Here is a 115,343-nt window from a genome sequence, read left to right as displayed (position 1 = left end):
GGAGCTGCCCGCCGGGCAGCAGGCCGTCGGCCGCGCGCCCACCAAGGCGGTGAAGGTCGCGGGGGAACACCTGGTCGAGGGGCACACGGTCCTCGACGCGCGGGTGCGGGAGGTCGCGGCCCAGCTGGGGCTCGAACTGCCCAACCAGCCCAACGTCCAGCAGCAGGGCTGGCTGCGCGAGCTGACGGCGGCGCGCGGCTCGGAGTACGAGCGGAAGTTCGCGAACCTGCTGCGCGTCGCGCACGGCAAGGTCTTCGCCCTGGTCGCCGACGTCCGCGCGAACACCCGCAACGCCCTGGTCCGCTCGCTGGCCGACCTCACCAACGCGACCGTCCTCGACCACATCCAGGTCCTGGAGGCCACGGGCCAGGTGGACTTCGACGCGATCGCCGAGGGCCGGGCGGCGACGGCGACCGCCAGCCCCTCGGGGCCGCCGCCGCCCGCGGCGGGCCGCACGCCGCGCCCCGCGACCCCGGTCACCCCCTCCCCCACGTTCCCGCTGCCGCCCGCGGCGTCCCGCGCCAACCCGACCGGCTGAGCCGCCCGCCCCGATGTCCGGACATCCGCGCATCCGTTCCCCGTAGATCCGTCCGGAATCCGGAAACCCCGTAGCGCCGGGGGCGACCGGTCCCGTAGAACCCCTCCATGTTCTGGGTCCTCTTCCTGCTGATCGCCTGCGTCGCGTCCGCCCTCGCCTGCGCCCGCCTCTGCCTCGCCGCCGTCGACGCCGCCCGCACCGGCACCGCGCGCGGCACGGTCGAGCGCGAACTGAACCTGTACGAGACGGCGTTCCTGGCCGGCGGGCCGCACCGCGTCGCCGAGCTGACGCTGGTCTCGATGCACCGCCGAAGACGGCTGCTGCTCGCCCACACCGGCTGGGCGACCGTCGTCGACCCGGAGGGCGGCGACGACCACGAGCGCGCCGTGATCGGGGCGATAGGCCCCACCGGGCAGGCGCCGACCGCGGCGACCCGCACCGCGACCGCGGCGGCCGACGCCGTGCGCTCGCTCGCCGACCGCCTGGTGGCCGCCGGGCTCGCCGTGCCGTCCGCCTCCCGGACGGGCGTGGCGGCCGGGGTGCGGGCGGTGCGCGCCGCCGCCGTGCTGACGGCCGCGCTCGGGACGGTGTCGCTGCTGATGCCGCACGAGCGCCCCGTGCTGCCCGCGGTGATCGTGGCCTGGTTCTCGCTGCCGCTGCTGCTGTCGCTGGGCTGTCTGGTCATCGCGCGGATCGAGATCTATCCGTACACGCGGTGGGCCTCGCCCGACGGCCAGCGGCTGCTCGCCTCGCTGCGGGCCGAGCGGGGCTCGCTGGCCGCCGTCGCGATGCGCGGGGCGAGCGGGGTCGACGACCCGGAGCTGCGGGCCGCGCTCACGCACCGGGGCCGCTGACCGCAGGGGCACACGCGTTTCCGTACGGACGCATAGGGGTCATTGCCGACGACACCCGGCATCGGTGCTTTACAACCCCAACTGCCGCGCCGATCATGCCCCTTCGGTCAGTCGCGTCAGTCGCCACGTCTGTGAAGGGAACGCGCGTGAGAGCAGTAGCGCTGTACGGAGCCGTCGCCGGATCGCTGGTCCTGTCCACTCTCGCCGTCTCGTCCGCCAGCGGTGTGGACGGCCACGACGCGTCGGCCCGCGCCAGGGGCGCCGCTGCCGCCGAGCTCCGGGACGTCGTGGCGGCGCAGGCCGGGGACACGGCGACCGCGGAGGCCAGGGGCACCGCGCTCGCCGCGCGCCGGGCGGCCGCCGCGGGGATCCGCTTCGGCGCCTGCCCCGACGAGGAGCAGCTGCCCTCCCCCATCACCTGCGGCACGGTCCGGGTCCCGCTCGACTACGCGCACCCCGGCGGCAAGCAGATCGACCTGACGGTGAGCCGGGTGCGGGCGGGCGGCGCGCCCGAGGAGCGGCAGGGCGCGTTCGTCTACAACCCGGGCGGCCCCGGCGCCTCCTCGATGGCGTTCCCGTTCGTCGCGGAGCTCGCCGAGTGGAAGGGGATCGCGCAGGCGTACGACGTCGTGGGGTACGCGCCGCGCGGCGTCGGCCGCTCGGCCCCGCTGTCCTGCCAGGACCCGGCCGACTTCGCCAAGGCGCCCACGCAGTCCCCGGTGCACCCCTCCGAGTCGTACAAGATGGAGCGCATCGCGCAGGCGAAGGCGTACGCGCGGGGCTGCGCCAGGAACGGCGGGGAGCGGCTGCGGCACTACACCTCGCTGAACAACGCCCGGGACCTGGAGGTGCTGCGGGCGGCGCTCGGGGAGCGGAAGCTGACGTTCATGGGCGCGTCCTACGGGACGTACTTCGGGGCGCTGTACGCGTCGATGTTCCCCTCGCACGTGCGGCGCATGGTCTTCGACTCGGCGGTCAACCCCGATCCGCGGCAGATCTGGTACCGCAGCAACCTCGACCAGTCGCTGGCGTTCGAGAGCCGCTGGGAGGACTTCAGGACCTGGGTCGCCAAGCACGACGACGTCTACCACCTGGGCACGACGGCCGACGAGGTCGGGGACAGCTACGAGCGGGTGCGGGCGCGCCTCGCGCACGAGCCGGCGGGCGGCAAGGTGGGTCCCGCGCAGCTCCAGGCGGCGTTCCTGCGGGCGGGGTACTACGACGACTACTGGGCGATGCGGGCGACGGCGCTGAGCGAGTACCTGAAGGGGAACCCGCGGCCGCTGATCTCGCAGGCGGCGCCGCACCCCGAGGCGGCGTGGGACGACGAGAACGGCAACGCGGTCTACACGGCGGTGCAGTGCAACGACGCGCCGTGGCCGACGGACTGGAAGGTCTGGGACCGCGACAACACGCAGATCGCGCAGGTCGCGCCGTTCGAGACGTGGGACAACGCCTGGATGAACCTGCCGTGCGCCTACTGGTCGGAGCCCCGGCAGGAGCCGGTCGACGTCAGGGTCGCGAAGGGGGCGCTGCCGCCGACGCTGATCCTGGCGGCGGAGCGGGACGCGGCGACCCCGTACCAGGGGGCGCTGGAGTTGCAGAAGAGGCTGCCGGGCTCGGTGCTGGTCACGGAGCGGGACGCCGGTACGCACGGCATCGGCGGCGGCAGCAACGCCTGTGTCAACAAGCATCTGGAGGACTACCTGCTGACGGGGCGGACGCCGGTGCGGCGCGCGTCGTGCGCGCCGCACCCGGAGCCGAACCCGGTGTCGCTGGACCGGCGGGCCGCATTGCCTGAGCGCGTGCCCGTCGTCTGATCTTCCGGGTTGTGGGTGGCCGGATTCGCGTAGCGGCTGTTACGCGAGCCCGGCCACCAGGTCTGCCAGCGACTTGCGGCGCCCGGTGTAGAAGGGCACCTCCTCGCGGACGTGCATGCGGGCCTCGGAGGCGCGCAGGTGGCGCATGAGGTCGACGATCCGGTACAGCTCGTCGGCCTCGAACGCCAGCAGCCACTCGTAGTCGCCCAGCGAGAACGAGGCGACGGTGTTGGCGCGGACGTCGGGGTAGCCGCGGGCCATCTTGCCGTGGTCGGCGAGCATGCGGCGACGGTCCTCGTCCGGCAGCAGGTACCAGTCGTAGGAGCGTACGAAGGGGTAGACCGAGACGTAGTCGCGGGGGGTCTCGTCGGCGAGGAACGCCGGGATGTGCGACTTGTTGAACTCGGCGGGCCGGTGCAGCGCCATGTTCGACCACACCGGCTCCAGGGCGCGGCCCAGCTTGGTGCGGCGGAACAGGTTGTACGCGGTCTGCAGCTCGTCACTGGTCTCGGCGTGCCACCAGATCATGACGTCCGCGTCGGCGCGCAGCCCGGACAGGTCGTAGGTGCCGCGGACGGTGATGTCCTTGGCGGCGAGCTGGTCGAAAAGCTCCTGGACCTCGTCGGCGAAGCCGGAACGGTTCTCGGGGAGAACGTCCTTCAGCTTGAAGACGGACCACAGGGTGTAGCGAATGACCTCGTTGAGGTCCTTCGCCTTCTTCCCCGCGTTGGGGATCTTTTCCGGTGCAGTCATACGGCTATTGTCCCGTGTCGTTCTGGGTGCCCTGCACCAGGGTCGACGTGGCGATGATCTCGTCGGCCGCGCGGGTCGCGCTCGCGACGCAGGCGGGGATGCCGACGCCGTCGTACGCGGCCCCGCAGACCCGCAGTCCCGGCAGCTTGGCGATGGCTTCCCTGACGCGGGCGACGCGGGCCCCGTGGCCCACCGGGTACTGCGGCAGGCCGCCGATCCAGCGGGTCACCTCGGTCGCCACGGGCTTCGCGGCGAGGCCGGTGGCGGCGCCGAGGTCCGCGAGGGAGACGGCGACCAGGTCGGCGTCCTCGCGGTGCAGGTGCTCGTCCTCGCCGTAGCGCCCCAGCGAGGTGCGCAGCACGAAGAGGTCGGGGGCCGACCTGTCGACCCAGCCCCACTTGCGGGTGGAGAACGTGGACGCCTTGATGGTGCGGCCGTCGACGGGCGGCACGAGGAAGCCCGAGCCGCCGTCCAGCAGGGGCGTGCCGGCCAGGTCGGCGCGCCGGAAGGCCATGGTGACCAGGGTCATCGACGCGTACTCCACCGAGGACAGCTCGGCGGCCGCCGCCGGGGACTCGGCGGCGAGCAGCGCGGAGGCCGACCGGGCGGGGGTGGCGAGGACGACCGCGTCGGCGGCGACGGTGCGGCTGTCGGTGCGGACCTCCCAGCCGGTGGCGGTGCGGGCCAGGCCCAGGACGGGCGTCCCGGTGAGGATCTCGCCGCCGTCGGCGCGTACGGCGCGGGCCACGGCCCCCGGGAGGGTGCCGATGCCGCCCTCGATGCCCGCGAAGACGGGGCCGCCCGCGGCGGGGGTGCGGCTCTGGATGGCGGCGACGGCCCCGGAGAGGGTGCCGTGGGCGCGTACGGCCTCGTAGAGCGCGGGGACCGCGGAGCGCATCGAGGTGCGGTAGACGTCGCCCGCGTAGACGCCGCCGAGCAGGGGCTCGACGAGGCGGTCGACGACCTCGCGGCCCATGCGGGAGGCGACGTACTCGCCGAGGGCGACGTCGTCGCCGACGTCGGTGGGCGCGAGGCCCGGCTCGTCGGCGATGCGGCGCAGGGCATCGGGCGAGAGCACGTCGCCGAGGGCGGCCGGGTCGCCGGGGACGCCCATCACGTGGCCCTTGGGCATGGGCGTGAGGCGGCCCCTGTTCCACAGGGCGGCGGACGCGGTGGCGGGCGGCTGGAGCGCGTCGCCGATGCCGACGGCGCGGGCCAGGCCGACCGCCTCGGGGCGGCGGGCCAGCATCGACTCGGCGCCGAGGTCGACGGGGGCGCCCGCGATCTCGCCCGCGTGCAGCTTGCCGCCGAGCCGGTCGGTGGCCTCCAGGAGCGTCACGCGCGCGCCGGCCGTCACCAGCCGGTGCGCGGCGGCGAGTCCGGCGATTCCGCCGCCGATGACGACGACGTGCTCCGTACGTGTGTGCGCGTTCATGTCTCCACTCTCTCAAATCCCGCGCCGAGTCCCGACCGTGACCGCTTCGGGTCCTCTTCGGAACCGGGGAACGGCAACCCGCCCCCGTACCCCGTTCGTCAAACCGGCACCATCGAACGACCCACCATCGGGGGCCGACTCATGCACAAAGGCAAGGCAGTTGCGACCGTCCTGCTCGCGTCCACGCTTGCCCTCGCGGGGTGCGGCGCGTCGTCCGACTCCGGCGCCAACGCCAAGTCCGCCGGGGCGGGCAGGGAGGCCGGTCCCGGCTACGCGGAGCCGGGCGCGGAGGCCGACGCCAAGGCCCCGTCCGGGAAGGGCGGCGCGAAGGACGCCAAGCGGGTGCCGCTGCCCAAGGGCACGCACATCGTCCGTACGGCCACCGTCTCCCTTCAGGTGAAGAGCACCACGAAGGCGCTGGCGGCGGCCCGTGCGGCGGTCGAGCGCGCGGGCGGCCACGTCGGCAGCGAGAACACCGACCGCGCCGAGGAGGGGGGCGCGGAGGGCGCGGTGCGCTCGACGCTGGTGCTGCGGGTGCCGCAGGAGCGGTACGACGCGGTGCTCGCCGAGCTGGCGGGCGCGGGCAGGCTGGTCTCCCGCTCGTCCAACGCCACGGACGTGACCAGCCAGGTCGTGGACGTGGAGAGCCGGATCGCCACCCAGCGGGCCAGCGTGGCGCGGGTGCGGGCGCTGATGGCCAGGGCGGTGCGGATCGCGGACGTGGTCCAGCTGGAGGGCGAGCTGTCCTCGCGCGAGGCCGCGCTGGAGTCGCTGCTGGCCCAGCAGGCGTCGTTGAAGGACCGGACGACGTTCTCGACGATCACGCTGGAGCTGTCGGAGAGCGAGCGGGAGGGGAAGGGCGGGGACGACGACGGACCCGGGTTCCTGGACGCGCTCGCGGGCGGCTGGGGCGCGTTCGTGACGGCGCTGCGGTGGATCGTGGTGGTCCTGGCGGCGGCCGCGCCGTTCCTGGCGGCGCTCGCGGCGCTGTACGCGGTGTGGCGGTGGCTGGTCAGGCCGCGGCTGCCGCGCCGTACGCCCGAGCCGTTCGTCTCCGCGCCTCCCGCGTTCCCCCCGTTCCCGGGCTCCCACGAGGGCGGTGACGGCGGCGACGAGAGCGGTGGGGGCGAGGGCGAAGGGCGCCCGGACCGGGGCTGATTCGCCTAGCGTGGCGGCATGGCTGGAACAAAGGAACGACTGGTCGTCATCGGCGGCGACGCGGCGGGCATGTCCGCCGCGTCGCAGGCCCGCAGGCTGAAGGGCCCCGACGAGCTGGAGATCGTCGCCTTCGAGCGCTCGCGCTTCACCTCGTACTCCGCCTGCGGCATCCCGTACTGGGTCGGCGGCGACGTCGCGGGGCGCGACGAGCTGATCGCCCGTACGCCCGACGAGCACCGCGCCCGCGCCATCGACCTCAGGACGCGCACCGAGGTCCTGGAGCTGGACACGGCACGCCAGCGGGTGCGCGCCCGCGACCTGGAGTCGGGGGACGAGGGCTGGACCGGCTACGACAAGCTGGTGATCGCGACCGGCGCGCGTCCCGTGCGCCCGCCGCTGCCCGGGATCGACGCGCCGGGCGTGCACGGGGTGCAGAACCTGGCCGACGGCGAGGCGCTGATCGCGTCCCTCGACGCGGCGCGGGGGCGCAGGGCGGTGGTGGTCGGCGCGGGGTACATCGGCGTCGAGATGGCCGAGGCGCTGGTGAACCGGGGCTTCGGGGTGACGGTGCTCAACCGGGGCGAACAGCCGATGTCCACGCTCGACCCCGACATGGGCGCGCTGGTGCACGGGGCGATGAACGGGATGGGCGTCACCACGGTCGGCGGGGCCGAGGTCACCAAGGTCCTGACCGGTGAGGACGGCCGGGTGAGCGCGGTGGCCACCGAGGACGGGACCTATCCGGCCGACGTGGTGGTGCTGGGCATCGGCGTCACCCCGGAGACGGAGCTGGCCCGCGGGGCGGGGCTGCCGCTCGGCGCGTCCGGCGGCCTGCTCACGGACCTGGCGATGCGGGTGCGGGGCCACGAGAACGTCTGGGCGGGCGGCGACTGCGTGGAGGTGCTCGACCTGGTGTCGGGCACGCTGCGGCACGTCCCGCTGGGCACGCACGCCAACAAGCACGGCCAGGTCATCGGCTCGGGCGTGGGCGGCGGCTACGCGACGTTCCCCGGCGTGGTGGGCACGGCCGTCAGCAAGGTCTGCGACCTGGAGATCGCGCGCACGGGCCTGCGCGAGAAGGACGCGCGGGCGGTGGGCCTGCGGTACGTGACGGCGACGATCGAGTCGACGAGCCGCGCGGGCTACTACCCGGGCGCGGCCCCGATGACGGTGAAGATGCTCGCCGAGCGCCGCACGGGCCGGCTGCTCGGGGTGCAGATCGTGGGCCGGGAGGGCGCGGGCAAGCGCGTGGACGTGGCGGCGGTGGCGCTCACGGCGCGGATGACGGTGGAGCAGATGACGGCGCTCGACCTGGGGTACGCCCCGCCGTTCTCCCCGGTGTGGGACCCGGTCCTGGTCGCGGCCCGCAAGGCGACGGCGGCGGTCGCGAAGGCGGGGTACTGACGGCCTGGTGCCGGGTACGGGACGGCCCCGCTCCCCGGGCGGGGAGCGGGGCCGTGCGTTCGTCGCGAAATCAGCGCGCGGTCTGCGTGTGGACGTACTCGACCAGGCGCGTCAGGGCGTCCGGGTCGGTGGTCGGCAGCACGCCGTGGCCGAGGTTGAAGACGTGGCCCTCCAGGCCCGCGGCCGCGTCCAGCACCTCGCGGGTCTTCGTCTCGACGGCCTCGCGCGACGAGAAGAGGACGGCCGGGTCGAGGTTGCCCTGGAGCGCCTTGCCGGGGCCGACGCGGCGGGCGGCCTCGTCCAGCGGCACGCGCCAGTCGACGCCGACGACGTCCGCGCCCGCCTCGCCCATGAGGCCCAGCAGCTCGCCGGTGCCGACGCCGAAGTGGATGCGCGGCACGCCGTACTCCGCCACCGCGTCGAACACCTTCGTGGACGCGGGCATCACCGAGCGGCGGTAGTCGGCGGGGGCCAGGGCGCCCACCCACGAGTCGAAGAGCTGCACGGCGGACGCCCCCGCCTCGATCTGCACCTTCAGGAAGGCGGCGGTGATCTCGGCGAGGCGGTCGAGCAGGTCGGCCCAGAGCTGCGGGTCGCCGTACATCAGCGCCTTGGTGTGCTCGTGGTTGCGGCTCGGACCGCCCTCGACGAGGTAGCTCGCGAGGGTGAAGGGCGCACCGGCGAACCCGATGAGCGGGGTCGACCCCAGCTCGGCGGTCAGCATGCCGATGGCCTCGGTGACGTAGGAGACGTCGTCGGGCGTCAGGTCGCGCAGCTGCGCGAGGTCGGCGCGGGTGCGGATCGGGTTCTCGACGACGGGCCCGATGCCGGGCTTGATGTCCAGGTCGACGCCGATGGCCTTGAGGGGCACCACGATGTCGCTGAAGTAGATGGCCGCGTCGACGTGGTGGCGCCGCACCGGCTGGAGCGTGATCTCGGTGACCAGCTCGGGGAGCATGCAGGACTCCAGCATGGCCGTGCCCTCGCGCACCTTGCGGTACTCGGGGAGCGAGCGCCCCGCCTGCCGCATGAACCACACCGGGGTGTGCGGCACCTCCTCACGCCTGCACGCCTTCATGAACGGCGAGTCGTACGTCTGGCTCTGCTGGCGGCCCCCGGGGCCCTCGTTGGCACTCACACCGGAATCTTCGCACGTACTCCGAAAGTGGCGGCCCCGGCCAGGGTGTCTCTCCCTGCGCCGGGCCCTCGTTCCGCCTACTCTTCCCCGCATGGCTCCGGCTCAGGGACAGTTCTCCGATCATCCGAACGGCGCGTCGGCGCCCCCCGCTTTCCTCAAGGCGGTCGACGCGCTGGGCGCCGCCCGGCTGCGGCCGGAGGTGGAGGTGGATCCGACCCGCCCGCCACAGCGCCTGGCGCCGCACGCGTACGCGCTGGAGGCCGCGGTCGTGGACGGCGACGAGGACCTGGCCGACGGCCGCCTCGTCCTGCTGCACGACCCGGCGGGCCACGACGCGTGGCAGGGCACCTTCCGGCTGGTGACCCTGGTGCGGGCGGAACTGGAGCCGGAGATGGCGAACGACCCGCTCCTGCCCGAGGTGTCCTGGTCGTGGCTGACGGGCGCGCTGGACGCGCGGGGCCTCAGTTACGGCGAGGCGAGCGGCACGGTGACCCGGGCGAGCTCGCACTACTTCGGCGGGCTCTCGGCGCGCAGGCCCGCGACCCAGATCGAGATCAGGGCGTCCTGGACGCCGCGCGAAGGGCGCGGCGGGGTGCCGGACGCGGCGGCGCACCTGACGGCCTGGTGCGACCTGCTGTGCCAGATCGCGGGGCTGCCGCCGTCGAGTCCGGTGGACGCGCCCGTGGTGACGCTCCCGCAGCGCAGGGGCCCGCACCAGCTCCCCTAGTACCTCTAGTACCTCCTCACCCCGCTCACGCTTCCTTCTTCCCTCCACTCACCCCCGTCGGCGGTCGCAGCTCATGCGGCCGCCGACGCGCGCTTCACGACCGTCGCTATGCGCTTCGCGGCCACTTGTGCGCATTTTCTGACCCCTTCTCCGATCACTTGTCCTATTCGCCCTAATTTCCACTCACCAAATCGTGATCTTTCTCTAAAGGCGGGAGGGTTTGGTGCCGAAGAGGTCAATGACCGCAATCGCACGGTGCGATCCGGATTCCTTCCCCGAGCCGGACCGCCCCGGTGTTCAGAACCTTCCTCAGGAGGCCTGGTGTCCGTTCTTCTTGAGCAGCCCGCAAGCCTGGTCGCCTACCGCCCGAACAAGCCGACGGCCATGGTCGTCGTGGCCGACCCACGCGTCCGTTCCACCGTCACGCGCCACCTGTGGGCGCTCGGAGTCCGGGACGTCATCGAGGCGTCGTCCATCGCGGAGGCACGCCCCCGCGTCGGCAACCCGCGCGACATCTGCGTTGCCGACGTCCACCTGCCCGACGGTTCCGGGCTGACCCTGCTGTCCGAGACCCGAGCCGCGGGCTGGCCCAACGGCCTCGCCCTGTCCGCGGCGGACGACATCGGCGCCGTGCGCAACGCCCTCGCGGGCGGCGTGAAGGGCTACGTCGTCACTGGTACGCGTACGAATATCGGCCACCCCACGCGCCCCGGCGCGGCGCCCATCGGCTCCGCCGCCGCCCGCATGCACCGCCGCCCTCCGGGTTCCCCGAGCCACCCGGGCGGCTACCGCGAGCTGTCGGGGCGCGAGGTCGAGGTGCTGCGACTGGTCGCGGAGGGCCAGTCGAACAAGGCCATCGGCGTCTCGATGGGACTCTCGGCCCTCACGGTCAAGAGCCACCTCGCCCGCATCGCCCGCAAGCTCGGCACGGGCGACCGCGCCGGGATGGTCGCGGTGGCGCTCCGCACGGGCATCATCCACTGACCGATTTACATTCATGCGGCGTCCGTCGACGGAACGTTCCGTCGACGGACGCCGTGCATACACAGATACCCTTGACAGGTGACCGACGCCCAAGAGACCGCAGCCGAACCAGCACTGCGAACCACCGGGGGCGCTCCCCCGGACGACCACGGCACCTCGGCCAATGGGCTGCCGATCCCCTTGCTGGAACCGCGCGAGGGCATCCCTCCCGTGGTCGACACGCCCGAAGCGCTCGCCCCCGTCGTCGCCGCCTTCGCGCGCGGCACGGGCCCGGTGGCCGTCGACGCGGAGCGCGCGTCCGGCTACCGGTACGGCCAGAAGGCGTACCTCGTGCAGCTGCGCCGCGAGGGCGCGGGCTCGGCGCTCGTCGACCCCGTCGGCTGCCCCGACCTCTCCTCGCTCGGCGACGCGCTCTCCGGTACGGAATGGATCCTGCACGCCGCGACGCAGGACCTGCCCTGTCTGCGCGAAATAGGCATGCGGCCGAGCTCCCTCTTCGACACCGAGCTGGCGGGCCGCCTCGCGGGCTTCCCGCGCGTCGGGCTCGGCGCGATGGTGGAGAGCGTCCTCGGCTACGCCCTGGAGAAGGGCCACTCGGCCGTCGACTGGTCGACCCGTCCCCTCCCCGAGCCCTGGCTCCGCTACGCGGCCCTGGACGTCGAACTCCTGGTCGACCTCCGCAACGCCCTGGAGAAGGAGCTGGACCGCCAGGGCAAGCTGGAGTGGGCCCGCCAGGAGTTCGACGCGATCGCCACCGCCCCGCCCGCGCCGCCCCGCAAGGACCCCTGGCGCAGGACGTCCGGAATGCACAAGGTCAGGCGGCGCCGTCAGATGGCGGTCGTACGGGAGCTGTGGAACGCCCGCGACAAGGCGGCTCAGCGGCGTGACGTTTCGCCGGGGAAGGTGCTGGGCGACGCGGCGATCGTGGAGGCGGCGCTGGCCGTCCCGGCGAACGTCCACGCCCTGACGGCACTGCCCGGCTTCGGCCACCGCATGGGGCGGCGCCAGCTGGAGCAGTGGCAGGCGGCTGTGGACCGGGCGAAGGCCCTCCCCGACGCGGAGCTCCCCCAGCCCGGCCAGCAGGTCGCGGGCCCGCCCCCGCCGCGCGCCTGGGCCGACAAGGACCCGGAGGCGGCCGCCCGCCTCTCCGCGGCCCGCGCGGCGGTCTCCGCGCTCGCCGACGAGCTGCACCTGCCGCAGGAGAACCTGATCACGCCGGACACGGTGCGGCGGGTGTGCTGGGAGCCTCCCGCGGACCGCTCCACCGAGGCGGTGGCCGCGCGCCTGGAGGGGTACGGGGCGCGCCCCTGGCAGGTCGAGCTGGTGGCGCCGCTGCTGGCGGGGGCGCTGGCGCCGGGGGCGTAGCGCGGGCCTGCGGGCCGCCGCGCGGGGCGTCGGCGCCGGACGCCCCGGCGAGCCCGCGGCTCCCCGAATGTGACGTTCGCCGCGCGGGGTGGGCATGTTGGTTACCCGCGAGTAGTGTGGGGGCAGAGCGCGCGCTTAGGCGTGTGCCCGCAGCAGTGCCACCCCGCACCCTGGAGGAGAGCCATCGTGCCTCGTACCGTCAGGGACGTCGTCTTCGTCGACGGCGTCCGCACCCCGTTCGGCAAGGCGGGCCCGAAGGGCATCTACCACGAGACCCGCGCCGACGACCTCGTCGTGAAGGCCGTCCGGGAGCTGCTGCGCCGCAACCCGGCGCTCGACCCCGCGCGGATCGACGAGGTCGCCATCGCGGCCACCACGCAGATCGGTGACCAGGGGCTGACGCTGGGCCGCACCGCGGGCATCCTCGCCGGGCTGCCGCAGTCCGTGCCGGGCTACTCCATCGACCGGATGTGCGCCGGCGCGATGACCGCCGTCACCAGCGTCGCCGGTTCCATCGCCTTCGGCGCGTACGACGCCGCCCTCGCCGGCGGTGTCGAGCACATGGGCCGCCACCCGATGGGCGAGGGCGTCGACCCGAACCCGCGCTTCGTCAGCGAGAAGCTGGTCGACGAGTCCGCGCTGTTCATGGGCATGACCGCGGAGAACCTGCACGACCGCTACCCGCACATCACCAAGCTGCGCGCCGACGAGTACGCCGTGCGCTCGCAGGAGAAGGCCGCCAAGGCGTACGCCGACGGCAAGATCCAGCAGGACCTGGTGCCGATCTCGGTGCGCCGCACCAACCCCGACGTCGGCGAGACCGGCTGGGGCCTGGTCACGGCCGACGAGCCGATGCGCCCGGGTACCACCCTGGAGAACCTGGCGGGCCTGAAGACGCCGTTCCGGGTGCACGGGAACGTCACCGCGGGCAACGCGGCCGGCCTCAACGACGGTGCCACGGCCTCGCTGCTGGCCTCCGAGGACTTCGCCCGCGAGCAGGGCCTGTCCGTCAAGATGCGGCTGGTCTCCTACGCGTACGTCGGCGTCGAGCCCGAGGTCATGGGCTACGGGCCGATCCCGGCCACCGAGAAGGCGCTCAAGAAGGCCGGTCTCACCATCGGTGACATCGGGCTCTTCGAGGTCAACGAGGCCTTCGCCGTCCAGGTCCTCTCGCTGCTGGACCACTACGGCATCGCCGACGACGACGCGCGCGTCAACCAGTACGGCGGCGCCATCGCCTTCGGCCACCCGCTGGCATCCTCCGGCGTGCGTCTCATGACGCAGCTGGCGCGGCAGTTCGAGGAGCAGCCGCACGTCCGCTACGGCCTGACGACCATGTGCGTCGGCTTCGGCATGGGCGCATCGGTCATCTGGGAGAACCCCCACTGGGAGGGCAAGTGAGCACCACCGCCGAGCTGTTGAAGGGTGCGGCCGAGCTGTTCCCGGACGAGGTCGTGACCCAGGCGCACGTGCGCCACCTCGACCTGCCGTACGGCGCCGGGCGCTTCGCGCTCATCACGCTGGACAACGGCCTGGACCACACCAAGCCGACCACCTTCGGGCCGCAGTCGCTGGCGAACCTGAACGCCGCGATCGACCAGGTCGAGAAGGAGGCCGCGGACGGCTCCGTCGTCGGCGTCGGCCTCACCGGCAAGCCGTTCATCTTCGCCGTCGGCGCCGACCTCAAGGGCGTCGAGCTGCTGAAGCGGCACGAGGACGCGCTGGCCATCGGCAAGGGCGGCCACGACGTCTTCAAGCGTCTCGCGGGCCTGGCCGTGCCGACCTTCGCGTACTACAACGGCGCCGCGATGGGCGGCGGCGTCGAGGTCGGGCTGCACTGCACGTACCGCACCGTCTCGAAGGCCATCCCGGCGTTCTCGCTCCCCGAGGTCTTCCTCGGGCTCGTCCCGGGCTGGGGCGGCTGCGCGCTGCTGCCGAACCTGATCGGCGCCGACCGAGCGGTTTCGGTCATTGTCGAGAACTCCCTGAACCAGAACCGTCAGCTCAAGGGCAAGCAGGTCTTCGAGCTCGGGATCGCCGACGCGATCTTCGAGGGCGCGGACTTCCTGGAGCGCTCGCTCGTGTGGACCGCCGAGGTCCTGAAGGGCGAGACCGAGGTCGTGCGCCCCGAGATCGACCGCGGCGAGGCGTGGGACGCCGCCGTGGCGCGCGGCCGGGCGATCGCCGACTCCAAGGTGCACGGCGCGGCCCCGGCCGCCTACCGCGCCCTGGAGATCATCGCCGCCGCCAAGGACGGCGACCTCCAGCAGGGCTTCGACGCCGAGGACACCGCGCTCGCGGACCTCATCATGGGCGGCGAGCTGCGCTCCGGCATCTACGCCTTCAACCTGGTGCAGAAGCGCGCCAAGCGCCCGGCCGGCGCGCCGGACAAGTCGCTGGCGCGCCCGGTCACCAAGGTCGGCGTCGTCGGCGCGGGCCTGATGGCCTCGCAGCTGGCGCTGCTCTTCCTGCGCCGCCTGGAGGTGCCGGTGGTCCTCACCGACATCGACCAGGAGCGCATCGACAAGGGCGTCGGCTACGTCCACGCCGAGATCGAGAAGCTGCTCGGCAAGGGCCGCATCAACCAGGACAAGGCCAACCGCCTCAAGGGCCTGGTGACCGGCGTCCTGGACAAGGCCGAGGGCTTCGGCGACGCGGACTTCGTCATCGAGGCCGTGTTCGAGGAGATGGGCGTCAAGCAGCGGGTGTTCGCCGAGGTCGAGGCGGTCGCCCCGGCGCACGCGATCCTCGCCACGAACACCTCCTCGCTGTCGGTCACCGAGATGGCGTCGGGGCTCAAGCACCCCGAGCGGGTCGTGGGCTTCCACTTCTTCAACCCGGTCGCGATCCTGCCGCTGCTGGAGATCGTGCGCGGCGAGCAGACGGACGAGGCCTCGCTCGCGACGGCCTTCGGCGTCGCGAAGAAGCTGAAGAAGACCGCGGTGCTCTGCAAGGACGCCCCGGCGTTCGTGGTGAACCGCATCCTCACCCGCTTCATGGGCGAGATCCAGAACGTCATCGACGAGGGCACGCCGGTCGAGACCGCCGAGAAGGCCGTCGAGCCGCTGGGCCTGCCGATGTCGCCGCTGGTCCTGCTGGAGCTGGTCGGCCCGGCGATCGGCCTGCACGTGTCCGAGACGCTGAACCGCGCCTTCCCGGAGCGCTTCACCGTGTCCCCGAACCTCAAGGCCGTCGTCGAGGCGGGCAAGCGGGGCTTCTACACGTACGACACGGGTGCGCCGGTCCTCGACCCGGAGGTCGCCGCGCTGCTGAAGCAGGGCGACTCGGTGCTGACGGAGGAGCAGGTGCGGGCGCGCGTGCTCGACGCCGTCGCGCAGGAGATCGGGCTCATGCTCCAGGAGGGTGTCGTCGCCGAGGCGCAGGACATCGACCTCTGCCTGATCACGGGCGCGGGCTGGCCCTTCCACCTGGGCGGCATCACGCCGTACCTGGACCGTGAGGGCGTCTCTGAGCGGGTGAACGGCAAGCCGTTCCTGGCTCCGGGCGTGGCGAGCGTGCCCGCGTAGCGCTCGTCGCTCTACGGGCCGGGGCCCGGTGCGCACCGCCTGTCCGGCGCGCACCGGGCCCCTTCGTGTGCGGCGGGTGGGGCACCGGCCCGCACGCGCCCACGAACCCCGGGCGGGCTCGCCACCCGCCCCTCACGCCTCCGGGAGCGCGTCGCACAGTGCGTCGAGGGCCGCCGCGTAGCCGTGCTCGGGGGGCGTCGCGTACCCGACCACCAGTCCGTCCGGGGCGGGGCCCCGCACCGCGTCCGGGTGGCGGTAGTCCGCCAGGCCCTCCACCGCGACGCCGCGCCAGGCCGCCGCCTTCACGGCCGAGCGCTCGGTGCCGGGCGGCAGCCGCAGCACGGCGTGCAGGCCCGCCGCGATGCCCGTCGCGGTGACGTGCGGCGCGCGGGCGGCGAGCTCGGCCACGAGCCGGTCGCGGCGGGCCCGGTAGCGCTGGCGCATCCGGCGCACGTGCCGGTCGTACTGCCCGCCCGCGACGAACTCCGCGAGCGCCAGCTGGTCCAGGACGCTCGCCCACGCCTCCCGCTCGCCCTTCGCCGCGAGGACGGGCTCCACCAGGTGCTCGGGCAGCACCATCCAGCCCAGCCGGACGGCCGGTGACAGGCTCTTGCTGACCGAGCCGAGGTAGACCACCCGTTCGGGGTCCAACCCCTGTACGGCGCCCACCGGTTCGCGGTCGTAGCGGAACTCCCCGTCGTAGTCGTCCTCCAGGATCACCCCGCCCTTCGTACGGGCCCAGTCGACGGCCGCCGCCCTGCGGCCGGGGCGCAGCGGGCCGCCGGTGGGGAACTGGTGGGCGGGGGTGAGCAGTACGCCCCGTACGCCCTTGAGCCCCGCCAACTCCCCGGTGTCGGCGCCCTGTTCGTCGACGGTGAGCGGCACCGTACGGACGGACTCGGCGGCCAGCAGGGAGCGGTGGAAGGGCAGGCCGTACGACTCGACGGCGAGCGGCCCGCGCAGGACGCCGCCGCCGAAGAGGAGCCGCAGGGCGTGGGCGAAGCCCGAGCAGACCACGATCCGCTCGGGGGCCGTGCGCACGCCCCTGACGCGGGCCAGGTATTCGGCGAGCGCCTCGCGCAGCTCCCGGCGGCCCTGCGGATCGCCGGGCCCGAAGGCCTCGTTGGGCGCGGCGTTCAGCGCGCGGCGGGAGGCGGCGAGCCAGGCGGAGCGCGGGAAGGAGGCGGCGTCGGGCTGGCCCTGGAGGAGGTTGTGCGCGGGGCGCGCGGGGCGCGTCGGGGCCTTCTTGGGCACGCGCGCGGGGCGTACGGGCGCGGCGCGCTCGGCGACGCGGGTGCCCGAGCCCTGGCGCGCGGTCAGCCAGCCCTCGGCGACCAGTTCCGCGTAGGCGTCGGCGACGGTGTTGCGGGCGACGCCGAGGTCGGCGGCGAGGGAGCGGTACGGCGGCAGCCGGGTGCCGGGGGCGAGGCGCCCGTCCCGTACGGCGTCGCGCAGCGCCCTGATGAGGGCGGCGCGGCGGCTGCCGGGGCCCGCGAGCTCCAGGTGCAGGTCGCTGCCGATGCGCTCCGCCGAATTGACCCATGATTCCACCATGGGAATGCACCCTAGCCGAGGTCTTTGACCGCCTTAACGTAGTGGTCATGACGACGAACACGAACACCGAAGAAGCCCGCCGCATCGACTTCGCGAAGACCGCTCCGAAGGCGTTCAAGGCGGTCATCGCCCTGGACGCGGCGGCCCGCGACGGCCTCGACCCCGCGCTGGTCGAGCTGGTCCAGATCCGCGCCTCGCAGCTCAACGGCTGCGCGTACTGCCTGCACATGCACACCACGGACGCGGCGAAGGCGGGCGAGAGCCAGGAGCGGCTGCACCTGGTCGCGGTGTGGCGGGAGGCGAAGGGCTTCTTCACGGAGAAGGAGCGGGCCGCGCTGGCGCTCACGGAGGCGGTGACGCTGGTCGCCGGGGGCGGGGTGTCCCAGGAGGTGTACGCGGGGGCGGCGGCGCACTTCGACGAGGAGGAGCTGGGGAAGCTGCTCGCGCTGACGTTCGCGATCAACACGTGGAACAGGATCGCGCTGTCGACGGCGAAGGCACCGGGCGAGGAGTAGGGCTCCGCCGGGGGGCGGGGGTTCCTGCGGGCCCGGGTGGGCGCGGGTTCCGCTGCGCGGGGCCACACCCCACCCCGCCCGGCGCGAGGGCTACGCGCCGACCGTCCCGTCCAGCGCCTCGCGCAGCAGGTCCGCGTGACCGTTGTGCCGCGCGTACTCGTGGATCATGTGGTTCATCACCAGCCGCAGCGACACCTCCGCGTCCCACCGCGGCTGGTACGCCGTCACGTCCAGCGAGGCCGCCGCCCCCTCGATGCGCCGCGCGTGCGCGACCTCCGCCTCCCACGCGGCGAACGCCTCGTCGCGGGTGCAGTCCCCCGCCTCGTACGCCGCCTGGAAGTCCATCTCGTCGGACCACACCAGCGGCACGTCCTGTCCGTCGACGACCCGGCGGAACCACGTCCGCTCGACCTCCGCCATGTGCCGCACGAGGCCGAGCAGGGTGAGCGTGGAGGGCGGCGACGCCGGGCGGCGCAGCTGCTCGTCGGTCAGGCCCTCGCACTTCATCGCGAGGGTCGCCCGGTGGAAGTCCAGGAAGCCGCGCAGCGTCTCGCGCTCGTCACCGAGCAGGGGCGGGGCCGGACGGTTGTCGACGATCATGGGGCGGAGCGTACCGGCCGCGGCCGGACGTGACACCCTCGTTTCCGTGCGAACTCTGCTGATCGTCGACGGCGCGAACGTGGTCGGATCCGTACCGGACGGCTGGTGGCGCGACCGGCACGGGGCGGCCGAGCGGCTCAGGGACCGCCTCGTGGCCGTGGCCGACGAGGGGATCGAGGCCCACGCGGGGCCCCTCGACGTGGTGCTGGTGGTCGAGGGGCGGGCGCGCGGCGTGGAGTCCGTGCCCGGGGTCCGGGTGGCGGCGGCCCCCGGCAGCGGCGACGACCTGATCGTGGAGCTGGCGGCGGGGGCCGAAGGACCGTGCGTGGTGGTCACCGCGGACCGGGAGCTGCGCCGCCGGGTGGCCGAGCACGGCGCCCGGTGCGTGGGCCCCAGGACCGTGCGCGCCCCGTAGCCCCGGCCCCGCAGCCCCCGGCGGCGGTCAGTCCGCCGTGACGCGGCTGTGCCTGCGCCCGTACGCGAAGTAGATGACGACGCCCAGCAGCATCCACGCGCCGAACCGCAGCCACGTCTCGACCGACAGGTTGAGCATCAGCCAGACCGAGCAGGCCACCGAGGCGATCGGCAGCACGGGCACCCACGGCGCGCGGAACGAGCGGGGCAGGTCGGGGCGGGTGCGGCGCAGGATGTTCACGCCGAGCGCGACGACGACGAAGGCGAAGAGGGTGCCGATGTTGACGAGCTTGGCGAGCTCGTCCAGCGGGACGAAGCCCGCGATGACCGCGGAGACGAGGCCGAGGACGACCGTCGAGCGGTAGGGGGTGCGGAACTTGGGGTGGACCTGGCAGAAGAGCGGCGGCAGCAGTCCGTCGCGGCTCATCGCGAAGAAGACCCGGCTCTGGCCGAGCAGCAGGATCATCACGACGGTGACGAGGCCGATGATCGCGCCGAAGCTGATGAGCCCCGCCCAGAAGGGCTGGTCGACGGCCTTGAACGCCTCGGCGAGCGGGGCGTCGGAGTCCAGCTCGGAGTACTTCTGCATGCCGGTGACGACGATCGCGACGCCGACGTAGAGCACGGTGCAGATGCCGAGCGAGCCGAGGATGCCGATGGGCACGTCGCGCTGCGGGTTCCGGGTCTCCTCGGCGGCGGTGGCGACGACGTCGAAGCCGATGTACGCGAAGAAGACGACGGCCGCGGCGGCGAAGATGCCCATCACTCCGAAGGTCGCGGGCGTGAAGCCGAAGACCGCTTCCAGGAGGGTGGAGTCCAGGCCGGAACCGCCCGCGGTCTCCTTGGACCCGGGCACGAACGGCGAGTAGTTGGCGCCCTTCACGAAGAACGCGCCGACCGCGATCACGACGAGCACCACGAGCACCTTGATCGCGACGACGACCGAGGTGACCATGGCGGAGAGCTTCATGCCGACGACGATGACGCCGGTGACGGCGGCGATGAGCAGGAACGCGGCGATGTTGAAGCCGAAGCCGCCGTCGGCCGGCGGGCCGAGCAGCACCTCGGGCAGCGGGATCCCCCAGCTCTCCAGGAGCGACTGGACGTACCCGGCCCAGCTGGTGGAGACGGCCGCGCAGCCGAGCGCCAGTTCGAGGACGAGGTCCCAGCCGATGATCCAGGCGGGCAGCTCGCCGAGGGTCGCGAAGGAGAAGGTGTACGCGGAGCCCGCGACCGGGACGGTCGAGGCGAACTCGGCGTAGCAGAGCGCGGCGAGCGCGCAGACGACCGCGGCGACGACGAACGAGAGGGTGACGGCGGGACCCGCGTAGTCCTTGGCCGCGGTGCCCGTGATGACGAAGATCCCGGAGCCGATGACGACGCCCACGCCGAAGACCGTGAGGTCGAGGGCGGAGAGGGACTTCTTGAGGGCGTGCTCGGGTTCTTCGGTGTCCCGGATGGACTGCTCGATGGATTTCGTACGGAAGAGTGTGCCGCCCACCGGGGACCTCCAGCTCGATCGGTTCACGCCATGATCGAGACGGGTGCCCTGGGACGGCACGGCCGAACGCGTGATTTCACGCGAATGCCCCGCCGGGACCACCCTTCCAGGGCGGGCCGAGCGGGGCATTGACGTGGGTCGGCGCCCCTCAGTCCCGGGGGGCCGGTGCTCCTCAGTCCCAGCGGGCCGGTGCTCCTCAGTCCCGGGCCGCCTCCGCCGACGCCGCGTTCTCGAAGCGGCCGTCGAGCTTCGCGACGAGCCCCGTCACCTGGCGGGCGATGTCCGGCGCCGTGAGCCCGATCTCCGCGAGGACCTCGCCGCGCGACGCGTGGTCGAGGAACCGCGGCGGAATGCCGAAGTCCCGCAGCGGCACGTCCACCCCCGCGTCCCGCAGAGCCTGCGCGATCGCCGAACCGACGCCGCCCACGCGGCTGTTGTCCTCGACGGTCACCACGACCCGGTGCCGCTCCGCCAGCGGAGCCATCGCCTCGTCGACGGGCTTGACCCAGCGCGGGTCGACGACGGTCGTGGAGATGCCCTGCGCGTCGAGCAGGTCCGCGATCTCCAGGCACATCGGGGCGAGCGCGCCGACCGAGACGAGCAGCACGTCGGGACGCTCGCCGCCCTCGACGCCCGCCTCGCGCAGCACGTCCATGCCGCCGGCCCTGCCGACCGCCTTGACGGCCGGGCCGACCGCGCCCTTGGAGAAGCGCACGACGGTCGGGGCGTCGTCCACGGCGACGGCCTCGCGCAGCTGCGCCCGCACCTGGTCGGCGTCGCGCGGCGCGGCGATCCGCAGGGTCGGGACGACCTGGAGGATCGACATGTCCCACATGCCGTTGTGCGAGGCGCCGTCCGTGCCGGTGACCCCGGCGCGGTCCAGGACGAAGGTGACGCCGCACTTGTGCAGGGCGACGTCCATCAGGACCTGGTCGAAGGCGCGGTTGAGGAACGTGGCGTACACCGCGAAGACGGGGTGCAGCCCGCCCGTGGCGAGTCCGGCGGCCGACACCGCGCCGTGCTGCTCGGCGATGCCGACGTCGTAGACCCGCTCGGGGAACGCCTTGGCGAACTTGTCGAGGCCCACCGGCTGGAGCATCGCGGCGGTGATCGCCACGATGTCGGCGCGCTCGCGGCCGAGCTCGACCATCTCCTCGCCGAAGACGGAGGTCCAGTCGAGGCCGGAGGAGGCGATGGGCAGGCCGGTGTCGGGGTGGATCTTGCCGACGGCGTGGAAGCGGTCGGCCTCGTCCTGGAGGGCGGGCTGGTAGCCGCGGCCCTTCTCGGTGAGGCAGTGCACGATGACCGGGCCGCCGAAGCGCTTGGCGCGGGTCAGCGCGGACTCCAGGGCCTCGATGTCGTGGCCGTCGATGGGGCCGACGTACTTCAGGCCGAGGTCCTCGAACATGCCCTGCGGGGCGATGAAGTCCTTGAGGCCCTTCTTCGCGCCGTGCAGCGTCTCGTAGAGCGGCTTCCCGACGACGGGGGTGCGCTCCAGGATGTCCTTGCCGCGCGCGAGGAACCGCTCGTACCCGTCGGTGGTGCGCAGGGTCGCGAGGTGGTTGGCGAGGCCGCCGATGGTGGGCGCGTAGGAGCGCTCGTTGTCGTTGACGACGATGACGAGCGGGCGGTCCTTCGCGGCGGCGATGTTGTTCAGCGCCTCCCAGGCCATGCCGCCGGTGAGGGCCCCGTCGCCGATGACGGCGACGACGTGGTCGTCCTTCTTCAGGACCTCGTTGGCCTTGGCGAGGCCGTCGGCCCAGCCGAGGACCGTGGAGGCGTGGCTGTTCTCGATGACGTCGTGCTCGGACTCGGCCTGCGAGGGGTAGCCGGAGAGGCCGCCCTTCATCTTGAGCTTCGAGAAGTCCTGACGGCCGGTGAGCAGCTTGTGCACGTAGCTCTGGTGGCCGGTGTCCCAGAGGACCTTGTCCTTCGGGGAGTCGAAGACCCGGTGCAGTGCGATGGTCAGCTCGACGACGCCGAGATTGGGGCCCAGGTGACCGCCGGTCTTGGAGACGGCGTCCACCAGGAAGCCCCGGATCTCCGCCGCCAGCTGGTCCAGCTGCTCGGGGGTGAGCCGGTCCAGGTCGCGCGGTCCCCTGATGCGGGTCAGCAGAGCCACCCGTGCCTCCTTGCGTTGAGCTGATCGAGCGGGCCGATCTGTCGAGTCTAATGTTCCGCACGCGGCGCCGGTCATCGGGCGGTGCGTCATACATCACGCGATTAGGCGTACTAACGCACGAGTGTGCGCGGGCGCGCACGCGTGCGCCCCGGCCGTACGCCCCCGCGCGCGCGTGTGCCCGGCGCCGGGTGGCGCCGGGCACACGGAAGGAGGCCGGGGTGCCGTCAGGCGCGGCCCGCGGTCTTCTGGGTCTTGCGGGTGACGGAGTCGATCACGACGGTGGCCAGCAGCACCCCACCGGTGATCATGTACTGGACGGGGGTCGCGATGCCCTCCAGCGCCAGCCCGTACTGGATGGACACGATGACCATCACGCCGAGCAGCGCGTTCCAGGTGCGGCCGCGGCCGCCGAAGAGGCTGGTGCCGCCGATGACGGCCGCCGCGATGGCGTTCATCAGCAGGTCGCCGGTGCCCGCGCCCTGGTTGGCCGCGGCGATCTTGGAGGCGATGAAGATGCCGCCGACCGCCGCGAAGGTGCCGGAGATCGCGTAGACGGAGATCCGGATCATGGTGACGTCGATGCCCGCGCGGCGGGACGCCTCGACGCTGCCGCCGAGTGCGAAGACCTTGCGCCCGTAGGAGGTGCGGCGCAGCACGAAGTCGGTGAGGACGAGCACCGCGAGGAAGATCACCAGGGCCAGCGGGAGGCCCTTGTACTGGTTGAACACGTACGCGGCGACGAACGCGATGACCGCGAGCACTCCCGTGCGGAGCAGGATCTCGCTCAGCGGGCGCGCGGGGACCTTGGCGGCCTCGCGGCGGCGGCTGTCGAGGTAGGAGGAGGCGAAGAAGACCGCCACGGCGACGGCGGCGAGCCCGTAGGCGGCGGCGACGTCCGAGAAGTAGTACGTGGTGAGCTTGGCGACCACGCCCTCGGAGTCCAGGTTGATGGTGCCCGTGTCGCCGAGCAGCTGGAGCATGAGGCCGTTCCAGAAGAGCAGCCCGGCGAGGGTGACGGCGAAGGCGGGGGCGCCGATCTGGGCGAAGAAGAAGCCGTGGATCGCGCCGATGACCGCGCCCGCGGCGATCGCCACCAGGATGGCGACCCACTCCGACATGCCGTGGGTGACGCTCACGACGGCGACGATGGCCCCCGAGAGGCCGCTCACGGAGCCGACCGAGAGGTCGATCTCGCCGAGCAGCAGCACGAAGACGATGCCGACGGCGATCATGCCGGTGCCGACCATGGTGACGGCGATGTTGTTGAGGTTCTGGGCGGAGAGGAAGTTCGAGTTCAGGGACTGGAAGATCGCCCAGATCACGGCGAGGCCGAGGACCACGGGTATGGACCCCAGGTCGCCCGCGCGCATCTTGCGCCTGAACTCGGTGACGTATCCGGCGAAGCCCTGCTCGCGCACGAGGAGGCGGGGGTCGACGGCGGTGACCGCGTCGGCCGCGGCCTCCGGGTTGCCCGGCGCCGTCGCGGCCGGGGCGTCGGCCTTGGAGAGGGAGGTCTTCTCGGTGCTCACTTCTGGACCTCCGCGGTGCGCGCCGCCCGGCGGGTCACGGCGTTGTCCGTGGCGCCCGTGATGGCGGAGATGATCTCTTCCTGCGAGGTGGTCTTCACGTCGAAGACACCGTTGTTGCGGCCGAGGCGCAGCACGGCGACGCGGTCCGCGACGGCCTTGACGTCGGCCATGTTGTGGCTGATGAGGATGACGGCGTGGCCGCGCTCGCGCAGCCGCTCGACGAGGTCGAGCACCTGGGCGGTCTGTTCGACGCCGAGGGCGGCGGTCGGCTCGTCGAGGATGACGAGCCGCGGCTCGCCGAGCATCGAGCGGGCGATGGCCACGGTCTGGCGCTGGCCGCCGGAGAGCGAGGCGATCGGGATGCGGACGCTGGGGATGCGGATGGAGAGCGTGGTCAGCAGCTCGCGGGAGCGGCGCTCCATCTCGACCTCGTCGAGGACGCCGTACCTGCGCAGCTCCCGGCCGAGGAAGAGGTTGCCGACGACGTCGATGTTGTCGCAGAGCGCGAGGTCCTGGTAGACGGTCGCGATGCCGAGGTTCTGGGCGTCGTGCGGCTTGTTGATCTGGACCCGGCGGCCCTGCCACTCGATGGCGCCGTCGTCGATGGGGTGCACGCCGGCGATCGTCTTGACCAGCGTGGACTTTCCGGCGCCGTTGTCGCCGACCAGGGCGACGACCTCACCGGCGTGGATCTCCAGCTCTACGTCGGTGAGCGCCTGGACGGCGCCGAACCGCTTGGAGACTCCGCGCAACGCCAGCACGGGCGTAGCGGACACATGAACCATCTCCTTCGCCGCCTGACCGGCGGGAGGTTGTGCAGAAGTCGGGTGGGGACAGAAGCGTGCTGCCCGGCGCCCCGCCCCGGCAGCGGGGTCCCAACAGGGGTGGGGCGGGGCGTCGGACAGGCTTCGGGGGGAGGCTCAAGTCCCGTACGGAAAGGGGGACTCCACTCCCGGGAGGGGGCTACTTCTTCAGGCCGGCCGCGTCGCAGGCGGCCTTGTACTTGGCCGTGCAGATCTCGTCGATCGTGTAGACGCCGTCCTTGAGGACGGTGTCCTTGATGTTGTCCTTGGTCAGCGAGACGACCGGGACGAGGACGGTCGGCACGCCCTTGGTGGTCGGGGAGTCGACCTTGGACTTGGCGATCGCGTCGAGCTTCTCGCCCTTGGCCAGCTTGACGGCCATCTCGGCGGCGGCCGCGGCCTCGGGGGCGTACGGCTTGTAGACGCTCATGAACTGCTCGCCCGCCACGATGCGCTGCACGCCAGCGAGTTCGGCGTCCTGGCCGGTGACCGGCGGGAGCTTGGCGAGGCCCGCGGCCTTGAGGGCGGTGATGATGCCGCCCGCCATGCCGTCGTTGGCGGAGTAGACGCCGACGATCTTGTCCTTGCCGAGGGCCGAGATCGCCGCCTCCATGTTGGCGTTGGCGTTCTCCGGCTTCCACTCCTTGGTGTCGTACTCCTTGCCGATGTTCACCTTGCCTTCGAGCACGGACTTGGCGCCCTGCTTGAAGAGCTTGGCGTTCGGGTCGGTGATCGCGCCGTTCATCATGACGATCTGGCCCGCCTTGGCGTTCGCGCCCAGGGCGTCGAGGAGCGCCTTGCCCTGGACCCGGCCGACCTCTTCGTTGTCGAAGGAGGTGTACGCGTCGATGGGGCCCTCGGCGAGGCGGTCGAAGGCGACGACCGGGATGCCCGCGTCCTTGGCCCGCTTGACGCCGCCCGCGATGGCCTTGGAGTCCACCGCGTCGACGATCAGGACGTCCACCTTGTTGGTGATCATGGTGTCGACCTGCTGGTTCTGCACGGTCGCGTCCTGCTTGGCGTTGGCGTAGACGACCTCGGCCTTGCCGTTCGTGAGCTCGCTGATCTTCTTCTCGATCAGTGGCTTGTCGAACTTCTCGTAGCGGGCCGTCTGATTCTCCGGGAGGAGGAGCCCTATCTTGAGCTCGTCCCCCTTCTTCCCGCCCCCGGAGTCCTTGGCCTTGTCGCCGGACTCCTTGGCGCTGCCGCAGGCGGCGAGGGACACGGCCATGGCGGTGGCGGCTACGGCAACGGCGGCACGACGCATACGCGTGTTCATCTTCGAAACCTCCCTGACGAGGCCGCGTCGTTGCGGCCGAGGTGGCTCGAAGTCAACTCGGCCGCCCCATCAGCGTCAAGGAGTAAATCCTTAACGAGATGACAACGGTGCCATTCGTTATCTAAGTGAAGGCAGGGGTGGCCGACTTGGCGGCCGTGGGCAGGGGTCCGTCAGCTCCCCCGAGCAGGGTCGAATCGCCCATTTCGTTCAGTACGAGGGCCAGCGCGCCGAGCACTTCCGCCCGGCTGCCCAGCGCGCCGGGCTCCACCGACAGCTGGCGCGCCGCGCTGGGGATGGCGTACCGCGAGACCGAGTCCCTGATCGGGCCGAGCACCAGCTCGCCGGCCTCGGCGAGGTCCCCGCCGAGCACCACCCTGCTGGGGTTGAGCAGGTTGCACAGGTTCGCGACCCCGCTGCCGATGTGGCGGCCGACGTCGGCGATCACCCGGCGGCAGCCCGGATCGCCCTCGCGGGCCAGCTCCACCACCCGTTCCATGGTCAGCTCGGAGCCGTGGCTGGACTGGAGCAGCGGCAGTACGTAGCGGGCCGCGGCGAAGGTCTCCAGGCAGCCGCGGTTGCCGCAGCGGCACACCGGGCCCGACTCGTCCAGCGTGATGTGGCCGATCTCGCCCGCCGTGCCGCCGGGGCCCCGGTAGATGTGGCCGTCGATGACGAGACCGGCGCCGACGCCGCTGGCGACCTTGATGTACGCGAGGTCCTTGACCCCGCGCCCGCTCCCCCACACCAGCTCGCCGAGCGCGCCCAGGTTGGCGTCGTTGTCGACGTGGACGGGCACGCCGAGCCGCCCCGACAGCTCCCGGCTGGGGTTGATGCCGGTCCAGCCCGGCAGGATCGAGGTCGAGCCGAGGGTGCCGGTCACCACGTCGATGGGGCCCGGCACGCCGAGGCCGACGCCGATGACCTTGTCCCGGCCGATGCCGGTGGCCGCGATCAGCTCCTCGACCAGTTCCTCGGCCCGGTCGAAGCCCTCGGCGGACGAGGCGTCCACGTCCAGCGGCTCGGCCTGCTCGGCGAGGACCTGGTGGGCGAGGTTGCCGATCGCGACGCGCAGGTGCGTGTGGCCGAAGTCGACGCCGATGACGATGCCCGCGTCGCCGCTGAGCGAGACGGAGCGGGCCCGGCGGCCGCCCGCGGAGGTCGGCGTGACCTCGACGGTCCCGCCGTCCTTCAGTTCGCGAACGATGTTGGAGACCGTGGCCGCGGAGAGCCCCGTGGTCCTGGCGATCTCGGCCTGGGTGAGCGATCCCGCCATCCGTACGGCCCTAACCACCCGCTCCAGGTTGGCCCGATGCAGCGATGTCTGCGACCCGGGAGTCTCCACGACCCATCCACTCCGTCCTCGGCGGACGGTGCGACCACCGCCCACCGGCCGGGACCGCGCCTCTGAGACCCCGACGTATCTCCAACTTGTGAACTCTAAGCTCAGCCTTTCCGGTTGCTTCCCGTCAAGACCTTGAGCAGCCTAAGGCCTGTCCGGCGGAACATGGCGGTCACGGGCGCCGGTGAGATCACGGACCGGGTGAGCGGGGTCCGGTGCGTGCAGCTGCAAGGCGGACGATCGAGTCATGGCGGAGCCATGGCGAGTGAGGACAACGCCGCAGATGTGCGTGCCGGACCCCGCGGCCCAGTCAGGTTCCGCCGGACAGGCCTTGGGCCTCTGATGAGCGGAACGCAGAAAGAGGGCGGTCCCGGAAAAGTCCGGGACCGCCCTCGTGCGCGGGGTGCGGGTCGTGCTACTTCACGGCGCCCGCCGTGAGGCCCGCGACCACCTGGCGCTGGAAGATGATGTACGCCGCCAGCACCGGAAGCATCGCCATCACCAGACCGGCGAAGAGGCCGGAGTAGTCGCCCTTGTAGCCCTGGCTGGTGGCCAGCTCCACCAGGCCCTGGGAGAGCACCTTCTTCTCCGGGTCGGTGTTGAGCACCGTGGGCAGCATGTACTGGTTCCACTGCCCGAGGAAGTTGAAGATGCCGACGCTGATCAGGCCGGGCCTGGCCATCGGCAGCATGACCTGGAAGAACGTCCGGGTGTGCGAGGCCCCGTCGATCATGGCGGCCTCGGCGACCGAGCTGGGCAGGGTCCGGAAGAACGAGGTCAGGAAGAACACCGTGAACGGCAGCGAGTACGCGATGTACACCAGGATCAGGCCGTGCTGGGTGTTCAGCAGGGCCATGTTCTTCATGACGTAGAAGAGCGGGACCAGCGCCAGGATGATCGGGAAGCTCATTCCCCCGATGAAGAGGAAGTAGATGAAGCGGTTGCCCGGGAACTCGAAGCGGGCCAGGACGTACGCCGCCATCGAGCCGAAGAGCAGGGTGCCCGCGAGCGAGCCGCCGACCACCACGATGGTGTTGCCGAAGTAGTCGCTCATGTTCGCCGACGACCAGGCGCGCGACCAGTTCTCGAAGTGCAGCTTGTCCGGCAGGCCGAACGGGTCCGAGAGGATGCCGTTGTCGTCCTTGAAGGAGGACATCAGCGCCCAGAGCAGCGGCGCCACGACCATGATCGCCCACAGGACGAGCATGCCGTGCGAGAAGACGTTGAGGACGCTGCCGTCGCGCTTGCCGCCCCCGGGGTCGGCGGCCGGGGGCCTGACCTCGGTCACGGTCTGACCGGGGCCCTCGACGGCGCCGGTGGAGGGGGTGTCAGTGGTCTTCACCGGAGGTCACCTCGTGCTGTCGGGCCGGTCGCCGTGACGGGGCCGCTGTGCGGGCCGGAATGCGGGAAGCGCGGCATCAGAACTCCAGCCGGTCGCGCCGGCCCAGCCGCGTCACGACCGCGGCGAAGGCGAGGGTGACCACGAGCAGGGCGACGCCGATCGTGGTCGCGTACGCCGCCTGGCCGTCGCGGAACGCGGACTGGTAGACGTACAGCGGCAGGACGGTCGTGGAGTAGTCGGGGCCGCCGGGGCCCTGGGTCATGATCTGCACGACCGCGAAGCCCTCGGCGCCCAGCGCCAGGATGCCCATGTAGATCCAGCCGGACTGCACGGTGTCCCAGAGCAGCGGCAGGGTGATCCGGAAGAACGTGGTGAAGCGGTTGGCGCCGTCGAGCAGCGCGGCCTCGTAGAAGTCCTTGGGGATGGAGGCCATGCCGGCGGAGAACAGGACGACGAAGAAGCCGACGGTGCACCAGACGAGGACGGCCATCACGCACCACAGGGCGAGGTCGGGGTCGCCCAGCCAGAGCGGCTGTACGTCGCCGAGGCCGACCGCTTCGAGCGTGGCGTTGAGCGCCCCGTCCTTGGGGTTGTACGCGAACCCGAAGAGCAGCGCGACGATCGCGATCGACAGCACCTGCGGGAAGAAATAGGCGATCTTGTAGAACGAGGAGCCGCGGACACCCGTGACGGTGGCTCCCGTGCGGCTCCGCCCGCCGACATTGATCATGAAGGCGAGGAAGAGCGCGATGCCCAGCGTCACCAGCGGCAGCAGCAACACGAACAGCAGGCTGTGTTGCAACGACTTCCAGAAGACGTCGTCGTCCCACATCCGTGTGTAGTTGTCGAATCCCACCATCTTGAACTCGGGACTCAGACCGGTCCAGTCCGTGAACGAGTAGTAGATGGACTGGACGAACGGCCATATGACGAAGAGCGAGTACAACGCCATGGGGATTGCCAGGAACCCCACGATGAACCGGTACTTGCCGTGTTGCATGGTTACCGACCCCGAATCTTCCGGCGGGTGCCGCCGCTGGTGAGAGCCTGCGTCCGGCCGAGGTTCGGACGCAGGCTCTGACGCCTGGACTGCTACTGGTGCTTGTACTTCTTGATCGACTGGTCCTTGGCGGCCTTGTCCGCGAAGTCCTGGATCTTCTTGATCGTCTCGGTCGGGGTCGCGCGGTCGGCCATCATCTCGCCGAGGGCACCGATGCCGATCTGCTCCTTCTGGAGCTTCACGTACCAGTCCTGGAGGCGCGGGTTCACCACGTTGTCGCCGGCCAGCTTCAGGGCCGCGACACCGGACTTCAGGCCGGGGGTCAGCTCGATGCCGTCGGTGCCGCCGTTGAAGGCGGTCAGCGACTTCACCTGCTTGGTGAAGTTCTTGGAGGACTCCTCGCTGAGCATGATGCGCAGCTGCTCCATGCCGCCCACGCCGTTCTTGGCGTTGGCCGGGACGATGAAGGGCTCGCCGCCGGACGCCCAGATGGTGCCGAACGGCATCTTGTCCGCCTTGTCGAGGCCGGTGGGGCCCGAGACGGCGAGGTTGAAGTCCTTCGGCATGGTCGCCGCGGCCTCGTTCTCGACCCAGGAGCCGTTCGGGATGAACAGCGCCTCGCCCTTGGTCCACGCGGTCTGCGACTGGATGTGGTCCATGCCGGGCGTGCCCTTGAGGATGTAGCCCTTCTTGGCCAGCTCGTAGTAGCACTCGAAGGCCTGCTTGACGGCAGGGTCCTTCCAGGCGTTCGGCTCCAGGTTGTCGATCTTGTCGAGGACCTCGCGGCCGCCGATCTTGGCGATGAACGGGTAGAGCGAGAAGGGGATGTAGTACGGGTGCTTGCCCGCGTACGTCCAGGGCGCGATGCCCTTGGCCTTGGCCTTCTTGCAGACCGCGAGCATCTCGTCCCAGGTCTCGGGGTACTTGACCTCAAGGGAGTCCAGGAGCTTCTGCGAGTACCAGACGCCGTAGACCGTGTACGCGTAGTACATGATCCAGACCGGGTCGCCCTCGAACTGGCCCATCTCCAGGACGCCGGGGCGCAGCGTGTCCCTGACCTTCTTGGCCGGGTCGTCGACGGACGGGGCGTCCATCAGCGGGGTCAGGTCGAGCAGCTGCTTCTTTCCGACCAGGACGCCCATGTCCATCTGCTCGGCACCGGAGTTGTCGATCAGGTCGGGCGGGGTGCCGCCGTTGAAGCGCGGCTGGAGCTCGGTGGTGATCTTCTGCGTCGCGCGGTGCTTGACCTTCGGGGCCTTGGGGAACTTGGCGTTGTACTTCGCCTCGGCGTCCTTGGCGTACTGCTCGCCGAAACCGCCGTTGAAGATGACGACTTCCAGCGCGGCGGTCTCGTTGACGCCGAGCGGGTTGTCCTTGGTCTTCTTGCCGCCCTCGGCCTTCTTGGTGTCGTCGCTGTCGCCGCTGGCACAGGACGTCAGGAAGCCCATCGTGGGCACGGTGATCAGGCCGATCGCGGCGGACCGCTTGATCAGGTCACGGCGGCCGAGACCCTCGGTACCGGTGGTGGTTCCGACGGTGTCGTTGTGGGCGGAGGTGGATCCCATGCTCAAGTCCTCGCCTTCATCCAGGACTCAGGCGGTGTACCGGTCGCCCGTGCTGCTCGCCAATGGGCGAAGGGCCCCGCCACCGCGGTCAATTGCGCTTGGGTCGTACGGAGTTCGAATGCGGTGGGCACGATGAGAACACGAAACAGATGGAGCGCCAACGGCCTCCCCCGCCGCCCCCCGTACCCGCTTTGTCGACGGCCGTCCGAAACGGCTGTGCAGACGCCGACAGGTATAGTCCACTTCCCTTCAACTGGGCAAGATCGAAAACAACTTTGAGCAACAGTCTTTCCCGAGTTGAGACCTGCTGAAGATCACCCCCGGCCAACGCCCTTGACACCGTTGAGCGCTTGCCTCCCTACTGGATCCTCGACATCAGGTCTGACAACGTTGTCCAGCACCTTTCCAGGGGAGGATCCGCCCGAAATGATCGGGATGAAGAGAGTCCATGGGGTCACGAAGAGAATCCATGCCGCCGGCGCGGTCGCGGCGGCCTCGCTACTGGTCGTCACCGCCCAGTCGGCCGCGGTCGCCGCTCCCGGAACGGCTCAATCCAGCCGTACGGAGAGCGAGTTCAGCACCTCTTTCGAGCCGGACGAAATCCAGCCCGACTGGCGCAACACCGTAGAAACCGGTCCCGGCGGGACCAGGCGGACGTCCGGCGTCGACGGCGGCTTCGCCGCCGGGATACCCGGCAACGTCACCGACCGGGTGACGGCCGTGCGCGCCAGCGGCGAGAACGAGGGTTCGGGCGAGGTGAAGGAGAACCTCGTCGACGGCCAGCCGGGCACCAAGTGGCTGACGTGGGCGCCCACCGGCTGGGCCGAGTTCGAGCTCGAAGCCCCCGTCAAGGTCGTCACCTACGCGCTGACCTCGGCGAACGACGCCCCCGAGCGCGACCCCAAGGACTGGACGCTCCAGGGCTCGGCGGACGGCGAGAAGTGGACGGTCCTGGACAGGCGCACGGGCGAAGCCTTCGCCAAGCGCTTCGAGACCAGGACGTACGACTTCGCGGCCGACGCCGCCTACCGCCACTTCCGCCTGGAGATAGCGAAGAACAACGGCGCGCCGAACATCACCCAGCTCGCCGACGTCCAGCTCTCCAACGGCGACACCAGCACGCCCGTACCGCCCGACATGCTCAGCCAGGTCGACCGGGGCCCCGGCGGCTCGCCCACCGCCAAGGCCAACGCGGGCTTCACCGGCAAGCGGGCGCTGCGCTACGCGGGCACGCACAGGGCGACGGGCCGCGCCTACTCGTACAACAAGGTCTTCGACACGAACGTGCGCGTCGAGCGCGACACCGAGCTGTCCTACCTGGTCCACCCCTCCATGCCGGAGACGGACCTCAACTATCCGGCCACCAACGTGGCGGTCGACCTGGCCTTCACCGACGGCACCTATCTGAGCGACCTGAAGGCCCGCGACGCGCACGGCGGGCTCCTCACCCCGCAGGGCCAGGGCGCCGCCAAGCGGCTCTACGTCAACCAGTGGAACAAGGTCTCCTCGCGGATCGGCGCGGTCGCCGCGGGCAGGACCGTCGACCGGATCCTGGTGGCGTACGACTCCCCCAGGGGCACCGCGAAGTTCCAGGGCTGGCTCGACGACGTGAAGATCGCGCGCAAGGCCCCCGAGAAGCCGCTCGCCCGGCTCTCCGACCACGCCTCCACCGTGCGCGGCACCAACTCCTCCGGCGCCTTCTCGCGCGGCAACACCTTCCCCGCGACCGCCGTGCCCCACGGCTTCAACTTCTGGACGCCGGTGACCAACGCCGGGTCCCTCGACTGGCTGTACGACTACTCCCGGCGCAACAACGCCGACAACCTCCCCACGCTCCAGGCGTTCAGCGCCAGCCACGAGCCGAGCCCCTGGATGGGCGACCGGCAGACCTTCCAGCTGATGCCCTCGGCCGCCGCCGGCACCCCGCCGACCGCCCGCACCGAGCGCGCGCTGCCCTTCCGGCACGAGAGGGAGACCGCGAAGCCGCACTACTACGGGGTCACCTTCGAGAACGGCCTCAAGGCCGAGATGACCCCGACCGACCACGCGGCGATGATGCGCTTCACCTATCCCGGTGACGACGCCTCGGTGGTCTTCGACAACGTCACCGAGCAGGGCGGCCTCACCCTCGACCCGGCGACCGGCTCCTTCACCGGCTTCTCGGACGTCAAGAGCGGCCTGTCCACGGGCGCGACGCGGATGTTCGTGTACGGCGTCTTCGACGCGCCGGTCACCGCGTCCGGCTCCAAGGGCGTCGCGGGCCACCTGCGCTTCGACGCGGGCGAGGACCGCACGGTCACGCTCCGCCTGGCCACCTCGCTGATCAGCGTCGACCAGGCGAAGGAGAACCTGGCCGCGGAGATCCCGGCATCGGACTCCTTCGAGCGGGTCAGGGACAGGGCGCAGGACGCCTGGGACGGCGTGCTGGGCCGGGTGCGGGTCGAGGGCGCGGACCGCGACCAGCTGACCACCCTCTACTCCAGCCTCTACCGGCTCTACCTCTACCCCAACTCCGGCTTCGAGAAGGTCGGTTCGAAGTACCTGTACGCCAGCCCGTTCTCGCCGCGGACCGGCCCCGACACCCCCACCCGCACGGGCGCGAAGGTCGTCGAGGGCAAGCCTTACGTCAACAACGGCTTCTGGGACACCTACCGCACCACCTGGCCCGCCTACTCGCTGCTCACCCCGCGCAAGGCGGGCGAGCTGGTCGACGGCTTCGTGCAGCAGTACAAGGACGGCGGCTGGATCTCCCGCTGGTCCTCCCCCGGCTACGCCGACCTGATGACCGGCACCTCGTCCGACGTCGCGTTCGCCGACGCGTACGTCAAGGGCGTGGACTTCGACGCGGAGGCGGCGTACGAGGCGGCGCTGAAGAACGCGACCGCGGTGCCGCCGGCCAAGGGCGTGGGCCGCAAGGGCATGGAGACCTCGCCCTTCACCGGCTACGCCCCCACCGAGACCCACGAGGGCCTGTCCTGGTCCCTGGAGGGCCACCTCAACGACTACGGCATCGCGAAGATGGCCGACGCGCTCCACAAGAAGACCAAAAAGGCCCGGTACAAGGAGGAGGCCGCGTACTTCCTCAACCGCGCCCGCAACTACGTCTCGCTCTTCGACGCGAAGGCGGGCTTCTTCCAGGGCCGCGACCTCAAGGGCGCCTGGCGCGTCCCCTCCGAGAAGTACGACCCGCGCGTCTGGGGCCACGACTACACCGAGACCAACGGCTGGGGCTACGCCTTCACCGCCCCGCAGGACTCCCGGGGCCTGGCCAACCTCTACGGCGGCAGGGGCGGCCTCGCGAAGAAGCTCGACGCCTACTTCTCGACGCCGGAGACCGCGTCCCCCGACTTCGTCGGCTCCTACGGCAGCGTCATCCACGAGATGACCGAGGCCCGCGACGTGCGGATGGGCATGTACGGCCACTCCAACCAGGTCGCCCACCACGTCCCGTACATGTACAACGCGGCACGGCAGCCCTGGAAGACGCAGGAGAAGGTGCGCGAGGTGCTGGGCCGGCTCTACACCGGCAGCGAGATCGGCCAGGGCTATCACGGCGACGAGGACAACGGCGAGCAGTCGGCCTGGTACCTCTTCTCCGCGCTCGGCTTCTACCCGCTGGTGATGGGCAGCGGGGAGTACGCGATCGGCTCGCCGCTCTTCACCAAGGCCACCGTCCGCATGGACAACGGCCGCACGCTGGTGGTCAGGGCGCCGAAGAACAGCGCGGAGAACGTCTACGTGCAGGGCGTGAAGGTCAACGGCAAGCGGTGGCACTCCACCGCGCTGCCGCACTCCGCGATCGCGCGCGGCGGAACCGTCGAGTTCGACATGGGGCCGCGCCCGTCCGCCTGGGGCACCGGCGCGAACGCCGCGCCCGTGTCGATCACCAAGGGCGACGCGGTGGCGGCGCCGCGCACGGACGCGATCGAGGGAGCGGGACCGCTCTTCGACGACTCGTCGGCCAGTCATGGCGAGTTGGGCTCGCTCGACCTGCCCGTCAAGGCTCCGGTGAAGGCCGTCCAGTACACGCTGACCTCGGCGGACCGGGCGAAGGCGCCCGGCGGCTGGGTCCTTGAGGGCTCGCGCGACGGGACGCGCTGGACGACGCTGGACCGGCGGACGGGCGAGTCCTTCGCGTGGGACCGGCAGACGCGCGCCTTCTCCATCGCCAAGCCGGGCACGTACACGAAGTACCGCCTGGTGGCGGCCGGTTCGGGCGGGACGCTCGCGGAGGTGGAACTGCTGCGCTGAGCCGGCCGCGAGCCCCGCGCGACGGCCCTTCACACGGGTCGTCGCGCGGGGCTCCGCTGTGCCATGCTGCGGACGAAGGCTCTCAACACGCCGACGTCAGGGGCCGGTTGGACCGTGCGCTACTACCTCTACGTGTCCACGTCGAAGCTGGACATGCTGTACGAGCAGATACCGCCGGGCTCCTGCGGCGGCTCGCCGTCGTCGAGCCCTATCTGGACCGGGAGTTCGACGTCGGCTGGATGTCGGAGGCCACGCCGTGGTTCCGGAGCGAACTGGGGCTGCGGATCGCGGGGTACGGGACCCCGGACGGTCCGACGTACATGGCGGGCGCCGAGGGCGACACGCTCCTCGACGAGCCGGCCGGGGCGCGGACCGGGGGCCGGGCCGGGGAGTGGTTCGGCCCGCAGTTCACCGGGCGGCCCGTCCGGCCGCTCCTGGACGCGCTGGCGGGCGCGGCCGGGTGACGGCCCGTACGGCCGACTCCCGCCGTCCCCGTACCGCAATCCCCTGATCACGGGATACCGGCGCGGCGCCCGCCCCTGCGAACGTGCTCTCAGGACGCACGAGAGCGGGAGGACCACCGATGAAGCAGCGACAGGGCCGACGGACGACACGGGGAACGACCGGGCGCACACGGCGACAGCTGCTCGCGGCGGCGGTCGGTGCGGCGGCCGTCCTGGCCACGACGGCACCCGCCCCCACAGCGGCGGCGCGCGACCGGAACGCCGATGCGGTCGCCGCCGCCTACCTCGACCTCCAGCAGTGCTCGTACTACTCGGAGGCGCTGGCGGACCACTTCACGACCGTGCTCACCCCGAGCGGCGACGGCCGCTACTCGACGGGCACGAGGGTCTCGCCGACCCCGGACACCGCGGCGACCTGCGGCGGGGGCAACGGGGTGCACGTGCCCGTGCCGCTGCTGGCGGGCGTCAAGGCGCTGGACCTGTCCGGGGGCAGGTACCTCAACCTGCACCAGTGCGACTACTACTACGAGCGGAACACCGACCACTTCACCACGCTGGTCACCCCGTCGGGCGACGGCCGCTACTCGACCGGCACGAAGGTCTCCGACACCCCGGAGACCCAGATGGCGTGCGGGTACGGGAACGGCAACCACGTGCCCCACGTGGCGCTCTCCGGGGTCAAGGCCCTCGACCTGCGGGCGGGCGGCTACCTCAACCTGCACCAGTGCGTGTACTACGCGCAGTCGACGACCAACCACCTCACGACCCTGGTGCCGATCGCCGACGCCCGCTTCACGACCGGGACCAACGTCTCGAACGCGGCCGACACCCGGCCGGTCTGCGGGCCGGGCAACGGCGCGCACGTCCTGGTGCCGCTGCTGTCGGCGGTGAAGTCGTTCAAGCTCCGCTGACGCGCGGGCACGCGCGAGGGCCGCACCCCCGGTGACGGGGGTGCGGCCCTCGACTGCTCCCGGCTGCCGCTTACTTGCGGATCAGCGAGCGGAGCACGTACTGCATGATGCCGCCGTTGCGGTAGTAGTCGGCCTCACCGGGGGTGTCGATGCGGACGACCGCGTCGAACTCCACGCCCGTGTCGGTGGTGACCTTGACCGTGCCGGGGGTCGTGCCCTCGTTCAGCTCGGTGATGCCCGCGATGGAGAAGGTCTCCTCGCCGGTCAGGCCGAGCGAGTCGGCCGACTGGCCGGCCGGGAACTGGAGCGGGAGGACGCCCATGCCGATGAGGTTCGAGCGGTGGATGCGCTCGTACGACTCGGTGATGACGGCCTTGACGCCGAGGAGCGCGGTGCCCTTGGCGGCCCAGTCGCGGGACGAGCCCGAGCCGTACTCCTTGCCGCCCAGGATGACCAGGGGCGTGCCCTGGGCCTGGTAGTTCTGCGAGGCGTCGTAGATGAACGACACCGGCGCGTCAGCCTGGGTGAAGTCGCGGGTGAAGCCGCCCTCGGTGCCCGGCGCGATCTGGTTGCGCAGGCGGATGTTGGCGAACGTGCCGCGGATCATGACCTCGTGGTTGCCTCGGCGCGAGCCGTAGGAGTTGAAGTCGCGACGCTCCACACCGTGCTCGGTGAGGTACTTGCCCGCCGGGGTGTCGGCCTTGATGGCACCGGCCGGGGAGATGTGGTCGGTGGTGACCGAGTCGCCGAGCTTCGCCAGCACGCGCGCGCCGGAGATGTCGGTGACCGGGGTGGTCTCCATCGTCATGCCCTCGAAGTACGGGGGCTTGCGGACGTAGGTCGACTCGGCGTCCCACTCGAAGGTGTTGCCGGTCGGGATCGGCAGGGCCTGCCACTGGGCGTCGCCCGCGAAGACGTCCTCGTAGGACTTGGAGAACATGTCCTCGCCGATGGCGTTGGCGACGACGTCGTTGACCTCGGCCTCGGTCGGCCAGATGTCCTTGAGGAAGACCGGGTTGCCCTCGGTGTCGGTGCCGATGGCCTCGGTGGTGATGTCGATCTTCATCGAGCCCGCGATGGCGTACGCGACGACCAGCGGCGGCGACGCCAGGTAGTTCATCTTGACGTCGGGGTTGATCCGGCCCTCGAAGTTGCGGTTGCCGGAGAGCACCGAGGTGACGGCCAGGTCGGCGTCGTTGATCGCCTTCGAGATCTCCTCGTCGAGGGGACCCGAGTTGCCGATGCAGGTGGTGCAGCCGTAGCCGACGAGGTTGAAGCCCATCTTGTCGAGGTAGGGCGTCAGGTTCGCCTTGTCGAAGTAGTCCGTGACGACCTTCGAGCCCGGGGCCAGCGTGGTCTTGACCCACGGCTTGCGGGTCAGGCCCTTCTCCACGGCCTTCTTGGCGACGAGCGCCGCGGCGACCATGACGTACGGGTTCGAGGTGTTGGTGCAGGAGGTGATGGCCGCGACCGTCACGGCGCCGTGGTCGATCTCGAAGCTCGTGCCGTCGGCCAGGGTGACCGCGGTCGGCTTGGTCGGGATGCCGTTGGAGGCGGCCGGGGAGTCGGACGCCGGGAAGGACTCCTTGCCGGCCTCCTCGTCGTCGGAGACGTAGTTGCGCACGTCGACCGCGAACTGCTGGGCGGCGTTGGCCAGGACGATGCGGTCCTGCGGGCGCTTGGGACCGGCGATGGAGGGGACGACCGTGGAGAGGTCGAGCTCCAGCTTCTCGGAGAAGTCCGGCTCGGCGGCCGGGTCCAGCCACAGGCCCTGCTCCTTGGCGTACGCCTCGACCAGCGCGACCTGCTGCTCGGAACGGCCCGTGAGCTTCAGGTAGTTCAGCGTCTCGCCGTCGATCGGGAAGATCGCGGCGGTGGAGCCGAACTCCGGCGACATGTTGCCGATGGTGGCGCGGTTGGCGAGCGAGGTGGCGGCGACGCCCTCGCCGTAGAACTCGACGAACTTGCCGACGACGCCGTGCTTGCGGAGCATCTCGGTGATCGTGAGGACGAGGTCCGTGGCGGTGGTGCCCGGCTTCAGCTCGCCGGTCAGCTTGAAGCCGACGACGCGCGGGATGAGCATGGAGACCGGCTGGCCGAGCATCGCGGCCTCGGCCTCGATGCCGCCGACGCCCCAGCCCAGCACGCCCAGGCCGTTGACCATCGTGGTGTGCGAGTCGGTGCCGACGAGGGTGTCGGGGTACGCCTGGCCGTTCCGGACCATGACCGTGCGGGCCAGGTGCTCGATGTTCACCTGGTGGACGATGCCGGTGCCCGGGGGGACGACCTTGAAGTCGTCGAAGGCGGTCTGGCCCCAGCGCAGGAACTGGTAGCGCTCCTTGTTGCGGCCGTACTCCAGCTCCACGTTCTGGGTGAACGCGTCCTTGGTGCCGAACTTGTCGGCGATGACGGAGTGGTCGATGACCAGCTCGGCCGGGGAGAGCGGGTTGACCTTCGCCGCGTCGCCGCCGAGCTCCTTCACGGCCTCGCGCATCGTGGCGAGGTCCACGACGCAGGGCACACCGGTGAAGTCCTGCATGATCACGCGGGCCGGGGTGAACTGGATCTCCTGGCTCGGCTGAGCCTGCGAGTCCCAGTTGCCGATGGCGCGGATGTGGTCGGCGGTGATGTTCGCGCCGTCCTCGGTGCGGAGCAGGTTCTCCAGCAGGACCTTCAGGCTGTAAGGGAGGCGCGCGGAGCCCTCGACCTTGTCCAGCTTGAAGATCTCGTACGACTCGTCGCCCACGCGCAGCGTGCTGCGGGCGTCGAAGCTGTTCGCCGACACGACAGTCTCCTTCATCAATGTGCGCGTACTACCGCTTACTACCGCTTCATCCTGCCGCCACGATCCATGACCGATCCGCTAAGGTAAGGCTTAGTTAGGTAACCCTTACCGTCAGGCTGGGCAGCGGCGTACGGCTGCGGTGCGTCTCTGGCAGTTATCTCGATGTCGAGATAACTCTAGTACACCACCGCCGCCTGGTCATGCCTGGGCGGCCCCCGGCAGCCTCCGCGCGAGGAGCGCGCCCAGCACGGAGGCGACCGCGAGCACGGTCAGTGCGGGGTCCATCGCGGAGAGGAAGGCCCCACCCGCCCAGTGTGCGCCCTCGGCGGACGCCCCGCCGGGCGTGGCGCCCCCGGCGGGCGCGCTCGCGGCGAGCAGGGCGGTGGCCGCGGCGACGCCCAGCACGGGTCCGGTGTTCATCGCGGTCTGCTGGAGGCCGCCCGCCACGCCCGCGACGTGCGCGGGGGCGCGCTTCACGACGACCTCGGTGGCCGTGACCATCACCGCGCCGAAGCCCGCGCCCATCAGCACGGCGCAGCCGCCGATCGCGAGCGCGTCCGCTTCGGTGCCCAGCCGCGCGAAGAGCAGCGTGCCCGTCGCGAGCGCCGCCATGGCGGCGGTGACCACGGCGCGGGGGCCGTGGCGGCGGGCGAGGACGGGGGCCGCGGGGGCGGTCAGCACCATGGCGACGGCGAGCGGGGCCATGCGCAGGCCGGTGCCGAGCGGGTCGAGGCCGAGGACGCCCTGGAGGAAGAACGTGGCGACGAAGAGCGTCCCGGAGAAGGTCGCCGACGCGCACACGAGGACGGCGAGCGCGGCGGAGGTCCGCGCGCCGAGGCCGCCGGGCGGCAGCAGGGGGTGCGGGGCGCGCCGCTCGTGCCGCACGAGGACGGGGGCCGCGACGGCGGCGACGAGGAGGGCGGCGTACGCGGCGGGGGCCGAGGTCCAGCCGTGCTCGGAGAGGGCGGTGAGGGCGTAGACGAGGGCGCCCAGGGCGGTGGCGAGGAGGAGGGCGCCGGGGAGGTCGAGGGCGTGGATCAGTGAGGTGCGGGGGGTACCGGGGGCACCAGGGGTACGGGGGGTACTGGGAGTACGGGGTGTACCTGGAGTACCGGCGGTACCGGGCGTACCGGGCGCGGGGCGGGGTCCGCTTCCGCTCCGCGCCGCCGCCCGGCGCTCCTTCAGGACCGGGACCAGCGCCAGCAGGCCCACCGCCGCCGCGGGCACCGCGCTCAGGGCGAAGACCGAGCGCCAGCCCCACTGCGCGGCCAGCAGCCCCCCGATCAGCGGGCCCGTCGCCGCCGCCAGGCCGATCGCGGCCGTGCGCAGCGCGATCGGCATGCCGAGCCGGTCCGGCGGGAACGCGGCCCGCAGCATGCCGAGCGTGGCGGGTTGCAGCAGCGCGCCGCACACCCCCTGGGCCACGCGCAGCCCGACGACCCAGCCGATGCCGGGCGCGACGCAGATCGCCGCCGTCGCCGCCGCGAAGCCGAGGATGCCGAGCGCGAAGAGGCGCTGGTGGCCGTAGCGGTCGCCGAGGCGGCCCGCGAGGACCAGCAGGCTCGCCACCGCGATCAGATAGCCCGTGCTGGTCCACTGCACCTGGGCGAACGACGCCCCGAGGTCCCTTTGCAGCGTCGGCTGCACGACGGTCAGCACCGTCCCGTCCAGGGCGACCACCACCGCGCCGACGACGCTCCCGGCGAACGCGACCCGCCGGTGCAGCGGGCCGGCCCCGGGGACGGCCCGCTCGGGGGCGGTCGGCACAGGGGCGGCCGGCGCGGCAGCGGCCCGCTCCGGAGAGGTTCCCGAAGGCGCTCCGCTCACCTGCCGCTCCGGCCCGCGTACGCATCCGCATCCGCGCCCGCACCCACCCGCGTGCGCGCGCCCGCCCCCTCACCCACGTACGCGTCGATCACCGCGCGCAGCAGCGGCTCCGGCTCCGCCACCCCCGTGGCCATCTGGAGGCTGCCCCAGCCCCAGAGCTGGGCGATGCCGTGCAGGTTGGCCCAGAGCGCGCCCGCGATCACATCGGGGTCGGCGTCGGGGCGGGCCTGGGAGACCAGCTTCACCAGGACCCTGAAGAGCGGGAGGCTGGTGTGCCGCAGGCCGAGCGCGCCGCTCTCCAGCAGGTCGTGGCGGAACATCAGCTCGAACATGCCGCGGTTGGTGCGGGCGAAGTCCAGGTAGATCCGCCCGAGCACGAGCAGCCGCTCGCGCGGCTCGGTGCCGTACCCCTCGACCGCCTTCTTCACCTCGACGGCCAGCGCGTCGAAGCCGCACCGGGCGATGGCGGAGAGCAGCGAGAGGTGCGTGGGGAAGTAGCGGCGCGGTGCGCCGTGGGAAACCCCGGTCCTGCGGGCGATCTCGCGCAGGGTGAGCGCCTGGGCGCCCTCGGCGGCGACGAGGGCGACGCCGGTCGTGACCAGCCGGGCGCGCAGCCCGGGGTCCTTGTCGTTCGTGGACATAGACACTGTCTACCAGGCTCCGGTAGACAGTGTCTATGGATCTTGGTGGCAGCCACTTGCCACCTTCCACCTGCGTCTTTTCGGCCCGTCGCGCCGCCTCAGCGGTCGCGGTGTGCGACCTCGTACGCCATGGCGGTCAGCTCCTGGCGCCAGTCGTCGCCGAGCGGGGCCCGCCGCACCGCGTCGACCGAAGCGGCGACCAGCCCGTCGATCCGCTCCTCCACCTCCGCGCGCACCCCGCTGTCGACGAGCAGGGCGCGCAGTTCGTCGGCGTCCGCCCCCGCGACGCCGCCGTCGCCGCGCAGCACGAGGTCGCGCACGCGCGGGTGGCGGCGGATCGCGAGCGCCAGCAGCAGCGTCATCTTGTGCTGTTCGAAGTCGAGCCCGGCGGGTTTCCCGCTGGCCTCGCCGTCCCCGAACGCGTCGATCAGGTCGTCCCTGAGCTGGAACGCCTCGCCGAGCGCCGTGCCGTACGCCGCGAAGTGCGGAGCCAGGTCGGAGCGGCCCGCGAGCAGCGCGCCGATGGTGAGCGGCCGGTGGATGGAGTACGCGCCCGACTTGAGGACGGCGACCTTGCGGGAGACCTCGGGGTCGGCGTCGTACGCGGCCGCGACCGAGACGTCGAGGAACTGTCCGACGACCATCTCCGAGCGCAGTTCGGCCCATTCGTCGAGCACGGGCAGGCCCGCGCCCGCGAGGAGCCGGTCCGCGTAGATCAGGGCGAGGTCGCCCGCGAGGATCGCGGTGTTCTCGCCGTACCGTTCGGCGCCGCCGCGCCAGCCCGCCGCGCGGTGGACGGCGGCGCGGGCGACGTGGACGGTGGGGCGGCCCCTGCGGCGGTCCGAGCCGTCCATCACGTCGTCGTGGATGAGCGCGAAGACGTGCAGGAGTTCGAGAGCGGCGCCGAGCCTGGGCAGCATCGGGTCGGCCGGGTCGCCGCCCGCCGCGAGGAAGCCCGAGACGCAGAAGGCCGGGCGCAGCCGCTTGCCGCCCGCCTCCACCAGGTCCCCGACGGCGTCGAGCAGGACCGTGCCCTGCGGCGTCCCGGCCCAGCGCACGCGCTCGGCGGCGAGCACCGAGCCGATGGCCTTCTCCACCTCCAGCAGGACGGTGGCGCGGCTCCGGCGCAGGGCCGGAACGGCCGGTGCGGTGCGCGCGGTGCGGGTGACGGTCAGGGTCGGCGTCGTCATCTTCTTTCCTCTGCCAGGAGGGGGCGGGAAGCACGGTCGTGGGTGTTGTCGTGCACGTCGTACGTGTGTTCGGCGGCCCGTTCCCGCTCCCGCCACAGGTCCCTGAGCGCGTCCGCCGTCTCGGCGGGGTGCTCCACCACGTACATGTGCGCGCCGCCCGGCACGAACCGCAGCGAGCGCGGCCCCAGCCGCGCCGCCAGCTCCCGTACGGCGGCGGGCGGGACCGCCGGATCGAGTTCGCCGCCCAGGAGGTGGACGGGGGCGGTGACGGGGCCGAGGCGCCAGCCCGCCGCGCTCACGACTTCGAGGTCGTGCCGGAGCGGGGGCAGCAGCATCCGCACCGCCACGTCGTCGGTGATGCGCCGCAGCGGCGGCAGCAGTCCCCCTGCGGCGCGCCTCGTCCAGGAGCCCGGGGCCGTCGAGCGCGAGGAGGTCGTCCGCCGTGGAGCCCGGCCTGGGCGCGGCGGACAGCACCAGGTGTACGTCGCCGGGCCAGGCGTCGCCCGCGAGCTGGGCCATGTGGTGCGCGACCGACGCGCCGAGGCTGTGGCCGAGGAGCAGCCCGGGGCCTCCGCGCAGGTCGTCGGCGAGCAGGTCGAGGTAGTGCCGGGCCAGCCCGTCGAGGTCCGGCACCGCGTGGCCGGGCGGCTGGGCACCGACCACGTGCCAGTCGCCGGGTCCCGCGCCCAACTGGTCGGCCAGCCTGCTGTACGAACCGGAGGTGCCGCCCGCGAAGGGGAGGCAGATCAGCCGGGGGCCCGTGCCCTGCCGCAGCACCGTGCGGACGCGTCCTTGCCTCACTGGGCGCGCTCCAACTGGGGCGCGGCGTCCCCGGACGCGTGTTCCGGCTTCCGTAGGGACGCGTGTTCCCGCTCCCTCTCGCGGATCAGGAACCTCGCCGTCTTGCCGGTCGACGTGGTGGGGAGGGCGGGGACGACACGGATGATCCGGGGGCGCTTGAAGAACGGCAGGGCGGTGCGGAACGCGGCCTGGACCCGGCCCTTCAGATCGTCGGCCCCTTCGGTTCCGTCTCCCGTGCCGTCGGCCGACGGCACGACGTAGGCGACGATGCGGGTGATCTCGTCCTCGTCCGGGATGCCGACCACCGCGCAGGCCGCCACCCCGTCGAGCGGCAGGACGACGTCCTCGATCTCGCTCGGGACGACCTTCATGCCGCCGACGTTGAGGATGCTGTCGGAGCGGCCCAGGTAGACCCAGCCGCGCTCGGGGTCGCGCAGCATGGTGTCGCCGGTGTGCACCCAGCCGTCGCGGAAGGTGCTCGCGGTGAGCGCGGGGCGCTCCCAGTAGCGGTGGGCGGTGCTCGGCCCGCGCACCCGCAGGTGTCCCGCCCTGCCGTCGCCGAGCGGCCGTCCCTCGTCGTCGCAGACCTCGGCCTCGAAGCCGGGCACGGGCAGGCCCGTGGTGCCGGGCGGGGACACGCCCGGCGTGGTCGCCATGAAGATGTGCAGGCACTCGGTGGAGCCCAGGCCGTTGACCACGGTCAGCCCGAACGCGTCGGCGAGCCGTTCGGCGAGCGCGGCGCCCAGGTGCTCGCCCGCCGAAACCGCGAGCCGTACAGAACTGAAGTCGAGGCGCTCCACGGCACCGGGCAGCGAGAGCAGCGCCGCGTACAGCGTGGGGACCGCGAACAGCAGGGTCGGCCGGGTCCTGCGGAGCAGATCGGCCACGGTGTGCGGCTCGGACCTGTCGGCGAACAGTACGGCGCTCGCCCCGACGGAGAGCGGCAGGAGCAGCGAGTTCCCGAATCCGTATCCGAAGGGCAGCTTGGCCGTGGACAGGACGCGGTCCCCCGGGCCGATGCCCAGGTGTGCGCCGATCCCGCCGGGGAAGGCGAGGAGGCCGCGGTGGAGGTGGACGACGCCCTTGGGCCTGCCCGTGCTGCCTGATGTGTACTGGATGAGGGCCGGGTCGTCGGGCGAGCGGTCGGTGAGGGCGGCCAGCGGGGCGGCGGCGCGCGCCTCGTCGGGCAGCACCGGGACCGGTCCTTCGCCGTGCTGCCTGCTCCACAGCAGGACGCCGGGGAAGCGGCCGGAGAACCCCCGGGCGAGGGCGCCGTCCGGGCTCTCGACGACGACCGCGCGTGCGGCGCAGTCGGTGATGACGAAGTGCTGCTCCTCGACGGTGAGCAGCGGGCTGACCGGCACGGGCACGGCGCCCACGCGCAGCGCGGCCAGCAGCAGCGCGACGGCGTCCGGGCTGTCGGGGAGCACGGTCACCACGCGGTCGCCGGGCGCGATGCCGGAGCCGACGAGGACCCGGGCGACGCGGCACACCCGCTCGTACAGCTGCCGGTACGTCAGCTCGCCCTCCTCGCTGACGAGGGCGGGGGCATCGGCGGTGGCCGCGGCGCCGGGGCCTTCGACGTGGCGGTCGAGGTACCGGCCGGCGGCGTTCCGCGGGGCGCGGGTCACGGTCGCACCGCCTCCTCGCCGCGGGCGGGCGCGTCCGGGTGGGCGCGGTCCTTCGGGGGCGGCGGCGTGTGGGGTCTGCGGTGGCGCGGCAGGTCGTCGAAGAGCGCGGCGAGAGGGGCTGCCGTGGCGGGGCGGCGGGTCTGCGGACTGTCTGTGTGCACGTCGGATCCTTGGGGTGAGGGCCATGGGTACGGAGTGCGGGGTCCGGAGTCCGGGCACGGGACGGGACGGCGGGGCGGGAGGCCGGAGACAGGGACGGGAAGCCGAAAATACAAACGATCCGGCCGTGGATCCGCCGCCCTGTCCGCAACCTGACAAGGCGACAGGCGCCCCCTCCACACCCTGCCAAGTCGGACATCACACCCATTCAGCAGATGTCGCCACACCACTTTCCGGGAACCCCTTCCTTCACCGATGGCGGCACCCGGCGCGAGCGACATCTCATATCTGAGATAGCCTGCACCCATGGCAGACGACTACCTCGTACGCATCGGCAAGCTCATCCGTGACGCCCGGCAGCACAGGGGCTGGACGCAGACGCAGCTCGCCGAGGCGCTCGGCACCAGCCAGAGCGCGGTGAACCGGATCGAGCGCGGCAACCAGAACATCAGCCTTGAGATGATCGCCCGCATCGGCGAAGCTCTCGACAGCGAGATCGTCTCGCTCGGCTACGCGGGTCCGATGCACCTTCGCGTGGTCGGCGGCCGCCGCCTCTCCGGCGCCATCGACGTCAAGACGAGCAAGAACGCGTGCGTCGCCCTGCTCTGCGCCTCGCTGCTCAACAAGGGCCGTACGGTGCTGCGCCGCGTCGCGCGCATCGAAGAGGTCTTCCGCCTCCTGGAGGTCCTGGGCTCCATCGGCGTGCGCACCCGCTGGATCAACGACGGCGTCGACCTGGAGATCGTCCCGCCCGCCGAGCTCGACATGGCCGCCATCGACGCGGACGCGGCGCGCCGCACCCGCTCGATCATCATGTTCCTCGGCCCGCTGCTGCACCGCATGGACCGCTTCAAGCTGCCCTACGCGGGCGGCTGCGACCTCGGCACGCGCAGCATCGAGCCGCACATGATCGCGCTGCGCCGCTTCGGCCTGGACATCGCGGCGACCGAGGGCCTGTACCACGCGGAGGTGGACCGCGAGGTCGCCCCCGACCGCCCGATCGTGCTGACCGAGCGCGGCGACACGGTGACCGAGAACGCGCTGCTCGCGGCGGCCAGGCACGACGGCACGACGGTCATCCGCAACGCCTCGTCCAACTACATGGTCCAGGACCTGTGCTTCTTCCTGGAGGCGCTGGGCGTCAAGGTCGAGGGCGTCGGCACCACCACGCTCACCGTGCACGGCGTGCCGGACATCGACGTCGACGTGGACTACTCCCCCTCCGAGGACCCGGTCGAGGCGATGAGCCTGCTGGCCGCCGCGGTGGTCACGGAGTCGGAGCTGACGGTCCGCCGGGTCCCGATCGAGTTCCTGGAGATCGAGCTGGCGGTCCTGGAGGAGATGGGCCTGGACCACGACCGCTCGGCGGAGTACCCGGCGGACAACGGCCGCACCCGCCTGGTCGACCTGACGGTCCGCCCCTCCAAGCTGGAGGCGCCGATCGACAAGATCCACCCGATGCCGTTCCCCGGCCTGAACATCGACAACGTCCCGTTCTTCGCGGCCATCGCGGCGTCCGCGCAGGGCCAGACCCTGATCCACGACTGGGTCTACGACAACCGCGCGATCTACCTCACGGACCTCAACCGCCTCGGCGGCCGCCTCCAGCTCCTGGACCCGCACCGCGTCCTGGTCGAGGGCCCGACGCGCTGGCGCGCGGCCGAAATGATGTGCCCCCCGGCCCTGCGCCCCGCAGTGGTCGTCCTCCTGGCCATGATGGCGGCGGAGGGCACGTCGGTCCTGCGCAACGTCTACGTCATCAACCGCGGCTACGAGGACCTGGCGGAGCGCCTGAACTCGGTGGGCGCCCAGATCGAGATCTTCCGCGACATCTGAGAACGCGACCGCCGCCGCGCCCCGCCGAAGGGGCGCGGCGGCGTCCGTCCGGCAGTCGGGCCGCCGGGGCCGAAGCCCGCCCCCTACTCCAGTACCGCCACGCCCTCAAGCTCCACCAGCGCCGCCTCGTCCCACAGCCGCACCGCGCCCACCACCGCCATCGCCGGGTAGTCGCGCCCCGCCAACCGCCGCCACACGCGGCCCAGTTCGCCCGCGCACGCCCGGTAGTCGGCCACGTCCGTCGCGTACACCGTGACCCTGGCGAGGTCCGCCGGGGTGCCGCCCGCCGCCGCCAGCGCGGTCAGCAGGTTGCCGAGGGCCACCTCGAACTGCTCGGGCAGCGTCCCGCCGACCACCTTGCCGTCCCCGTCCAGCGCGGTCTGCCCGGCCAGGAAGACGATGCGGGAGCCGACCGCGGTGACGGCGTGCGAGAAGCCCTTCGGCGGCGAGAGGTCCGCCGGATTGTGCCGCTCCAGACTCATGAGGCGTACAACTCCTTCGCGATGATGCTCCGTTGGACCTCGGTCGCGCCCTCGTAGATGCGGGGCGCCCGCACCTCCCGGTAGAGGTGTTCGAGCAGGTGGCCGCACTGGAGCGCGCGGGCGCCGTGCAGTTGGACGGCGGCGTCCACCACGTACTGCGCGGTCTCCGTGGCGAGCAGCTTGGCCATCGCGGAGCGCTTCGGGACGTCGGGCGCTCCCCCGTCGTACGCCGCCGCCGCCGCGTACACCATGAGCCGGGCCGCCTCCGTGCGCACCGCCATCTCCGCGACCCGGTGCGAGACGGCCTGGAGGTCGGCGAGCGCACCGCCGAACGCCCTCCGCCCCGCGGTGTGTTCGAGCGCCGCGTCCAGCGCGGCCTGCGCCATGCCGACCGCGAAGGCGCCCACGCTGGGGCGGAAGAGGTTGAGGGTGTCCATGGCGACCCGGAAGCCCCGGTCGACCTCGCCGACGACGTCGTCGGGCGTGACCGGCACCCCGTCGAAGGCGAGCGCGCCGATCGGGTGCGGGGAGAGCATGTCCAGCGCGGTGCCGGTGAGCCCCGGGCGGTCGGCGGGGACCAGGAAGGCGGTGACGCCGCGGGCCCCGGCGCCCGGTGTCGTACGGGCGAAGACGGTGTAGAAGTCGGCCTCGGGGGCGTTGGAGATCCAGCACTTCTCGCCGGTGAGCCGCCAGCCGCCGCCCGTCTCACCGGCGGCGTCGAGCGCCAGCGCCGCCGCGTCGGAGCCCGCGCCCGGCTCGCTCAGCGCGAAGGCCGCGACCGCGCGGCCCGTGACCACCTCGGGGAGCCAGCGCTCCCGCTGCGCGCGGGTGCCCGCCCGGACGACCGGGCTCGTGCCCAGGCCCTGGAGGGCCAGTGCGGTCTCGGCCTCCGTGCAGCCGTGGGCCAGGGACTCGCGCAGCAGGCACAGGTCGAGCGCGCCCGAGTCGAACATCCTTCGCAGCAGGCCCAGTTCGCCCAGCGCGGCGACCAGCGGACGGTTGACGCGCCCCGGTTCCCCCTTCTCCGCGAGCGGGCGCAGCCGGTCGGCCGCCAGGGTGCGCAGCTCCGCACACCAGGCGGTCTGTGCGGGTTCGAGGGAGAATGTCGTCATCGTGTCCCCTTCGCTTATCGCGGACCGTTGACTGTCGTCACCATCACGATACGCTCCAGATGCGAGCCCACCACGACTAGGGGGCGAACCCGCCATGGAGCTGACACCCTCGGCCCACGTCGACACCTTCGCGCGCGAGCACCTCCCGCCCGCCGAACGGTGGCCGGAACTCCTCTTCGACCTGCCCGAGCTGCACTACCCCGACCGCCTCAACTGCGGCGCCGAGTTGCTGGACCGCACCATCGAGCGGTTCGGCGCCGAGAGGCCCGTCTTCCACACCGCGAGCGGCGAGACCTGGACGTACGGCCTGCTGCGCGAGCGCGTCGACCGCATCGCCCACGCCCTCACCGGCGAGCTGGGCGTCGTCCCCGGCAACCGCGTCCTGCTGCGCGGCCCCACTTCGCCCTGGCTCGCCGCCTGCTGGCTCGCGGTGATGAAGGCAGGGGCGGTGGCCGTGACCGTCCTCGCCCAGCAGCGCGAACGCGAGCTGGCCACGATGTGCGGGATCGCCCGGGTCACGCACGCGCTGTGCGCCGCCGAAGCGCTCGACGACCTCGCCAAGGCCGACGTCCCCGGTCTGCGCATCACCCCGTACGGCGGCGGGGCCCCCGACGACCTGCTGCGGATCGCCGGGACCATGCCCGCGCGGTACGAGGCGGTGGCGACCGCCGCCGACGACGTCGCGCTCATCGCCTTCACCTCCGGCACCACCGGACGGCCCAAGGGGTGCATGCACTTCCACCGCGACGTGCTGGCGATCGCCGACACCTTCTCGGCGCACGTGCTGCGCCCCGGGCCGAACGACGTCTTCGCCGGTTCGCCGCCGCTCGGCTTCACCTTCGGGCTCGGCGGGCTCGTGGTCTTCCCGATGCGGGCGGGCGCGTCCGCGCTGCTCCTGGAGCAGTCCGGCCCCAAGCAGTTGCTGCCCGCGCTCGCGCGGCACCGGGTGACGGTGCTGTTCACGGCGCCGACCGCGTACCGCGTGATGCTGGACGGGCTGGCCGCGCACGACGTCTCCGCGCTGCGCCGCTGCGTGTCGGCGGGCGAGAACCTGCCCGCCGCGACCTGGCGGGCCTGGCACGAGCGGACCGGGCTGCGCATCATCAACGGCATCGGCGCGACGGAGCTGCTGCACATCTTCATCTCGGCCGCCGACGAGGCCGTGCGGCCCGGTACGACCGGGGTGCCCGTGCCGGGCTGGCGGGCGCGGGTGGTGGACGCGGCCGGGCTGCCCGTGCCCGACGGGGAGCCGGGGCTGCTGGCCGTGCGCGGCCCCGTGGGCTGCCGCTACCTCGCGGACGAACGGCAGCTGGAGTACGTGCGCGGGGGCTGGAACCTCACCGGCGACACCTACGTCCGCGAGCCCGACGGCTACTTCCGCTACGTCGCCCGCGCCGACGACATGATCATCTCGGCCGGGTACAACATCGCGGGCCCCGAGGTGGAGGACGCGCTGCTGCGCCACCCCGAGGTCGCGGAGACGGCGGTGGTCGGGCGGCCGGACGAGCTGCGGGGACAGATCGCGGTCGCGTACGTGGTGCTGAAGCCGGGCCGCGCGGCGTCGGCGGACGCGCTGCGGGCGCACCTCAAGGAGGAGTTGGCGCCGCACAAGTGCCCGCGGGAGTTCGTGTTCCTGGACGCGCTGCCCCGGACGGCGACGGGGAAGCTGCAGCGCTTCCGGCTGCGAACGGCGGGGGAGCCGGGTGATTAGAGTGATCACGTGGTTGACCAGCACACCCCCCGGTCCCTGATCGTGACCCTGTACGGCGCGTACGGGCGCGCGTCCGGCGACCCCAGCGTGCCCGTCGCCGAGTTGATCCGGCTGCTCGGCGCGGTGGGCGTGGACGCGCCCGCCGTGCGCTCGTCCGTGTCCCGGCTGAAGCGGCGCGGGCTGCTGGTCGCCGAACGGACGGCGGGCGGGGCGGCCGGGTACGCGCTCTCCGAAAGCGCCCGGCAGGTGCTCGACGACGGGGACCGCCGGATCTACGGGCGCGCCGCGCCCCGGCTCTCCGACGGCTGGGTCCTCGCCGTCTTCTCGGTCCCCGAGGCGGAGCGCCACAAGCGCCACCAACTGCGCTCGCAGCTCGCGCGCCTGGGGTACGGGACGGCCGCGCCCGGCGTCTGGATCGCCCCCGCCCACCTGGAGGAGGAGACCCGCCACACGCTGCGGCGGCTCGCCCTCGACCCGTACGTCGAGCTGTTCCGGGGCGAGCACCGGGGGTTCACGGCGACGCCGGGGGCGGTGGCGCGGTGGTGGGACCTCGACGCGATCGCCGCGCTGCACGCGGAGTTCCTGGCGCGGCACGAGCCGGTGCTCGCGGGGTGGACGGGCCGGAGCGGGGAGCCCCGGGAGGCGTACCGGGACTACCTCCTGGCGCTGGACGCCTGGCGCCACGTGCCGTACGTGGACCCCGGGCTCCCGGCGGAACTCCTCCCGCCCGACTGGCCGGGCGGGCGCTCGGCGGAGGTCTTCGGCCGCCTGCACGAGGCGTTGCGGAACACGGGCGAGGCGTACGTGCGGGGCGGTGGGGCGGGGTGACCGTCCAGCTGCGCGGTTCCCCGTGCCCCTTCTAGGGGCGCGGGGAACCGCGCGAGAGTGGGGCACACGCCGCGCGTACCCACCCCGTGCGGACGGGCCCCTAGGGCAGCCGCAGTCGGGGCTTGGGCGCGTCCGTGCGCCCCGTCGGCGGGCGGCGGCTGCCCGCGCGGTACGGGAGGGGCCAGGTCGCGCCGGGCCCCTCGTACCCCTGCTCCGCCGCCGCGTGCAACGTCCAGTGCGGGTCGTACAGGTGCGGCCGCCCCACCGCGCACAGGTCCGCCCGCCCCGCGAGCAGCAGCGAGTTGACGTCGTCCCAGGACGAGATCGCGCCGACGGCGACGACCGGGACGCCCAGCTCGTTGCGGATCCGGTCCGCGTACGGGACCTGGTAGGAGCGCCCGTACTCGGGCCGCTCGCCGGGCACCACCTGCCCGGTGGAGACGTCGATCGCGTCCGCCCCGTGCGCCGCGAACGCCCGCGCGATCTCCACCGCGTCGTCCGCCGTCGTGCCGCCCGCCGCCCAGTCGGTCGCGGAGAGCCGCACGGTCAGCGGCCGGTCGCCGGGCCAGATCGAGCGGACCGCGTCCAGCACCTCCAGCGGGAAGCGCAGCCGCCCGGCGAGCGACCCGCCGTACTCGTCGTCGCGGGTGTTGGTGAGCGGGGAGAGGAAGCCGGAGAGCAGGTAGCCGTGCGCGCAGTGCAGTTCGAGGAGGTCGAACCCGGCGCGCGCGGCCCGCCACGCCGCCGCCGCGAACTGTTCGCGGACCTCGGTGAGCCCGGCCCGGTCCAGCGCGTGCGGCACCTGGTTGACCCCGGCGCGGTACGGCAGCGGGGAGGCGGCGACCAGCGGCCAGTTGCCGTCCTGGAGCGGCTGGTCGATGCCCTCCCACATCAGCTTCGTCGAGCCCTTGCGCCCGGAGTGGCCGAGCTGGACGCCGATCGCCGTGCCGGGCGCCTGCGCGTGGACGAAGTCCGTGACGCGGCGCCAGGCGGTGGCCTGTTCGTGGGTGTAGAGGCCGGTGCAGCCGGGCGTGATGCGGCCCTGGGCGCTGACGCACACCATCTCGGTCATCACGAGCCCGGCGCCGCCGAGCGCGCGTCCGCCGAGGTGGACGAGGTGGAAGTCGCCGGGGACGCCGTCCACGGCCGAGTACACGTCCATCGGCGAGACGACCACGCGGTTGCGCAGGGTCAGGCCGCGCAGCGTGAAGGGCGTGAACATGGGGGGCGTGGCGGGCGGGCAGCCGTACTCGCGCTCGACGGCGGTGGTGAAGGCCGCGTCGCGCAGCCCGAGGTTGTCGTGGGTGACGCGGCGGCTGCGGGTGAGCAGGTTGAAGGCGAACTGGTGGGGCGGCTGGTCGAGGTAGGTGCCCAGCTCCTCGAACCAGCGCAGGCTGGCCGCCGCCGCGCGCTGCGTCGACTCCACGACGGGACGGCGCTCCGCCTCGTACGCGGCGAGGGCCTCGGCGAGGGTCGGCCGCTCCTCGACGCACGCGGCGAGCGCGAGCGCGTCCTCGACGGCGAGCTTGGTGCCGGAGCCGATGGAGAAGTGCGCGGTGTGCGCGGCGTCGCCCAGCAGGACGGTGTTGCCGTGCGACCAGCGGTCGTTGACGACGGTCCTGAAGGCCGTCCAGGCGGAGTTGTTGCCGCGCAGCGGGCGGCCGTCCAGCGCGCCGGCGAAGACCTTGGCGCACAGCTCGGTGGATTCGCGCTGGTCGGCGGTGTCGAGGCCGGCCGCGCGCCAGACCTCCTCGCGCATCTCGACGATGACGGTGGAGGCGTCGGGCGCGAAGGGGTAGGCGTGCAGTTGCATCACGCCGTGCTCGGTCTCGGCGATCTCGAAGCGGAACGCGGAGAACGCGAAGTCGGCGGCGAGCCAGATGTAGCGGCAGCGGTGGGTGCTGACGCGGGGCGCGAAGGCCTCGGGGTGCGCCTCGCGGGTCGCGCTGTGCACGCCGTCGGCGGCGATCACCAGGTCGTGCGCGGCGGCGAGTTCGGCGGCCGGCGGGGCCTCGGTGCGGAAGCGGAGGCGTACGCCGAGGGAGGCGCAGCGCTCGTGGAGGATCTCCAGGAGCCGGCGGCGGCCGAGCGCGGCGAAGCCGTGGCCGCCGGAGGTGAGGGTGCGGCCCCGGTGGACGACGTCTATGTCGTCCCAGCGGACGAACTCGGCCGTCAGCGCGGCGTACACGGCGGGATCGGCGTGCTCGATGCCGCCCAGGGTCTCGTCGGAGAGGACGACGCCGAAGCCGAAGGTGTCGTCGGGGGCGTTGCGCTCCCAGACGGTGATCTCGCGGTCCGGGTCGAGGCGCTTGAGGAGGGCCGCGGCGTAGAGCCCGCCCGGCCCGCCGCCGATGACGGCGACCTTCAGGGGGCGGCCCGCGCGCGCGGGCCGGGGCGCCTGGGCGGGGGTGCCCGCCGGATCGGACACCGCTACCGCCCCCGCCACTTCGGCGGGCGCTTCTCGGTGAACGCCGCGTGGAACTCCGCGTAGTCCTCGCCGTTCATCAGCAGCGCCTGGGTGGCCGCGTCCAGTTCGACCGACGCGGCCAGCGGCATGTCGAGCTCGGCCGTGAGCAGCGCCTTGGTCTGGGCGTACGCGAGGGCCGGGCCGTCCGCGAGGCGGCGGGCCAGCTCGGCGGCGCGCACGTCGGCGCGGCCCTCCTCGGTGAGCTCGCTGAGCAGGCCGATCCGCTCGGCCTCCGGCGCGCGCACGGGCTCGCCGAGCATGAGCAGCCGGGTGGCGTGGCCGAGGCCGACGACGCGCGGCAGGAGGTACGCGGCGCCCATGTCGCCGCCGGAGAGGCCGACCTTGGTGAAGAGGAACGAGAAGCGCGCGGAGGGGTCGGCGACGCGGAAGTCCGCGGCGAGCGCCAGCACGGCGCCCGCGCCCGCCGCCACTCCGTGCACGGCGGCGACCACCGGGAAGGGGCACTCCCTGATCGCCCGTACGACCTGGCCCGTCATGCGGTTGAAGTCGAGGAGCTGGGCGGTGTCCATGGCGAGGGTGGCGCCGATGATGTCGTCCACGTCGCCGCCCGAGCAGAAGCCGCGCCCCTCGCCGCCCAGCACCAGGGCGCGCACCTCGCGCTCGCGGGAGAGCTGGGCGAGCAGGTCGCGCAGGTCCGCGTAGGCGCCGAAGGTGAGGGCGTTGAGCTTGTCGGGCCTGGCGAGGGTGACGGTCGCGACGTGGTCCTCGACCGTCAGGCGCAGATGGCGCCACTCCTCGGCGCGCGGTGCGGAGCTGGGGAAGGGGCTCATGGGCACTGCCTCCTCGGGGGCACGGGCCTTGCGGGGGCACGGCCTCGGGCACGACGCTGCACCTACGAAGCTATCACTCGTACGTGACCGTCGTCACCGATACGCGATAGAGCGGCCGTGGGCCGTACGCGTCGAAAGTGACGTAGGTCCCATTCGGAGCCGGTCGGGCGACTCTTGTTCCCCACCTACTGGTTCGTAAGGTTGAAAGCAGGAAATCTTGCCCCCCGAACGGATCTCCCGAATTGTCCGAGACTCCCGCCTCCTGGCGCATCACCCTGCCGCACTCCACGGCCGCCGTGCCGATCGCCCGCGCCCTGATCCGCACCGCCCTGGCCGACATCGAGGCCACCGCCGACTGCGACACCGCCGAACTGCTCACCGCCGAACTGGTGGCGAACGCGGTGGAGCACACCGAGGGCGACGAACCGATCGAGCTGGTCGTCGAGCTGCTGCCGACCGGCTGCCAGGTCGAGGTCCACGACCGCGACCCGGCGCCGCCCGGCGACCTCACGCCGCCGCGCCCCGGCGACGAGCCCGACCCGTGGCAGGAGCACGGCCGCGGCCTGCTCCTGATCCGCACCCTCTCCTCGGCCTGCGGTCACCGCGCGACCGAGCACGGCAAGGCGGTCTGGTTCACGCTCCCCGCGCGGGAGCACTGACCCGGGCCCCGGCGGCCGCGGCCAGCCGGGAGCGGGAGCGGCCGTAGAACTGGTAGACCAGCGCGCCGACCACGAGGAACGCGGCGAACTGCAGCCAGGTCCGCCACCCCGTCCCGTACATCAGGTAGAGGCAGAACGCGGCGCCGAGCGCCGGGCTCAGGGGGTAGAGCGGCACCCGGAAGGAGCGCTGGAGGTCCGGGTCGCGGCGGCGCAGCGCGACGACCGCGACGTTGACCGCGCACATGATGGCCAGCGCGCCGATGGTCGTGAGGTTGACGACGACGTCGAGCGGGGCGAAGGCCGCGGGGACGGCGAAGACGGCGGCGACGATCCAGGTGTTGGCGACGGGCGTCGCGGTCTTCGGCGAGACGCGCTCGAAGACGCGCGGGATCAGGCCGTCGCGGGACATCGACATCAGGATGCGGGTCTGCCCGTACATCACGGCGAGCACGACGGACGCGATCGCGACGACCGCGCCGAACGCGATGACGCCGCCGCCGACGGTCGAGTCGGTGACCTGGTTGACGATCAGCGAGAGCGCGGCGGGCTTGTCGGCGACGTCGTCGGCGCCGAGCGCGCCGATGGCCGCGAGGGCGACGGCGCAGTACAGCAGCGTGACCACGCCGATGCAGATCATGATCGCGACGGGGATGTTCCTGCGCGGGTCCTTCACCTCTTCGCCCGCCGTGGTGATGGCGTCGAACCCGATGTACGAGAAGAAGGCCAGCGAGGCGCCCGAGGTGACGCCGCCGATGCCGTGCACGGCGAACGGCGCGAGGTTGCCGTCCTCGAAGGCGGTGAAGGCGATGGCGCAGAAGAGCAGCAGGATCGCGAGCTTGAGCACCGCCATGGCGGCCGTGGCCCGCGCGCTCTCCCGGATGCCGCGCACCAGCAGGACGGCGGCGAGCAGCATCACCACGACGGCGGGGAGGTTGACCGCGCCGCCCTCGGCGGGGCCCGCGGACAGGGCGGCGGGCAGCTCCCAGCCGGCGAGGCTGTTCAGCAGTTCGTTGACGTACTGGCTCCAGCCGACGGCGACCGCCGAGACGGAGACGCCGTACTCCAGGAGCAGGCACCAGCCGACGAGGAAGGCGGTGCGCTCGCCGAGCGCGGCGTACGCGAAGGAGTAGGAGCTTCCCGAGACCGGGATCGCGCCGCCCAGCTCGGCGAAGGCGAACGCGGTGAAGATGCAGGTGACCGCGGCGAGGACGTACGAGACGACGACGGCGGGGCCCGCCTTCGCGACGCTGTCGGCGAGGCCGACGAAGATGCCGGTGCCGACGATGGCGCCGATGCCGAAGCTCACGAGCTGGAAGAGCCCCATGGTGCGCTTCAGGCCGTGGCCCTCCAGGTCGGCGCCGGATTCGGCGACCAGTTGGTCGGGGCTCTTGATGCGCATGGGGTGGTTCTCTTCTCTTGCCGTACACAAAAAAGAAGTGGGGTTCGAGCGTGCGAGCCCGAACCCCACCAACTGACCACATAGTAGCCAGCAAACTGCATATTCACCCAATCGGGCGTATCTCTATGCGCCCAGAGTGGCCACCATCACGGCCTTGATGGTGTGCATCCGGTTCTCCGCCTCGTCGAAGACCACGGAGTGCTCCGACTCGAAGACCTCGTCGGTGACCTCCAGCTCGGTGAGGCCGTGGTCGGCGTGGATCTCGCGGCCGACCTTGGTGCCGAGGTCGTGGAAGGCGGGCAGGCAGTGCAGGAACTTCACGTCGGGATTGCCGGTCGCGCGCAGCACGTCCATGGTCACGGCGTACGGGCCGAGGGCCTTGATGCGCTCGGCCCAGACCTCCTTCGGCTCCCCCATCGAGACCCAGACGTCGGTGGCGACGAAGTCGGCGCCGGCGACGCCCTCCTCGATGGACTCGGTGAGGGTGATGCGCGCGCCGCTGGCCGCGGCCGCCTCGCGGGCGAGGGCGACGACGCCGTCGGCGGGCCAGTAGGACTTCGGCGCGACGATCCGCACGTCCATGCCGAGCAGGGCGCCGGTGACCAGGTAGGAGTTGCCCATGTTGAAGCGGGCGTCGCCGAGGTACGCGAAGGCGGTCCCGTGGACCGGCTTGTCGGTGTGCTCGGTCATGGTGAGCACGTCGGCGAGCATCTGGGTGGGGTGCCAGTCGTCGGTGAGGCCGTTGTAGACCGGCACGCCGCCGTGCTCGGCGAGCGCCTCGACGGCCTCCTGGGAGTCGCCCCGGAACTCGATCGCGTCGAACATCCGGCCGAGCACGCGCGCGGTGTCCCGCACCGACTCTTTGTGCCCCATCTGGGAGCCCGAGGGATCGAGGTAGGTGGTCGACGCGCCCTGGTCGGCGGCGGCGACCTCGAAGGCGCAGCGGGTGCGGGTCGACGTCTTCTGGAAGATCAGGGCGATGTTCCTGCCGCGCAGCCGCTGGACCTCGGCGCCCTGCTTCTTGGCCGCCTTGAGCTCGGCGGCCAGCTCGACCAGGCCGAGGAACTCCTCGGCCGTGAAGTCCAGCTCCTTCAGAAAGTGGCGGCCCACGAGGTCTATGGCCATGGTGACTGCTCCCTGGTCTCCCCGGTGCCGGCGGCGCCCGCCGCGCGACTGATGGAAATCTATGTGATGTTGCGCATCACTATACGCCACCCCGTGTCGCGCTCACCGGGCGGCCCGCGCACCGCGTCCGCGGAACGGCCCGCGCACCTTGAAGCGGAACGGTCCACGCACCGCGCCCCGCGAGGCGGAACGGCTCACGCGCCGCGTTCCACGGGACAGCTCATGCACCGCGGCCCGCCCCGCCCCCGCCCCAGCTCGCTGCCCGGGATCTCGATCACCTCGATGCCCTGCTTGCGCAGGTGCGTGTTGGTCGTGACGTTGCGCTCGTACGCCACCACCACGCCGGGCTCCACCGCCAGCACGTTGCAGCCGTCGTCCCACTGCTCGCGCTCCGCCGCGTGCACGTCCTGCGTGGCCGTCAGCACCCTGATCGAGTCCAGGCCGAGCGCGGCGGCGATCGCCCGGTGCATGTGGGCGGGCGGGTGGTCGGTGACCTTGAGCTCCTGGCCGCCGTCACCCGGCTCGATCGTGTACGAGCGGAGCATGCCGAGGCCCGCGTACTGCGTGAAGGTGTCCCCGTCGACCATCGTCATCACGGTGTCCAGGTGCATGAACGCCCGCCGCTTGGGCATGTCCAGCGCCACGATCGTGCGCGCCGAACCCGTCGCGAACAGCCCGCGCGCCAGCATCTCCACCGCCTGCGGCGTGGTCCGCTCGCTCATCCCGATCAGCACGGCGCCGTTGCCGATCACCAGCACGTCGCCGCCCTCGATCGTGGACGGGTAGTCGTCCTGCCCCTCGGACCAGTGGTGGAAGTCGCCGGCCTCCGGGCCCGTGAAGAGCGGATGGTGCTTGTAGATCGCCTCGAAGTGCACGGTCTCCCGCTGCCGCGCGGGCCAGCGCATCGCGTTGATGGACACGCCGTCGTAGATCCAGGCGGAGGTGTCGCGCGTGAAGAGGTGGTTGGGCAGCGGACCCAGCAGGAAGTCGTCCAGGTCCATCACGTGGAAGCGGACCGACGTGGGCTCGGCGTGCCCCTCCAGGAACTCCCGCTTCGTCATGCCGCCCACCAGCGCAGGCGCCAGCCGCACCGACGGCATCGCGTCGAAGGCCGCGCGCAGGTGCTCGGTGGCCAGCGGACCGTACTCCTTCTCGTCGAAGACCCGGTCCAGGACGAGCTTCCTGGCCGCCGGCACGTTCAGCGCCTCCGTCAGCAGGTCGCCGAAGAGGTGCACCTCGACGCCCCGGTCGCGCAGCACGTCCGCGAACCCGTCGTGCTCCTGGCGGGCCCGGCGCACCCACAGCACGTCGTCGAAGAGCAACGCGTCCTTGTTGCTCGGCGTGAGCCTCTTCAGCTCCAGGTCGGGTCGGTGGAGGATGACGCGGCGCAGCCGCCCTGACTCGGAATCGACTCGGAATCCCATGTCTCCCATCCTGACCCGGCTGCCCGCGCACCACTCGGCGAACCCGCGCAAGAATCGGCGAACCCTCCCGGGGGATCCCTCCCCGGCGAACCCTCCCCGGGGATCCCGCCCCGGGAAGAAATCACTGGTCACGCCAGAAGTGCGCGGGCAGACTCGAAAGCGTGTTTCTGACGATCACCACCACAGGCACCCCGGAACGCCCCGCGACCGACCTCGGCTTCCTGCTGCACAAGCATCCCGAGAAGGCGCAGGCGTTCTCCACCTCCTACGGCACCGCGCACGTCTTCTACCCCGAGGCGTCGGCCGAGCGCTGCACCGCCGCGCTGCTCCTGGAGGTCGACCCCGTGGCGCTGGTCAGGCGGCGGCACGGCGGCAAGGGCCGCGGCGGCGCGCCCGACGCCGCGCTCGCGCAGTACGTCAACGACCGGCCGTACGCCGCGTCCTCGCTGCTCGCCGTCGGCATGAGCCGGGTCTTCGCGAGCGCGCTCAAGGGGCAGTGCGCCGCCCGCCCCGAGCTGGTGGAACGCCCCCTGCCGCTGCGCGTCGAGGTGCCGTCGCTGCCCGCGCGCGGCGGCGCCGACCTGGTGCGCGCGCTGTTCGAACCGCTGGGCTGGACGGTGGGCGCCGCGCCGGTCGCGCTGGACGAGCGGTTCCCCGAGTGGGGCGAGTCCCGATACGTCACGCTGACGCTGACGGGCGGGCACACGGTCGCCGACGCGCTGCGCCACCTGTACGTCCTGCTGCCGGTGCTCGACGACGCCAAGCACTACTGGGTCGCCCCCGACGAGGTCGACAAGCTGCTGCGGTCCGGCGAGGGCTGGCTGGCCACGCACCCCGAGCAGAAGCTGATCACCAGCCGCTACCTCTCCCGGCGCTGGGGACTGACCCGCGACGCCCTGGAGCGCCTGGAGCTGCTGCGGCTCGCCGAGGCCGACGACACGGACGTCGAGGAGATCGACAACGCCGTCGACGAGACCGAGGACACCGAGGAGCGCCCGGTGCCGCTGGCCGAGCTGCGGCGCGGGGCGATCACGGCCGCGCTGACGGCGGCGGGCGCGCACCGGGTGCTCGACCTGGGCTGCGGTCAGGGCCAGCTGGTGCAGGCGCTGCTGAAGGACGCGCGGTTCACCGAGGTCGTCGGGGTCGACGTGTCGGTACGCGCGCTGACGGTCGCCGCGCGGCGGCTGCGCCTGGAGCGGATGGGCGAGCGGCAGGCCGCGCGCGTCAAGCTGCTCCAGGGCTCGCTCGCGTACACCGACAAGCGGCTCAAGGGGTACGACGCGGCGGTGCTCAGCGAGGTGATCGAGCACCTGGACCTGCCGAGGCTGCCCGCGCTCGAATACGCGGTCTTCGGCGCGGCCCGCCCCGGAACCGTGCTGGTGACGACGCCGAACGTCGAGTACAACGTGCGCTGGGAGAGCCTGCCCGCCGGGCACGCGCGCCACGGCGACCACCGCTTCGAGTGGACGCGCGCGGAGTTCCGCGCGTGGGCCGACGCCGTCGCGGGGCGGTACGGCTACACGGTGTCGTACGCCGCCGTGGGCACCGACGACCCGGAGGTCGGACCGCCGACCCAGATGGCCGTCTTCACCGTGGCCGCACAGCCCCCGACCGACTCGGCTCCGAAGGAGGAGCAGGCAGCATGACCAGCAACCCCACGCCCGTGGCCGCCGCAGCCGCCCCCGCGGCCCGCAGGCTCCCCGTGACCGACCTCTCCCTCGTGGTCCTCGTCGGCGCCACCGGATCCGGCAAGTCCAGCTTCGCCCGCAAGCACTTCAAGCCCACCGAGGTCGTCTCCAGCGACTTCTGCCGCGGCCTGGTCGCCGACGACGAGAACGACCAGAGCGCCAGCAAGGACGCCTTCGAGGTCCTCCACTACATCGCGGGCAAGCGGCTGGCCGCCGGGCGGCTGACCGTCGTCGACGCGACCAACGTGCAGCCGGAGGCGCGCCGCCAGCTGGTCCAGCTGGCGCGGCAGTACGACGTGCTGCCGATCGCGATCGTGCTCGACGTGCCCGAGTCGGTGTGCGCGGAGCGCAACGCGTCCCGCCCCGACCGGGCCGGCATGCCGCGCCACGTCATCGGCCGCCACCAGCGCGAACTGCGCCGCTCGCTGCGCGGCCTCGAACGCGAGGGCTTCCGCAAGGTGCACGTGCTGCGCGGGGTCGACGAGGTCGACGCGGCCGAGGTCGTCCTGGAGAAGCGCTTCAACGACCTCAGGCACCTCACGGGCCCCTTCGACATCGTCGGCGACATCCACGGCTGCCGCTCCGAGCTGGAGACCCTGCTGGCGAAGCTGGGGTACGAGGACGGGGTGCACCCCGAGGGCCGTACCGCGGTCTTCGTCGGCGACCTGGTCGACCGGGGCCCCGACAGCCCCGGCGTGCTGCGCCGCGTCATGTCCATGGTCGCCTCGGGCGACGCGCTGTGCGTGCCGGGAAACCACGAGAACAAGCTCGGGCGGTGGCTGTCGGGCAAGAAGGTCCAGCTCACGCACGGTCTCGCCGAGACGGTCGAGCAGTTGGGCCGCGAGAGCGACGAGTTCCGCGCCGAGGTCCAGGAGTTCATCGGGAACCTGGTCAGCCACTACGTCCTGGACGGGGGCAGGCTGGTCGTCTGCCACGCGGGCCTGCCGGAGAAGTACCACGGCCGCACGTCGGGACGGGTGCGCTCGCACGCGCTGTACGGCGACACGACCGGTGAGACCGACGAGTTCGGGCTGCCCGTGCGCTACCCGTGGGCCGAGGAGTACCGGGGCCGCGCCACCGTGGTCTACGGCCACACCCCCGTCCCGAACACCTCCTGGATCAACAACACCATCTGCCTCGACACGGGCGCGGTGTTCGGCGGCAAGATGACCGCGCTGCGCTGGCCCGAGCGGGAACTGGTCGACGTACCGGCCGAGCGGGTCTGGTACGAGCCGGCCAGGCCGCTGTCGTCCGACGCGCCCGGCGGACACGAGGGGCGTCCGCTGGACCTGGCGGACGTGCACGGCCGCCGCGTCGTCGAGACCCGGCACTCGGGGAACGTCGCGGTGCGCGAGGAGAACGCGGCGGCGGCCCTGGAGGTCATGAGCCGCTTCGCGGTCGACCCGCGCCTGGTCCCCTATCTGCCGCCGACGATGGCCCCGACCGCGACCTCGTCCCGCGAGGGCTACCTGGAGCACCCGGCGGAGGCGTTCGCCCAGTACGCGGCCGACGGCGTGGACAAGGTCGTGTGCGAGGAGAAGCACATGGGCTCGCGGGCGGTGGTCCTGGTGTGCCGCGACGCCCAGGCGGCGCGGACGCACTTCGGCGTGGAGGGACCCGGCGGGCCGACGGGGTCGCTGTACACCCGCACCGGCCGCCCCTTCTTCGACGACCCGTCGACGACCGAGGCGGTGCTGGCGCGGGTACGGGACGCGGCGACCGCCGCCGACCTGTGGTCGACCCTGTCCACGGACTGGCTGCTGCTGGACGCCGAGCTGATGCCGTGGTCGCTCAAGGCATCGGGGCTGCTGCGCACGCAGTACGCGGCGGTGGGAGCGGCGTCCGGAGCGGTGTTCCCGCCCGCGCTCGCCGCACTGGAGTCGGCGAAGGCCCGGGGCGCGGACGTCTCCGAGCTCCTCGCCCGCCAGCGCGACCGGGCCGAGGACGCGACGGCGTTCACCGAGGCGTACCGCCGCTACTGCTGGCCGACCCACGGCCTGGAGGGCGTCCACCTGGCCCCCTTCCAGCTCCTGGCGGTCCAGGGCCGTTCGCTGACGGCGCTCCCGCACGACGAGCAGCTGGCACTGCTGGACCGCCTGATCGAGCACGACGGATCGGGCCTCCTGCGGACGACGCGCCGACTGGTCGTCGACACGGCGGACGAGGCGTCCGTCCGGTCGGGCGTCGACTGGTGGCTGGAGATGACCGGCCGGGGCGGCGAGGGCATGGTGGTCAAGCCGCTGGCCGCGCTGGTCCGCGACGCCCGGGGGCGCCTGGTCCAGCCCGGCATCAAGTGCCGGGGCCGCGAGTACCTCCGGATCATCTACGGCCCCGAGTACACCCGCCCCGACAACCTGACGCGCCTGCGCAGCCGCTTCCTGAACCACAAGCGGTCCCTGGCCCTGCGCGAGTACGCCCTGGGCCTGGAGTCCCTGGACCGACTGGCAGCAGGCGAACCGCTGTGGCGCGTCCACGAGGCGGTGTTCGCGGTACTGGCCCTGGAATCCGAACCGGTGGACCCGAGGCTGTAAGCACGGTCACCGAAAGGCCACCCGCACCCCGGTGACGGTCCGGCCAACAGTTCCCCGCGCCCCGTCAGGGGCGCGGGGCCGTACCCGATATGCGGCCCCGCCACACGGACGCGAGCACGGGGGCGCCCCGTCAGGGGCGCGGGGAACTGCGCGGGAGTGGGGCACACGCCGAGCGAACCCGCCCACCCCGAGCGGACTCGCCCCAAGCCCCACCCAGCCACCGGCAGGTCTTCGGGAAGGGGCGGGGTGGGGGACGCCCCGCGCAGCGGCCCCCACCCCGCGCAACGGACCCCGCCCCGCGCAACGAACCCCGCAAAGCAACGCCCCCTACTGCCCCGCCAACCCCGAGATCTCCCCCGGCCCCACCCGACAGCACCCCCCGACCAACCGCGCCCCGACCTCCACCCACTCCCGCACCCCCGCCGGGGTGAACGTCGAGCCCCCGCGCCACGCCCCCTCCCCCGCGTCCCACCGCTCCCCGCTGTTCGGGTACGCCACCCCCGCCTTCCCCGTCACCGCGACCGCCGTCTCCACCGCGCCCCGCACGTCCTCCGGCGCACAGCAGTTGACGCCCACCGCGATCACCTGGTCGACCCCGGCCGCCACCCCGAACGCCTCGGCCAGCCCCTGCCCAGCCCGCGTCCGCTCCCCCGCCACGCTGTACGAGAGCCAGACCGGCACCCCCACCCCGTCCACCGCCCGCAGCAGCGCCTCCGCCTCCACCACGTCCGGCACCGTCTCCAGTGCCAGCACGTCGGGCCCCGCCTCCACCAGCGCCTCGATCCGGGGCCGGTGGAAGCGCTCCAGCTCCCGCACGGACAGCCCGTACCGCCCCCGGTACTCGCTGCCGTCCGCGAGCATCGCGCCATAGGGCCCGACCGAGGCCGCCACCCAGACCTCGTGGTCCACGGAGCCCCCCGCCCGGCGAGCCAGTTCGACGCTCCGGGCAAGCAGGGCGCGGGCCTCCCCGCGCCCGATGCCCCGTCGCGCGAAGCCCTCGAACGTCGCCTGGTAGCTGGACGTGATGAGCACCTGCGCGCCCGCCCGCACGTACGCCCCGTGCGCGGCCTCGATCTGCCCGGGATCGTCGGCGATGAGCCGGGCGGACCAGAGGGCGTCACCCAAGTCGCAGCCCTGGGACTCCAGTTGGTTGGAGAGGCCGCCGTCCAGCACGAGCGGCCGGCCCGCACCGCTCCGCACACCGTCCACGGCTCCGGCGACGGCCCCGACCTCCGCCAGCGCCTGGGCCTGGGCCAGCGCCTGGGCCAACGTACGCACGGGCTTCACGACAACGCCCCGTCCCTCTCTCCACGCTCTCCCGGCCGACCCCGTTCGCCTCCCTCGCCTACCCCCTCCTCTCGACCGCGCCCAGCTGCGACTGGACCTGTGCCGAGATCAGCTCCAGGTGATCCAGGTCGTCCAGGTCCAGCACCTGGAGGTACACCCGGGACGCACCGATCTCCGCGTACCGGCCGATCTTGTCGACGACCTCGGCGGGCGAGCCCGCGAGACCGTTCGCCTTCAGCTCCTCCACCTCCCGTCCGATCGCCGCCGCCCGCCGGGCGACCTCCGCGTCGTCCTTGCCGACGCACACCACCAGCGCGTTGGAGTACACCAGCTCGTCCGCGTCGCGCCCGATCGCGGCGGCCGCCTCCCGCACCCGCTTGAACTGCCGCTCGCTGTCCTCGATCGAGGCGAAGGGGATGTTGAACTCGTCGGCGTACCGCGCGGCCAGCCGGGGCGTCCTGGTCGCACCGTGTCCACCGATCAGCACCGGCACCTTGTCCTGCGCGGGCTTGGGCAGGGCGGGCGAGTCGGTCAGCCGGTAGTGCTTCCCCTCGTACGAGAACGTCTTGCCGACCTCCGTCCCCCACAGGCCGGTGACGATCGCGAGCTGCTCCTCCAGACGGCCGAACTTCTCGCGCGGGAACGGGATGCCGTACGCCTGGTGCTCCTCCTCGAACCAGCCCGCGCCCAGCCCCAGCTCGACCCGGCCGCCCGACATCCGGTCGACCTGGGCGACCTGGATCGCCAGCACGCCAGGGAGCCGGAAGGTCCCCGCCGTCATGAGGGTGCCGAGGCGGATCCGCTTGGTCTCCCTCGCGAGCCCGGCGAGGGTGATCCAGGCGTCGGTCGGACCCGGCAGCCCGTCGGCCGATCCCATGCGGAGGTAATGGTCGGAGCGGAAGAACGCGTCGAAGCCGAGCTCCTCGGTCGCCTTGGCGACGGTGAGCAAAGTGTCGTAGTCGGCCCCCTGCTGGGGCTCCGTGAAGATGCGAAGATCCATGGTTCCATCCTGCACCTTCGAACTGCCGTCAACCTCACCTCCCGCTCCACGCCCGCACCGGCTCAGTCGGGTGAATATCCGTCAACCTGGTGGCCCTCGCGCATCCCGGCACGTGACCGCTGCCCCCGTGCGATCGTTTCCGGTGGCGGAGCCGGACCGCCCGGCCCGCGCGTCGGCGGCCGCAGCCGGTGCGTGTCTTGCGAATGCCGTCCCCTCGCGGGGACGGCCAGGGCCGAGGAGGCCGCCATGTCCCAGGAAGCCGTGCCCGACCAGGCCGTACCCGAGCAGCGGGACGGTGCCCCCAAGGGGCTGCTTCAGCAGATGGAGGAGCTGATGGCGGCGCTCAACGCCGACCTCTCCCAGCTCGACGCCGACCTCCAGTCCTCCGTCGACCGCGGACCGGCGGACCGGACCGCCCCCGAAGCCGCCGCACCCGGCTCCGGCGCGCACACCACCACCGCCCCCGCCGACACCACCGCCTCCACCGACCGTCCGGACGGCGAACCGGGCCGCTGACCGCGCGGCTCTCACGACCCCGCCGCCGAGTCCGCCGGGTCGGGCGGCTTCGCCCCGTCCCACACCACGCGCAGCGGTCTGCTCCGGTCCCGGTCCGCGAGCCTGCGCAGCATTCCGCGCGCCCGGTCGGTGGACTCGTCGGCCGCGTCGATGGCCTCGATGCACTGCCAGTAGAGCCCCTCGTCGTCGGTGTCGCACGCGACACCGACGAGCGCTATCCCCACCTCCCCCAGCAGCGCGCAGAGCCCGTTCAACGCCGCGCGCGGATCGGCCACTCCGGTCAGCTGCACCGCCCTTATCCCGCCGGTGCGCAGCACTTGGAGGTCGAGCACTCCGCAGCCCCGCCCGCCCAGCTCGCTCAAGTCTCGCGCCTCGCCTCTCAGTTCGGGCGGACCGTCCACCGCTATGCGGCTGCCGATCGCCTGGGCGAGCGCCTGGGCCTGCCAGGCCTCCGCCACGATCTCCAGCGCGCCCCGGCTCTGCGCCAGTGTGTGGCGGCATACTCCGATGAGTCGCTCCGCATCCATGCGCCGCCCCCGTCCATGTCGACAACACCTTCTGCCAGTTCATTACCCAGAGTGAGTGAATGTGAGCAGAAAGGCCAGGGGAATTCGGAAATCTGTGGACACAAAGCCGGTTGTGGATAACCAGCTCACTCCGGAGAGTGACGAAGAGGTCTCTGAGGGCCCTTCGAGGCTGGGAATCGAAGCTCGTTCCGGTCGATCTTGGCGGCCAGCGCCGCCAGCGGATCGACCCCCAACACCTCGCAGAACTGCAGCAGGTACGCCAGCACATCGGCCACTTCGTCGGCCACCCGGTGCGCCGACTCCGGCTCCTCCATCACCTTCTCGGACTCCTCCGGCGTCAACCACTGGAAGATCTCGACCAGTTCGGACGCCTCGACGCTGAGTGCCGTCGCGAGGTTCTTGGGCGTGTGGTACGGCTGCCAGTCGCGCGCGGCGGCGAAGTCGGCGAGCCTGCGCTGCAACGCGCGCACATCATGTTCGGTCACGGCTCCAGGTCTACCACCGTCACTCCCGGCGTCCGCCGCGCGGCCGCCGCGTCGGCCACCGTGCCCAGCAGCCTGATGTGCCCGTGCTCGCTCGCCTTGACGGCAAGCCCCAGCAGTTCCCCCGCCTGCCGCCGGTCCAGCGAGCGGTCGAGCCCGTCGGCCAGCACCATCAGCGACTGCCGCGCGGGAAGCAGCTCGGCGACCTGGTCGACGGCCAGCACGCCCGGCCCCGTCAGCAGCACCAGCGCCAGGGCCAGGAAGCGCAGTTCGCCCTCGCCGAGCCGGCCCAGCGGAGTGTCCGCGCGCTGCGCGCCCCGGTCGAGCACCGCGCGCACCGTGCCGTCCGCCAGCCGTCGCGCCGCCAGCTCGGCCACGGGACCCGCGCATCCCGCGCGGGCGGCCGCCGCCAGCATCGCGTGCCGCTTCGCGCATTCGGCGCGCGTCCGCCACAGCACCTCGGCGAGGTTGTCGCAGCCGCGCCGCAGCCGCCCCTCCCCCAGCGGTACGGGCGCCCGCATCCGGCCGGGCTGGGGGTCGCAGGCGAACACCGAGCGCAGCGCCACGACGGCCTGCTCGGCGGCGGCCAGCACCTGCAACTGCCCCGCCGTCTTGCCCGCCACCCGCAGGGGCAGGAGCGCGGTGCCCAGCCGGTCGTCGGGGAACGGCGCCTTGGTGACGGGCACGGTGCCCGCCGTGTACCAGGCCGCTTCGACGGAAGGGCGCCCCGGGTCCCGTAACGCCGTGCTCAGCAGGGTCTGTCCGGCGCTGGTCAGCCGCTCCCCGACGATGCGCAGTTCGGGCTCCGCCTGCACCGCGAGGTCGAGCAGCACCGGCCCCTGGGGCCCCTCGACGGTGCAGCCGATCCGGAAGCCCCGCCTGCCCTGCGCGTCGGCGCCCGCCCGCTCGGGCACGCACCCGACGGGGTCGGGGAAGACGTCGGCGAGCTCGGCTCCCGAGGCGAGGCGCCCCAGCGCCTCGTACACCTGGAGCACGCTGGACTTGCCGCTGCCGCTCGACCCTGTCAGGAGCGTCAACGGGCCCAGCGCGAAGGCCGCGCCGCGGTGCGCCTTGAAGGCGGAGAGGCGCAGTTCGCTGAGGACGGGACGGGTGGGGCGCCCGGGAAGCGTGGCGCAGTTGGTGCTGTAGGCATCCATGCTCCGGACCGTATGCAGCCCCGGGAGTGGCGAACCGTTACGCCTTGACCACCTTCCTACGATCGGGCGACGGCCTCGGGCGCCACGCTCGCCGCGGCGATGCCAGCGACCTCCGTGCCGACGGGCGCGAGCAGGAAGACGTTGCGGTCGACGCGGTGCATGCCGCAGCCGAGCCCGAAGACGATGCCGCTGCTGAAGTCCAGGATCCGCTTCGCCACCTCGCTGTCGGCGCCGGTCAGGTCGAGCAGCACCGGAATCTGCGCCATCAGGTACTCGGCGACCTCGCGCGCGTCCGCGAAGATCTGCACGCGCAGCACGACGAAGCGGCGCTGCTCCGCGGCGGAGTCCATGTAGTCCTGCGGGATGGTGCGGTGGTCCACCCGGGACGGCCACTCGTTGCGGCCGCGCAACGGCACGACCTGTGCCAGGCCCTCCCACTGCTCGTCGGTCACGTCGTACCTCTCGTACCTGCTCATGGGGCCATAATCCCGCGCTTCACTCGATCGGCCCAACACCGACACGGTTCACCGAGACATATGTGCACGATCCCCTGCCGCTCCCGCCCCCCGCCCACCCCTCCAGCACCAGCTCGCACAGCAGCGCACGGACGGTGAAGTGCGCATCACCCGCAAGAGTGAGCAGGACGCACAGAGAGTCGACGCCACCCCGTCCGCCGCACTCCTCCGGTGAAGATCAACTCGTACAGTCGGTGGCCGTGCCCCAGCGCAGGAACTCGGTGCCTCCAGCGCCGTCGAGAACCGCCACCGCATATTGGGAGTAGGTCCACCCCTGTCCGGCTCGTGATTCCGCAAGGACGACCTGGCAGGCTGTGTCAGCGGCCGCCACACCCCACTGCTCCCGCGTGCTCCGGTCCCACTCTGGCTTCGTGGCCCACACGTACATCACGCCTTCGTGCGGGGCGAAGCCGATGCTCGTGTTCTCATCACTGATGTAGCGGGGGTCGTCGAGCAGCCGCGAGTTGGCGTTCCAGTCGGCGAAGAGCCGGTGAACCGCCTCGGTCGCCACCCTGATCTCACGCTTGTCGACGCTGGGGATCCGCGCCGCGGCCAGGCCTTCTTCGGTGGGGCGCCAGTCCGGGGCCTGCCTGGAGTCGGCAGCGCTGCGATCGACGGCTTGCGTGATGCAGCCGATGTTGGCACGGAAGTCGTCTTCCCACACGATCACCGGTGACGCAGGAGCAGTGTTGTCGACCAAGACGTACTCGTCGTACGGGAGGTCCTTGTAAAGGCCCGCCATCATGGCCAGGGTCGAGCAGGCATTCTCAGCCACCTCTTGCACGACGTACGGTTCCACGGTCGGGCCGCTGATGGCTATGTAGATCTCCCTCCGGGACGGGGCATAGCTCACGTCGTATTCGCCGATGTAGCCGTAATCCTCGCCCACGCCGATGCCGATGTCGTGTCCGAGTGCACTCCCGGTCTCGATCTCTGCCTCTCCCTTGGCGCGACGAGCCGCACGCCACGTGCTGATCGTTGCCTCGTTCGCATCGGCGTCCGTATTCGCAGGCGAAGGAGACGACGCCGGGCCCGCCTGAGCCCGGGTACCCGCTGTGGGTGGAGCGGAAGGCGCCATGGCCGCCGTTGTGGCGTGGGATCCGTCGGCATAAGGGCGTGAGCTCGACGAAGTCGTCTCTGTACCGTCGGGCTGCAACGCCAACACCCCGCCTGCCAGACCACCTATGGCAGCTCCCACGGCCACCGCGATGCCGATGAGGCGCACGCTCGGACGAGTTGGGCGTCTCCAGCCCGGGTCGTCCTCGGTGGGGACGTCCCACTGAGCTGTGACGAGATCGCTCGCCAGCGTCGGTTCCGCAACGGCTGGGGCGACTTGCGTGGCCTGAGCCGCAAGGAGGGCAACACACTCCTCGGCGGCAGCCCGCGCGGTGACCCGGCTACCCGGCTCCTTGGCGAGCGCGCTGCTCACGACTGCGCGAAGGTCGCCGGGAAGGCCGTGCAGGTCAGGCTCTTCGGACATGACGCGGTAGGCCACCGCGTCGGGGGCGCCCGCTCCGAAGGGAGCGCGCCCTGTCGCCGCGAGGGCGACGAGGGCGCCCCAGACGAACATGTCTCCCTCGGAACCTGTCGTACCCGTGCGGTAATGCTCAGGGCTGATCCAGCCCGGTGTACCGGTCAGAACGCCAGTACGCGTCACGGAGGTGCCGTCGGCGGCATGAGCGATGCCGAAGTCCAGGACGCGGGGGCCGACAGGGGTGAGGACGACGTTCTGCGGCTTGACGTCTCTGTGGACGACTCCAGCAGCATGAATGGCCGCGAGCGCCTGGGCCGTACCGGTGGCAAAGGCGTACAAGGTTCCACCGGCCAGCGGACCGTGCACGGCGATGTACCGATCGAGGGTGGGTCCTGGGACGTACTCAGTGGCCAGCCAGGGCGACGCGGCTTCGGCATCTGCCGCGATCAGGGGCACGAGGCACGGTCCCTGGACACGCCCCGAGAGCTGGACCTCCCTGCGGAAACGGGCTCGGAACTCCGCGTCGTCAGCCTGTGCGGGGTGAACTACCTTGACCGCGAACCGTAGGCCGACGGAGTCGAGGCCCGCGTACACGGTCCCCATGCCGCCCGCTCCGAGACGACCGATGATCCGATACGGCCCGACGCGCTTGGGATCACCGGGGCGGGCAGCCGACACCCGCCCATCAGAACGAGCGCTACTCACCGGGCTTCCGCTCCCCCTCGAACGCGCGGCAGGCCGAGGGCCGGACGCGTACTGACGCCTGGAAGCTGGATGTTAGCCGTGCACCGAAGCAACATGCCTTGTCTTCCCGAACATTGGTCGGTACGCCCCGCCCGCGAGGCGCCCAACGCGAAACAGTGCGGACGAGACCCGCTCACCGCACTCGCTGTGGTGCACCTTGCTCGCCGACACACACCGCGCGGCGAGATGCCACCCGCAACACCCCGCAGCGCCGTGAAGCCAGGCAGAGAGACCTACTTCACTGGCTCCGAGACCGCCACGCACTCCAATGGGGCGAACGCCCGGAAGTCTCGCCTGACAAGCGTGCAAGCCACGTCAGTTTGCAGGCACTCTTGACTAAATATCTCCAATCAACCTACATCAACCGGTGTTTGCAGCTTGGTACGTCATGGGCATCCTGTATAGGTCTGATCGTCGGCGTGGTGCAACCATGGGGGGCCGATGGCAAGAAGGGGCATCTGGTCGGAAAAGGGAACGATCGAATCGGTCGCGAACCTCGTCGCTCAATTCGGCGACGAGGTCAGGGGCAAGCTGCAAGGTCCCGCAGGGGCGGTCAGCAGCAGGGAAGACAGCCTGACCGCGCCGGTGGAGCATCTACTGCGCGGCATGGCCTCGCGACAACGCATCACACTCATCGTCCACGGTCAGAGTCGCGTCAAGGAGCTTGGGATCCGACCCGACTTCGCCATTGCCTGTAGCGGCAGGACCATAGGACACGTCGAACTGAAGCAGCCGGGCTCAGGGGCCGATCCGGAACAGTGGCCGGCGAAGAGCCACGACCGCAAGCAGTGGGAGAAGATCAAAGCACTTCACAATGTGCTGTACACCGACGGGTACCAGTGGGCGGTCTACCGTTTCGGCGTACAGGTGGGCCCGACCGGAATCTTGGTCGGAGACCTCGATGCCGGTAGCCGACAACTCGTCGTCGCGGACACCGGGTTCGAGCGCGCCCTCACGCACTTCTTCCTTCCGGCGCCCATCGTCCACGACAGTGTCAACGAACTGGTCAAACGAATCGCGGGTATCTGCGCCCTGCTGCGTGACGAAGTCACCGAACGCCTCACTCGCGAGGAGCACGGGGAGGCTGACGCTGCGTTCTCGATCCTGGCCGACAACTGGAAGGACTTGCTCTTCCCCGACGCCCGCCCGGAAGAGTTCGCGGACCAATACAGTCAGACGCTGACGTTTGCCATGCTGCTGGCTCGCCTTGAGCACATTGATCTTGGCAGGCTCACGCTCCCCGAGGTCGCGATCCGACTGGGCAAGCGACATTCCTTGATGGGCAAGGCGCTGGCGGTACTGACGGACGACGCCCTCGACGATCTGCGAGGCGTCATCGACCCGTTGATCGATGTCATATCGGCCGTCGATCCTGAGATGTTCAAGGACGAGACCGGAGACGCCTACCTCCACTTGTACGAGGGCTTTCTTGGCGCCTACGACCCAGAACTACGACGGCGGACAGGTACGTACTACACGGCTGGCGAGGTCGTCCGCTTCATGGTCGGTTTCACTGACGAGGTACTGCGTGACCGGCTCGGCCAGGAGGACGGGTACGGAAGCGAGGACGTCACCGTCGTCGACCCTGCCATGGGTACCGGAACCTTCCTCATCAACATCATCGACCACGTCGCCAAGTCCCTGTCACTGAAGTACGGCAGGGCACTCAAGTCCGGGCTTCTCCGGGAACTCTCGGGTCGGTTGGTCGGCCTGGAGAAACAGACTGGGCCGTACGCGGTCGCTGAACTCCGCGTGCACCACGCCTTCCGGTCCCACGATGCCGATGTCGCGCGCCGCCCGCCTAGGCTCCTGGTGGCCGACACACTTGACGATCCCGCCATCGAGCACCACCTGGGCTTCATGTACGAGGCGATCGCCCGCCACCGCCGAATGGCGAACAAGGTCAAGGCGGACGAGAGGGTCATGGTGGTAATCGGCAATCCGCCCTACCTGCGGGGTGCGAGACAGTCGGGCGTCGGACGCTGGGTCACCGAGGGCAACCCGAACGGCCAGGGGCCGATCCTCGCCCGCTTCCACCCAGAGGACAACGGGCGCGTCGGATACGCCCTCGACAACCTCTACGTCTATTTCTGGGCGTGGTCCACTTGGAAGGTCTTCGACCAGTTGACCGCCTCTGGAGCGCCGAAGGCCCCCAGTGGGATCGTCGCTCTCATCACCAACTCCGGATACCTGGACAGTGAGGGCTCGGCCGGCATGCGCCACTACCTGCGCGAGGCCGCAGACGAGGGCTGGGTCATCGGCCTCTCCCCCGAGGGCGCCTACTCCAACTCGGGCACCCGTGTCTTCCAGGACGTCAAACGGGAGATCTGCATCGCCGTCTTCGTCCGCCATGGCGCCCCGAACACGGGTACACCGGCGCGGGTACGGCGACTCGACGTCCCCGCAGGCACACGCGAGGAAAAGTTCACCTGGCTGGAAGGGCTGGGCATCGACGGCCACCGCGACGGGACCTCCTGGCAGCTCTGCCCCACACAGTGGACCGCGCCCTTTCACGTGACGTCCGACTCCGAGTGGTCGGCAATGCCATCGGTGGACGCCCTGTTGCCCTGGACGAGCTCCGGCAACAAGAACAACCGGAGCTGGCCCGCCTCACCCAGCCGGGGCGTTCTGGAAGACCGCTGGCGCAGGCTCGTCCAGGCTCCGGTAGAGGCCAAGGCAGCGCTGATGAAGAGCACCGGAGACCGCCGACCGGACAAGCTCGAACCACCCCTGCCCGGCCAGCAGGAGAGGGGCACCCTCATCGAGGAGGAGGAAACGGTTCCGGTCGTTGTCCCGTACGGACGCATGACCCTCGATCGACAGTACGTAATCGCGGACCGGAGAGTGATCGACCGGCCACGGCCGGCCTTGTGGTTCGCCCACAACGACCAGCGCCAGATCTACCTGTCCGAACTCCACACGGAGTCAGGCCGCCCCGGCCCGGCGGTGAGCTTCACCGCCCTTCTGCCCGACATCCATCACTTCAAAGGCACGGAAGGCGGCCGCGTCGCCCCTCTCTACCGCCACCCCCACCAGGCTGAACCGAACGTGACCCCTGGCCTGCTGCGGCTGCTCGCCAAAACGCATGGCGCGACCGTCACCGCCGAGGACCTCTTCGCGTACATCGCTGGAATAGCCGGCCACAGCGGCTACACCTGCCGCTTCGCCGCGAACCTCGCCGAGCGGGGTGCCCACATCCCTGTGACGCGCGACCCGGCACTCTGGGCCGAGCTCGTGGAAGTGGGCAGGCGTACGGTGTGGATCCACACGTACGGCCAGCGCTTCGCGTCCCACCACGTCGGTTCGCCTGGATCGACCCCGAGGCTTCCCCCGCAGGAGCAACCGGAATGCATTTCCGTGATCGGAGAGGACGACGAGCTGCCTGAGGACATCTCCTACGATGCGTCCACACGAACCCTCACTGTGGGCACGGGCCGTATACTTCCCGTGGCACCGGAGGTCTGGGGCTACCGGATCGGCGGGGTGCGGGTGATCCGCAAGTGGTTCGGCTTCCGCAAGCGCAAGCCAGACGTGGAACGGCAGACCCCGTTGAACGACATCCTGCCCCCGACCTGGCCTGCTCGGTGGACCGTTGACCTCCTCGACCTCATCAACGCACTCGGGCTCCTCGTAGCCCTCGAACCCCGACAGGCCCAACTGCTGGACTCCGTGTGCAACGGCCCACTCATCAGCATCGACGACCTACGGGGCGAGGGCATCCTGCCCGTCCCCGCCTATGCGACCAGGGAACCGAAACCTCCGCGAAGGTCTCGGCGCTCTCCTGGCCCTGACCAGGAGAGCCTTGACTTCCCGCACTTACACCCCCACTCAGGTGCCTGACGTCCAGGCGTAGCCCCGCAGATCAGGCGTCCTACCTCACCGGCTCCAGGATCGCCACGCACTCCAAGTGCTGCGTCATCGGGAAGGTGTCGGCCTGGACGGGAGCAGAGAAGACCGCAGGTCAATCATGATTCTCCCGCCTCACCGACGGCCTCACAGGGGCCATGAGCGTCAAACGAGCGTCACGGCGGGCGAACCAATCCCCGCTCTGCCCCTCCCTCGCCAGATCCCCGAGCAATCTGGACCTGGACATCAGACTGTCCCCGCCAACGGGCCTCAATCAGGAATAATCGACCCTATGTCGCTCTCCGAAGCCGCCGCACTCGCCCCGGGCGTCGCCGACCCGTACCGGATCAAGTTCGTACGGCGGCTGCCCGGCTCCCTGGACGAGCTGCGCGGGCCGGTGCGCGGCGTGGTCGAGCTGCCGCTGACGGTGGCCTGGTCTGGGCTGCGTTCCTTCGACCTGGACCGGCCGCGGCTGCGGATGAGCCTGTACCGCACGGTGCTGTCCGAGGGCATGCGCGAGGACCTGTGCCGCTTCCTCGACGCCGACCTGCTCATCGAACTATGGCCGACTCTGCGCACCCTGATCGGCACCGCCGTCCGCGACGCCTGGGAGGGCGCGTTCCCCGAACTGCGTGAAGCAGGCCGGACCACCGCCGCGTGAAGAAACCACCGATGCCGGAATTGCACGCCCGGCTCCTCGAAGACGTCCTCGCTCTCGGTTCGCCCTACCCGCTGGTGCTGACCGGCGGCTACGCCGTCCAGGCCCACTAGCTCGTCGACCGCCCCAGCCAGGACCTGGACGTCGCCACCCAGAACCCCGCCCCCATGGCCGACATCGCCCACTACCTGGTCGACGGTCTGACCCGGCTCGGATGGCGGGCCGAGACCATCGAGGTCTCCCCGCTCTCCTCCCGTTTCCTGGTCACCGATCCCGACAGCGGTCAGGAGTGCGAGGTCGACATCCTCAAGGAGGTCTTCTGGCACCCCACCGTCCCGACCTCCTACGGTCCCGTCCTGTCCGAGCAGGACGTCATCGGCACCAAGGTCCGCGCCATCGCCGAACGCGGCGCCGCCCGCGACCTCATCGACGTCCACGCCGCTTCCCACCGCTGGACCACCGCCGACCTCGAAGAATTCGGCCGCCGCCACGCCCGCCCCGACACCCTCTTCGGCCCCGCCGAACTCCAGGCCCGCCTGGCCGGCGCCGACTGGATCGACGACACCGAGTTCGCCGCGTACGGACTCGACGACCAGACCATCGCCGACCTGCGCATCTGGGCCCGCGACTGGTCCGATGCCATGGCACGCCAGGCCGCGGCCGAGAACCCGTACGAGAAGGGGTACGGCGAAGCCGGATCCGTACAGGATGATCCGCACGGCAGTTTCGACCCGGACGAGTACGAGAACTGAGTTCTCGACCCGCATAGCGCCACCGAAGGCGCCTGTCCAGCAGCCACGCTCCGGGCGTGGGCGCCCGACCGTGCGGGATCTCCCTACCGGGTTCTGACGGCGGCTCGCGGGCAGACACCCCACCGGTCCGGGCCTCTCTGGAGAGCAGGCAACCCGCGCCAGCGCATGGGCCTGTACCTCACTGTCCTGCACGAGGACCTGCGCGACGACCTGCCCCGCTAGCTCAACCAGAAACTGCTCCTCCAGCTGTGGCCGGTACTGCGCACGCTCGCCAGCCGCACGGTGCGCACCGTGTGGGAGGACGTCTTCCCCCGGCTCGCCGCCCGCGCCCGAGCCGACGTGTGAGGGACACGCCCGAGCTGAGCACCTCCCCAAGCTGCCTACTACACCGGCTTCCGTTGACGATGGGCGGGATCGGCGTGAGGCACTCGTACGAGCGACCCTGGAGCTTCGGCTGCGGCCCGTCCGCTCTACGGTGGCCACCCGCCACTCCGTCCAGTGGAGCCAACACCATGAAGTACGCCGTGTCCGTGCCTCAGGCCGAATTGCTCCGCGAGATCGCGGCGGCTTCCGAGGCGATGCGGATCCCGCCGGCTCGTTCACAGACGGCTTGGGCGCTGGAGCAGCGCGGGCTGGTCAAGAGGACGTGGCGTGGCAGTGGGCAAGTCGCCGTGGTGACGGCGGACGGCCGCTACTTCCTCAAGCACGGCAGGCATCCCCAGCAGCTACGGGCGGAGAAGGAGCGACTGGAGGGCGATGGTGGTCAAGCTGCGCTCGCCCCGGCCGGCGGGGCCGAACTGGTCTCCCGTCTGAAGTCGGCCTCAGGGAGAAAGATCACGGTCGCTGATCCCGGGCCGAAGACTCGCGGGCGGTGGCGGGCCGCCTATTACGACGCGCTGCACCACGGACACGTGCCGGACGACCACAAGGTGCGGTGGAACGGCCGCCAGCGCGGTGACTGCGTTTTCATACTGGTCGACGAGGAGGCCGAGAAGGCCGCCCAGCCGCCGCCGGTACCGACCATCGACGTACCTGAGGTCCTGAATCGCCCTCACCCTCTTGTCGTTGCGACGCGGAAAGCCTTGGGTCGTTCGCAGGGTCCGGTCGACACTCGAGGCCGGGCAGAGGTCATCCCGTTGCGCGTGTCGCGTCCGCTCGCCGACCGTGCCCTACGAGTCGCGCACGCACTCCTGACGGAAGCCGAGAGCCGCGGTCACGCAGTCGAGACCCAGACCGACCTGCAGGACGGTGAGGCTGTGCACACACTGGCCATCACCATCCGGGGCCACGCCTTTCCCCTCGCCCTCACAGAGCGGACGACGAAAGTCCCGCACGAGCCGACCCCACAGGAACTCCGCCAGCAAGAACGCAACCCTTGGACCCGACTACCCAAGTACGACGATGAGTTCAACGGTCGCCTCGCTATCGGCGCCCCCGCCAAGAGCCGGTACCAGCACTCGTACTCCTACAGCGACGGAGCACGCTGGACGTTGGAGTCCCGCCTGGGACTTCTGCTACAAGATGTCGAACGGCTCGCCGCCGAAGCAGAACGACGGGAGCAGGATCAGGCGCGCCTCGAGGCGGAGCGGCGGCGCCGCTGGTACGCGGCCCTCGCGCAGGCTCGTAAGCAGCAGATCGAGCAGCACCGCTCGAAGAGCCTGATCGAGCAGGTCGGGTCATGGCAACAGGCCGCGGGAATCCGCGCGTTCTGCCAGGCCGCCCGCGTCCGCGCCGACGGGACACCGGTTCCGGCCGAGGATGCGGCGTGGCTGGAGTGGGCCGAAACATATGCGGCACAGCTCGACCCGTTGCAGCACCAGTTGCAGACTCCGCCGGATCCCCCGGCCCAGCGGGAGGTTCTGCGGGAGCTGTCGAAGGTCGACACCTACGCCTACCCGTGGCCCTTCGACGCCGACGGCCGGTGGACGCTCGTCGAGGACGAGCCGACCAACGAGCTCCCCTGATCTGCGGTCGCCCCTTACAGAAACGCCTTCGCCCTGTCCATCCAGGACAGGGCGAAGGATCATTTATGCAGCGATGGTGAGCGGTGCTTCCATCCGCTCCCAGGCGCCGAGCACGGCCTTGTGCGCGTCGGGCTGAAGGTGGGCATAGCGCTGGGTGGTCTGGAAGCTCTCGTGGCCGAGGAGGTGCTGGACCTCGTACAGCGAGACGCCCTTCTGGACCAGCCATGAGGCGCAGGTGTGGCGCATGGAGTGCGGCGGGTAGTGCGGGACGAGCTGCTGCTCGCCGTCATCGTCGAAGTAGTAGGAGCTGTCGACGGCCGGCCACCAGGTCTGACGTCGCCAGTTGCCGTCGTTGAGGAGGCGGCCGGCCCGGCCCTTGGTGAGGGTGGTGAACACCATCGCGTCCCGGTCGAGCCGGTGGATGTGGCGTTCAACCGTCTCCAGGACGTGGGGCGGGAGCGGCACCTCCCGACGGCTCTTGGAGCTCTTCGGGTACTCCTTGATGCCGCTCTTGGTGTTGACCTCCACGACGAACAGACGGGAGCGACGCTGGTCGATGCGGTGCCTGTGAAGGCCGGAGAGCTCACCCCACCGCAGCCCGGTGTAGAAGCCGAGCAGGCACATCGTCCGCCACACGGGAGGGAGTTCGTCCAGGATGCTCTGCGCCTGGTCGAGCGTGAACCACTGTGGTGGTTTGACGGCGATCTGGGGCAGGTCGATGCTGCGGCAGGGGCTCACCGCGATCACGTCGTCATCTACGGCCGCGCGCATGATGGAGGACGTCAGGTTGTAGGACCGCTTGATGGCCGCGGCCCCTACCCCCTTCTCGATCAGGGAGCGGATCCAACCCTGCACATCCATGCGGGTGATGGCCCGCATCTCCCAGTCGGCCCAGTGGGGCATGACGTGGTTCTTGATGCTCGACGCGTCGCCCTGCAGGGTGTGGGGCTCGACGACGCGGGCGTCCCACCACCGATCGTGCCAGTCACGGAACGAGGTTTCACCCACACGCGGGTCGCGCAGGCCCCCGCGGGCAAATTGGGTCTCCATCTCGAGCCCCCAAGCGCGTGCCTGCGTCTTGAGGGGAAACGATTCGCTAAATCGATCACCGAGCCGATTGCGAACCGTCGCCTGCCAGTTACCGGTCTTCAACTTGCGTAGGTACAGCCCAACTCCTCATGTCAGTGCGGAAGGCCCTTCGGTGGGCCGGGGTCAGCGGCGCGGTCTCGGTGCAGTGACTGCGCGGTTGGAGATGAAGTCGTCGAGGCCGGCAGCCGGGACGCGGATACGCGAGCGGCTCGTGCCCGTGCGCAGATCGACGACCGGAAGGTCGCCTGCGGCGATGAAGCGGTAGACGGTGCGACGGTCGACGTCCAGGGCGGCGGCGACGGCGGGAATGGACAACAGGCGTGCAGGCATGGGCGAGTCCTTGGCAGGGAGGGTGAAGGGGCAGAGACGAGTCGGCCGCGAGGCCAGTTCGCGGTGAAGGCCGATAAGCCCTATCGGGGGCGGGGCGCGGCACGGAGACGCAGGGCTCCTGCAAACAGGAGCCAGGTAGGAATGCTGTCGGCTGCGAACCGGGGAGCGTGGGGGAAGTGGGTGGCGGACGGCGGCGCTCCACTGACCTGCCGGAGCGCCGCCCCGGTTTACCGCGCAGTCAGCTCCGGCAGGTCAGTCGCCTGGGCAAGGCGTTCCCAGGCGATCTCGGTTGCTTCGAGACGGAAGCAGTACGGGTAGCGGAGCGCCAGCCAGGCGGGGGCCACTCCGGCGAGCTCGGCCACCGTGGCGACATCGACCCCCATTCGCAGCCACCGCACCAAGGAGGACTCGCGGAGGATGTCGACGGGCTCCCCCAACCGCCAGTCCAGCCGCTCGTCGTCCGGCAGCACGGCCCCTTGCGCCTGTTCCCACAGCCCCATGTACGCGGCTACCGCGAGTCGCTCACCGCGCGCTTCGGGGAACAGCAGATCGTCCTTGCGGAGACCGGCCTCGTCGATCCACGCGCGCAGGAACGTGGCGAACCCCAGTCGCAGCGGAACCACTCGAGCTTGCCCTCGATAGCGAGCCGTCAGCTCACCAGAACCATCCGAACGAAGGACAACATCGCAAACACGCAGGGAACGGGCTTCACTCGGACGAAGTGCCCCCTCTGCCACGGTGGCCAGGAAGGGGTGCACCGAGCGGCTCCCGCCCGCCTGCCTCCGACGTATCCAATCCAGCAGCGAGAAGACTCGCGTCTCGGGAAGTATCCATTCCTCACTCAATGCATCGACCATCACAGCAGTGAACTCCTCAGAGAAATAGGGGATTCGTCGCACGAGGACCGCCCGACACATCGACAATCGTCCACACGATCCCCGGTTTCGGTAACCGGGGATCCCGTGCTAAAAAGGCAGGGGACCGCCCACTGGTCCGCGCAGAATTTCCTGTCGCGCCATGCCGATTGCATACCCCCGCGACCAACCCGCCGACATCTAGGTTCACTTGAAGCAGCCGAACTAATCCAGTTCCTTGGCGACCCAATACGTCTGCCGTAGGCGAACTACTTCTGGGCGCAGAGTTCACTGCGCAACAGTCACTAAATCAGGGCAAAGTGCACCACAGGGGCTCACGAGCAGAGCAGGCGCCTTCTAAGCGCCTGCTCTATCGCGCATGGCCACCCGCAGAACTGATCCCTCTTCGGGGCTGAGGAAATTACCCCAGCAGCCCGGACTGCAGGGCTTTCATTTCGACGACGCATCACAGAATGCGCAATAGCTCGGGAGTGTGCACCGAGGCGGTCTCGTCACACCGAGTAGTCGACTTAGACGTCATTTCATTTGGCCAGTCTGCGGTGGCATATGAGGGTTGCGGCGATGGCGGTGAAGGCGAGGAAGTGTTCTGGCTTGCGCTCGTAGCGGCGGTGCAGGCGGCGGCAGCCGGACAGCCAGGACACGGTCCGTTCCACGACCCAGCGGTGTCGTCCCAGGTGCTGGGACGACTCGACGCCCCTGCGGGCGAGGCGGTGCCGGATCCCACGGGAAGCCAACCATCGCCGTAGATGGCGATAGTCGTAGCCCTTGTCGCCGTGCAGTTTCCCGGGCCTTCGGCGTCGCGGGCCGCGGCGGGAGCGGATGGGCGGGATGCCACGGACCAGCGGGATGAGGGCCTGGCTGTCGTGGAGGTTGGCGGCGGAGATGCCGATCGACAGGGGCAGGCCCTGCCGGTCGACGATGAGGTGGATTTTCGATCCCTTTTTGCCGCGGTCGGTCGGATTCGGTCCCGTCAGCTGCTCCCATTGAGGGCCCGGACACTGACGGAGTCGATCGCACACCGCGTCCAGTCCAGCCCGCCCTGGGCGCCGAGTTCGTCCAGGACCAGGCGGTGGAGCTTGGCCCACACCCGGGCCTCGGTCCACTCGGTGAACCGGCGGAAGGCAGTCACCCCCGACAGCCCGAAGCCGGGCGGCAATTGGTTCCACGTGCAGACCGAGGTGGCCACGAAGATGATCGCTGCCAGCACCTCACGGTCACCTCGTCGACGATGGCCTCCGCCCTGCGGGCGCACCGGTGCCGGCGGCACCACCCGCTGGAACAACTCCCACAGGTCTTCCGGCGCCATCCGCTCGACAAGCGCAGCAGTCATCACCCCAGACTCCCGCAAGATCACGCCAACTGAAATGGTCTCTAATACTGCAACGGTATTTGTTGTGATGGTTGGTTGGCTTCTGGTGGTGTGTGGCCGCGTCGTTTGTAGTGGCTGGCACGTGCCTGGAACTGCCGTCGACGTCGCCAGAGTGACCAGTGCAGAACGTGGTCGGTGCTCGCGCGGGGCCGGGCGAGCCGGTTGATCAGGCGTCGGAGTTCGGGCAGCGTGAGGGGCATGAGCTGGGAGGATCCGTTTCTGCTTTCCCGGTGTCGGTTTCGCGGGCCCGCAGGACGGTGAGGCAGGCGTGGGCTGCCATGGCCAGGGTCATGTGGCGGTGCCAGCCGTCGTAGCGGCGGACCTGGTAGTCGTCCAGGCCGCACTCCTGCTTCGCACTCTGGAAACACTCCTCGACCGCCCACCGGCTGCCGGCGATACGGATCAGCTCGTCCAGAGTGGTCCCGGCCGGGCAGTAGGCGATGTAGTACGAGATCTCCTCGGGCCTGCGGACACTTCGGCGGGCGATCACCCAGTGCTGGCGGTCCTCGCGGTGCCAGGGACGGACCTCGACCCTCGCCCAGTCGTAGACGCGCGGGCCGTGGGCACTGTCGCCGCAGGAACGGCGCTTCCACTTCTGCCGGGGCAGACCGGGAAACAGGTCATGGACGGGATGGTCGATCGCCCAGCGGGTGACGACGGTGTCGTGACGGGTGGTGGCCATGACATGGAAGACATCCGCCCTCTCCAGCTCCGTGCGCCAGCCCTTGGAGAAGCCGTAAGCGGCATCCGCGGTTACCCACCGGAACGGAATCCGGTCCGCGATCGCCCGGCGGACCATGACTTTGGCCATCACCACCTTCGTCTCGAAGCCGACCGTGTCCGCGATGCCCGCGGCCCGGCACCGTTCCCGGTCATCCGTCCATGACGCAGGCAGATACAGACGCCGGTCGATCAACGTGCGGCCCCGGTTGCCGGCATAGGCGAGGAACACCCCGATCTGGGAGTTCTCTGTCCGGCCGGCGGTTCCGGAGTACTGACGCTGGACCCCGGCCGAGCGGACCCCCTTCTTCAGGAACCCTGTATCGTCCACGATCAGTACCGCATCCGCGTCGCCGAGCTGTTCCACCACGTACTCCCGCACATCGCCCAGGACCTCATCCGCCTCCCAGTCGATCCGGTTCAACAGCCGATGGATCCGGTCCGGACCCCCATGCCCGGCCTCCCCTGCAAGCGTCCACCCGTTCTTCCGTTCCAACGGAGCGACCAGTCCCCGCATATAGGCAAGAGCCGACTCCCGCGGCTCCGTCCTGGAGAAACGGTGCACGAAACGCTCGTGCAAAGCCTCCAGTTCACCAGCCCACAACCGGGCATCAGCAAGTTCCCCACCCATAAGCTGACCAACGACCGACCTACCCAACCGTCACGGCAAGCACCGTTGCAGTACTAAGCTCCCGCCCTGCCGTGCAACCGGCCAATGGCATCCGTTCAGCGTCCCACCCCCAGGTTGCGAGAAACATCGGTACCGTCGGTCTCACGTTGAGCGACTCATCGACGACGCTACTGCGCCTCAAGCACCAGGCAGCTCCACCGGACATCGTCACGCCCGTGAAGATCGGGCCGCTCACTGTAATGCAACGTCTGCAGACCGTACTTACAACCCAGTTGGACTGTCTCAGCAGCAGACACGTCGAACATATGCCGCCCATTAGGGACAGGTCCATGGCGTAGATTAATAAAGAACCGGCCCCCAGGCACTAGCAATGCGACGATTCTAGCCATCCCGCTTCGGCGTTCCTCGGTGTTTAGGTGCATCCACACCGCAGTGGCGAAGACCGCGTCGAAACGACCTGGATGCTGGCGCAGCGGCAGGTCGGGAAGAGTGTCGTCAGCCCAATCAATCGCACTACTTTCGTGGAGCCGCTGGCCGTGCGCCCGCAACTCCACAGTCGGTTCCACAGCCACAACGTGGTGTCCGCGGGCCGCCAACGCGGCGGCGTCACGCCCGGTTCCCGCGCCCACGTCCAGGATGCGGGCAGGCTGGGCAGGAACCAACTGCAGCACGTCGCAGTGGACTTGATGAAAGGTGACTTCCTCGTACTGAACGGCTAGCGCGTCGGCCGCCTCGGCGTACCCCGCGGTTCCCTTGGGAATTTCCATCACACCTCCGAGACCAATTGATCACTCATGGTGTAAGGCTAGCCTCGATCATTCATGAGGGACCGTCAGCAGGCTGACGGTCCCTCATGAATGATCGAGGCTAGCGGAGCTCTATTAGCCCTCCCCTGGGACCAGGGTATTCAGGATGTCTCCAGAGCGGGCAGCCGCTTCGCCAGCTCATCTGCTGATACCGGATAGCGATCATTCTTGACCGTGCGATAGGCCCGGAGAGCCCTTTCGATCTGCGCCCGGGAGTTCGGTGCGAGATGGACGAGCAGCAACTCGTAGAGGGCCTGGTTGTTGTCCTTTGCCGGGATCATCTTGCCCTTGCGACTGGCGCCGTCCGGAGTCTCCTGCCAGACAGCAGAGAAGGGGGCAGCCGACATTTGCCATTCCAGCTCAGACAGCCGCTCAAGCAACCGGGCCCAGTCGAGCAGGCGCTGCTCGATGATGTGGCGCACGGCACGAGCGACCTGTACCTGGACAGCAGGTCGCATGAATGAGTGGCCCTCGCCATCACGTCCCTTGGGGGCACGCAGGTCCTTGGGAGCCGCATGCGATTCGTACCGCTCACGCAACTTTCCGCAGGCTTCGAGGAGTTCGTCGATACGCCTGGCGAGAATGTCGTAGCTCTCGTCGAGTACGTCGTCGGCGGCACGTTGCGAGGTCCTGTTCATGCTTTCGTGGAGCCCGAAACCTAGGTCTGTGAGCAAGTCGTAGAGGACACCGATCGTGGTCCAGGCTGTGCCGGTGACCCCAACCTGACGAGTGGCAAGCTTGAGCTCACCATCGCTTCCGACCTTGCTGAACACCTGGACCACACCATCACGGCGCAGGAAGTCGTGGTCGTCGAGCAGCCTGCGGGTCAAGATGGCGAAGCCGTCGTCCTCGTCGAGGGCGATGTTCTCCTGAGCAGTCGTCTTCACCGCGTTGCGGTTGATGTTGGTGAAGAGCCGGCGGGTGCGGCGGCGGCCGGCCTCGTTGTCGAAGTGCGGGACCACTATGACGCTGATGTCCTCGCGGCCGAGTTCGGGATCGCGCTTGATGGCGTCCTTGATGGCCTTGAGGCGGTGCTGACCGTCGAGTGCGAAGAACTGGTGAGTGCCGTCGAAGGTCAAGACTCCAAAGTTTCGGTCCATGCCCGACAGGACATCGCCGTTCTCCGAGTTCTTCTCCATCTCCAACGGGATGTACTCGGGAGCTCCGCCCCAGGCCGCGACGATGATGGCTCCGAGGAAGCGATTCTCGTTCGTGAGCAGGTAGTTGGTGATCTCGGCCGTGCGGGCGCCAACACCACGCTGGATCATCGTGCCCAGATCCTGGTTCCCTCCGAGGTCGTGCGCAAAGTTGATCTCCCGCGCAACGGCGGCATAGCTCATGAGGCAGGAGTAGTAGGTCCAGTTCCCGACCTTCGCTTCAAAGGCAGGAACGAATGTCTTCGAGGGCATGAATACCTCTGTTTCGTGCGGAGTTGATCAGGACCGCCAGGCGGAGCGTGGTGTTCCGAGACGCCCGCGGAGCTTCGGGCGCCCGCGATCATTGAGTGGCGGGTTGTGCAGGCGAATGAGGCGCTTCTCCAGCCCCTCGATCCTGTTGCGTTCCTGCATGGTGGCGCACCAGAATTCCATGGGCTGGAGGGTGAGGTAGCGCGCAAGCCGCTGATCGCGGCTGGTGGGCTCGTTGTCGGTCCACAGGCTTTCGGGATCGCCGCGAAGGAACCGCCGGTAGTCCTTGTACCGCTGGCGGATGGTGTTCCCGTAGTCGGTATTTGATGCCCCGGCCTGCCCGATGTACAGGAGCTGGGGGAAGCTGCCATGGGTCGGCGTGCTGCCGACCTGGAACTGGAACGCCGGCCGCCAGACAAACATGTACAGGCCCGGCTCGTCGGGGAGCACGGAAGCCAGGTCCTCCGTGGCTCGGTGGATCTCCCATGGGCTGGCGAACTCCTCCAGGTCCTGCGTGAGTTGCTTGCAGCTCTCGGTGTCGAGCATACGGAGCAGCCCGAGTTCTACCTGGAGGGCAGGGCTGTCCTCCTCTCGATACCTCTGAACTATCCGACTGAGCGAGTTCGAGTTCGCCGTGCTCGAGCCAGCCATCTGTCAGGAGCCCTCCTCCGCTGAGCGACCTTGGTCCGACCAGTGTGACAGGGAGGTCTGACAAACGATCAGAAACAACGGAAGAGGCCCAGTTCGCGGAGCCTTCCGGCGAACTGGGCCTCTATCCAAACAGGGATCAGAGGTGACAAACTGCGCAGGCAGCCTCGTCGTCGTCCTCGTCCAGCGCATCGGACAGGACCTCAAGGAGTGGCCGGTTCGGCTTCACTCGCTTGGCTGCCCGCTCGAGCGCCGCCTGGTGCTTTGCCTCGATCTCGTTACGACGAGCTATCAGCTCATCCAGCGACTCGCCCTGCGACCAGGTGTACTTGCGGCCTTGCATCGCCGTGTCCTGGTGCCTGACTTTGTCCTCGTACTCAACAGCCTTCTCGTAGAGATCCGGATGCCGGTCCTTCAGACCCACCCATTCGTGCTTGCGCTGGAAGAAGCAGAAGTAGCAGCCGGAGCGTGTGCGCCACTCGTAGTAGTCGGGGAGACCAATGCCCGCCTCGTCAAGGATGCGGTCCACGCCCGCGCGATCGATCCCGTCCTCGCGGAAGGGGAAGACCGCGGTGATGTTCGGCTTGGTGCTGACGTAGCCGAGTCGGTTCTCGTCCGCCCGGATCGCCACATACGAGATGGCCTCGTCGTCTCCGATCCATTCCTCAAGTGGCTTGATCTTCAAGTTCTTGGTGCACCAGCGCATCTGAGGACTGGGCAGTGTCCCCTGGTAGACCTCAAGCCAGTGATCGAAGTCTCGGGAGGAGTTGAGACGCTCGATGGGCTTGCCCAGCGCGCCTTCCAGGCGGTTGAGGTATTCGTAGGTCTCGGGCAGCTCCGCGCCGGTGTCGCAGAAGAAGTACTCCATGTCCGGCACACGGTCTCGCATGTAGATCGCGAGGGATGAGGAGTCCTTGCCTCCGGAGATTCCAAGGACGTGGCGCTTCTTGCTGTTGGAGCCGTCGGCGTCTGTCACAGCTGCTCCTTCTTCTTCGATGCGGCGCTGTCCTGGCCGGACAGGTGCTCGGCCAGCGCGGCGAGCAGGATGCGCGCGCCGTCGGGGCCCAGTGCTTCCTCAGCTTGCCTGATGACACTGACAACGAGCTCGTCTGCGGCATTCCGCGACTTCTTCGGGACGTGGATGAGCGTGCGCTCTTCCGTCCCCTGAGGAGTGGTGAGAGTCAGCAGGTGAGTGTCAATCTGACGCTGCCTCGGCTTGGCAGGCTTGCGGATTGCCGTGGCGGTCTCGTCGGCTGGTTCTTCCGCTACGACGTCGTACAGGTGGCTAACGCGATCCAGCGCGCGTGCCCTGTCGCGTACGACACGAGGGAAGCCGTCCACGTCTCGGTCGGTCCAGTCCCCAAGAGCCTGGTTGACGAGCTGGACCACAATCGTGCCAAGCCAGTCGTCGTCGGGCAGCATCTCGTTGAGCACCCGGGTCACGAATCCGTGGAGACTGACTTCGAGCGAGGCGTCGGCGAAGCCGCGCATACGCTCGGCCAGCCCGGCGCGCAGTTCTCCGGTGCTCGCTGCGGGAAGCCTGAATTCCTGTGCCAGCGTCTCTACTACATACCGGCCCAGATTCGCGCTGGCATCCGTGAGTTCGTTGAGCGCGGCGGTGAGGCGTACGACGTATGCCTCCGCGGTCTGGGGAGCCTTCTGAGTGCCCGGAGTGATCTTCTCGAAGCCCAGTGCTTCAGGAAGCTCTTCGAAGACCAACTGGTCAGGGTCGATCGCTTCGGTCAGCACCTTGCGGACCACGAGCGTGTCGTCGCTGAGACGCTTCGTTTTCCGGGAGTACTGGTCGAGGACCATGATTCGTTCCAGCATCCCGCGGGTGACCGCAAGCAGCGCCGGATTCCGGTTGGCGCGGCTACGGGGGATGTCGACGCCAAGCAACTTGACGAGGCCGTCGAGCACGAGTCGGCGCTGGCCGCGGTCGACTGGAGTCGACTTCAGTGCGAAACGCTCCGGATTGACGTTCAGGCGCTCAATGATGGGGGCGGTGAGGCGAGGGCAGTAATTGCCTTCCTCGAAGAGGGCCACATCGTTGCCTCGCATGACGAGCCCGGCAACCACCAGGATCGGGACGACACCAGCCTTGACACCGTACGGAGGAGCCATAAGCCGCTCATAGATTTCTACGAGGTTGGTCGGCTCTGTGGCTTCGCTCAATGCCTCCTCAAGCGCCTCCCATACAGGCATGACGCTCTCGTTCGTGGCAGCACGAGGGCGGGACATCCCATGGGTGTGGATGCTGCCTTCCGAGTTCTGACCGCCAGTGACCTCACCGGCAGCACGGTGGAGGCCGAGGTGTTCAACGACGCCGTCGTACAAGGCACGTTCTGCAGGGAACCTGTCCTGGGGCCAGCCGAGCAACGGCAGCCCGGTCTTCTCGATCATCGAGGTGAGGACTTCGCGGCGTGTACGGGCGGCGTTGCTGGTGAGCTGGTGTCGGCCGACCATCTCGTTCCGGACGTGCGGGGTCTGGTGGTAGACCACGTTGCATGCTTCGGATACGAGCCCCGCGTAGCTGCGGGCCTTGAGTTGCTGGGCGGGTTCACCGTCGGTGTCTTCGCCGCTCTTCCATAGGTACCAGCTCGACTCATTGCTTCCCGGGCGGAATGCCTCGGCCAGCATGGCGGTAATGCGCTGGGAGAACTCCCCGGCTCGTTCGTTGATCTCCCGGCGCGCGACGTGGTCTAGTTCCTCGTCACTCATGAGGTCCTGGAGCGCTACGAGAGTGTTGCCGACGTCGAGTACGGCCTCGGGATTCTTGGTGAGGCCGACGACGACCGGGAGGGGAGAGTCAACCCGTGGGCTGCTCTTCAGATCACCGAAGTGGAAGACGAGCATCCCGTCGGCCGCGTCCTGCACAACCTTCGGGCCGCGCAGCTTCTCGGTCTGGTGGCTGACTGCGGTGACGAAGTGCCGCTGCATGCCGGTGAGCTGGCTGTGTGCGCCGGCGGCGACCGCGTTCGGGAGGACGTTCGTCCCAAGATGCTTGTTGAAGTAGCGCACTACGTCGTCGGGCTGAAGCTGAGTGGCGATTTCGCGCACTCGGGCATCGATATCGACGTCGGTGCCTTGCCAGATCCGGTACTCGTCGCTGTACGAGCGGTGCACGACGAGCCGGTCTTCCACCAGCTTGTCCAGCCGCTTCCTCAGCTGGTCGAACCGCTTGGTATCGGTGGCGTCGGCTGGGTCGTTCAGCGCGAACTGGATCATCGCTGGCGTAGCGCGCAACAGTCCATCGGCGTCAATGAGGTTGAGTACGCCGATCGCCTTAAGCAGTTCCTGGTCTGCTTCGTCGAGCCCGTGGGCTTCCTCAAGGCGAGCATTGATCTCCAGCCACCGGCTGGCCTTCGAAGAAGCCAGGATGGTGGTGCGTCCCGCCGAGAAGAAGAAGTCGTACAGCTGCGGGATACGGATGGTCGAGGCACGCTCCGCGGCGTCGACCGCGCAGTTGTCGAGACTGCGCCGTACCGTGAACGGCTCGTCGTTGACCAGGAAGCCGCTGAGGCTTCGATCGTTCTGGCCGATCTGCGCCGCCATGAGGGGAGCCGCCACGGCAGTAAGGGGGTGCAGCGGATACAGATTGGCGAACGACTCTGCGGAGATGTCTACGACCGAGTGCAGCGACTGCTGGCGCCAGATGCCGTATGCCGCCTGAGCCTGGACCTCGACCAGCTTGCGTCCCTGCTCCTGCACCTTGGCGTGGGCCAGCTTCCGCTGGAGGAGGTAGACCGCGTCGCCTAGGTTGGGCGCGAAGGTGACGTCTTCGAAGCGTCCCTGGATCTTGGCCCATTCCTGGGTCTGCACGGAACTGGACCGCGAAGCGTAGTCGGAGAAGGCCAGGTGCTGCAGGGTGAACATGAAGAGCGGCAGTCCCTTGGCGCCGGCGCCCTTCTCGGCGAGGAGCTGCAGCAGGAATACGTCGCTCTCGGAGCTATTGCTCTCGCTGACGGAGACCAGATACTCCAGTGTCTTGCCGAACTCATCAATGATGAGAAGGAGCGGCGCCTTGTCGCACAGCGCGGTAACCGCGTTGAGCAGACTATCGGTCGTCGGGACGTCCGTCTCGGCACAAGCCGCCATGACGGCGGCGACGTCCTTCGGGACACGCTTCTTCCACTTCCGTTCCACCGCGGTCTGCAGTGCCCGGTGGATGGTGGCAGCCAGCGGCTCTCTGCGTGCCGTTGTGACTGCGCCCAAGAAGCCTTCACCCGCAAGCGCCTCGCGATTCTCAGCGATCTCCTGCGCCAGCTCAGAGTTGGTCGCCGCCACCGCCTCGTAGGCGGTAGTTCGGCGTTCGGCGTCGTGGCCGAGAAGGGCGTCGATCAGGTTGGAGAGGGTCGATTTTCCGGAGCCATACGGACCGGTAAACGACCAGGCGCGGGTGCGCTTGAGATCGCCGAGCGCATTGCCTACCCGGTCCAGGACGTCGAGCGCTCGCACGCCCACATACGGGGAATGGAGGTCCTGTGCTCGGACGTCACGCTCCAGATTGGTGGAGCGGAATTCCGTACCAACGAAGCTGATTCCAGCAGGGATCTGGACATCCCTGCTCTTCAGCTTGGTGCTGGGAGATGTCTTGGCCGCCGTGGTCACGCGAGCTCCTCGTTCATGTCGGCCTGCTGGGGAATCTGCGCCTGCGCGGTCTCGGCGTCGTCCGCACTCTTCTTCAGGCCGGGGTTCTGCCGCGCCCACTCTTCGGGGGTCGGAAAGCCGTCACGGTCACGAACCCGGCCGTACTGCTCGTCGAGGATGTCCCAGGCCAGAGTCTCCGGGTTGTCCGCGAAACGGAGGCTCCGCTGTCCGAGCGACTCCACGATCTCCAACCGGGGGTGGTCCTCGACGAAAGCTTCAATCGACCTGGCAAGTTCGGGCTCGCGCATGTGGAAAGCACGGCCAGGGGCGCCGGGTTCGCCGGCGAGGCGGGCCAACGAAATGGAGTCCGGCTTACGAGAGAACCGGGCCGCGTAGTCGAGGCAGGTGTGCACAAGCACGCTCGGCGGCAAGCTGGGGCGGATACCGCTGGTGAAGCGGTAGGTGCGCTCCTTGCCGCGGCCTCCCTGGTACTCGAGCAGGCCGAGCTCTTTGAAGGGGCAGAGCAGAGAGTCCTCGAAACTACCCGGGGAGAGTGGGTTCGCCTCCATGTCCGGGGCGTACATCTTGACGATGCACTGGACGTCCCGGTTGATCGAGTCGGGCGCCGGCCACTTCTCACGTTTGAAGCTGCTGTGCACCTCGCGGGTGATGAGGGTGGCCATCTCGTCCACGGTGACGCGTGCGAGCGGGGCGAGGTGGAACATCACGTACCAGCTAGGTACGAGGCACTTGGCCTCCTTCGCGCCGGAGACGAGCCACCAGTGCAAGAGCCAGAGGCTTCCAGTGTCCTCGAGGTAGGGGTCAGCGCCGTCCTCGTCAAGGAGCCACCGCGCGCGCCATGTTGGTGCAGCCGCGAGCGCCCGCGCCTGCGTGTCGGTGCTGCGGTATTCGTGGGTGAGTTTGAACGCCTGCGACCAATACCGCATGGAATCGACCATGTTCTTACCCACACCCAGACGCACAAGCGCATCGGGGGCGTGGAAGAGCATCTCATCCTTCTTGACCTGCAGGTATGCCTTGTGCAGCCAGCCGAAGCGCGGGGGAAAGCTCTCGTGCCTGTTGAATTTCAGTCCGACGATATCGGAGGGGAGGCGGCCTTCTGGCATTACGGTCGAACCCTTCAGTTCAAGAAATGAGTGCGAAGTCTTAGGCGGGATTAGGGACGGCCGGGTACGCCCATGACAGCCTGCACATGGGTCACAGCGCGCACGGTGGCATCGACGGCGCGGCGAATCTCCTGCTCCGCGGTGGCGTATCCCAGTGAGAAGCGGATGGTCGAGTCGGCGTCCTCCCGGCTGAGCCCCAGGGCAAGCAAGACATGGCTCGGGGTGGGCGCCCCAGCAGAGCAAGCGCTGCCGTCGGATGCGGCTACATCGGGCATCGAGGCGAGCAGCGCGTCCGCAGGGCTTCCCGGGAAAGTGACGCTCGCGACGCCGGGCAGACGCATAGAGCGGGCGCCGTTGACATAGCTGCCGGGCAGCCGAGCGAGGATTTCGCCCTCCAGGAGGTCACGCAGCTTGCTGATGCGAAGCGCCTCAACATCGAGCTCTCGGTGGGCAGCTTCGGCTGCGGCGCCCAGGCCGACGATCCCCGGCACGTTCAGCGTGCCGGCGCGCCAGCCGCGCTCGTGCCCGCCCCCGAAGACCAGCGGGCGCTGCGGAAGGGGCGTGCCACGTCTGATGTAGAGCGCGCCGACTCCCTGCGGGCCACCGAACTTGTGGGCAGACAGCGACAGCAAGTCCACGCCGAGGTCACCCAGGTCGAGCGGGAGCCGTCCGACGTACTGTGTCGCATCCGTGTGAACGAGCGCGCCGGCCGCATGCGCTGCCTCAACGATTGGATCAAGGTTGGTGATGACGCCGGTCTCGTTGTTCGCCAACATGATCGAAACGAGGCCCACACCGCGCCGCTCAATTGCGGTCCTAAACGCTTGATGATGAATGTGACCCTGGCCGTCGACAGGCAAGATCACGAGGGAGTCCGGGGTGTCGGCAGCGAGCGCCCGAGCGGTTTCCAGGACGGCAGGGTGCTCGACCGCAGAGGTGATCATCAACCCTCGCGTCTCGTAAGCGGCCTGCAGCGCAAGGTTGTTGGCCTCAGTCGCGCCCGACGTGAAGATCAGCTCGCCGCGCGAGCAGTTCAGGAGATCGGCTACCTGCTGACGCGCCCGGTCCACCCTGCTCGCAGCGTCACGGCCGTGAGTATGAACGCTAGAGGCATTGCCTACTGCCTGGAGCGCCTCATACGTGGCCTGGAGTACCTCTGGGCGCATCGGAGCGGTCGCGTTGTAGTCGAGGTACACCGCCTGCGCATCACATGAGCCTGAGTTCATCGAGTATCCCCGCCTGCCGTTTCCCGCTCCCTAGGTCGCTCCTGGTGACTGTTCTCGTTGATGCCTCATGTTCCACCAGGAGCGCACTGAGATCCTAACGGACACACCCACCCCGCGAGACAGGCTCACCGGAACCGCAGTTTTCGGACACTCTGAGTGTTGGGTTCACCATCATTTCTCCCTATTTGGTCCCTTTCAGGGCCAAAGAGGAGGCCAGATCTTCCAGTGGCCCCCCTCAGCCACCACGGGTCCGGTCTACGCTTGCTCCAGTGTTGCGGCTCACACATCCACGAGTCTCGGGTGTCGGCAACCGCCTTCCGTAGCGGCCAAGTCAGCAGTGCAACGTGACCGCGAACCGGGGGGCGAAACGCAGTGACCGATCAATTGACCGCAGCGCTTCGACACGTACTCCCGGTGTACGAGATCCCCGAAGATGACCTGATCGGCGAGGTCCTCGTTCCAGCGATCAGGGTTTCGGACGACGTTCGGGTCGCCGCCGGCTTCTTCAGCTCACAGTGCCTCGCGCAGATCGCGCCGGGCCTAGCAGATTACCTGCGCCGCGACAGCGGCATGCTTCAGCTCCTGATCAGTCCGGCGGTCGACGCGGCCGACTTGGATGCGATGGAGCGAGGGGTTCGGAGCACGGAGCAAGTCATAGAGGCTGCACTTGACCGGCTGCTCGACGAGGCCGCTCTCTCAGAGCACGCCCTCGTCCACCACACCCTCGACTGCCTCTCCTATCTCGTGGCCAGTGGACGCCTAAGGGTCCGTTTCGCGCTCATGAAGTCCGGGATGTACCACAAGAAGCAGTGGCTCATGAAGGCGGGCACCAGGTGGGTCGCGGTGCACGGCTCGGGCAACGCCACGGCCCGCGGACTGCTCGTGAACGGGGAGCAGATGACGGTTGACCAACCGTGGCGTGACGGCGAGACCGCGTCCAAGCGCGTCACCAAACTCCTGGCCGGCTGGGAAAGGCAGTGGAATAACGAGAGTCCACATGTACTGGCCGTAGATCTCAGTGACGGCCTTCGGCTCGCCGGACGTCGACGCAGTACTGCACAAGCGCCAACCATCGATGACTTCTGGCGGGCGTGGCATGCGGATCACTCACGCGGTTTGGAACCACCGCTGCCTCAAGGCATTAGCCTCGCGCAGCCAAGACTACTGTCGATTCCTGACGGTGTTGAGTGGCGCAGCGGTCGCTACGCGCATCAATCCGCAGCAGTCGAAGCCTTTTCGATCAATGGCTCCAGAGGGATTCTGGCCATCGCGACCGGAGGCGGGAAAACACAGACGGCGCTGATCTCTGCCACCCATGAACAAGATCGGCACAAGGCGCCGATGCTAGTCGTCGCGATCGTCCCCAGCGCACCTCTGGTGCGCCAATGGGCAGAAACCGTCCGGCGGTTCGGCGTCGACCCCTTCCTACCGAGCGACAGTTCCGGCCCCAAGCGGAAAGCTCGCCTCGAAGAGATCAAGGCTGGCCTGGCCACACCAGGCTCATACACGTCGGTGATTGTATGCACTCAGAGACTCTTTACGACGGATGAGTCTTTCCGTGCTTTTATCGATGCACTTCCCTCAACCGTTCTCACAATGCTTATCGGCGACGAAGTGCACAATCTTGGGTCGAAGAGCTTCTTGAGACACAGGCCCGAACGATTCAACGTGCGCCTGGGCCTCTCGGCAACACCGAGTCGCCAATATGATGCCGAAGGCACCGCGGGTATCTTCGATTACTTCGGACCGGAACTATTCGAGTTCACGCTGAAGGATGCCATTCGGGCCGGCTGCCTGAGTCCCTACAACTACCATCTTCATGAGATAGCCCTCTCGGAAGACGAGATGGCAGAGTACGAGAACTTGACGCGGCAGCTGCAAAGGAAAGGATTTCAGAAAGCGGACGACGGGAAAGACTCCGATCTGCAGGCACAGATCGAGCACCTACTCCGGCGCCGTCGGGCCCTTCTGGAGCATGCCGAAGCCAAGATTCCAACCCTCCGTCAGCTCCTCATCCGGCACGGATCCCGCGATGTCAGCAAGACACTTGTCTACACGTCGGCGAAGCCGCCGGTGCTCACCAGCGAGCGTCAGATCGATGCCACGAACCGGATGCTCGACGAGTTGCGGATCAGCTTTCATCAGTTTACCCACAGAGAGACCGCTCGTCGTGGGGCAGGGAAATATCTCGAAGCTTTCGGACGGGGAGAATACCAGGTCCTGACGGCCATGGAGGTTTTGGATGAGGGCATTGACATCCCTCAGACAGATACCGCCTATCTTCTCGCATCGAGCACAGTGCGCCGCGAGTGGGTCCAAAGACGGGGCAGGATCCTCCGGCGCTCGGAAGGCAAGGAGATCGCCAATCTCCACGACTTCCTAGTGGTTCCGCCGACGTTGGGTACCAAAGAGGGGCGCTCGCTCTTGATCGGTGAATTGACTCGGGCACGCGAGTTCGCAAGCGCAGCCGATAACGAATACGACTCGGATGGTCCCCGAGTGGTAATCGACAGGCATGAGCGCACTCTCTAACGGCGAGGATTAAATGACAACGACACCGCGAATCACCCAAGTTGCTCGCGAGGAAGTCACCGACTTCAGTGAAAGGTATGAGGGATACCACGAGGATCTCGTTTCGGCACTCAATGGCCTCGTTCGGCAACAGACCCACGCGAGCGACCGGCAGCGCCAAGACCATCTGCAGAAAGTCATAGAGCATCTGGGAGAGCGCGCGATCAAGCTTGGAAGGAACGCTACCTGATGAGACTGCAGCGCATTTACGTGCACAACTTCAAGTTGCTGCAGGATATCAGAATCGACCTCTCAACAGACCCCCAGCGCCCTCTGACCGTTATCCGGGCCGAGAACGGATCAGGTAAGACGTCCCTTCATTACGCAATCCTGTGGGGTCTCTACGGTGTAAAGGGGCTCCGGGAAGTAACACGCGCAGAGAGGATCCGTCTGACGTCCACGGCCAGCCCGCTGGGGAAGCCAGTCGCCGTCGAAGTCAGCCTTGAGTTCGAAGTCGAGGATGATGGTGGACCAGCGCGCTACCGCCTTCAACGGACGGTGATCGAGACGCCGGCTGAAGGGGACGAAGTCGAGCGCGGGCAGGAAGTAGTTCGCCTGAGCCTGCTTACGGGGGCTGGTGGGGAACACGTAGCGCTACCCGAGCAATGGATCGAGCAAAGGCTGCCCGAACGACTTGCCGATGTCTTCTTCACGAATGGCGACGACGTCCAGAAATTCATCACCGGCCGACAGCATGCACACGAGCGTCAGCTGAAGGTCCACGAGGCCATCGAAAATCTCCTGGGGATCGGCAAGCTTCGCCGCGCCGTTGAGGACGCAGCCGCCGTCTACCAGATCTACGAGAAGCGCGCCGCGAAAGATGCCGGGGCTAAGGTGGAGGGATTTGCTGACCAGAAGGATGAGCTCAGGAGGAAATCTGATGAGCTCAACGCCAAGATAGAAAAGCTCTCTTCGCGCCAGAAGAACATGGAGGCCGCCCAGAGCCAAGATCGGCGCGATCTGGACGCGATCAAAGGCATTGGCGACCTGGAAGTTCTAAATGCGCAGATCGCCGAGCTTGAGCGGGATTGTGCAGCACTGGAGACTCGTAAGACCGAATGCCTCCATGCAATGTCCGCACTGTTGTGCGACGAGGTGACGTCCTGGTCCCTGATGAACGACGCTCTCACCGCTGGTCTCGGGCGGCTTGACGAACTCAAGGAAATGCGCGTCATCCCCAGCCATTCGGTACAAGTGCTTCATGACTGCCTAGAAGCCGGCGAATGCATCTGTGGAGAGCCGTTGGAACCCGGGTCTTCCAGTCGTGAGCACGTGCAAAGCCTGCTCGACGAACAGCAGGACAAGAGTGCGGTCAGTAAGTACCTTTCCGAAGCAAGGTATCGGGCACATGCCCTGCGCGAGACTGGAAGCCAACCGGACAGATTCCCAGAAAGAAGGACCCAGCTACTTTCGGAGTACGCACAAATTATCCAAGAGATCAAGCGCAAGGGTACCTCGCTCAATGCATCGAAGGAACGTCGGGGCCAGATCGATGACGAGAAGGTACGTCGGCTGCAATCCGATCTCAACGAGCGGGAAGAAAAGATCAAGGAGACCATCTATGAGCTTGGCATTCTTGGTAACCAAGCCGTCGCGGTAGAGCAAGAAACCGCAGCTAAGCAAAAGCAGCTGGAGAAGGCGCAGCGCGAGGCCAAAATTAGCGCCGACATTTCCACGAAGCGAGATGTGGCCACCGATCTGAAGGATCTTGCCTCCGCTGTACGAGACCGCCTTGAAGGAGATTACGTCAAGCAGGTATCCACTAGGCTACAGAAAATGTTCCATGGAATCATCGGTTCCGATAACTCGTCTACTCAAGGCGTCTACACGGGTGTAACTATCACCAACTCGTTTGATATCAAGGTGATGAGCCAACAAGGCACCAGCCTCGATCCTGACTTTGAAATCAATGGCGCTTCGCAGCGGGCGTTGACACTCTCGTTCGTGTGGTCCCTCATGGAGGTTGCAGGCGTCGTCGCACCACGTTTTATTGATACACCTCTCGGAATGGTATCTGGGGACACCAAGCGCCGCATGATCGAGGCAATTACCCGGCCCCCCGGCCCATCCGAGACCCCTTTCCAGGTAGTTCTCCTACTTACCCGGTCGGAGATCGCGGGCATTGAGGACATCCTGGATGAGCGAGCCGGATCCTTCCTGACCCTTTCTTGCAGCCATCACCACCCGCAAGACTTGGTAAACAACTGGCTTGTCGACTATCCGGTATCGCGAACGTGTACATGTACACACCGCGAGATATGCGACGTCTGCACCCGCCGCCGTGATGACGAGCACCTTCGGTACCGCGAGCAGGAGGCTTCATTGTGACGGCAGCAAGATACGCAGGCATTGATCTCTACATGCTGGAAGACTCCCATCGCATCATTCGTAACTACACCGGCCCCGGAAAGGTCTTCCGTCGGCAAATTGATGGGTGGTGGCTTGGCCTGTGCATAGGCGTCAGAAAAGGAGAACGCCTGCCGTTCCCATCAGACGCGCAGCGAGTCAAGTTCATGGATGGCACCATCTTCAACAGTGACCCATGGCGGGTGACACATTTGGAATTGCTCGCGCTTTCAAAGCAGGGTGACCATGTGCTGGCTGAACCACGAAGGATCGTTGGAATTGCCATGGAGTACGCGAACTTTGGGCTTGAGTGGTTGAGCAATGAGTGCCTCATGACGACTGAGCCGACACTAACCGTTCTTAATCGCCTCGACCTGAGCATGTTCACTGCAGATTGAGTGCAGATAGCGGGATTATTTGAACACCTGCAGGCCAGCCCCGGGACGACAAGAAGCTCGTGATCATGAGCGCCGAGAGTAGGGACACCACACGGCTCAGAGCAAAGCCCAAACCTCCTGGCCACCAGCCCAGTTGGACACTAATCGCCACACGAAAACTAAGCAGAGACAACATGGCGAACGCTATGCAGGCAATGGGTGATCCGAATCACCATCTGGCCCGCAGTGACAGGGTTGCGCATCTGCCGAGCGGCCTGCCCCTCGGCTTAGCCAGAGGCACTGGCGTCGTCGGCGGCGATCAGGACCTGGCCGTTGCGACGCGGGGTCGCCCCCGATACCGGGGCGCTGTACTGGCCGACGCCGATCCGACGGCCGTCCTAGACCTGCGGGCAAGGGGCGTGTTCGGCCCGGCAGGGAGAGCCGCACAAGTAAGTCACTGTTGAAGCTCCTGCCGGGTCCTCCAGAATCGGAGGACCGCAGCGGATGAGCTCGTTTGCCGACGGCCCCGCCAACTGCCCATCCGAGCGGGAGTGCTTCGAGTGTCTCGCGAACACACACTAAAATCGCCCTGGACAACCTGGCAGAGCAACAGAGCCACCCAGTCGTCACCATCGGTGGAATCGTAGGGGATGGGAAGCATTCATGGCGCAGGTGCGGGTGCCTTACCTGCTCGGACACGCCGAGGTCGCCTCTCTCTTTCACGTCGAACGTCAGACGTCGCAGAAGTGGCGGGCGGATGGCACCCTCGCTGAGCCGGACCTGGTCGCGTCCGGCAACCCGTACTGGCTGCTGGAGACGGTGCTGAGGCTTGAGGCCGGCGAGCGCCATATCGATCAGGAGCGCCTGACGTCCTACAAGGCCAGGATCCCCCGCGGCCTCGAGATCAGAGACAAGCGGCAACTGCCCATCGTCCTGGGCATTCAGGAGGCGGGAAGCGTACTTGGGCGCGACGCGCAGACGATCTCGCGATGGCGTCACCGCAGCCAGTTCGTCGCGGCCGACCTTGTCCTTTCCGGCTCGCCGCTCTGGCTTTTGCAGACGATCCTGGATGACGCCGTACAGCGCGAGCGAACCGTAGTCGCAGCCGAGGTGAGCCTACTCAACGCTGGTCATCGCACCCCGCAGAAGCCACGCGGGCGCGGGTCCAGCAGAGCCTTGCGTCAGACTCGGCCGGCACCACCCGGCGTGCGGACATTCACGGCCACGGAGCAGGCTGCCGCGGTCGAGTTCCTGGCTGCCGTTCTGGCAGAGGGTTACTCCGTGACCATCAAGCCACAGCCGTAGCTTGCGCGTCCAGCAAAAGTTGTTCGCCGATAGCTTCGAGAGAAACACTTGATACGCCAGAGCGCTATCCATACTATCTCTCATGTGTCGATCTTGCCGTGCATCCCAGGAGTCCATCCCAACTCGACCGATAATGAACCTCGATCTGTTCTCCAGTCGGCCGGAGAACAAAATGGCGTCCCCACCGCGAGAGTCATCTCCTACGGAGGCGGCGTCCAGAGCACGGCCCTGCTCGTCCTGGCCGCTCGCAAAGAGATCGACTTCAGTACCTTCCTCTTCGCCAACGTCGGCAACGACAGCGAGCACCCTGCGACGCTGGCCTATGTCCGCAAGATCGCCATCCCGTATGCCGCCCGTGCCGGCATTGGACTCCATGAGCTCAAGCGCCGCCGTCGAGACGGAACCACCGAAACGCTCGTGGAGCGCCTGAACCGGCCAGACACTCGATCGATTCCCATCCCGGTCCGCATGGCCAACGGTGCGCCGGGCCGACGTAACTGCACGGCAGACTTCAAGATCAAGATGGTTGGGAAGTGGCTCCGGGAACACGGCGCCACCGCTGAGCTTCCAGCGGTGGTTGGCATCGGCATATCGCTTGACGAAATCCACCGAGCCAACCGCCGACGAAGCGAGCGCCACGAGGTAATCGAATATCCGCTTCTCGACCTCAGGCTCCGCAGGGACGACTGCGAGCGCATCATCTCCGAAGCCGGCCTTCCAGTGCCGCCGAAGAGTTCGTGCTTCTTCTGTCCCTTTCGCACGGTCGGCGCTTGGCGCCACCAGCGCAGGCATGAACCGGAGCTGTTCGCCTTGTCGGTCCAGCTCGAGGAGACGATCAATCGGCGCCGGGCCGCCCTCGGGCGGGACGCCGTGTATCTCACGAGGTACGGGATCCCGCTCCCCCAGGCCATTCCCGATACTTCCCCAGATGATGGCAGCGCCGATGAGGACGAGCGTGCTTGCGACTCAGGCTGGTGCATGACGTGAGCGGGCCACGGGGGCTGGGGCCATGGGTTCCAGCCTCCGCTTGCCCCCCCCGGGGAAATGCAGGAGTTGCCCACCGCTGGATAGCTGCCGAGTGTGGTGAGCTCAGAGCTCGGGCGGCTCACCTGGGGCAAGGTGGAGAACGGCCAGGTACTCGCCGTACGGCATCTCTTCGTCCACCCACCGGCTGTCACCAGAGGCGTGGGGAATCCACCTTCCGTCGAGAAGGTACTTGTCGTCGAAAGCCGCGACGCGGTCCTCCTTCACTGCTGCGGCCATCAGCAGCTGGATCCCCAACAGAAGCACCGTGGAGGCTTCCCTGGCGGCGCAGACCTCAGCGTGCCCCGCGGGGTAGATCTTCATGTCCTCGTCGTTGATCGGTTCGGGCAGCCCAACGAAGCCGTGCACATCCTTCTCGTGCAGGGCGATCGCCTGCACTACGCCAGTTGTAACGGGGGCGGCACTGTCCCCGGCCCGGTCGGGGGAGTGCGTCCCCAGATGCTCGGCGACCGCTCGTGCATGCAGGGGCAACGCTTCGGCGTGCTGCTGCAGCTGCCGTTCAGCAACCTCGATGGCGAGCCCGGGCCGCGCGGTGTCGGGATGCAGCAGCCGGACGAACCCTTCCAGCGCTGCGCGCAGGTAGCCGAGCCGGACCTGGTGCAGTTGCCATTCCTCCATCATCTCTGTCCAGACGTCGTCGAAGTCACCGCCTACCGAGCACATACCGCCATCGTCGTAGGTCATATCGAAGGTGATCATGCGCAGCCCCTGGGCAAGGCGCAGCCACTTGTAGGCGTTGTCCCAGACCTCCTGCACCCCGGGCACTCCGGTGACCACGGAGGCGTGCTCGATCCAGTCAGTGAGTTCGCGGACGTGGTCCTCGGGTTCGGACAGAGCAAGCGTTGACTGCGTTCGGTAGGACGGCATGCAGGAGCCGCCCGTTCGGGGAGTGGTCATAGACGGAGCGTCTCACGCACCACTGACAATCACCCGGGGCCAGGGGCTGGTGCGGGGCTCATGTGCTGATGGTGCGCCGTACGAGCCGGTGGCCTGGCAATTCTCCTTGTGCGTATACGAGTTCACGCTGTCGTCCCTCCTCGGTATCGATCAGGAGCGTGCTTGTGCAGAGGCCAACGCGTACTCGTGTACTTTGACGTCGGCGAGACCCCCGTACTCGGTCACATCAGGATCTGCCGACGGAACACCGCTGTCAGCGCCGCCGGATACGGTGGCCCTGCACTCGACCGTGCACGGGGCGGGGTCGCGGAGTCGTCCGGTGGGCGGGGCAAGGGGGGAACCGGTGGCACCGAGGCCGGGTGGAGAGACGGACAAGTTCGGCAACCGATACGAGGGCGTCTGGACGATCAGGCACGCCTTGTACGTCCTGCTCGGTCAGGGCGATTCGCTCACCCTCGAACCGAACGGAATCCTCGGCGAAGGGACCGAGTTCGCCTACCGCCACGGCGGTCGCACCGAGGTGCACCAGGTGAAACGACAGAACCGCAATGCCAACGGCTGGAACGTCGCGTCCCTGGAGGCGAAGGGGATTTGGCCGCACCTGCGCACCCACGCCGAGGCAGGCCACGAGTTCCACTTCGTCTCCATGGTGCCGGCTCGGCCACTCCAGGAACTCGGCGACCGCGCCCGTCGCTCCGACGACTTCCCCTCCTTCGCTCGTGACTGGCTGACGGACGAACTCCGTGCCCCCTTCAATGAACTCGCGTCCCCCCGGATCTATGGCGCAGCGGAAACAGCGTGGCGCATGCTCCGCGCCCTGTGGGTGGAGTGGCCCGATGAGCGCGACGTGGTCGCCGGCAATGCCGCTCTCGCCGAAAGGGCGCTGACCGGGGCTCCCGGCCGCCTGGCGGTCCTGGCCGTGGGCGACCTCCTCCTCAACTCTCTGGGCACGCGCCTCGACTCAGCGGCCTTGACGGCCCGACTCCCGCAGTACGGGCTGCGGTGCGCGATCCCACAAGGGGGAGACGCTGTGACACCGTCGGCGGGTGGGGCTGCCCAGGCCGCCGCCGTCCGCGTTGCCCATCAGGCGGCCTCCGCCCTTTTGGGGCTGCCTGCCCCGTCCGGCACGTTCACCGGCAGGGAGGCAGCCGTGACTGGGCTGCTCTCTGTGCTGGACCCGGGTGCCATCGGCGAGGGGCCGTCGGTCCACGTCGTCGCCGGGCTGCCCGGCGTCGGCAAGACCGAGTTGGTGCGGCAAGTTGCCCATCGCGCCCATGGCCAGGATGGCTGGTTCGCCGGTGTCCTTGTCGTCGAACTTTACGGATACGACCCGGCCCGCCGTCAGGGCCCCGGCGAGGCACTCGGCTTCTTGCTCCGGGGGTTGGGCATCGACCACGAGCACATCCCCGTGGGTCTCGAGGACCGCGCGCGACTGTACCGGTCGACGCTGCGCGGCAGAGCCGACCAGGGCCAGCGCACCCTGGTCGTCCTCGATGACGCCATGGACGGCGAGCAGGTCCGACCCCTCCTCCCAGGTGACGCGCGCACCCCCGTGCTCATCACCTCGCGACACACGCTGTCCGACCTGGATGCCCGCCTACACGACCTGGCCGTCCTCGATCTCGTGGACTCCGTCGACCTGCTCCGCCTTGTCCTGCGGGCGAGCCGGGGCAAGGGGGACACGCGGGTCGACGACGCCCTGGACACGGCCGAGGCCATCGCCCGGCAGTGCGGACACCTGCCACTGGCGTTGCGGATTGTCGCCGCCCTGCTGGCGGACCAGCCGACCCGGCCGCTGTCCTCGATGGCCCAGGCGCTGGACGACGAGCATCGCCGCCTGCGCCGGTTGAGCCGGGGGAACCTCGCGGTACGAGCCGCCTTTGAACTGTCCTACCAACACCTGCCATCGGACCAGGCACGGCTCTTCCGGCTCTTCGCGCTCAACGCCGGCCCCGACGTTTCGACCGAGTCCGCGGCCCAGCTCTGCGATGTCGACCTGGACATGGCCGAGGAACTCCTGGAGGCCCTGGGGCGCGGTCATCTGGTGCAGAGCGGGGCCACCTATGGCCGGTGGCGCATGCACGACCTGATCAGGCTCTACGCGGACGAGACCGGGCGGGCAGAGCACACCGACGACGAGCGCTCCGCCGCCTTGGACCGGCTGCTCCGCCACTACGCTGGTCGCCTGGCCGAGGCACATGACCACCTCGTCCCAGGCCAGCCTCCGACGCCTCAGTTCGCCGACCGGAGCACCGCGCTCTCCTGGCTCGATGAAGAGCGGGCGAACCTCGTCGCGGCCATCACCGCAACGCCCCACCCACACAACCCCTACATCGTCCTGGAGATGGCGGGACGCATCGGCGACTACCTCAAACTGCGTCGGAGTTTCGCCGAGTTGACAGCCGTATACGACAGCGCACTGGAGCACTGCTCCGGAAGCACCCCGGCCACTTTCCGCGCCACGTTCCTTGACGCACGGGCATGCGCTCTCAGAGGACTAACTCGGTTCCCCGAAGCGGTTGCCGCACACAAGGAAGCCCTCCGCATGTACAGGGCGGAAGGGTACCTTCTGGGCGAAGCCGAGGTATTGACCAACCTCGGTCACACCCTGCATGAAATGCGTGACTTCGAGCAGGCCGTGCTCATACTGCGAACGGCCGTCGTGCTCCAGGGCAAGGCGGGAAATCGCCGTGGTGAAGGTGCCGCGCTCACCAACCTCGGACGCTCTCTGGCCGAGTCGCGCCGTTACGAGGAAGCGGTGGGCGTGTATCAGCGAGACATCGAGATCTGCCGCCTCATCAGTGACTGGCACGGTGAAGCGGTCACCCAGAACAATCTCGGCCTGGCTCTGAGGGAATTGGGACGGGCCGGTGAGGCCGCAGCCGCGCACGCGGCCGCACGGGACGCCTTCCGCAGGGCCGATGATCGCCACGGTGTCGCCATGGCCCTCAACAATTTGGGCACGGCGCTGCGTGAGGGCGGACTCGGTGACGGGTCAGACGTCCTTGAGGACGCTGTCGCCCTCTCTCGCGGCCTCGGGGACAAGCGCGGCGAAGGCATCGCCCTGACGAACCTCGGGACCAGCCGACTCCAGGCGGGTGCGCCGGCCGAGGCCGCCCGGATACTGACGAGGGCGAGTGACCTGCTCGAGGAAGTCGGCGATACCCACGCACAAGCCGGGGCACTGATGAACCTGGGCAAGGTGCGGGGGGTGCTCGGGCTCACGGGCCCGGCCATCGAAGCCGTCCGCAAGGCGATCACGCTCTTCCAGACGGCCCGGGACCGCCACGGGGAGGGGAGAGCACTCTTCCTGCTCTCGTCGACCATGTGGGCGACGGCCCCGGAGGAGGCCATCTCGCTCGGTACGGCGGCGGTCGCCGCGCTCAGCGAGACCGACGACGAGGTTCGGGCCGAGCAGGCGACTGCGCTCGTGACAACGATGCGGGAATCCGTCAACGGCGGCGGCCTCTCAGCGGATACCTGAGCCATTCCTCCCGGTAACGGTGCCTCGGCACCCCTACAGGGAAAACAAGGGCGGCATCCCACAAGACGCTTGCGATGCCCTGAGGGTGAGGGTGCGCCGGGCCTTCACTGCCTGGCTGGCTCCCCGCCTGGGACACCTGGCGTGAACAACAGGGCTAACACCCCCAGATTCACCGTGTGTGTCAGCGGCTCCTCGGAGAGGATGAGGCCAGGCCATCCGTGCCCGCGAGCCGACGGCGCTCCGCGGGGATGTCAGCCACAACTGATCACCGCTGCCCGGCTGAGCAGCGTCCTCGCATTTCTGAGAGAACGGCCTCCGACCTGCGTGAAATGCTGGTCGGGACGACAGGATTTGAACCTGCGACCCCTTGACCCCCAGTCAAGTGCGCTACCAAGCTGCGCCACGTCCCGATGCCTCTCTGACCTGGGGTTTCCCCGGCCAGTCGTGCATGGAAGACCATACCAGGGTGAAACCGACGCCTCCGTGATCACTGCTGAGCGGTGAAGAGCAGCGCGCGGATCTACCAGAAGGACTCAGGGACATGGCCGTCGTCGTGGACATGACGGGCCCGGCCCTGCGGGGCGCAATCAACGAGTGAAGGCTTTTGCCGCGACTGCTGAGCGTTACCCGGCTGACTGCCTGTCCAGGACAGCTACAACTGGCCGCCCCGCCGTTGAGGGGAGTCGCGGGCCGAGGTCCGACCTGAGGACCACATCGTTCCACCGGGAAACCCGCCCCGACCGCTTGGGGCCGTCAGTTCATAACGACCCCCTTTGTGCTGCTGCCCGGACCATCCGCGGGCCGTGCAGGACACGGAGCGACCGGGCAGATCACCGCCGTCCACGCCCGGTCCCGGGACGCCTATGACGCCCCCGCGTATCCCAACCGTCCTCAAGCGCAAGGGCACGGTCTGTGGCGGTCGATGCATCGCCCGCCTGGTGCGGGCCGCCGGGCTCGCCGGCCTGCACCGCCGACGACGGCTCTGCACCCCGAATCCCCGACCCGACCGCGGCGTACACCCGCCGGTGCGGTGACCCTCTAATCGCGCTGGCCAGCGGGAAGTGCAGGTATGGCGCCACCGGTCTTCGATCGGCGGCGGCGCCGTCCACCAGCCCACCTGAGCTCTTCGCTTCTCCGCCATACCTCGTCCACCGTGCTGCAGGACGTCGCATTCGAGCTGGCGAACGGCCTCGTGCACGAGCCCTCCGCTGCCCCAGCTCGACCGCCTCGCCATGCCCCTCACGCCCAGGCGTCCGCACAACCGCCCCCGCCGACTCCAGCTCCGGGACGGAGGCCGCGACCGGCGAGCAGACCATTCTCTGGGTTGACCCGGCAATCCATGCCGCCTTCAGGTCGTGGTACAGACCCCCGAGGCGAACGCTGCAATATAGCGGCGGATCCCCGGTTACCGAAACCGGGGATCGACCCGCATCCTTATAGCTCCACCGCCATTCCCTGCCCGCCCCGTCGAAAGGCATCACCACGACAGCAGCCCACAGCTGCACACCCTTGCCGCACACAACCTCGTCGGCTATCTCCCTGATACGCAGCGGCATAGCTGAGGCGGAACAGATCCTGGGCACGCTCCAGATCCCGCTCCGTACGCAACTGCAGCTCCAGGTCGCCCGTGCCGTGGTGACCGACCTGCGTGACGTCCCGGGTGAAGCCCGGAACGAGATCGACTCCCTTCGGGTCCGCCTTGAGGTAGACGAGGAGCTTGGTCTGCTGCGGCGGGCAGACGCAGGCGAAGTTCCGCAGCCGCTGGTAAGCGCGGTACTGCTTGCGCTGCACCCGGGTGACGCCGTCACCTAGTCCGACCAACACCTCGTCGACCGCCGCGGGCAGTTCGGTCATCGCACTGTCCTGCCTTCGAACCGTGGGCAGTCCGGCCGTCTGTCGCCGAACCCGCCGTGAAGCGACCGACTGTCCGGTGGCCGAAGCCACGGTCTCCAGGCCGAAATGGTCACTGCCGAAGTACCGGTAGCGGACCAGGTCCATCGAACGCCGGTGCTCGCGTACGGCGTGTGCGTCGTAGCGGGTGAAGTCGCCGGCGACACAGATCAGCCGAGGTCCGCTCCACAGGATTTGAGACGCGGCCGTCACTCCGAGCCGGTCGCGGACCAGACTGCGGAAGGCGCCCTTATGGCTCGTCAGCCAGGCCATGTAGTAGAGGCCCTGGTTGATCACACCTTCTCTGAACTCGTCCGATGCGGTTGAGCAGTGCTGCAGGCCAAGCGCATCAGTCCCGGCTGTTTCATATCTGCGGGAACTGGGGTTCGGTGGCTTCAGCACCCTGCGAAGGCGGGTCCCCAGGTAAGCAGGATCCCGCTGGACTCGGCGAGTGAGATCCACCTTGGGTCCGTCGGCTGCTTTTCCAGAACCAGGACGGGACGTATCTGGCCGTGTGTCCTTGCGAGTTGGAGTTGATGGGCATAGTCGAGGACCTGGCCGATCCCCAGACGGATCTGCTGCTCTTCGCTCGCTCCGGTCAAGCTCTTGACTTCAGCGATGAAGACTTCCTGTCCCCGCGACCAGCCCGCGTCGAATCGCGGTGCATTGCGGGCGTGTCCGCGTACTTCGATCTGCTGTTCTGCCAGATGTTTGATCAAGGCGGCGATAGTCGCCTCGTGCGCCTCTGTGCCCTTGTCGAGATGTGCAAGGTCGACCGTCAGAGGGGCAGGAGCGTGGTGTCCGACTCGGTGGCGTTGAAGCGGGCCGCCCAGGACTCCATCGCCGGTCTGGGGAAGGACAAGGACTTGATCGTCATCACCTTGTGCCCGCTGCAGTTCTCGGCAGCGCGCAGGATATCCACTGATCAAGTCTGCGAAGCCATCGCCGTCCACGACACACACGTGGTAGCCACGGTCGCGTTCCCATGCGGCTCGCACGAGCTTCTTGCTGTACTCCCGGTGCGTGTCAGTCACAGCTTGGCTTGCGAGGTCGCCGTGGACGAAGATGGTGATCTTGCGGGAGAAGTCGGGCTTCCAGTCCGCTCCCAGCTGCTCGGCGATCTCCCGGCAGTGCTTTCGGACCTTCCATTCGCCATCGATGAGTACTTTGCCGGTGAAGCAGAGCGTGTGCCCGCCCAGCGAGTGAACCCATCCGCCGCAGAGTTCGCCGTTCATATGACCCCCTCCATATCCTGGCGTATCTTGCCGCACGGCGCCATCCCGTCTTGCGTGGCCCCTGACACCCCTCATGAGGACGATGTCCCGTCTGCGAGTCGGCTCGTGGGGATACCGAGATCGACGACGGTCCGACTGGAGGCACGACGGTCAAGCTGGGCGAGTTTCTCCTCTGCCCCGGCGAGGCTCACCTGGAGTCCTTCCACCTCACCGAGCCAGCCCTCGCGTTCGGCCTCGGCGATGCGGGCGAGGAGGCTGTCGCGGATCTCGACGAGCCGGTCACGCTGAGCGGGGTCGGGCCAGAGCATCGGGCAGCGGACGCAGGCGTGTTCGTGGATGCAGGGGGCGCCAAAAGCACGGCCGCATGCACCGATGGAGACCTTGCGCCGCTCGAAGTGGCCGAGGAACTCCTGCCACTCCTCGTCGGAGGGGATGCGGTATTCTTCGCTGGGGCGGAGGGACCGGCGACGAGCCAGGAAAGCCATGTGCGCCTGGATCGCCTCCTCGGGGTAGACGGCCTTGTAGCCGAGAGTCACGTTGATGTCCTGGTGCCCGGCGATCACCTGGGCGATGTGCGGCGGCAGCCCGTTGAGGATCGCGTCGGTGATGAACAGCCGCCGGAAGTCGTGTGGTGTGTAGCGGAGCGGGGCGTCGGCGGCGTCGGTCAGTCCGGTGTCGATGAGGGCCTGGTCCAGCATGGTGCGGACGGTTTCGTCGGTGAACGCCCGGTCCTCGCCGCAGATGCGCCGTTGGAACAGTAGTGGGGCGGGCTCCTGCCACACGCATTCGCCGCGGTCGTAGGAGGGGACCAGAGGAACAGCGCCGGTGGTGTTCCGGACTCGGCAGATGATCGCGCTGAGGACGTCGGCAAGTTCTGGGCTGACCAGCAGAAGGCGCTCGGTGTCCGTCTTGGACGGGACGATCTGCAGGAGGGGGACGAGTTCACCGGTGGTGGGCAGCCGGTACTGGACCAGGCTGTGGTGGCTGAGTTCCAGCAGCTCCTCGATGCGGATGCCGGTGGCCCGCAGGACCTCGACTACGGCCCAGGTCCAGAAGGCGCGCTCGTCCTCGAGTCCCAGATCGCGGCGTCTTCCGGTGTGGGGGTCCTCGGCCCAGATTCGGCCGGCCGTTCCGTGCGGAACCACGGCGCGTACGAGTTGCTGACCGGCAGCGGTGAATACCTCGCCAGGGTCGGCATTCCGGGCGGCTTCCAGTACCGCAGCGGCGTCTCTGCGGCGCTGGTCGACCGAGCGGACGAGGATGGCAGGACCGGCAGGCGCTCGCGGGTGCGGGCGTCCATTCTGGCCTTGCGCCGTCGTTGTACTTTGCGGTTCTCCAACTCGTCAGCCCTCACCGGGCTCGGTGCCACCCAAGGGCCCCAGCGGCCAGGGTCTTCCAGCGCCCACTGGGTAAGATCGAGGTAGAAGGCCCGCACCTGGGTGAGCGTGTCCCGGTGGTTGAGCCTCTCGACCTTGGTGCTCGTGCGGCGACCGTCGGGACCGGTGACGGTCTTGTCCTTGGTGCGGGTCCTCTGCTTCCACTGGCCGATGACGTCCGGGGCGAGGCGGAGGCTGTCCGCATCGGGGTGGTGTTGCTCGATGTCCTGCCAGAAGCGTTTGCCGAGGTGGTAGGAGAGGGACTTCAAGCTGTTGTAGTCCAGCGCCGGCTGACGTTCACGGAGATAGTCCACCAGCAGGTCACGGACAGCACGGCAGCGCAGGCCATAGCGGTCGATCAGTTCCTCCGGGGTCCGTTGACCCAGGTAGCGAACCTCGCGCAGATTCCGCGGCGCATCCTCTCCGAGGGCTCCGAACTGATACAGCAGGCGGTAGAACACTTCGGTTCCCGCCATCGCCCGCTTGAGCACCACGGCTTGGGTCTCAAGCAGTTCCAGGACGTCGCCGACGGTGATGTCGGCGATCGTGCCGCCCTTCGCCGCGAGGATGAGGGCGCCGCGGCAGAGCGTTGTAGTGACGGCGCCCGGCCGCACGCCCTGGGCTTGAGCACCCAGCTCTCGCAGGCGCTCAAATCCGTCTGGGTCTCGACTGTGTGCCATGGAGCGGACCAGGACTCCTTGGCGGCTGGCCCCGGCGGCTAGCCAGTCCACCGAAGGTCGCAGTAGCTCAGCACTGATCACCGTCGTCAGGGCCCGGCCCACCACCGGCATGCGCCAGTCTGCCCTCAGGCCGCGCTCGTGAAGCCATTGCTTGATCATCGGCCGCCAGGCGGCACCGGCCTGCTCGATGCCGCTGGCCTTCCACCACTCCTGCCAAGTCTGCCCAGGCTGATCTTCCAGCCAGTCCAGCACCATGACGATGCCGTGCTTGTGGTGCAGTTCGCTGCCGGCGTTCTCCAGCGTGTAGGGCGGACGGGACAGTAACCGGGCCGCCTCGGCGCGGGAGCGCTCGGTGCCCGGCCAGTTGTCGGGAACACTGCGGGCGGGGAAGCGCTGCCGGGCGACCATCGCGCGGGTGAGTTGAGGCTCCAGTCCAGCAGCCGGTGTGCGGCGGCTGGCATTCGGCGACGAGGTGATGGTCATCGGGCACCGGTCCCGAACAGCACATCGAGGCTCTCCGGCCGGTAGTCGGCTGCCGGAGGTGGAGCGATGCGGGCAGCTGCCTGCCGTGTCTGCTCCGCGTGGTGGGCCAGCAGCCGCCGGATCACCACTTCCTTGCGAGGCGTGAGGTAAAGCTGCGTTGTGGTCAACTGAGCGTGCCCGAGGACGAATTGGACATCGGTTAGGGGAAGACTCGGGTCCTCGGCCATCCGGTAGGCGGTGGTGTGCCGCAGCGCGTGCAGCGTCGCGGATGTCCCCGCTTTGGCGTTCGCTCGCTCGAACATGCGGTGAACCGCGTGGTAGGTCAGTGGCCTCGACGGGGATCGCAGGGTCCACCACAGCGGCAGGCGTCGCCCGCGCGGGATCGCGTCGTCCATCTCCAGCTGGTATAGCCGCAGCCAGACGAACGCATCAGTCGAGGCAGGTAGTTCTTGGACCTCGCCGGGGCCCTTACGAACCACCGAGATCAGCTGACGCCCCGGATCGGCGCCGGCCTGCCATGTGCTGAGCAGTTCGCTGGCACGAGCGCCGGTGGAGATGTAGAAGGCGACCAGGGCCCGGTCGCGGTGCGACGGGAGCCGGGCGAAGATCTCGTTGAACTCCTCGTCGGGGACGCTGCGGGGCACCCGCTTGGGCACTCTCGGCCGGTAGAGTCCGGCGCGTTCGTTGCGGGGAGGGTCCATCGGATTGTGGTGGGCGTGGGCCCGCCGGCCGCGACGTGCTCGGTCCAGCGGGAACGGGTTGAGGACCGGTCCGGTGCCGATGTCGCGATGGAAATCGTAGAAACCCCGCAGCACCGTCTCACTGTGCGCTCGCACCGACGCCGCGTACAGCTTGCCACCTGGGGCCCACCGGCCCACCTCGCTCGGGCGTCGCCAGTGCGGGCGCCTCGGCTGGCCAGCGACTTGAAGCCAGCGGGAGAAGTCCCTCGCCTCGAGCCGGCTCGCTCGGTCCCACGGCACTTCGACAGCCCAGAGGAAACGGAACCAGCGCAGCAGGTCCATCCCGTAGGAACGGGCCGTCGCTGCCGATCGGCCGGCTCCTTGCAGGTCCCGCAGGAACGCGTGCGCCCCTTCGACCGGCTCCCCTGCGGGGTCGATGAGCCGGTAGGGATCCCACGGATCACCCATGGCCACCAGTTCCCCGACCAGAGGGACAGACAGGGCCGCCAAGTCTCGCGATGCCTCCATGTCCGACTCAACGACGCTTCCGTCATTAGGTCACTGACCTGCGGAAACTCCGCTACTAGTTCAGTCAACAGGTCTGCGTCGGTCCCGCGCTTGTACTCGACGATCACGGGTGCACCATTCTCGTCGGTCCCCAGCAAGTCGATCCGTCCGCCGTCGACGCAGTCGATGACGTACTCGCTCGCCAGGAACCTGATGCCCAGCATCGTCTCCATGTGCTCCTCGACGAGGTCCTGCACATCCGCCTCGACGTCAGCAAGATGCGGCATGACCTCGGTCACGCCGCTCTTCGTGTGGAACAGCTTCAGCCCTGGCACCTTCCCCTCCCGATCTTGTGCCGTCAGCCAACGCCACAGAAGTCACGATCATTTCCGGCCCGCAGCGACGGCCCTCTCGTCGAACACCTCGACAACCGCGAGAAGGCTCACGGGAAGAGCCGGAGGCGGGCGTACTCGCTGTGCGAACAGACCGCACGTTAGCTCTGGAAGACCGTTGGCGACCGCGAAGATGTGCCTTTGCCTCCCCCTCTAGTCGATGTGCTGACCAAGCGACGACAGCAGACCGGCTCAGGCAGGGACATTCCAGGAGGGCCGTCCAGCCCTCCGGTTCGGTACACAGCGTGACCGAAACACGGGACCTCGCAGAGGGCATCACTCGCCCAAAAGAGCCGCCCGCACCCCTGATCGAAAGCGGGGAGGCGGGCGGCTTTTTTACGCCTGATGCCCCGCCAGGCATGCCTGACGGGGCATCAGAACGAGCGTCAAATGAGCGTCGCGAGCGTCATTTCAGCGTCAAGATATCGCCCGTAACGCCCACAACGCACATAATGCACACCAGAGAAACTGCAGGTCAGGCGCCCTTCTCGGCAGGCTCAAGGATCGCCACGCACTCCAAGTGCTGCGTCATCGGGAACAGGTCGAAGGCGCGCAGGGTGCGCATGCGGTAGCCCGCCTCCGCGAAGTACGCCACGTCGCGGGCCAGGGCTGCCGGGTCGCAGGCCACGTAGGCGATGCGGCGGGCGCCCAGGGACGCGAGGTGGCGGACGGTCTGCTTGCCCGCGCCCGCCCTCGGGGGGTCGAGGACGATCAGGTCGCACTCGGTGATCCGGGTGCGGGGCAGGACCTGCTCGACCTTGCCCTGCTCGATGCGGACCCGGTCCAGGTCCTTCAGGTTGTGGCGCGCGTCCTCGACCGCGCGCTTGCCCAGCTCGATGCCGAGCACCGCGCCCTTGTCGCCGATGCGCTCCGCGATCGCGCCCGCGAAGAGGCCGACGCCGCAGTAGAGGTCCAGGGCCGTCTCGCCCTTGCGGGGCATCAGGCCCTGCATGACCGCCTTGACCAGGGTGTCCGCCGCCTGCGGGTGGACCTGCCAGAAGCCGCCCATGCCGACGCGGTACGTACGGCCGTCGGCGCGCTCGCGGACGAACGCGCGGCCGTGCACCTGGTGCACCGCCCCGTCCTTCTCGCCGACGCGCAGCACCGAGACCGGCTTGTCCAGCTCCACGATGGGCAGCCGGGCGCCGGGGCGCGGGGTGAGGACCACCTGGCGGTCGTGGGAGCCGGTCGCGGCGATGGCCTCCAGGGACGCCATGCCGGGCCACTCGCGCTTCTCCACGCCCAGCTCGGAGACGCCCGGCGCGGCGATCATGCAGTGGTCCACCGGCTCGACCTCGTGCGAGCGGTGCCTGCGCAGGCCGATCCGGCCCTCGTCGTCGACGGCGTACTGGACCCTGGTGCGCCACGCGGGGACCTGGCCCGCCGGGAGCTTGTCGCCCTCGGCCGGCATGACCGTGCCGTCCCAGCCCGCCTCCTCCGGCGTGAGGCCCGCCAGGCGCTGGAGCTGTTCGGCCAGCACCTCGCCCTTGAGGCGGCGCTGGGCGCCCGGCTTGGCGTGCTGCCAGTCGCAGCCGCCGCACTTGCCGGGGCCGGCGAAGGGGCAGGGCGCCTCGACGCGGTCCTTGGACGCGGTCAGGATCTCCACCGCGTCCGCCCGCAGGAAGCGGGACGTCTCGGCGCCGTCCGTGATCCGGGCGACCACGCGCTCGCCGGGGAGCGCGTGGCGCACGAACAGGACGCGGCCGCCCTCGGTGCGCGCGATGCAGTGGCCGCCGTGCGCCACCGGGCCGACCTCTACCTCGTACTCCTCCCCTACCAGCGACTTCTCGTCCCCTACCTGCGGCTTCTCGGGGGTGTTCTGCATGGTGCGGTGGCTCCAGGGAGAGAGGGGAAGGGGCGAATGCGGTCGAACGCGGAAGTGGGCCGGCCCTAGGGCCAGCCCACCAGTCTACGCGTCAGGGGCTCGTGGATCGGTTCCGCGCGTCAGTGCTTGGAGGCCGGCTCCTTGTGGCGCTTCTCCACCGGGCCCCTGCGGACCGCTCCCGGCGCGTTCCACTCCGCGCGCTTCCTCGCGCGCTTCTTCGCCGCCTCGGACGATTCGAGCTGGTACGGCACCGAGGTGACCATCACGCCCGGGGTGAACAGCAGGCGTCCCTTGAGCCGCAGCGCGCTCTGGTTGTGGAGCAGGTGCTCGTACCAGTGCCCGACGACGTACTCCGGGATGTAGACGCTCACCGCGTCGCGCGGGCTCTCCTTGCGCAGGCTCTTCACGTACTCGATGACCGGGCGGGTCACCTCGCGGTACGGCGAGTCGAGGATCTTCAGCGGGACGTTGATGCCGCGCCGCTCCCACTCGTCGCGCAGCACCTTCGTCTCGGCCGGGTCGACGCTGATGGA

Annotated in this window: 84 protein-coding genes, 1 tRNA gene and 5 pseudogenes (2 of these 90 running past the window's edge); 32 read left to right on the top strand and 58 right to left on the bottom strand. The window is 69.5% G+C overall.

The features are described 5' to 3' along the window. From ACIBNE_RS37330 to ACIBNE_RS37320, 3 genes are all read left to right on the top strand, one after another. Positions 1-538: the 3' portion of a DUF4142 domain-containing protein gene (locus ACIBNE_RS37330; RefSeq protein WP_399279787.1), read on the top strand. It extends 257 nt beyond the left edge of the window; 538 of the gene's 795 nt are visible here — the last part of the coding sequence; its start codon lies off the left edge, out of view; it ends in the stop codon at positions 536-538. A 107-nt stretch (positions 539-645) separates the two neighbouring features. After that, positions 646-1,392, top strand: a complete 747-nt coding sequence (locus tag ACIBNE_RS37325; RefSeq protein ID WP_399279786.1) for a TIGR04222 domain-containing membrane protein — start codon at positions 646-648, stop codon at positions 1,390-1,392. A 146-nt stretch (positions 1,393-1,538) separates the two neighbouring features. Further along, on the top strand, positions 1,539-3,212 hold the full coding sequence (locus tag ACIBNE_RS37320; protein ID WP_399279785.1) for an alpha/beta hydrolase: 1,674 nt from the start codon (positions 1,539-1,541) through the stop codon (positions 3,210-3,212). A gap of 39 nt (positions 3,213-3,251) precedes the next feature. Here the strand turns inward: ACIBNE_RS37320 and hemQ are convergent, their stop codons facing one another. Both hemQ and hemG read right to left on the bottom strand, forming a co-directional pair. Beyond that, positions 3,252-3,965, bottom strand: a complete 714-nt coding sequence (gene hemQ, locus ACIBNE_RS37315) for a hydrogen peroxide-dependent heme synthase (RefSeq protein ID WP_399279783.1) — start codon at positions 3,963-3,965, stop codon at positions 3,252-3,254. A 4-nt stretch (positions 3,966-3,969) separates the two neighbouring features. Next, entirely contained in the window at positions 3,970-5,400 is a 1,431-nt protein-coding gene (gene hemG / locus ACIBNE_RS37310; RefSeq protein ID WP_399279781.1) for a protoporphyrinogen oxidase, read from the bottom strand. A 141-nt stretch (positions 5,401-5,541) separates the two neighbouring features. Between hemG and ACIBNE_RS37305 the strand changes: the two genes are divergently transcribed. Then, entirely contained in the window at positions 5,542-6,558 is a 1,017-nt protein-coding gene (locus tag ACIBNE_RS37305; RefSeq protein ID WP_399279779.1) for a DUF4349 domain-containing protein, read from the top strand. 18 nt (positions 6,559-6,576) lie between these two features. Then, positions 6,577-7,962: an FAD-dependent oxidoreductase gene (locus tag ACIBNE_RS37300; RefSeq protein ID WP_399279777.1), complete on the top strand. Its 1,386-nt coding sequence runs from the start codon at positions 6,577-6,579 to the stop codon at positions 7,960-7,962. A gap of 70 nt (positions 7,963-8,032) precedes the next feature. On the opposite strand, the gene hemE is transcribed toward ACIBNE_RS37300, so the two are convergent. After that, positions 8,033-9,100 (bottom strand): uroporphyrinogen decarboxylase, encoded by a 1,068-nt coding sequence (gene hemE, locus ACIBNE_RS37295; RefSeq protein ID WP_399279775.1) that lies wholly within the window; start codon positions 9,098-9,100, stop codon positions 8,033-8,035. A gap of 91 nt (positions 9,101-9,191) precedes the next feature. Between hemE and ACIBNE_RS37290 the strand changes: the two genes are divergently transcribed. From ACIBNE_RS37290 to ACIBNE_RS37270, 5 genes are all read left to right on the top strand, one after another. Beyond that, positions 9,192-9,827, top strand: a complete 636-nt coding sequence (locus ACIBNE_RS37290) for a DUF3000 domain-containing protein (protein WP_399279773.1) — start codon at positions 9,192-9,194, stop codon at positions 9,825-9,827. Between the two features lie 321 nt (positions 9,828-10,148). Further along, complete coding sequence (locus tag ACIBNE_RS37285) at positions 10,149-10,811, top strand: LuxR C-terminal-related transcriptional regulator (protein ID WP_399279771.1); 663 nt, start codon at positions 10,149-10,151, stop codon at positions 10,809-10,811. 78 nt (positions 10,812-10,889) lie between these two features. Beyond that, positions 10,890-12,176, top strand: coding sequence for an HRDC domain-containing protein (locus tag ACIBNE_RS37280; RefSeq protein WP_399279769.1), 1,287 nt, complete (start codon positions 10,890-10,892; stop codon positions 12,174-12,176). Positions 12,177-12,362: 186 nt separating this feature from the next. Further along, complete coding sequence (locus ACIBNE_RS37275) at positions 12,363-13,577, top strand: acetyl-CoA C-acyltransferase (RefSeq protein WP_399279767.1); 1,215 nt, start codon at positions 12,363-12,365, stop codon at positions 13,575-13,577. Beyond that, on the top strand, positions 13,574-15,703 hold the full coding sequence (locus ACIBNE_RS37270; protein ID WP_399279764.1) for a 3-hydroxyacyl-CoA dehydrogenase NAD-binding domain-containing protein: 2,130 nt from the start codon (positions 13,574-13,576) through the stop codon (positions 15,701-15,703). The genes ACIBNE_RS37275 and ACIBNE_RS37270 overlap by 4 nt, the downstream gene beginning before the upstream one ends. Positions 15,704-15,835: 132 nt before the next feature. On the opposite strand, the gene ACIBNE_RS37265 is transcribed toward ACIBNE_RS37270, so the two are convergent. Next, on the bottom strand, positions 15,836-17,257 hold the full coding sequence (locus ACIBNE_RS37265; RefSeq protein ID WP_399279762.1) for a PLP-dependent aminotransferase family protein: 1,422 nt from the start codon (positions 17,255-17,257) through the stop codon (positions 15,836-15,838). A 47-nt stretch (positions 17,258-17,304) separates the two neighbouring features. Here ACIBNE_RS37265 and ACIBNE_RS37260 point away from each other — a divergent pair, with 47 nt between their 5' ends. Then, entirely contained in the window at positions 17,305-17,772 is a 468-nt protein-coding gene (locus tag ACIBNE_RS37260) for a carboxymuconolactone decarboxylase family protein (protein ID WP_399279761.1), read from the top strand. Between the two features lie 90 nt (positions 17,773-17,862). On the opposite strand, the gene ACIBNE_RS37255 is transcribed toward ACIBNE_RS37260, so the two are convergent. Beyond that, positions 17,863-18,372, bottom strand: a complete 510-nt coding sequence (locus tag ACIBNE_RS37255) for a DinB family protein (protein ID WP_399279759.1) — start codon at positions 18,370-18,372, stop codon at positions 17,863-17,865. A gap of 46 nt (positions 18,373-18,418) precedes the next feature. On the opposite strand from ACIBNE_RS37255, the gene ACIBNE_RS37250 reads away from it, so the two are divergent. Next, the gene (locus tag ACIBNE_RS37250; RefSeq protein WP_399279757.1) at positions 18,419-18,787 is read left to right on the top strand and encodes an NTP pyrophosphohydrolase; all 369 of its coding nucleotides are present in this window, start codon (positions 18,419-18,421) and stop codon (positions 18,785-18,787) included. Between the two features lie 27 nt (positions 18,788-18,814). Here ACIBNE_RS37250 and ACIBNE_RS37245 read toward each other — a convergent pair whose 3' ends face one another. The 9 genes from ACIBNE_RS37245 to ngcE all read right to left on the bottom strand — a co-directional run bounded on the left by ACIBNE_RS37245 (position 18,815) and on the right by ngcE (position 31,266). Beyond that, positions 18,815-20,287 (bottom strand): amino acid permease, encoded by a 1,473-nt coding sequence (locus tag ACIBNE_RS37245; protein WP_399279755.1) that lies wholly within the window; start codon positions 20,285-20,287, stop codon positions 18,815-18,817. Between the two features lie 196 nt (positions 20,288-20,483). Next, positions 20,484-22,409, bottom strand: coding sequence for a 1-deoxy-D-xylulose-5-phosphate synthase (dxs, locus tag ACIBNE_RS37240; RefSeq protein WP_399279754.1), 1,926 nt, complete (start codon positions 22,407-22,409; stop codon positions 20,484-20,486). Positions 22,410-22,633: 224 nt separating this feature from the next. Next, positions 22,634-23,938 (bottom strand): sugar ABC transporter permease, encoded by a 1,305-nt coding sequence (locus tag ACIBNE_RS37235; protein ID WP_399279751.1) that lies wholly within the window; start codon positions 23,936-23,938, stop codon positions 22,634-22,636. Continuing rightward, a complete protein-coding gene (locus ACIBNE_RS37230; protein WP_399279749.1) occupies positions 23,935-24,723 on the bottom strand; it encodes an ATP-binding cassette domain-containing protein in 789 nt (262 codons plus the stop codon). The genes ACIBNE_RS37235 and ACIBNE_RS37230 overlap by 4 nt, the downstream gene beginning before the upstream one ends. A 178-nt stretch (positions 24,724-24,901) precedes the next feature. Then, positions 24,902-26,020 (bottom strand): sugar ABC transporter substrate-binding protein, encoded by a 1,119-nt coding sequence (locus ACIBNE_RS37225; protein WP_399279747.1) that lies wholly within the window; start codon positions 26,018-26,020, stop codon positions 24,902-24,904. A gap of 121 nt (positions 26,021-26,141) precedes the next feature. Further along, complete coding sequence (locus ACIBNE_RS37220; RefSeq protein WP_399279745.1) at positions 26,142-27,362, bottom strand: ROK family protein; 1,221 nt, start codon at positions 27,360-27,362, stop codon at positions 26,142-26,144. 412 nt (positions 27,363-27,774) lie between these two features. Beyond that, positions 27,775-28,701, bottom strand: coding sequence for a carbohydrate ABC transporter permease (locus ACIBNE_RS37215; RefSeq protein ID WP_399279743.1), 927 nt, complete (start codon positions 28,699-28,701; stop codon positions 27,775-27,777). Between the two features lie 76 nt (positions 28,702-28,777). Further along, positions 28,778-29,701 (bottom strand): carbohydrate ABC transporter permease, encoded by a 924-nt coding sequence (locus ACIBNE_RS37210; protein WP_399279741.1) that lies wholly within the window; start codon positions 29,699-29,701, stop codon positions 28,778-28,780. A gap of 92 nt (positions 29,702-29,793) precedes the next feature. Then, a complete protein-coding gene (gene ngcE, locus ACIBNE_RS37205) occupies positions 29,794-31,266 on the bottom strand; it encodes an N-acetylglucosamine/diacetylchitobiose ABC transporter substrate-binding protein (protein WP_399279739.1) in 1,473 nt (490 codons plus the stop codon). A 435-nt stretch (positions 31,267-31,701) separates the two neighbouring features. On the opposite strand from ngcE, the gene ACIBNE_RS37200 reads away from it, so the two are divergent. The 3 genes and pseudogenes from ACIBNE_RS37200 (at position 31,702) to ACIBNE_RS37190 (ending at position 36,892) form a co-directional block, all read left to right on the top strand. Further along, complete coding sequence (locus ACIBNE_RS37200; protein ID WP_399279737.1) at positions 31,702-35,517, top strand: GH92 family glycosyl hydrolase; 3,816 nt, start codon at positions 31,702-31,704, stop codon at positions 35,515-35,517. A gap of 63 nt (positions 35,518-35,580) precedes the next feature. Further along, positions 35,581-35,981, top strand: a pseudogene (locus ACIBNE_RS37195) (DUF7019 family protein). A gap of 119 nt (positions 35,982-36,100) precedes the next feature. After that, positions 36,101-36,892 carry a hypothetical protein gene (locus ACIBNE_RS37190; protein WP_399279735.1) on the top strand — a complete coding sequence of 264 codons (792 nt, stop codon included), beginning with the start codon at positions 36,101-36,103 and terminating at the stop codon, positions 36,890-36,892. A 70-nt stretch (positions 36,893-36,962) separates the two neighbouring features. Here the strand turns inward: ACIBNE_RS37190 and acnA are convergent, their stop codons facing one another. The 8 genes and pseudogenes from acnA to ACIBNE_RS37150 all read right to left on the bottom strand — a co-directional run bounded on the left by acnA (position 36,963) and on the right by ACIBNE_RS37150 (position 45,928). Beyond that, on the bottom strand, positions 36,963-39,677 hold the full coding sequence (acnA, locus tag ACIBNE_RS37185; RefSeq protein ID WP_399279733.1) for an aconitate hydratase AcnA: 2,715 nt from the start codon (positions 39,675-39,677) through the stop codon (positions 36,963-36,965). A gap of 198 nt (positions 39,678-39,875) precedes the next feature. Continuing rightward, complete coding sequence (locus tag ACIBNE_RS37180; protein WP_399279841.1) at positions 39,876-41,444, bottom strand: MFS transporter; 1,569 nt, start codon at positions 41,442-41,444, stop codon at positions 39,876-39,878. Positions 41,445-41,500: 56 nt separating this feature from the next. Further along, a complete protein-coding gene (locus tag ACIBNE_RS37175) occupies positions 41,501-42,145 on the bottom strand; it encodes a TetR/AcrR family transcriptional regulator (RefSeq protein ID WP_399279731.1) in 645 nt (214 codons plus the stop codon). A 98-nt stretch (positions 42,146-42,243) separates the two neighbouring features. Next, positions 42,244-43,335 (bottom strand): polyprenyl synthetase family protein, encoded by a 1,092-nt coding sequence (locus tag ACIBNE_RS37170; protein WP_399279839.1) that lies wholly within the window; start codon positions 43,333-43,335, stop codon positions 42,244-42,246. Further along, positions 43,332-43,682, bottom strand: a complete 351-nt coding sequence (locus ACIBNE_RS37165) for an alpha/beta fold hydrolase (protein WP_399279849.1) — start codon at positions 43,680-43,682, stop codon at positions 43,332-43,334. The genes ACIBNE_RS37170 and ACIBNE_RS37165 overlap by 4 nt, the downstream gene beginning before the upstream one ends. 46 nt (positions 43,683-43,728) lie before the next feature. Beyond that, positions 43,729-44,112, bottom strand: a pseudogene (locus ACIBNE_RS37160) (thioesterase domain-containing protein); the annotation flags it as partial. 20 nt (positions 44,113-44,132) lie between these two features. After that, positions 44,133-45,767, bottom strand: coding sequence for a benzoate-CoA ligase family protein (locus ACIBNE_RS37155; RefSeq protein WP_399279729.1), 1,635 nt, complete (start codon positions 45,765-45,767; stop codon positions 44,133-44,135). Further along, positions 45,764-45,928 (bottom strand): hypothetical protein, encoded by a 165-nt coding sequence (locus tag ACIBNE_RS37150; RefSeq protein ID WP_399279727.1) that lies wholly within the window; start codon positions 45,926-45,928, stop codon positions 45,764-45,766. Before ACIBNE_RS37150 ends, ACIBNE_RS37155 begins: the two co-directional genes overlap by 4 nt. A gap of 304 nt (positions 45,929-46,232) precedes the next feature. Between ACIBNE_RS37150 and ACIBNE_RS37145 the strand changes: the two genes are divergently transcribed. Beyond that, complete coding sequence (locus tag ACIBNE_RS37145; protein WP_399279725.1) at positions 46,233-47,762, top strand: helix-turn-helix domain-containing protein; 1,530 nt, start codon at positions 46,233-46,235, stop codon at positions 47,760-47,762. Positions 47,763-47,845: 83 nt separating this feature from the next. Here ACIBNE_RS37145 and ACIBNE_RS37140 read toward each other — a convergent pair whose 3' ends face one another. Both ACIBNE_RS37140 and ACIBNE_RS37135 read right to left on the bottom strand, forming a co-directional pair. Next, the gene (locus tag ACIBNE_RS37140) at positions 47,846-48,244 is read right to left on the bottom strand and encodes a RidA family protein (RefSeq protein WP_399279723.1); all 399 of its coding nucleotides are present in this window, start codon (positions 48,242-48,244) and stop codon (positions 47,846-47,848) included. Continuing rightward, the gene (locus ACIBNE_RS37135) at positions 48,241-49,356 is read right to left on the bottom strand and encodes an acyl-CoA dehydrogenase family protein (RefSeq protein ID WP_399279721.1); all 1,116 of its coding nucleotides are present in this window, start codon (positions 49,354-49,356) and stop codon (positions 48,241-48,243) included. Before ACIBNE_RS37135 ends, ACIBNE_RS37140 begins: the two co-directional genes overlap by 4 nt. 94 nt (positions 49,357-49,450) lie before the next feature. Here ACIBNE_RS37135 and ACIBNE_RS37130 point away from each other — a divergent pair, with 94 nt between their 5' ends. Both ACIBNE_RS37130 and ACIBNE_RS37125 read left to right on the top strand, forming a co-directional pair. Then, entirely contained in the window at positions 49,451-51,067 is a 1,617-nt protein-coding gene (locus tag ACIBNE_RS37130; protein WP_399279719.1) for an AMP-binding protein, read from the top strand. Positions 51,068-51,076: 9 nt separating this feature from the next. Then, positions 51,077-51,895 carry a PaaX family transcriptional regulator C-terminal domain-containing protein gene (locus ACIBNE_RS37125; RefSeq protein ID WP_399279717.1) on the top strand — a complete coding sequence of 273 codons (819 nt, stop codon included), beginning with the start codon at positions 51,077-51,079 and terminating at the stop codon, positions 51,893-51,895. A 100-nt stretch (positions 51,896-51,995) separates the two neighbouring features. Here ACIBNE_RS37125 and ACIBNE_RS37120 read toward each other — a convergent pair whose 3' ends face one another. Together ACIBNE_RS37120 and ACIBNE_RS37115 are read right to left on the bottom strand one after the other, a co-directional pair. After that, the gene (locus ACIBNE_RS37120; protein ID WP_399279715.1) at positions 51,996-54,341 is read right to left on the bottom strand and encodes a bifunctional salicylyl-CoA 5-hydroxylase/oxidoreductase; all 2,346 of its coding nucleotides are present in this window, start codon (positions 54,339-54,341) and stop codon (positions 51,996-51,998) included. Then, the gene (locus ACIBNE_RS37115) at positions 54,326-55,153 is read right to left on the bottom strand and encodes an enoyl-CoA hydratase family protein (RefSeq protein WP_399279713.1); all 828 of its coding nucleotides are present in this window, start codon (positions 55,151-55,153) and stop codon (positions 54,326-54,328) included. Before ACIBNE_RS37115 ends, ACIBNE_RS37120 begins: the two co-directional genes overlap by 16 nt. Before the next feature lie 242 nt (positions 55,154-55,395). On the opposite strand from ACIBNE_RS37115, the gene ACIBNE_RS37110 reads away from it, so the two are divergent. Beyond that, positions 55,396-55,812: an ATP-binding protein gene (locus ACIBNE_RS37110; protein ID WP_399279711.1), complete on the top strand. Its 417-nt coding sequence runs from the start codon at positions 55,396-55,398 to the stop codon at positions 55,810-55,812. Here the strand turns inward: ACIBNE_RS37110 and ACIBNE_RS37105 are convergent. The 3 genes from ACIBNE_RS37105 to ACIBNE_RS37095 all read right to left on the bottom strand — a co-directional run bounded on the left by ACIBNE_RS37105 (position 55,787) and on the right by ACIBNE_RS37095 (position 59,760). After that, positions 55,787-57,211 (bottom strand): amino acid permease, encoded by a 1,425-nt coding sequence (locus ACIBNE_RS37105; protein WP_399279709.1) that lies wholly within the window; start codon positions 57,209-57,211, stop codon positions 55,787-55,789. The two genes, ACIBNE_RS37110 and ACIBNE_RS37105, sit on opposite strands and share 26 nt — an antisense overlap. Positions 57,212-57,334: 123 nt before the next feature. Further along, entirely contained in the window at positions 57,335-58,336 is a 1,002-nt protein-coding gene (gene argF, locus ACIBNE_RS37100; protein ID WP_399279707.1) for an ornithine carbamoyltransferase, read from the bottom strand. A gap of 194 nt (positions 58,337-58,530) precedes the next feature. After that, on the bottom strand, positions 58,531-59,760 hold the full coding sequence (locus ACIBNE_RS37095) for an arginine deiminase (RefSeq protein ID WP_399279705.1): 1,230 nt from the start codon (positions 59,758-59,760) through the stop codon (positions 58,531-58,533). Between the two features lie 161 nt (positions 59,761-59,921). Between ACIBNE_RS37095 and ACIBNE_RS37090 the strand changes: the two genes are divergently transcribed. Together ACIBNE_RS37090 and ACIBNE_RS37085 are read left to right on the top strand one after the other, a co-directional pair. Continuing rightward, entirely contained in the window at positions 59,922-61,406 is a 1,485-nt protein-coding gene (locus ACIBNE_RS37090; RefSeq protein WP_399279703.1) for a 3' terminal RNA ribose 2'-O-methyltransferase Hen1, read from the top strand. Further along, positions 61,403-63,979, top strand: coding sequence for a polynucleotide kinase-phosphatase (locus ACIBNE_RS37085; protein WP_399279701.1), 2,577 nt, complete (start codon positions 61,403-61,405; stop codon positions 63,977-63,979). The genes ACIBNE_RS37090 and ACIBNE_RS37085 overlap by 4 nt, the downstream gene beginning before the upstream one ends. Before the next feature lie 327 nt (positions 63,980-64,306). Here the strand turns inward: ACIBNE_RS37085 and mmuM are convergent, their stop codons facing one another. Together mmuM and ACIBNE_RS37075 are read right to left on the bottom strand one after the other, a co-directional pair. Next, positions 64,307-65,266, bottom strand: coding sequence for a homocysteine S-methyltransferase (gene mmuM / locus ACIBNE_RS37080; protein ID WP_399279699.1), 960 nt, complete (start codon positions 65,264-65,266; stop codon positions 64,307-64,309). A gap of 58 nt (positions 65,267-65,324) precedes the next feature. After that, positions 65,325-66,266 (bottom strand): LLM class F420-dependent oxidoreductase, encoded by a 942-nt coding sequence (locus ACIBNE_RS37075; protein WP_399279698.1) that lies wholly within the window; start codon positions 66,264-66,266, stop codon positions 65,325-65,327. A 246-nt stretch (positions 66,267-66,512) separates the two neighbouring features. Here ACIBNE_RS37075 and ACIBNE_RS37070 point away from each other — a divergent pair, with 246 nt between their 5' ends. Continuing rightward, positions 66,513-66,782 carry a hypothetical protein gene (locus ACIBNE_RS37070; RefSeq protein ID WP_399279847.1) on the top strand — a complete coding sequence of 90 codons (270 nt, stop codon included), beginning with the start codon at positions 66,513-66,515 and terminating at the stop codon, positions 66,780-66,782. Between the two features lie 11 nt (positions 66,783-66,793). Here ACIBNE_RS37070 and ACIBNE_RS37065 read toward each other — a convergent pair whose 3' ends face one another. From ACIBNE_RS37065 to ACIBNE_RS37045, 5 genes are all read right to left on the bottom strand, one after another. Next, on the bottom strand, positions 66,794-67,309 hold the full coding sequence (locus ACIBNE_RS37065; protein ID WP_399279696.1) for a DUF6099 family protein: 516 nt from the start codon (positions 67,307-67,309) through the stop codon (positions 66,794-66,796). 125 nt (positions 67,310-67,434) lie between these two features. Further along, positions 67,435-67,794, bottom strand: a complete 360-nt coding sequence (locus ACIBNE_RS37060) for a nucleotide pyrophosphohydrolase (protein WP_399279694.1) — start codon at positions 67,792-67,794, stop codon at positions 67,435-67,437. Continuing rightward, complete coding sequence (locus tag ACIBNE_RS37055; protein ID WP_399279693.1) at positions 67,791-68,948, bottom strand: ATP-binding protein; 1,158 nt, start codon at positions 68,946-68,948, stop codon at positions 67,791-67,793. Before ACIBNE_RS37055 ends, ACIBNE_RS37060 begins: the two co-directional genes overlap by 4 nt. Positions 68,949-69,004: 56 nt before the next feature. After that, complete coding sequence (locus tag ACIBNE_RS37050) at positions 69,005-69,424, bottom strand: cell division protein SepF (RefSeq protein ID WP_399279691.1); 420 nt, start codon at positions 69,422-69,424, stop codon at positions 69,005-69,007. A gap of 217 nt (positions 69,425-69,641) precedes the next feature. Further along, the gene (locus tag ACIBNE_RS37045) at positions 69,642-71,615 is read right to left on the bottom strand and encodes a protein kinase (RefSeq protein ID WP_399279689.1); all 1,974 of its coding nucleotides are present in this window, start codon (positions 71,613-71,615) and stop codon (positions 69,642-69,644) included. Between the two features lie 507 nt (positions 71,616-72,122). On the opposite strand from ACIBNE_RS37045, the gene ACIBNE_RS37040 reads away from it, so the two are divergent. The 4 genes and pseudogenes from ACIBNE_RS37040 (at position 72,123) to ACIBNE_RS37025 (ending at position 78,901) form a co-directional block, all read left to right on the top strand. After that, the gene (locus ACIBNE_RS37040) at positions 72,123-75,521 is read left to right on the top strand and encodes a type ISP restriction/modification enzyme (protein WP_399279687.1); all 3,399 of its coding nucleotides are present in this window, start codon (positions 72,123-72,125) and stop codon (positions 75,519-75,521) included. 298 nt (positions 75,522-75,819) lie between these two features. Then, positions 75,820-76,188 (top strand): hypothetical protein, encoded by a 369-nt coding sequence (locus tag ACIBNE_RS37035; protein ID WP_399279686.1) that lies wholly within the window; start codon positions 75,820-75,822, stop codon positions 76,186-76,188. Between the two features lie 11 nt (positions 76,189-76,199). Then, positions 76,200-76,937: pseudogene (locus tag ACIBNE_RS37030) on the top strand (nucleotidyl transferase AbiEii/AbiGii toxin family protein). Between the two features lie 512 nt (positions 76,938-77,449). Next, positions 77,450-78,901: a hypothetical protein gene (locus ACIBNE_RS37025; protein ID WP_399279685.1), complete on the top strand. Its 1,452-nt coding sequence runs from the start codon at positions 77,450-77,452 to the stop codon at positions 78,899-78,901. 63 nt (positions 78,902-78,964) lie between these two features. Here the strand turns inward: ACIBNE_RS37025 and ACIBNE_RS37020 are convergent, their stop codons facing one another. The 12 genes from ACIBNE_RS37020 to ACIBNE_RS36965 all read right to left on the bottom strand — a co-directional run bounded on the left by ACIBNE_RS37020 (position 78,965) and on the right by ACIBNE_RS36965 (position 93,718). Further along, positions 78,965-79,951: a tyrosine-type recombinase/integrase gene (locus ACIBNE_RS37020; protein ID WP_399279683.1), complete on the bottom strand. Its 987-nt coding sequence runs from the start codon at positions 79,949-79,951 to the stop codon at positions 78,965-78,967. Between the two features lie 162 nt (positions 79,952-80,113). Continuing rightward, a complete protein-coding gene (locus tag ACIBNE_RS37015) occupies positions 80,114-80,320 on the bottom strand; it encodes a helix-turn-helix domain-containing protein (RefSeq protein ID WP_399279681.1) in 207 nt (68 codons plus the stop codon). A gap of 227 nt (positions 80,321-80,547) precedes the next feature. Next, complete coding sequence (locus tag ACIBNE_RS37010; protein WP_399279679.1) at positions 80,548-81,177, bottom strand: tyrosine-type recombinase/integrase; 630 nt, start codon at positions 81,175-81,177, stop codon at positions 80,548-80,550. 539 nt (positions 81,178-81,716) lie between these two features. Beyond that, positions 81,717-82,525, bottom strand: a protein-coding gene (locus ACIBNE_RS37005; protein ID WP_399279677.1) for an IS5 family transposase whose coding sequence is annotated in 2 segments (ribosomal slippage) — positions 81,717-82,172 and positions 82,175-82,525 — 807 coding nt in all. Because the reading frame shifts where the segments join, the coding sequence is not laid out codon by codon here. A 205-nt stretch (positions 82,526-82,730) separates the two neighbouring features. Next, the gene (locus tag ACIBNE_RS37000) at positions 82,731-83,915 is read right to left on the bottom strand and encodes an IS701 family transposase (RefSeq protein WP_399279675.1); all 1,185 of its coding nucleotides are present in this window, start codon (positions 83,913-83,915) and stop codon (positions 82,731-82,733) included. 167 nt (positions 83,916-84,082) lie between these two features. Then, positions 84,083-84,682 (bottom strand): class I SAM-dependent methyltransferase, encoded by a 600-nt coding sequence (locus tag ACIBNE_RS36995; protein ID WP_360427142.1) that lies wholly within the window; start codon positions 84,680-84,682, stop codon positions 84,083-84,085. A gap of 140 nt (positions 84,683-84,822) precedes the next feature. Beyond that, positions 84,823-86,130 (bottom strand): DGQHR domain-containing protein, encoded by a 1,308-nt coding sequence (locus ACIBNE_RS36990; RefSeq protein WP_399279673.1) that lies wholly within the window; start codon positions 86,128-86,130, stop codon positions 84,823-84,825. A gap of 27 nt (positions 86,131-86,157) precedes the next feature. Next, positions 86,158-86,673, bottom strand: a complete 516-nt coding sequence (locus tag ACIBNE_RS36985) for a hypothetical protein (protein ID WP_399279671.1) — start codon at positions 86,671-86,673, stop codon at positions 86,158-86,160. A gap of 241 nt (positions 86,674-86,914) precedes the next feature. Further along, a complete protein-coding gene (locus ACIBNE_RS36980; RefSeq protein WP_148026203.1) occupies positions 86,915-87,751 on the bottom strand; it encodes a phosphoadenosine phosphosulfate reductase family protein in 837 nt (278 codons plus the stop codon). Beyond that, complete coding sequence (locus tag ACIBNE_RS36975; RefSeq protein ID WP_399279670.1) at positions 87,748-91,386, bottom strand: ATP-binding protein; 3,639 nt, start codon at positions 91,384-91,386, stop codon at positions 87,748-87,750. Before ACIBNE_RS36975 ends, ACIBNE_RS36980 begins: the two co-directional genes overlap by 4 nt. Beyond that, positions 91,383-92,492 carry a DUF4007 family protein gene (locus ACIBNE_RS36970; protein ID WP_225051002.1) on the bottom strand — a complete coding sequence of 370 codons (1,110 nt, stop codon included), beginning with the start codon at positions 92,490-92,492 and terminating at the stop codon, positions 91,383-91,385. Before ACIBNE_RS36970 ends, ACIBNE_RS36975 begins: the two co-directional genes overlap by 4 nt. A gap of 50 nt (positions 92,493-92,542) precedes the next feature. After that, positions 92,543-93,718 (bottom strand): cysteine desulfurase family protein, encoded by a 1,176-nt coding sequence (locus ACIBNE_RS36965; RefSeq protein ID WP_399279668.1) that lies wholly within the window; start codon positions 93,716-93,718, stop codon positions 92,543-92,545. Positions 93,719-94,132: 414 nt separating this feature from the next. On the opposite strand from ACIBNE_RS36965, the gene ACIBNE_RS36960 reads away from it, so the two are divergent. From ACIBNE_RS36960 to ACIBNE_RS36940, 5 genes are all read left to right on the top strand, one after another. After that, a complete protein-coding gene (locus tag ACIBNE_RS36960) occupies positions 94,133-96,250 on the top strand; it encodes a DEAD/DEAH box helicase family protein (RefSeq protein ID WP_399279666.1) in 2,118 nt (705 codons plus the stop codon). Between the two features lie 228 nt (positions 96,251-96,478). Further along, the gene (locus ACIBNE_RS36955) at positions 96,479-98,617 is read left to right on the top strand and encodes an AAA family ATPase (protein WP_399279664.1); all 2,139 of its coding nucleotides are present in this window, start codon (positions 96,479-96,481) and stop codon (positions 98,615-98,617) included. Further along, positions 98,614-99,033: a hypothetical protein gene (locus ACIBNE_RS36950; protein WP_399279662.1), complete on the top strand. Its 420-nt coding sequence runs from the start codon at positions 98,614-98,616 to the stop codon at positions 99,031-99,033. The genes ACIBNE_RS36955 and ACIBNE_RS36950 overlap by 4 nt, the downstream gene beginning before the upstream one ends. A 642-nt stretch (positions 99,034-99,675) precedes the next feature. Continuing rightward, the gene (locus ACIBNE_RS36945; RefSeq protein WP_399279660.1) at positions 99,676-100,317 is read left to right on the top strand and encodes a hypothetical protein; all 642 of its coding nucleotides are present in this window, start codon (positions 99,676-99,678) and stop codon (positions 100,315-100,317) included. Positions 100,318-100,512: 195 nt separating this feature from the next. After that, the gene (locus ACIBNE_RS36940; protein WP_399279837.1) at positions 100,513-101,304 is read left to right on the top strand and encodes a phosphoadenosine phosphosulfate reductase; all 792 of its coding nucleotides are present in this window, start codon (positions 100,513-100,515) and stop codon (positions 101,302-101,304) included. Between the two features lie 102 nt (positions 101,305-101,406). Here the strand turns inward: ACIBNE_RS36940 and ACIBNE_RS36935 are convergent, their stop codons facing one another. Beyond that, positions 101,407-102,258 (bottom strand): hypothetical protein, encoded by an 852-nt coding sequence (locus tag ACIBNE_RS36935; RefSeq protein WP_399279658.1) that lies wholly within the window; start codon positions 102,256-102,258, stop codon positions 101,407-101,409. Positions 102,259-102,601: 343 nt separating this feature from the next. Here ACIBNE_RS36935 and ACIBNE_RS36930 point away from each other — a divergent pair, with 343 nt between their 5' ends. Beyond that, positions 102,602-105,742, top strand: a complete 3,141-nt coding sequence (locus tag ACIBNE_RS36930) for an ATP-binding protein (protein ID WP_399279656.1) — start codon at positions 102,602-102,604, stop codon at positions 105,740-105,742. A gap of 333 nt (positions 105,743-106,075) precedes the next feature. Here ACIBNE_RS36930 and ACIBNE_RS36925 read toward each other — a convergent pair. From ACIBNE_RS36925 to ACIBNE_RS36885, 9 genes and pseudogenes are all read right to left on the bottom strand, one after another. Further along, positions 106,076-106,152, bottom strand: a tRNA-Pro gene (locus ACIBNE_RS36925). Between the two features lie 1,135 nt (positions 106,153-107,287). After that, positions 107,288-107,983: pseudogene (locus ACIBNE_RS36920) on the bottom strand (transporter); the annotation flags it as partial. A 44-nt stretch (positions 107,984-108,027) separates the two neighbouring features. Further along, entirely contained in the window at positions 108,028-108,867 is an 840-nt protein-coding gene (locus ACIBNE_RS36915) for a BRCT domain-containing protein (RefSeq protein WP_399279654.1), read from the bottom strand. Between the two features lie 71 nt (positions 108,868-108,938). After that, complete coding sequence (locus ACIBNE_RS36910) at positions 108,939-110,012, bottom strand: tyrosine-type recombinase/integrase (protein WP_399279652.1); 1,074 nt, start codon at positions 110,010-110,012, stop codon at positions 108,939-108,941. Next, positions 109,904-111,406 (bottom strand): hypothetical protein, encoded by a 1,503-nt coding sequence (locus ACIBNE_RS36905; protein WP_399279650.1) that lies wholly within the window; start codon positions 111,404-111,406, stop codon positions 109,904-109,906. The genes ACIBNE_RS36910 and ACIBNE_RS36905 overlap by 109 nt, the downstream gene beginning before the upstream one ends. Continuing rightward, positions 111,403-112,554 (bottom strand): tyrosine-type recombinase/integrase, encoded by a 1,152-nt coding sequence (locus ACIBNE_RS36900; protein ID WP_399279648.1) that lies wholly within the window; start codon positions 112,552-112,554, stop codon positions 111,403-111,405. The genes ACIBNE_RS36905 and ACIBNE_RS36900 overlap by 4 nt, the downstream gene beginning before the upstream one ends. 119 nt (positions 112,555-112,673) lie before the next feature. Beyond that, positions 112,674-112,928, bottom strand: a pseudogene (locus tag ACIBNE_RS36895) (endonuclease NucS domain-containing protein); the annotation flags it as partial. A 532-nt stretch (positions 112,929-113,460) separates the two neighbouring features. Beyond that, the gene (locus ACIBNE_RS36890; protein WP_399279646.1) at positions 113,461-114,810 is read right to left on the bottom strand and encodes a class I SAM-dependent RNA methyltransferase; all 1,350 of its coding nucleotides are present in this window, start codon (positions 114,808-114,810) and stop codon (positions 113,461-113,463) included. A gap of 119 nt (positions 114,811-114,929) precedes the next feature. Continuing rightward, positions 114,930-115,343 carry the 3' end of an APC family permease gene (locus tag ACIBNE_RS36885; RefSeq protein WP_399279644.1) on the bottom strand. It continues 1,635 nt past the right edge of the window, so 414 of the gene's 2,049 nt are visible here — the last part of the coding sequence; the start codon falls outside the window, past its right edge — the gene reads right to left on this strand; the stop codon is at positions 114,930-114,932.

Source organism: Streptomyces sp. NPDC050504, assembly GCF_044458065.1.
Classification (GTDB): Bacteria; Actinomycetota; Actinomycetes; order Streptomycetales; family Streptomycetaceae; genus Streptomyces.
Note: the sequence above shows the minus strand (reverse complement) of the source record. Positions and strands in the feature narration are given on the sequence as shown.

Bases quoted from the DNA above. Each gene is read 5' to 3' on its own strand.
- ACIBNE_RS37170 (WP_399279839.1), bottom strand. From the start codon at position 43,335: ATGACGACGCCGACCCTGACCGTCACCCGCACCGCGCGCACCGCACCG.
- ACIBNE_RS37210 (WP_399279741.1), bottom strand. From the start codon at position 29,701: ATGCAACACGGCAAGTACCGGTTCATCGTGGGGTTCCTGGCAATCCCC.
- ACIBNE_RS37140 (WP_399279723.1), bottom strand. From the start codon at position 48,244: ATGAGTCTGGAGCGGCACAATCCGGCGGACCTCTCGCCGCCGAAGGGC.
- ACIBNE_RS37095 (WP_399279705.1), bottom strand. From the start codon at position 59,760: ATGGGATTCCGAGTCGATTCCGAGTCAGGGCGGCTGCGCCGCGTCATC.
- ACIBNE_RS37175 (WP_399279731.1), bottom strand. From the start codon at position 42,145: ATGTCCACGAACGACAAGGACCCCGGGCTGCGCGCCCGGCTGGTCACG.
- ngcE (WP_399279739.1), bottom strand. From the start codon at position 31,266: ATGGGATCCACCTCCGCCCACAACGACACCGTCGGAACCACCACCGGT.
- ACIBNE_RS37255 (WP_399279759.1), bottom strand. From the start codon at position 18,372: ATGATCGTCGACAACCGTCCGGCCCCGCCCCTGCTCGGTGACGAGCGC.
- ACIBNE_RS36965 (WP_399279668.1), bottom strand. From the start codon at position 93,718: ATGAACTCAGGCTCATGTGATGCGCAGGCGGTGTACCTCGACTACAAC.
- ACIBNE_RS37065 (WP_399279696.1), bottom strand. From the start codon at position 67,309: ATGGATGCGGAGCGACTCATCGGAGTATGCCGCCACACACTGGCGCAG.
- ACIBNE_RS37070 (WP_399279847.1), top strand. From the start codon at position 66,513: ATGTCCCAGGAAGCCGTGCCCGACCAGGCCGTACCCGAGCAGCGGGAC.
- ACIBNE_RS37290 (WP_399279773.1), top strand. From the start codon at position 9,192: ATGGCTCCGGCTCAGGGACAGTTCTCCGATCATCCGAACGGCGCGTCG.
- ACIBNE_RS37075 (WP_399279698.1), bottom strand. From the start codon at position 66,266: ATGGATCTTCGCATCTTCACGGAGCCCCAGCAGGGGGCCGACTACGAC.
- ACIBNE_RS36945 (WP_399279660.1), top strand. From the start codon at position 99,676: ATGGCGCAGGTGCGGGTGCCTTACCTGCTCGGACACGCCGAGGTCGCC.
- ACIBNE_RS36990 (WP_399279673.1), bottom strand. From the start codon at position 86,130: ATGCCCTCGAAGACATTCGTTCCTGCCTTTGAAGCGAAGGTCGGGAAC.
- ACIBNE_RS37190 (WP_399279735.1), top strand. From the start codon at position 36,101: ATGAAGCAGCGACAGGGCCGACGGACGACACGGGGAACGACCGGGCGC.
- ACIBNE_RS37145 (WP_399279725.1), top strand. From the start codon at position 46,233: ATGGCAGACGACTACCTCGTACGCATCGGCAAGCTCATCCGTGACGCC.
- hemG (WP_399279781.1), bottom strand. From the start codon at position 5,400: ATGAACGCGCACACACGTACGGAGCACGTCGTCGTCATCGGCGGCGGA.
- ACIBNE_RS37050 (WP_399279691.1), bottom strand. From the start codon at position 69,424: ATGAGCAGGTACGAGAGGTACGACGTGACCGACGAGCAGTGGGAGGGC.
- ACIBNE_RS37305 (WP_399279779.1), top strand. From the start codon at position 5,542: ATGCACAAAGGCAAGGCAGTTGCGACCGTCCTGCTCGCGTCCACGCTT.
- ACIBNE_RS36905 (WP_399279650.1), bottom strand. From the start codon at position 111,406: ATGACCATCACCTCGTCGCCGAATGCCAGCCGCCGCACACCGGCTGCT.
- ACIBNE_RS36890 (WP_399279646.1), bottom strand. From the start codon at position 114,810: ATGCAGAACACCCCCGAGAAGCCGCAGGTAGGGGACGAGAAGTCGCTG.
- ACIBNE_RS37055 (WP_399279693.1), bottom strand. From the start codon at position 68,948: ATGGATGCCTACAGCACCAACTGCGCCACGCTTCCCGGGCGCCCCACC.
- ACIBNE_RS36970 (WP_225051002.1), bottom strand. From the start codon at position 92,492: ATGCCAGAAGGCCGCCTCCCCTCCGATATCGTCGGACTGAAATTCAAC.
- ACIBNE_RS36900 (WP_399279648.1), bottom strand. From the start codon at position 112,554: ATGGGTGATCCGTGGGATCCCTACCGGCTCATCGACCCCGCAGGGGAG.
- ACIBNE_RS37200 (WP_399279737.1), top strand. From the start codon at position 31,702: ATGAAGAGAGTCCATGGGGTCACGAAGAGAATCCATGCCGCCGGCGCG.
- ACIBNE_RS37000 (WP_399279675.1), bottom strand. From the start codon at position 83,915: ATGGGTGGGGAACTTGCTGATGCCCGGTTGTGGGCTGGTGAACTGGAG.
- ACIBNE_RS36985 (WP_399279671.1), bottom strand. From the start codon at position 86,673: ATGCTCGACACCGAGAGCTGCAAGCAACTCACGCAGGACCTGGAGGAG.
- ACIBNE_RS37325 (WP_399279786.1), top strand. From the start codon at position 646: ATGTTCTGGGTCCTCTTCCTGCTGATCGCCTGCGTCGCGTCCGCCCTC.
- ACIBNE_RS37040 (WP_399279687.1), top strand. From the start codon at position 72,123: ATGGCAAGAAGGGGCATCTGGTCGGAAAAGGGAACGATCGAATCGGTC.
- ACIBNE_RS36935 (WP_399279658.1), bottom strand. From the start codon at position 102,258: ATGACCACTCCCCGAACGGGCGGCTCCTGCATGCCGTCCTACCGAACG.
- ACIBNE_RS36955 (WP_399279664.1), top strand. From the start codon at position 96,479: ATGAGACTGCAGCGCATTTACGTGCACAACTTCAAGTTGCTGCAGGAT.
- ACIBNE_RS37010 (WP_399279679.1), bottom strand. From the start codon at position 81,177: ATGGTCGATGCATTGAGTGAGGAATGGATACTTCCCGAGACGCGAGTC.
- ACIBNE_RS37020 (WP_399279683.1), bottom strand. From the start codon at position 79,951: ATGGAGACCCAATTTGCCCGCGGGGGCCTGCGCGACCCGCGTGTGGGT.
- ACIBNE_RS37130 (WP_399279719.1), top strand. From the start codon at position 49,451: ATGGAGCTGACACCCTCGGCCCACGTCGACACCTTCGCGCGCGAGCAC.
- ACIBNE_RS37035 (WP_399279686.1), top strand. From the start codon at position 75,820: ATGTCGCTCTCCGAAGCCGCCGCACTCGCCCCGGGCGTCGCCGACCCG.
- ACIBNE_RS37135 (WP_399279721.1), bottom strand. From the start codon at position 49,356: ATGACGACATTCTCCCTCGAACCCGCACAGACCGCCTGGTGTGCGGAG.
- ACIBNE_RS37015 (WP_399279681.1), bottom strand. From the start codon at position 80,320: ATGCCTGCACGCCTGTTGTCCATTCCCGCCGTCGCCGCCGCCCTGGAC.
- ACIBNE_RS36915 (WP_399279654.1), bottom strand. From the start codon at position 108,867: ATGAACGGCGAACTCTGCGGCGGATGGGTTCACTCGCTGGGCGGGCAC.
- ACIBNE_RS36995 (WP_360427142.1), bottom strand. From the start codon at position 84,682: ATGGAAATTCCCAAGGGAACCGCGGGGTACGCCGAGGCGGCCGACGCG.
- ACIBNE_RS37300 (WP_399279777.1), top strand. From the start codon at position 6,577: ATGGCTGGAACAAAGGAACGACTGGTCGTCATCGGCGGCGACGCGGCG.
- ACIBNE_RS37265 (WP_399279762.1), bottom strand. From the start codon at position 17,257: ATGGTGGAATCATGGGTCAATTCGGCGGAGCGCATCGGCAGCGACCTG.
- ACIBNE_RS37115 (WP_399279713.1), bottom strand. From the start codon at position 55,153: ATGAGCCCCTTCCCCAGCTCCGCACCGCGCGCCGAGGAGTGGCGCCAT.
- ACIBNE_RS37025 (WP_399279685.1), top strand. From the start codon at position 77,450: ATGAAGTACGCCGTGTCCGTGCCTCAGGCCGAATTGCTCCGCGAGATC.
- ACIBNE_RS37105 (WP_399279709.1), bottom strand. From the start codon at position 57,211: ATGCGCATCAAGAGCCCCGACCAACTGGTCGCCGAATCCGGCGCCGAC.
- ACIBNE_RS37085 (WP_399279701.1), top strand. From the start codon at position 61,403: ATGACCAGCAACCCCACGCCCGTGGCCGCCGCAGCCGCCCCCGCGGCC.
- hemQ (WP_399279783.1), bottom strand. From the start codon at position 3,965: ATGACTGCACCGGAAAAGATCCCCAACGCGGGGAAGAAGGCGAAGGAC.
- argF (WP_399279707.1), bottom strand. From the start codon at position 58,336: ATGGCCATAGACCTCGTGGGCCGCCACTTTCTGAAGGAGCTGGACTTC.
- ACIBNE_RS37230 (WP_399279749.1), bottom strand. From the start codon at position 24,723: ATGGTTCATGTGTCCGCTACGCCCGTGCTGGCGTTGCGCGGAGTCTCC.
- ACIBNE_RS37225 (WP_399279747.1), bottom strand. From the start codon at position 26,020: ATGAACACGCGTATGCGTCGTGCCGCCGTTGCCGTAGCCGCCACCGCC.
- ACIBNE_RS37260 (WP_399279761.1), top strand. From the start codon at position 17,305: ATGACGACGAACACGAACACCGAAGAAGCCCGCCGCATCGACTTCGCG.